This window comes from Enterococcus sp. FR204 (assembly GCF_031143325.1).
Lineage (GTDB): Bacteria > Bacillota > Bacilli > Lactobacillales > Enterococcaceae > Enterococcus_B > Enterococcus_B faecium.
The window spans coordinates 1-115,343 of sequence record NZ_JAKZIW010000003.1 but is presented as its reverse complement, the minus strand read 5'-3'; the positions used below and the strand labels follow the sequence as shown (position 1 = coordinate 115,343).

Sequence of the window (115,343 nt, the reverse complement as noted above, 5' to 3'; positions counted from 1 at the left end):
ATTATTAGAATAAATGAAAAACACAGAACCCAGTACACTTTATTCTTTTTCAGAGAGCTGATGGCAGGTGTAAATCAGCAAAGGATAATTTGGAAGTTCCAGTTCGTTTACGTGCCCTTTCGAAATAAGAAAGGTCGGTTCAACAGCCGTTATGTGTTCAACAAGTGCAGCTGACGCTGAACTTGGGTGGTACCGCGAATTTCAGACTGATTCGTCCCAAGAATAATGGGATGGATCAGTCTTTTTTTATTTTCAAAAAGGAGGAAATCATATGTTAGATGTAAAAATGATGCGACAAAATATTGAAGAAGTACAAGAAAAATTGATGACTCGGGGCGTAAAAAAAGAAACATTAGCTGAATTCATGGAACTAGATGAAAATCGTCGTAAGCTACTAGTCAAAAGTGAAGAATTAAAAAAATATCGAAATGATGTTTCTGCTGAGATCGCCCAATTGAAGCGTGCAAAAGAAGATGCTTCTGCTAAAATCGCTGAAATGAAAGAAGTCGGTGGCAACATCAAAGCATTGGATACTGAAATTGCTGAAGTGGATGAAAAGTTGAAACAAATTGCAACTACTTTGCCAAACCTTCCCCATGATTCTGTGCCAGTTGGAACAGATGAAGAGGACAATGTAGAAATCCGTCGTTGGAGCGAACCACGTACATTTGCTTTTGAACCAAAACCACACTGGGAAATTGCAGAAAATCTTGATATTTTAGATTTTGAACGTGGCGCAAAAGTAGCCGGTAGCCGTTTTGTCTATTACAAAGGATTAGGTGCTCGATTAGAACGTGCAGTCTACAACTTCATGCTTGATCAGCATATTTACGAACACGGCTATACTGAAATGATCACTCCTTATATCGTCAACAGTAAAGCGATGTTTGGTACGGGACAATTTCCAAAATTCAAAGAAGATGTTTTCCAATTGGAGAATACTGATCTAACGTTAATCCCAACAGCTGAAGTACCATTAACTAACTATTATAATGATGAAATTTTAGATGGTGCAGATTTACCTATTTATTTCACTGCACTAAGCCCTGCTTTTCGTTCTGAAGCCGGAAGTGCTGGTCGGGATACACGAGGACTGATTCGTCTTCACCAATTCAATAAAGTAGAAATGGTCAAATTTTCGGATGCAGAGCATTCTTACGAAGAATTGGAAAAAATGACAGCTGATGCAGAAGATATCTTGAAAAAATTGCATTTGCCTTATCGTGTGATGGCCTTATCAACTGGAGACATGGGCTTTTCTGCAGCTAAAACTTATGACTTAGAAGTATGGATTCCTGCACAAGATACTTATCGTGAAATCAGTTCTTGTTCTAACTGTGAAGATTTCCAAGCACGCCGAGCAATGATCCGTTATCGCGATAATGATGGAAAAATCCACTATGCTCATACTCTGAATGGTTCAGGACTTGCAGTTGGCCGTACAGTAGCTGCCATTTTGGAAAATTACCAAAATGAAGATGGTTCTGTCACAGTTCCAGAAGCGCTCGTTCCTTATATGGGGAATCTGAAAGTTATTAAATAAAGAGGTTGTGAAAAAGCCGCTTAGTTTCGAGTATTAAGAAAAATTTTGTGAAAATGGCTTTCCACATTTTTGCATAAATTGGACTTAATACCGAGAAACTGACTTTTGAACACCATTTATCGAGAGGTTGTGAAATCAGCGTCCTGGCCTGAGTATTAGAGAAAAAAATGGAAAAATAGTCCCTCATATTTTACCGTTTGTTGAACTAATACCGAGGGTCAGCTGATTGAACACCGTTTAGTGGAGAGGTCGTAAGCCTACCCCCCAGCTCCGAGTTACAAGGAACAAATTCAAAAAACAGCTCTTCATATTTTATGAATGTTGTACTTGTGATTCGGAGGTGGCAAGGGAACACTGTTTATTCAAAAAGAGGCTGGGACAGAAGCGTTTAACTCCAAGAAATAAGAAGAAATTCACGAAAATTGCTTTTCAAATTTTTGTGAATTTCTTCTTATTTCCGAAGGAGTTGATTCTGCTTCCGCCGTTTATACGTGTTTAGAGCGTGAGACAAAAGTGTTCTTTACTTTTGTCCCACGCTCTTTAATGTTTTTAAGATTCAACTGAATAGTTTGGTGCTTCTTTTGTGATTTGTACATCATGAGGGTGTGATTCTTTTAATCCACTGCCGCTCATTTGGATAAATTGCGCTTCATCACGTAATTGCTGTAGATTCGCTGCCCCAACATAACCCATTCCTGAACGCAAACCGCCGATCATTTGGAAAATAATATCTGCAACACTTCCTTTATAAGCAACCCGACCTTCGATTCCTTCTGGTACTAATTTATTTGCTTCATTAACACTACCTTGGAAGTAACGGTCTTTTGAACCTTTTTCCATCGCGCCTAATGAGCCCATACCTCGGTATGTTTTGAATCGACGTCCTTGGAAGATTTCGAATTCACCTGGTGATTCATCTGTCCCTGCCAACATACTTCCTAGCATCACTGCATGTCCGCCGGCAGCTAATGCTTTGACGATGTCACCAGAATACTTGATCCCTCCGTCTGCAATAATCGCTTTGCCATATTGACGAGCAACTGATGCTGCATCATAAATAGCTGTGAGCTGAGGTACACCTACACCGGCTACCACACGTGTCGTACAAATCGATCCTGGTCCGATACCAACTTTTACGACATCTACACCTGCATCATATAAAGCTTTTGTCGCTTCAGCCGTCGCAACGTTTCCTGCAATCAATGTTGCATCTGCAAAAGTTGAACGGATTTCTTGAATTTTTCGGATCACACCTGCACTATGTCCATGAGCTGTATCGATGATGATTGCATCTGCCCCTGCTTCTAATAAAGCATTCGCACGCTCAAATGTATCGCTTGTTACACCAACGGCTGCTGCTACAAGCAAACGACCATGTTCATCTTTTGCTGCATTTGGAAATTCGATCACTTTCTCGATGTCTTTGATCGTGATCAATCCGCTTAAACGACCTTCGTTATCTACGATTGGTAATTTTTCGATTTTATGTTTTTGCAAAATCTTTTCTGCATCTTTTAGAGAGGTACCTACTGGGGCAGTCACTAAGTTGTCTTTTGTCATCACATCAGCAATCGGCATGTGATAATCTGTTACAAAACGCATGTCGCGGTTTGTAATTATCCCTACCAATTTTCTGTTTTCAAGTGTTTCAACGATTGGCACACCACTGATACGATATTTGCTCATCAATTCTTCTGCGTCTGCTACAAGATGCTGTGGCGTTAAGAAGAACGGATCAATGATTACGCCACTTTCAGAACGTTTGACTTTTCTTACTTCATCCGCTTGCTGGCTGATCGTCATGTTTTTATGGATCACACCTAGTCCGCCTTGTCTTGCCATAGCAATGGCCATCTTGCTGTCGGTAACAGTATCCATACTTGCACTGATGATTGGAATATTCAACTTAATATTTTTAGCTAATTGTACGCTCATATCCACTTCGTTTGGTAACACGTGACTTTCTGCTGGTATCAATAAGACATCATCAAAAGTAAATCCTTTTTTCGTGAACTTTGTTTCCCAGTTGGACATTTTTAGTACCACTCCTCTAATTTAGTTTATCTATTAAAATAATTGATTTTTTCATTTAAGTCAATGATCTACTTGGAATCAAGTTAGCTTTCTCATAGAATACCAATATAAAGCGTTTACATCTGTGTGTATTAAAAGAGATTGTAAAAAAGCTGTCCTGCATCAAGTAATAAGAACAGCCAATCAAAAATAGTTTTTCATATTTTTGAATTGGTTGGGCTTATTACCGCAGATGCAAGCTTTTGAACACCGTTTAGTGGAGAGGCTGTGAAAAAGCTGCTTAGTTTCGAGTAGTAAGAAAAATTTTGTGAAAATGGCTTTCCACATTTTTGCATAAATTGGACTTAATACCGAGAAACTGGCTTTTGAACACCGTTTAGTGGAGAGGCTGTGAAAAAGCTGCCCTGCATCAAGTAATAAGAACAGCCAATCAAAAATAGTTTTTCATATTTTTGAATTGGTTGGGCTTATTACCGCAGATGCAAGCTTTTGAACACCGTTTAAGGAAGAGGTTGTGAAATCAGCGTCCTGACCTGAGTATTAGAGAAAAAAACGGAAAAACAGTTTCTCATGTTTGTTGAATATTGTGATTTGTGATCGAGGAGTTGGAGGAGAACACCGTTTATCGTAAAAAGGACTGTGACAAGACTTTTGTCACAGCCCCTTACTATTATTTAATTATGGATAAACAAAATGAGGTTCTTTACTACCCCTCGATATTTAGCAAAATAGCTGATCTTTTTGCTAGTTTATCTTCTTGGGACGGATAAACTTCCAATAATCCCGTATTTTTTCTTCAAGTAGTAACGGATTGCTAAAGCAGCTGCCCCGATAATGATAACTACTACTGGATCTAATACTGGATTGATAACTGGCGGCAATAGTGTTGTCGCAGAAAACAGTACGACCCAAAGAAGTGTCGTTCCACCTAGGATAAGCAATGTCTTACCCATTCCTGGTTTCTTGCTTCGATCTGCTCCGGGATATTCATATTGATAGATGTATTTGTACATCATATAAAAGACCCAGCCACCGATTGCAGAACCTAGAACGAGTGTAGAAAAGCCATAAGCTGGCGTTGTTCCACGTGAAAACAATCCGGTAATCGCAATCATGATACTTAATAGACCAAGCAACAGCAACGTATTATCTAACCACATCAATAAAGGGGTGGATGAATTTTTTACTTCTGCTGGCTTATTGATGATTGCTTCCGTTCTTTCAGAGACTGTCCCAAACAATTGACGGGCTGTTCTTCCGCCTTTTTGTTCTGCAACTAAAGTAGGCAGAATGTCATGAAGGGCTTTTACTTTTTCTTCTTCAGACAAATTCGCTGCTTCTAAAGATTTTTTCAAATCAAAAATGTACTGTTGATTTCTTTTGGTTAATTTTGTTTCTAAACTATTGTTTTCTTTTACGATTGCTCGTAATTGTTCTGGTTCCATTATCTAATAGTCCTCCTTAGCCGTTCCTTTTCTCAACGGTCGTCACAAAAGACATTCTACCATATTCTACAGCTAGTTTGATAGCCCTTTTACACATTAAAGCGGAATAACATTACGTCGCCGTCTTGTACGACATAATCTTTTCCTTCTAATCGAACACGTCCAGCTTCTTTTGCTGCATGCATGTTTCCGTAATGATCCAAGTCTTCAAAAGAGACAGTTTCTGCACGGATAAATCCGCGTTCGAAATCTGAATGGATGATTCCTGCTGCTTGTGGTGCTTTGATTCCTTTTTTGAATGTCCAAGCACGTACTTCTTGTTCCCCAGCAGTAAAGTAAGTAGCTAAGCCTAACAAATCATAAGCAGCACGGATCAACTGATCCAAACCTGATTCTTCGATTCCTAAAGCTTCTAAAAATTCCGCTTTGTCTTCTTCATCTAATTCTGCGATTTCTTCTTCTGCACGAGCACTGACCACGATCACTTCTGCATTTTCTTCTGCAGCAAAGTTGCGCACTTCTTGTACATAATGATTCGCGTCTGCATCTGCTACGTCATCTTCTGAGACATTGGCTACATAAAGAATTGGTTTTGTCGTCAATAAAAATAGTGATTTAACGATTTTTTGTTCTTCTTCAGTAAATTCGATCGTTCGGGCAGATTTTCCTTCTTCCAGTACAGGTTTGATTTTATCCAGTACAGCTAGTTCTGCCACTGCATCTTTATCTTTGGTTTTAGCAACTTTTGCTACACGAGTATAGCGTTTGTTGATAGATTCTAAGTCTGCTAACACTAGTTCCAAGTTGATCGTATCAATATCTTCTAGTGGATCAACACGTCCTTCTACGTGAGTAATATTATCATCATCAAAACAGCGAACAACGTGACAAATAGCGTCTACTTGGCGGATATGGCTTAAGAATTGATTTCCCAAACCTTCTCCTTTACTTGCGCCTTTTACGATTCCAGCAATATCTGTAAATTCAAAAGTCGTCGGAACAGTTTTTTTCGGATGTACAAGTTCTGTTAAGCGTTGCAAACGCCAGTCAGGTACTTCTACCATCCCTATGTTAGGGTCGATCGTTGCAAAGGGATAGTTTGCTGCTTCCGCTCCTGCTTTTGTGATCGCATTAAACAAAGTTGATTTTCCTACGTTGGGCAACCCAACAATTCCAGCAGTCAATGCCATAAATTTATTCACTCTTTCTCTGCATTTTTTTCAATTACTTTTTTTAATTTCTTTTCAAAATCTCGACGGGTCATCATGACGATATGTCCGCAATTCATACATCTGATTTTGATATCTGCGCCCATTCGAATGACTTCCCAGCGATTCGTCTGGCAAGCGTGAGGTTTTTTCATTTCAACGATATCGTGCAAGTCGTACATAAAAATAGCCTCCTTTTTGTTTATTCTTCATCAAATTGAATATTCAAGATATCAAGAATTCGAGTCAAATCTTTTTGAGAAAGATATTCAATCTCGATCTTACCTTTCCCATTTTTTTCTTGGATAGCTACACTTGTACCAAATTTATCCATCAAACGATCTTCGCTTTCTCGGATATAATATGGTTTTTCCTTTGCTAGCCTTGGGATTTTTTTCTTTTCTTTTCCATCATTTTGATTTAACTCAGAAACAAGCTGTTCCAGTTGGCGGACAGTTAAATTTTCAGTTACTGCACGATTGGCTAATTTCAAGATCAATGTTTTATTTTTTAAACCTAACAGCGTACGGGCTTGTCCCATAGATAAACGCTGATCTTGTACCATTTCCTTGACAAGATCCGGTAAAGAAAGCAAGCGCAAATAATTGGCGATATAAGGTCTGCTCTTTCCTAAACGACTAGCTACTTCTGCTTGTGTTAGTTTCAGGTTTTTCATCAGCATCTCATATGCTTCTGCTTCTTCTAACGGATTCAGATCTTCTCGCTGCAAGTTTTCCAGCACTGCTACTTGCATCATCGCTTCTTCGTCAAAGTCTCTAACGATAGCAGGGATCGTTTCTTTTTCAGCTAGTTTGGACGCTCGAAAACGTCGCTCCCCTGCAATAATCTCATATCCTTTTACTGCGGAACGGCGTACGATGATGGGTTGAAAGACGCCTGATTGTTCAATAGAATTAGCTAGTTCCTGCAAAGATACTTCTTCAAATGTTTTACGGGGCTGATACGGATTTGGTCGCAGCTCATTCAATGGTAGCTGGACAACGGTATCATCTTTTACATCCACCGTCTCTAAGTTTTCTAAATCTTGAAACAGTGCATCGATTCCTCGGCCTAATCCTTTACTTTTCTTCACGACTTACCACTTCCTTTGCCAATGCTTGGTAGACTTCAGCTCCTCGAGAACGTGGATCGTAGTCGATGATCGGTTTTCCATGACTAGGTGCTTCTGATAAACGAATATTTCTTGGAATGATCGTTTCGTAAACTTTTTCGCGGAAGTATTTACGTACTTCTTCTACGACTTCATTTCCCAGATTTGTTCGTGCATCATACATTGTCAGTAAGACTCCCTCGATCTCTAATTCTGGATTAAAGTGTTTTTGGACTAAACGAACCGTATTCAGTAATTGGCTTAATCCTTCCAATGCGTAATACTCACACTGAACAGGTATCAAAATCGAATCACTTGCTGTAAATGAATTGATTGTCAGATGGCCAAGAGAAGGCGGGCAATCGATCAAAATATAATCATACTGACTGCTTACTTCTGCTAAAGATCCTTTTAATCTTGATTCTCTTGCCATCATTGACGTCAATTCGATCTCTGCTCCTGCTAATTGGAGAGTCGCAGGCACAATACTCAAATTTTCGTGTTCAGTGGTCAAAGTTGCCTCATCAATTGGCAATTCATTGACTAGAACATCATAGATGTCTCTTGTCACATCAGGTTTTCTGATCCCGACACCACTGGTAGCATTTCCTTGCGCATCCATATCCACTAGCAATACTTTTTTACCAAGGCTAGCAAGACAAGCACCTAGATTCACCGTCGTCGTTGTTTTGCCGACGCCACCTTTTTGGTTCGCAACAGATATTATTTGTGCCATCTCTTCTCCTCCTATTTGATTGGCTGCTTATTAGGCAGTCCGGGCTTTCTTGGGTATTTCTTTGGGGTTGGTTTCTTTTTTTGAATAACGATGATATGCCGTTGGTCAGAGACATTCGGCAAGGTAACCGCCTCTTCTTTGAGGAATTTACCACCTAATAAAGCAATCGCTTGTTTTGCTTCTGTCAATTCCTCTTCACTTTTTGCTGCTTTCAATGCATAAAAATAGCCTTCTTGTTTAGCCAAGGGCAAACACAATTCCGCTAACACATTCAAACGAGCAACCGCACGAGCAGTGACAAGGTCAAATGATGCACGAAAGTGAGGATTTTGCCCAAATGTTTCTGCCCGGTCATGATATAAGGAAGCATCGATTCCTAATAATCGGGTTAACTCAGATAAGAAGGTTATTCGTTTATTCAGAGAATCAACGATCGTTATCTGCAGTTCTGGAAAGGCAATTTTTAAAGGTATGCTAGGAAACCCTGCCCCCGAACCGACATCGCATAAAGAAAAAGGCTGCGTAAAGTCTACTTCAAATGCTAATGTAAGTGAATCGTAAAAATGCTTCAGATATACGTCTTTTTCATCCGTAATAGCTGTAAGGTTCATCTTTTCGTTCCATTCGACTAATGTCCGATAATAAATAGCGAATTGATTCATTTGATGATCGGTAAGCTCTATCCCTTTTTCTGCCAAGGATTGGCGAAATTCTTCTGGTATCATAAATATTCCTTTCATTGTGAAACAGCAATTGTTTCACAGATTCTCTCCCTACTTTAACGCAAAATCCCTAGACATGCAATCCTTCCATATGGATTCTTAAAAATTTGAAAAGTAAGAAAAGCCGATAGACTTTTTCTTTCTAGTATGACTCATAAAATATACACAGAAGAGAGAACTAGCTTTGAGCAATTTCTGCAAAAACTAGTTCTCTCTTCTATTTATTATTACGTATTACGCTGGTTCACTGACTTTCGCAATCTTCCCTTGTTCGATATAGACCATTAGGATACTTAGGTCTGCAGGGTTTACGCCACTGATTCGGCTAGCTTGGGCAATTGTTTCTGGTTGGATTTTCTGCAATTTTTGTTTTGCTTCTGTTGCTAATCCGTTGATTGCTGCGTAGTCGATGTTTTCTGGAATCTTTTTCGCTTCCATGCGTTTTAATTTTTCTACTTTTTCCATGGCTTTTTTGATGTAGCCTTCATATTTGATTTGGATTTCTACTTGTTCGATTTCTTTTCGTGTCAATTCTTCATTTTCTGGAATAAACCGTAGAAGATCTGCATAAGTAATCTCAGGACGTCTTAAAAAGTCGCTTGCTAGTACACCATCTTTTAATGGTGCCGCATTAATCGTTGCTAAAAAGTCTTGGACTTCTTCTGTTGGTTTGATTCGTACATTCATCAAACGTTTGATTTCTTGTTCAACTGCTTCTTTTTTCTTCAAATAATTCTTGTATTGATCTTCTTTTACTAAGCCTACACGGTGACCCATTTCTGTTAATCGCAAATCTGCATTATCATGACGTAAAAGCAGACGGTATTCAGCACGTGAAGTCAGCAAACGATAAGGTTCGTTCGTTCCTTTTGTTACCAAATCATCGATCATGACACCGATGTAACCGTCACTTCGTTTGATCACTAAAGGTTCTTTTCCCTGAACTTTCAAAGCTGCATTGATACCGGCAATCAGCCCTTGTCCAGCCGCTTCTTCATAACCGCTTGTACCATTTGTTTGTCCAGCTGTATAAAGATTTTCAACGACTTTAGTTTCTAATGTCGGACGGAGCTGGTGTGGCTCTACTACGTCATATTCGATAGCATATCCTGTACGCATCATTTCTACTTTTTCTAATCCAGCAATAGAATGAAGCATGTTGACTTGAACATCCTCTGGTAAAGAAGTAGATAAACCTTGAACATAGACTTCTTCCGTATTTAAGCCTTCTGGTTCCAAAAATAATTGATGACGTGGTTTGTCTGCAAAACGCACGATCTTATCTTCGATGGATGGGCAATAGCGAGCGCCTACCCCTTCAACGATCCCTGTAAACATTGGGGCACGATGTAAGTTGTCTCGAATAATTTGGTGAGTCGTCTCACCTGTATAGGTCAGCCAGCAAGATTCCTGATCTAGTTTATAGGCACTATCTGGTGTGCTGAAGCTAAAATGATTCGGCTCTTTGTCACCAGGTTGCTCTTCTGTAACAGAATAGTCGATCGTACTTGATTTTACTCGAGGCGGTGTTCCTGTTTTGAACCGTTCGATAGCAAAGCCAAGTTCTTTTAGATGATTCGCTAGTCCAATAGAAGGTTGAGAGTTATTCGGACCTGATGAATATTTCAATTCACCGATAATGATTTCTCCGCGAAGTGCTGTTCCGGCTGTAATAACAACTGCTTTGGCCCGGTAGCTCGCTCCTGTGGAAGTCACTACTCCATGACAAACACCATCTTCGACGATCAGTTCTTCGACGATTCCTTGTCTTAGCGTCAAATTTGGTTCTTTTTCGATCGTATGTTTCATTTCTGTTGAATAAGCATGTTTGTCTGCTTGTGCTCGCAATGCTCGGACAGCTGGGCCTTTTCCTGTGTTCAACATACGCATTTGGATATAGGTTTTATCGATATTCTTACCCATTTCTCCGCCTAGCGCATCGATTTCTCGAACGACAACGCCTTTAGCTGGTCCGCCTACAGAAGGATTACATGGCATGAATGCTACCATGTCCAAATTTATTGTCAGTAATAATGTTTTTGATCCCATACGTGCAGCAGCAAGTGCAGCTTCTGAACCGGCGTGTCCTGCGCCAACAACGATCACGTCATACGCATCTGCTTCATAATGTTCCAATCGTTTGTTCCTCCTTTTATTTTCCTAGACAAAATTGACTGAATAATTGAGTGATTAGCTCATCTTGTACACTGTCGCCGACAACTTCTCCTAGATAGTCCCAGCAACGCGTCATATCTATTTGAACGAGATCCACAGGCATTCCTGCATCAATACCTGCAATGACTTCTTCAAGTGAGAGGGAAGCTTTTTCTAACAACGCGATATGGCGGGTATTAGAAACATAAGTAGCGTCTCTTTCTCCTGTTTCTCCGCTGAAGAATAAATCAGAAATAGCTGATTCCAAACGATCTAGTCCGTCGTTTTTAGCTACGGAAATTGAAAAAACTGGTTCATTTTCGATCAATTTCTTCAATTTTTCTTGTTCCAGCTGTGCTGGCAAATCTGTTTTATTTAGAAGAATGATCCGTTTTAATCCACTTGTCGCTTCCAATAATTGTTCATCTTCTGCTGTCAGTGGTTCGCTTTGGTTTAGAACAAGTAAGATCAAGTCTGCTTCTGCTAATGCTTTTCGGCTTCTTTCGACCCCGATCCGTTCCACCACATCTTCTGTTTCCCGAATTCCAGCTGTATCGATTAGCTTGAGCGGTACCCCCCGAACATTGACATACTCTTCGATTACATCTCGAGTCGTTCCTGCAATATCCGTAACGATTGCTTTTTCTTCTCTTAACAAATGGTTTAACAAGCTTGATTTGCCGACATTTGGCCGGCCGATGATTGCCGTACTTAACCCTTCTCGCAGAACCTTCCCTTGCTTGGATGTAGCAAGTAGCGCTTGGATTCTTTGTTGGATCATCTGCGCTTTTTCAAGCAATAACTTCGTAGTCAATTCTTCGACATCATCATATTCTGGATAATCAATATTTACTTCTACTTGTGCTAATGTCTCTAAAATTTCTTGTCTCAATGAGCGGATCAAAGCAGACAGGTTGCCGTCTAACTGATTAAGAGCTAGTCCCATTGCTTTGTCTGTTTTTGCCCGAATCAAATCCATCACAGCTTCTGCCTGTGAAAGGTCAACACGACCATTCAAGAATGCTCGTTTTGTGAATTCGCCTGGCTCAGCTAATCTTGCACCTTCTCTTAACAATAGCTGCAAAATTTGATTGACTACAACGATCCCACCGTGACAATTGATTTCTACTACATCTTCCCGCGTAAATGTCTTTGGTGCTCTCATCACGGAGACCATGACTTCATCGACAAGCTGATTGCTCTTGGGATCAGCGATATGTCCATAATGGATCGTATGGCTTGGTACTTCTGATAATCGTTTGTTTCCAGATTGATAAACTTTATCTGCTAGTTGCACAGCTTGATCGCCACTTAAACGAACGATACTGATTGCACCTTCTCCAGGTGGGGTAGAAATTGCTGCAATCGTATCAAATTCTAAAGTAATTTCAGCCATTTTTTCACTTCCTTTTTCATTTTGCGCACAAAAAAAGTGCCCACTCCACCCTTTATGCACAATAAACGGTGAACTTCGCACTTTGACTGCTTGTTCTTGATTAAATTCTGGTCATAGATTATCACACTTGCTATAAGGAATCAAGTGTTTAAAACAAGTTAGATGAAGTTGAGCCTGTTCTGCTTCCATTACCTTATATTGGATTGTCCTTGGATGTCTCTTTGCGTTCTTTGGTTTATTCGAAGAGAAGATACTGTATAAACAAGGCTTTATCTTTCTTAAAAAAAACGGTACACTAAATGGTAGCGCTATCTAAACTATGCACTTTTGAAAGGAGAAAATATGTGAGCCCGTTCAGATCTGCTGCATTGGAAGAAGAAAGTGACCCTCGGATCAACGATGTCGTTTTATATACAGGGAATATCAACCAGAAATATATCGTCCGCGATATCGTTTTTGTTGTGGAATGCTTAGAAGCTGATTTGTTTGACCCATCTTTTCCCAAAGATGACCTTTTCTTAACAACGAAGAGGAAATTAAAGACGAAGGTACTTGAATATGGTGCGAATGCAGTAATCAACTGTCATTTTGAGTATCAGCAAAAAAAACGCGACGGAAAGTATTTTCTGGAACTTTTTGCTTATGGAACAGTGATCCAATTTATCCAAACAACGATTGGTTAAATGAAACAGACAAAAAAAGCGGATCAAAACTGAAGACAGTTTCGATCCGCTTTTTTCTATCAAAGTTAGTGACTACTTCATCGTATACTCTGATAAGAATGATTTCTAGTAAAATATACTTGGTTTGAAAAACTTTGTCAACGTGATTTATTCAAAAAGTAATGGAATCAATAATATTTTTTAGCAGGTTCTACTACTAAATAACGATAAGGTTCCTCACCTTCCGAATGTGTTTTTACATGTTCATCTTTGCTTAATGCAGCATGGATTTGTTTACGTTCAAATGCAGGCATTGGTTCTAAGAAAACAGGCTGCCCTGTCCGTTTTACTTTTTCAGCCGTGCGATCAGCTAAACGCTGAATGATCTCTTGGCGCTTTTCACGGTAATTGCCTACATTGACTACTACAGACAGCTTATTTCTTGCTAAACGATGGATGAAGACTTGTGCCAGATATTGCAATGCATTCAGTGTTTTTCCATGTTTCCCAATCAGTATGCCTTGCTTTTGTGTTTCTAAATGGAAAACAACCATATTATTTGATTCTCTTTCCATTTTGACAAGAGCTGGAGCATCAAGCTGTTTTGAAATTTCAGTAAGATAAACTGCCAATTCCGTTAAAGCTGCTTCATCACCTAGCTCACTTACTTCTTCTGTTTTTTCTTCAAGAATCGTTTCGTTGACTACCTCGATCTCAGCTGTTGGTTCTTCTTCCAAAATTTCTTCTACAGTCTGTTCTACTGTTTCAGAAACTTTTTCGCTGATACTTGGCTGGATCGAAAGCCGTGCATTCTTTCGACCCATTCCTAGGAAACCTTTTTTTCCTTCTTCCAGTATTTCGATTTCGACTTGGTCTTTGGCCAAACCCAAATCAGCCAGACCTAGTTGGACAGCTTCGTCTATTGTTGCAGCTTCATAAATCGGCATTAGCATTACCTCCCCTATTATTTCCGTTTTTTCTTAGGATTCATTGCTTTCTTAAGAGCACGTTCTCTTTCGCGGATTCTCCGTGCTTCTTCTTCACGCTCTTTTCGAATTTTGAAAGGGTTGTTGATCAGCAGCGTTTGTACAACTTGGAAGGCATTGGAAACTACCCAGTATAATGAAAGACCGCTGGCTAAATTGACACCCATCACTAAAATCATTACAGGCATCACGAAATTCATGATCTTCATTGATGCATTCGATTCAATCTGACTCATGCTAGATAAATACGTACTTGCAAAAGTAAAGATTGCTGCTAAAATCGGCAAAATAAATGTTGGATCCGCGTTCCCTAAGTTCAACCATAAGAAATGCCCTTGTTTCAACTCAGGTACACGTGAAATAGATTGCCATAACGCCATCAAGATTGGCATTTGTACTAATAAAGGAAGACAACCAGCATATGGATTGACGCCATTTTCTGCATATAAACGCTGCTGCTCTTCTCTTAACTTACTTTGTGTTTCCGGGTCTCTTGAACTATATTGTTGCTGCAGTGCTTTTAATTTCGGTTGTAATTCTTGTGTTTTACGCATGCTCTTTGTTTGGAAATGCATCAACGGCAATAGGATCACGCGGATGATCAGTGTAAATAAAATGATCCCTATCCCTGCATTACCAAATGACAACGCCTTGATCGCCTCAGCAAAGTAATAAACAATGTAACGATCCCAAATTCCTGTACTCTGTGCGCTGACTTCCCCAGTTCCGCAACCGGATAAGACGATGACCAAACTAACGATACCGGCCATCAAAAGTAAACGTTTGTATTTCTTCACTTACTCTTTTCCTCTCTGTCGATTATTTTTGCAAGTTTTAAGACGTGGACTAAATTGGAGCGAACCTCATCATAAGTCAACCCCTTCACACTTGGTCTAGCAATCACAATAAAATCCAACTCCGGATCAATCTCTTCTTTTATAGAATAAACTGCTGCTCGGATTTTTCGTTTGACTTCATTGCGGTTTACCGCGTTGCCGACCTTTTTTCCTACAGATAAACCAACTCGAAAATGAGGCTGTCCCGGTTTTTCCAAACGGTAAACGACGAATTTGCGGTTAGCAAAAGAATCTCCCGTATGGAACACGGCTTGAAACTCTCGTTCTTTTTTTACTCGATACGCTTTTCTCATTAGTTTTCTTTCCTTTTCTATCTCTCACTTACGCTCATAATCATACCATAATTACGATTGTCCTTTCATCATTTCCCTAAAAAAGAGTATAAAAAAAACCACTGAAACCCCAGTGGCCTAAGCTGAAAGAACTTTTCTTCCTTTGCGACGACGGCTAGCTAACACACGACGTCCATTTTTAGTACTCATACGTTTACGGAATCCGTGAACTTTTTGACGTTTACGTTTATTTGGTTGGTATGTTCTTTTCATATATTCCACCTCCAAAATGTTCTTATCTATTTTATAAATACAGACATACTTTGATAGTATAACGACAAAGTAGTGATTTTGTCAATATAAAATAGAAGATCGATTGTTAAAACTTATCCACAAGATTATTTTTTTCTGTGGGAATCCTATGTGGAAAAAGTTATACACAGGGATTATCCACAGATAATAAATGGCTGGTTTTACACAGAAAACACACGTGTATAAAAAGTAATCCACAATCAGGCGATTTCCTGTGTATTACGTCTCCTAACTATTGGTATATCTATATTTTTTATCCACAGATGCGAGAGGAAATCTATTGTTTTTTACGAGTTTTCCACCTGTGTATTAGTGTTGTGGAAAACTTTTTTTGACAACTGTGTTTTTCTCTTTTTTCTTTTTGTCGATTGTGTGGATAATTGTAATTAAAAAATTTTTTTCTTCGGTTTCTGTGGAAAACTATTGAAAAAAATGCTAAATTAGTACTAGTTATTCACTTTTTAATGAAGGAGGAGGCCTTATATGGTATCCCTCGATGCTTTATGGAATGAATTAAAAGCAACATACCAAAAGGATTTATCGCCTGCTAGCTATAATACATGGATCGAAACAGCGAACCCTCGAACCCTTGATCAAAACCAGCTCGTTCTTGAGGTTCCTAGCAAGATTCATAAAGAATATTGGGAAAAAAACCTGGCGACAAAAATCGTTGAAGTCGGTTATATGTTATCAGGAAATGAGATTATCCCTCGCTTTATTACTGGCGAAGAAGCAGAGCAAGAAGAAGTTATAGAAGAAAAAAATCCAAAAGTTGTGGCACCTAGTCCGCTAAAAAAAGCCATGCTGAACCCTAAATATACCTTTGATACGTTTGTCATTGGTAAAGGAAACCAGATGGCTCATGCAGCAGCGCTCGTTGTAGCAGAAGATCCAGGTTCTATTTATAACCCGCTCTTCTTTTATGGAGGCGTGGGACTTGGTAAGACTCACTTGATGCATGCAATTGGTCATCAAATGCTGCAAAGTCAGCCTAATGCCAAAGTAAAATATGTAAGCAGTGAAACTTTTGCTAATGATTTCATCAATTCGATCCAAAACAAAACAGCAGAAGAGTTCCGTCAAGAATATCGAAATGTTGATTTACTGCTAGTGGATGACATTCAATTTTTTGCAGAAAAAGAAGCTACGCAAGAAGAGTTTTTCCATACTTTCAATGCCTTGTACAATGAAGGGAAACAAATCGTACTAACCAGTGATCGGTTGCCAAATGAGATTCCGAAACTGCAAGAACGCCTTGTTTCTCGCTTTGCATGGGGGCTGTCTGTTGATATTACACCGCCGGATCTTGAAACAAGAACAGCAATTTTACGTAAAAAAGCGGCGGCTGAACGTCTAGAGATCCCAGATGACACACTAAGCTACATCGCAGGACAAATCGATTCTAACATTCGCGAATTAGAAGGTGCGCTTGTTCGAGTGCAAGCTTTTGCTGCGATGAATAGTGAAGATATTTCGACTAGTCTAGCTGCAGACGCACTAAAAACGTTAAAATCAGGAAAAGGACATCCTCAATTGTCAATCCTGCAGATCCAAGAAGAAGTGGCAAAGTATTATCACATCCAATTGAAAGATCTCAAAGGAAAGAAACGCGTCAAATCTATTGTTGTTCCTAGACAAATCGCTATGTATTTGGCACGTGAGCTCACAGATAATTCTTTACCGAAAATCGGAGCTGAATTCGGTGGCAAGGATCATACAACGGTTATCCATGCTCATGAAAAAATCCAGCAGCTGATGGATTCTAGTGTCAGTATGCAAAATGAAGTATCAGAAATCAAAAACTTTTTACTAAATTAATTTGTCGATTCTATCAACTGAAAATAGCATGTGGATAAAAGAAAAAAACGTTCAAAAGTTATACACACTTTTTCCACAGCTGTTTTTTCGTTTCTCTCTTACGTTTTTTGAGTTTTCCACAGAATCAACATGCCCTATTACTTTTATTATTCTTTTTAACTAATAATAAATAAACAAACATTCAAAGGAGATACATCATGAAAGTTACTTTAAACCGAGCTAGCTTTATGCAGGAATTGCAAACTGTTCAACGAGCTATTTCAAGCAAAACCACGATCCCTATTTTGACAGGTGTAAAAATCACACTGACACAAGAAGGTTTGACTTTGACGGGGAGCAACGCTGATATATCAATTGAAACTTTTTTGTCTGTTGAAAACGAAAAAGCAAATATGCAAATCGAATCTACTGGTTCCATTGTTTTACAAGCACGTTTCTTTAGCGAAATCATTCGGAGACTTCCTGAAGAAACATTTACTTTAGAAGTTTTAGAAAATAAACAAGTAGCGATCACTTCTGGAAAAGCGAATTTTATCGTAAATGGATTAGATGCAGATAACTATCCTCATCTTCCTGTTGTCGAAAGCCATAACCAGATGAAATTACCTGTACACGTATTGACTAAACTAATCAACGAAACAGTTTTTGCTGTCTCACAACATGAGAGTCGTCCAATCTTGACAGGTGTGCATTTCATTTTATCTGATAATTCTTTATTGGCTGTAGCTACTGATTCTCACCGTCTAAGTCAACGCGTGATTCCAGTAGAACAAGCGGCTGATCATTTTGATATTGTTATTCCTGGAAAAAGTTTGATCGAATTATCTCGCTCATTAACAAATGAAGAAGAAATCGTCGAAATCAGCATTATGGAAAACCAGGTGTTGTTCAAAACAGAAACGATGTATTTCTATTCCCGTTTGCTAGAAGGAAACTATCCTGATACCAATCGTTTGATTCCTTCAAGTTTTAATACAGAGGTTGAATTTTCTGTTCCTAGCTTTTTAGCGGCGATCGAACGGGCTTCTTTACTTTCTCATGAAGGCCGTAACAACATCGTTCGTTTATCTATTCGTCCAGATGCGGTTGTTTTATACGGAAATTCGCCAGAAATCGGGAAAGTAGAAGAAAGCTTGAGTTATACAGCAAGCAGTGGCGATCCATTAGATATTTCTTTCAATCCGGATTATATGAAAGCAGCGTTGCGTGCATTTGGAGATATGAGCATCAAAGTGAAATTTATCTCTGCTATTCGTCCATTTACATTGGAACCAACGGAAGATGGCGTTCAATTTATTCAGCTGATTACTCCTGTACGTACAAATTAACAATGATTTTCAATGTTCTTGAAAATTTAATTGAAAAGAAATAGAAAAAATAAAATTTTAAACAGAAGGCCATAAAATCTCTTTTAAGGCTTTCTGTTTATTTTTGTTTAAATCACCTTTTTTAGATTAAATCGTCTTATATGGAAAAATATATGGATAAATTTGTTTTATTGCGAAAAAAAGGTATAATAGAGTATACTTTTAATAATGAAAATGAGGGATGGGCATTGAAACAACAAGTCATTCTAAATACGGAATTCATGACGTTGGGCCAAATGTTGAAAGAAGTCACCGTTATCGGTAGTGGCGGACAAGCAAAATGGTATTTGGCAGAAAACACTGTGTTAGTCGATGGCGAACCAGAAAATCGTCGTGGACGCAAACTTTATCCCGGCATGATGGTTGAAGTTCCAGAAGTAGGAACTTTTTTTATGGTAAAAAAAGGAAACGACGATAATGAGGCTGAATAAGCTGTATTTAAAAAATTATCGAAATTACGAAGAGCTGAACATCGAATTTTCCAAGAACCTCGTCATCTTTTTAGGAGAAAATGCGCAAGGAAAAACGAATCTTTTGGAAAGTATCTACGTATTAGCTATGACGCGAAGTCATCGGACAAGTAGTGAGCAGGAATTGATTGGCTGGACTGACGATCAGGCGATGATTCAAGGAGAGATCACAAAAGGTTCATCCACTCTTCCATTAGAAATCTTATTATCTAAAAAAGGCCGAAAAACCAAGATCAACCATATCGAACAGAAAAAGTTAAGTACTTACGTGGGACAAATGAATGTCATTTTATTTGCACCAGAAGATCTTTCTTTAGTAAAAGGCAGCCCGCAGATCAGGCGGAAGTTTTTAGATATGGAATTAGGCCAGATCAATCCAATCTATCTTTATGATCTTGTCCAATACCAAGCAATTTTGAAACAAAGAAACCAGTATTTAAAGCAATTGAATGAAAAAAAACAAACTGATTTGCTTTATTTGGATATTTTGTCCGAACAACTAGCAGCGTTTGGCAGCAAAGTATTGAAAGCAAGAGCACAGTTCGTCAAGCGATTGGAGTTTTGGGCTAATTCTTTGCATCAGCAAATCACCCATCAAAAAGAGCAGCTGGAAATCGAGTATCTCACCGCAGTCGATTCTTTAGAAACACATACGCAAGAGCAAATCCAAGAACAATTTCTCGCACTTTTGAACCAAAATAAAAAGAAAGACCTTTTTCGGGGAACAACGACAGTTGGTCCTCATCGTGACGATCTTTCCTTTTTTATTAATCAGAAAAATGTGCAGACTTATGGATCGCAAGGACAGCAAAGAACAACTGCACTAAGTGTCAAATTAGCAGAAATCGATTTGATTAAAGAAGAGACAGGGGAATATCCAATCCTTTTGTTAGATGATGTGATGAGCGAGCTGGATGATAATCGTCAACTCCATCTGCTAGAAACAATCGAAGGAAAAGTTCAAACGTTCTTAACAACAACGACACTTGACCATGTAAAAAATAAAATGACTGTTGAACCTGAGATTTTTTATGTTCAACAAGGGAAACTAAAAGGAGAAGAAACTGAATGACAGAAGAAAGAAGTTTAGTAGAACGCGCTAAAGAGTATGATGCCAGTCAGATTCAAGTACTTGAAGGACTTGAAGCCGTTCGTAAACGACCTGGCATGTATATCGGTTCGACTAGTTCTGAGGGTCTGCATCACCTTGTTTGGGAAATTGTCGATAATTCGATCGATGAAGTATTAGCAGGTTTTGCAACGAAAATCCATGTGATTATTGAAAAAGACAACAGTATCACCGTTATTGACGACGGTCGGGGGATACCAGTAGATATCCAGGCAAAAACTGGACGTCCTGCAGTTGAAACGGTCTTTACTGTTTTACATGCTGGAGGAAAATTCGGTGGTGGTGGGTACAAAGTTTCTGGTGGACTTCACGGAGTAGGATCTTCTGTTGTAAACGCGCTTTCTACACAGCTTGATGTCAAAGTATACAAAGAAGGAAATGTGTACTATCAAGAATATCGTCGTGGAGCTGTAGTGGACGACTTAAAGATTATCGAACAAACGGATCGCCATGGAACAACGGTTCATTTTACGCCAGACCCTGAAATTTTTACAGAGACAACTGAGTTTGATTTTTCAAAATTGGCTACCCGGATCCGTGAACTTGCTTTCTTGAACCGCGGGATGCGTATATCGATTGAAGACAAACGAGAAGAAGAACCAGTCATCAATGAATACCATTATGACGGCGGGATCAAAAGTTATGTCGAATACTTGAATGCAAACAAAACCGTGATTTTTCCAGAACCTGTATATTTGGAAGGTGAACAGCAAGATATCGCAGTTGAAGTCTCTATGCAATATACAGACGGCTACCATTCCAATATCATGAGTTTTGCCAACAATATCCATACGTATGAAGGCGGAACACATGAATCTGGATTCAAGACTGCTTTAACTCGTGTGATCAATGATTATGCCCGAAAACAAAAGCTGATGAAAGAAAATGACGACAACTTGACCGGTGAAGACGTGCGAGAAGGATTGACAGCTGTTATTTCTATCAAGCATCCTGACCCTCAATTCGAAGGACAAACAAAAACAAAATTGGGCAATTCCGAAGTACGGACAGTCACTGATCGGTTATTTAGCGAACATTTCATGAAATTCTTGCTGGAAAACCCAAGTGTGGGCCGTCAAATTGTTGAAAAAGGATTACTAGCTTCCAGAGCTCGTCTAGCAGCGAAACGTGCGCGTGAAGTAACGAGACGTAAAGGTGCTTTAGAGATTAGTAATCTGCCAGGAAAATTAGCGGACTGCTCTAGCAACGATCCTGAAAAATGCGAATTGTTCATCGTCGAAGGAGATTCGGCCGGCGGATCAGCTAAGCAAGGTCGTAATCGAGAGTTTCAAGCCATCTTGCCTATTCGTGGGAAAATCTTGAATGTTGAAAAAGCAAGCATGGACAAGATCTTGGCAAATGAAGAGATCCGGTCTTTATTTACTGCTATGGGTACAGGGTTTGGAGAAGCTTTCGATGTATCGAAAGCTCGTTATCATAAATTAGTGATCATGACTGATGCCGATGTCGATGGTGCACATATCCGTACATTGTTGCTGACTCTTTTTTACCGTTACATGCGTCCAATTGTTGAAGCTGGTTATGTCTATATTGCTCAGCCACCTTTATACGGGGTAAAACAAGGGAAGAATATCACGTATGTACAACCAGGAAAGAATGCAGAAGAAGAGTTGAAACAAGTCGTTGCTTCACTTCCTGCCTCACCAAAACCAAGTGTTCAGCGGTATAAAGGACTTGGAGAAATGGATGATCATCAACTATGGGAAACAACTATGGACCCAAGTAATCGAATGATGGCCCGCGTCAGCGTGGATGATGCTATCGCGGCAGACCAGATATTTGAAATGTTGATGGGGGATCGAGTAGAACCTCGTCGTGCATTCATCGAGGAAAATGCACATTACGTGAAGAACTTAGATATTTAATCATGAAGGAGGAAAAAGAATGAGTGAAGAAATCAGAGAAAACATCCATGATGTCAATCTAACCAGCGAAATGAAAGACTCCTTCATCGATTATGCGATGAGTGTTATTGTCGCACGTGCACTGCCTGATGTCAGAGATGGTCTGAAACCCGTTCATCGCCGTATTTTATACGGCATGAACGAATTAGGTGTGACACCGGATAAAGCCCATAAAAAATCTGCCAGAATCGTCGGAGATGTCATGGGTAAATACCATCCTCATGGGGATAGTGCAATCTATGAGTCAATGGTACGGATGGCGCAGCCATTTAGCTACCGTTATATGCTAGTGGATGGTCATGGAAACTTTGGTTCTGTTGACGGTGACGGTGCCGCTGCTATGCGTTATACCGAAGCACGGATGAGCAAAATCGCTACAGAAATGCTGCGTGATATCAATAAGAACACTGTTGATTTCCAAAGCAACTATGATGACACAGAAAAAGAACCCGTTGTATTACCTGCTCGCTTCCCTAATCTTTTGGTGAACGGAACGACGGGGATCGCCGTGGGTATGGCAACGAATATCCCACCTCATAATTTGTCTGAGGTAGTAGCGGCTATCGATTTGCTGATGGATAATCCTGATGTGACGACCAATGAATTGATGGAAGTATTACCTGGACCAGATTTTCCAACAGGTGGTTTGGTCATGGGAAAATCAGGAATCCGAAGAGCGTATGAAACAGGTAAAGGTTCTATTACCGTACGTGCAAAAGTTGAGATCACTGAGATGCCAAATGGCAAAGAACGGATCCTCGTGACGGAATTACCTTATATGGTCAATAAAGCAAAATTGATTGAACGGATTTCTGAGTTGCACAGAGACAAGCGTATCGAAGGAATTACGGATTTGCGGGATGAATCTTCCCGTGAAGGCATGCGAATTGTCATTGACGTTCGTCGTGACGCCAGCGCATCAGTTATTTTGAATAACTTATACAAATTGACATCCTTGCAGAATTCATTTGGATTCAATATGTTGGCAATCGAAAAAGGCGTGCCGAAAGTTTTAAGTTTGAAACAAATCCTTGAAAATTATATCGAACATCAACGCGAAGTCATCACACGACGGACGGTCTTTGAAAAAGAAAAAGCAGAAGCAAGAGCACACATCTTAGAAGGTTTGCGTATTGCTTTGGATCATATCGATGAAATCATTGCGATTATCCGCGGGTCTAAATCAGATGACGAAGCAAAAGCAACAATGATCGAACGGTTCGATTTATCCGATCGCCAATCACAAGCTATCTTAGATATGCGTTTGCGTCGATTGACCGGTTTGGAACGGGAAAAAATCGAAAATGAATATCAAGAACTATTGAAACTGATTGAAGATTTGACTGACATTCTGGCAAGACCCGAACGTGTCACAGAAATCATCAAGAATGAATTAGCAGACTTGAATCAACGATTTGGTGATAAACGACGCACAGAATTACTAGTCGGTGAGGTCTTAAGTCTAGAAGATGAAGATTTGATTGAAGAAGAAGAAATCGTTATTACATTGACAAACAATGGTTATATCAAACGTTTGGCAAATAATGAATTCAGAGCTCAACGAAGAGGCGGGCGTGGTGTCCAAGGAATGGGTATCCACAATGACGACTTCGTCAAGAATCTAGTTTCTTGTTCTACCCATGATACATTGTTATTCTTTACGAATAACGGAAAAGTGTATCGGGCAAAAGGATACGAAATTCCAGAATACGGGCGTACAGCCAAAGGAATCCCAATCATCAATTTGCTGGGTATCGACTCGAGTGAAAGCATCCAAGCAATTATTGCGGTGACGGGAGAAGCAGAAGAAGGCCACTATCTCTTCTTTACGACGCGTCAAGGTACAGTTAAACGTACGTCTGTCACTGCTTTCGCTAACATCCGAAGCAATGGCCTGATTGCAATTGGTTTGAAAGAAGATGACGAATTAGTCAATGTTCTATTGACAGACGGACAGTCAAATATCATCATTGGCACACATAACGGTTACTCTGTGACCTTCAAAGAAGAAGCAGTCCGCGATATGGGACGTACAGCTTCCGGCGTCAGAGGGATACGTCTGCGTGAGGAAGATTACGTCGTTGGGGCAGCCCTGATGAAGGAAGACCAAGAAGTACTAGTGATTACAGAAAAAGGTTACGGAAAACGGACCAAAGTATCGGAATATCCAGTGAAAGGCCGCGGAGGTAAAGGAATCAAAACGGCGAATATCACTGAAAAAAATGGTCCACTAGCCGGATTGACCACTGTTTCTGGAAATGAAGACATCATGCTGATTACAGATAAAGGTGTGATTATCCGTTTCAACGTATCGACTGTTTCTCAAACTGGACGTTCAACATTGGGTGTACGTTTGATGAAGATGGAAGCTGATACGAAAGTCGTCACAATGGCAGCAGTCGAGCCAGAAGCGGTAGAACAAACAGTTGAAGAGCAAGCAACAGAAGAATAATCATAAAGATGAAGTGTTTAAGTTAGCAAGGAGGTTGTGACAGAAGTGGGCAACTTCAAGAAATAAGAAGGAATTTACGAAAATTGCTTTTCAAATTTTTGTGAAATTTCGGCTTATTTTTCGAAGAAGTTACTTCTAGAACACCGTGTAGGAGGTTGTGAAAAAGCTGCTCTGCATCAAGCAGTAAGAACAATCAGATAAAAATAGCACTCCATATTTTTCATCTGATTGGACTTAGTGCCGTAGATGCAAGCTTTTGAACACCGTTTAAGGAAGAGGTTGTGAGCCTGCCGTTTCACTCTGAGTCACAAGAAGCAATTTCAAAAAATGGCTTCTCATGTTTGTTGAATATTGTGACTTGTGACCGAGGAGTTGGCAGGAGAACACCGTTTATTCGAAAAAAGGGAACTGCGACAAGACTTTTGTCACAGTTCCCTTGCTCGCTTTTTTGATTAATTGAATTTCTCTTAAAATATTTGAAACTGTTTATTCTGTATTGCTTTTGACCAAAATAGAGTGTATAATCAAAGCTTGTGAGTAGTCTAATTAATTAGATAACTCTCCTTGCTCTTAGGAACCTAAGAGCCGAAAGTCCACAGGGAGGTGAATATCAATGGAAAACACGAAATATGAAATCATGTACATTATTCGTCCAAACATTGATGAAGAAGCAAAAACTGCTTTAATCGAACGTTTCGATGCAATCTTGAAAGATAACGGAGCAGAAGTTATCGAATCAAAAGATTGGGAAAAACGCCGTTTCGCTTATGAAATGAACGGTTACCGTGAAGGTATCTATCACATCGTTAAAGTATCTTCTCCATCATCAGCAAATGCTGTCAGTGAATTTGACCGTCTTGCTAAAATCAACGACGATATCATTCGTCACATGATTGTTAAAGAAGAAGCTTAATTGTTGTTTCATGTGAAACAATAGAAAAACGATGAGAGGAGATGACTATTTTGATTAATAATGTTGTATTAGTTGGACGTCTGACGAAAGATCCAGATTTGCGTTACACAGCAAGTGGTACGGCAGTCGCAACATTTACTTTGGCTGTGAATCGTAATTTTACAAACCAAAGCGGCAATCGCGAGGCTGATTTTATCAACTGTGTGATTTGGCGCAAATCAGCAGAAACTTTAGCAAACTATGCTCGTAAAGGAACACTTTTAGGTGTTACTGGACGTATCCAAACTCGTTCTTATGATAATCAGCAAGGACAACGTGTATACGTAACAGAAGTAGTAGCTGACAACTTCCAATTGCTGGAAAGTCGTTCTGCATCTGAAAATCGCCAACAAAGCGGCGGATTCCAAAGTTCTGGTCAATCAGCTGGCGGATTTGGCGGAAACAATAACTCTAATCAAACATCTCAATCATCCAACGGTATGCCTGATTTCGACCGTGATACTTCTGACCCATTCGGCTCAAGTTCAACGATCGACATTTCAGATGATGATTTACCATTCTAAACGAATTTGATAGGAGGGAAATAGAATGGCACAACAAAGAAGAGGCGGACGTAAACGTCGTAAAGTAGACTACATTGCTGCTAACCATATTGAATATATCGATTATAAAGATATCGAATTACTAAAAAGATTTATTTCAGAACGCGGTAAAATCTTGCCACGTCGTGTAACTGGTACAGGCGCTAAAAACCAACGTAAAATTACTGTTGCAATCAAACGCGCACGTATCATGGGCTTGCTACCTTTCGTTAGCGAAGACTAATAAATCCGAGGAATTGAATGACTGATCCTTTTGATCAGCTATTCAATTCTTTTTTTTCTGTAAAAATAACCGATATTCGTTTAGTCGCTTGAATGACGAAAGTTATGGTAAAATCAAGTTAGTCATATATGGGAGGAAAATTATGGAAAATAAAAACAATCATTTATCCCCAAAACCTCTCTTCCTTATCCTGTTTATACTAATCGAAGTATTGGTAGTCTTAATTTTACCATTTCGTTTTGTTAGCGCTTCGGTCATTCTTTTGATGAATTTATGGGGCGTTCGCTATTGGTTGAAAATGAAACGCTGGCTTACTTTAAATAAACGTGAAAAAATCCAGCAGGCTTCGACCGTAGCCGAAACAAATCTGGCTTATGTCTCAGAAGTCATGCCTGTAGGAGTGATTGCTTATCAGCCATCAAGCCAAAAAATCGAATGGCTCAATCCTTTAGCATTGAAAGTCAAAGATCAAAGTGGATTAACAGAGGAAGAATTGTTAGATACTTTTTTTACTGCAAAAGAAAAAAAGAAAAACCAAGTCTATCTAGCAGATAAAACATTTCAGTTTGATATGGATACAGTAAAGGGTGTCGTTTATTTTAATGATATCACCCAAAACCAGTTATTGAAACTTCATCAGGCGAACAGTCAGCCAGTGATCGGTATTTTATCTATTGATAACTATGCAGATGCTATTGATAAATTGGATGACAAAGAGATTTCTTATTTGAACTCTTTCGTCACTACACTTGTTTCTGACTGGATGAATGAATACCATGTCTTTTTCAAAAGAATCAACGCAGAACGGTTTTTCTTCGTCGCACAGATGATCGATCTGAAAAAGATGATGGATAAAAAATTTGATTTGTTGGACCGCTTTCGAGCAGAAGCTGAAAAACAGAGCTCACCTATCACCTTGAGTATGGGGATTGCTTATGGCGCGAGATCCCTCGATGAAATCGGTGGAGAAGCTCAGAACAATTTAGATGTTGCTCTAGTCCGCGGAGGCGACCAAGTTGTCGTGAAAGAGGTAAAAGAAGGTGCAAAACCTGTTTATTATGGCGGTAAATCAGCTAAGAATGTCAAACGCACGCGCGTCCGTTCTCGAGCGATGAGTACCGCTTTGCGCCGGATTTTTGATGAAACAGGCGATGTGTTCATCATGGGACACAAATTTCCGGATATGGATGCTTTAGGCTCTGCTTTTGGTGTCAGTTGTCTTGCACGCTTCAACCAGAAAAAGGCTTATATCGTTATCAACGAGAACGAAATCATTCCAGATGTAGAACGTTGTCTCGAAGAAATCCATAAACATCCAGAATTAGAAATGCAATTGATCTCTCCAGAACGCGCCATAGAGCTGAAAAAAGATGAAGACCTCCTCGTGATGGTGGATTATCATAAACCTTCTCTATCGATCTCTCAGAGCCTATATGAGCAATTTGATAAGATCGTGATCATTGATCATCACCGCCGAGGGGAAGAGTTTCCAAGCAAGCCTTTGCTGACTTATATCGAATCTTCAGCCTCTTCCGCTTCAGAGCTAGTTTCTGAGCTGATCCAATACCAAAGCAGCAAAACGAATCGCTTAGATCGCTTTGAGGCCACACTATTACTTGCAGGGATGGTTGTAGATACGAATAGTTTCAATGTTCGTACAACTGCACGAACTTTTGATGTTGCCAGCTATTTAAGGTCTTGTGGAGCAGACGCATCCTTAGTACAATATTTATTGAGCTCGGACTTAGCGACATACTTGGAAATCAGTCATTTGATTGCTGGAAGCGAGTATGTGACTTCTGATATTGTTGTGGCGGCAGGAACAGATGAAAAAGAGTATAATAGTGTCATAGCGGCAAAAACAGCAGATACACTGCTTTCGATGATCAATATCAACGCAGCTTTCGTCATTACGAAGCGGACAGACGGATTGATTGGGATCAGTGCCCGAAGTACCGGTACGATCAATGTCCAAATCATCATGGAATCCTTAGGTGGTGGAGGACACTTCACAAATGCAGCTACTCAACTGGAGAATACGACAGTTGAAGAAACAAAACAGAAGCTTTTTGCTGCAATCAAAGAAAATATGAATCAAATATATGATAAGGAGTAATCCAAATGAAAGTAATTTTTTTACAAGACGTAAAAGGAAAAGGTAAAAAAGGGGACATCAAAGAAGTTCCAGCAGGTTATGCACAAAATTATCTAATCAAAAATAACTTGGCAAAAGAAGCAACGAAAAGTAGTATCAGTCAGTTAGCTGGACAGAAGAAAGCCCAAGAAAAACACGAAGCTGAAATCTTGGAAGAAGCTAAAAAATTAAAAGAATTCTTGGAAAAAGAAGATACGGTAGTCGAGTTAAAAGCAAAAGCAGGGGAAGACAGCCGTTTGTTTGGATCGATTCCTTCAAAACAAATTGCTGAAGGGCTAAACAAACAATACAAAATCAAATTAGATAAACGAAAAATCGAACTAGAAAACCCAATCCGTTCACTAGGCTACACAAACGTACCTGTGAAGTTGCATCATGAGGTGACGGCTACGATCAAAGTTCATGTCGTACAAGAATAACAAGTCTTGATAGTGATGTTCAGCTGGTAAGAAGAACCAGAAGGAGAAAAGACAAACCGAAATTTATCTGAGAAAAGCAGCTGCAGCAACAAAAGCACAAGCTGCATATCGATTTCAGATTGATTTCGGTTTCTTTTTTGAGAACAGTAAAATAGCATGAAGAAAACGAGTATAATAAAAGAGAGCTATTTTTTTATGATACTTTCGATGCGAATGATGACTTTTCCATCATTTTCTTGTAAAATGAAGCAATTGAAGACAAGGAGCGATACGTATGAATGAAGTGTGGCAGGATCGAATCCCACCGCAAAATATTGAAGCTGAACAAGCGGTTCTAGGCTCTGTTTTTCTTGATGCAGAAACGATCATTGATGCCATGGAGTACATAGAGCCAAAAGACTTTTATCGTCGCGGCCATCAAATTATTTTTGAGACAATGATCGAGTTGAACGATCGTAATGAAGCGATTGACGTTGTTACTGTTAAAGACCGGCTAGAACAAGCAAATTTGTTAGAAGATGCCGGTGGTTTAAGTTACCTATCAGATTTGGCTTTAGCAGTTCCGACAGCAGCAAATATCGTCTACTATGCGAAAATCGTTGAAGAAAAATCATTATTGCGTACATTGATTCAGACAGCAACAGGGATCGTTACAAAAGGATTCGAGCAAGGAGAAGAAGTTCAGACGATCTTAGATGATGCAGAACGCAGTATCTTGGAGGTTTCGGAAAAAAGAAATCGAAGCGGCTTTTTATCCATTGCTGAAGTACTGAACTCAACGATTGAAAATATCGATCGACTAGCTCAAAACAATGAAGAAATCACAGGCCTACCAACTGGCTATCAAGGTCTGGACAAAATGACAGCAGGTTTCCAGCCCGAAGAACTAATCATTCTGGCTGCCCGTCCAGCGGTAGGTAAAACAGCGTTCGCATTGAATATTGCTCAAAATGTAGGAACCAAAACAGATCGTTCTGTTGCGATATTCAGTCTGGAAATGGGGGCGGAATCTCTTGTAAATCGGATGCTTTGTGCAGAAGGTTCGATTGAAGCTAGCCATTTGCGTACAGGTCAGCTTTCGGAAGAAGAATGGTCGAATCTGATCGTTGCGATGGGAAGTCTTTCTCGAGCAAATATTTTTATCGATGATACACCAGGGATCAAGATCTCTGAGATCCGCGCGAAATGTCGGAAACTAGCGCAAGAAAAAGGCAACCTAGGCTTGATATTGATCGATTATTTGCAGTTGATTGAAGGGAACGGTAAAGAGAACCGTCAACAAGAAGTATCAGATATCTCCCGCCAACTGAAAAAACTGGCAAAAGAACTGAAAGTACCTGTCATTGCTCTTTCGCAGTTGTCTCGTGGAGTAGAACAGCGACAAGACAAACGTCCAGTACTAAGTGATATTCGTGAATCCGGATCAATCGAACAAGATGCGGACATCGTAGCCTTCTTGTATCGGGATGATTATTATGAAAGAGAAGGCGGAGATGACGATGATGGAAATGAGCCAAAAAATGACAACGTCATCGAAGTCATCATCGAGAAGAACCGAAGCGGTGCGCGAGGAACAGTTGAACTGCTGTTTATCAAAGAATACAATAAATTTTCGTCGCTTTCGCCAAGAGAAGAATTTTAAAGAATAGGTTGTGAAAGCAGCGTTCAGCCTTGCGCAATGACCAAGGGCACTCGTATAAGATGCGACGAGTAACTGCAAGAGTGACTAGAGCACTTAATTAAAACAGATCTCCAAAGGGATTGTGACAAAAGTCTTGTCACAATCCCTTTTTCCGAATAAACGGTGTTCAATCAGCTGACCCTCGGCATTAGCTCAACAAACGGCAAAATATGAGGAACTATTTTGACGTTTGTTGAGCTAATACTCAGATCAGAACGCTGATTTCACAACCTCTTCCTTAAACGGTATTCAAAAGCTTGCATCTGCGGTAATAAGTCCAACCAAACGAAAAATAGGAGAAGCTATTTTTGTTTGGCTGTTCTTATGACTTGATGCAGGACAGCTTTTTCACAACCTCTGATTCACGGTGTTCCAGAAGTAGCTTCTTCGAAAATAAGTCGAAATTTCACAAAAATATGAGAAGCAATTTTCGTAAATTCCTTCTTATTTCTTGAAGCTGACCACTTCTGTCACAACCTCTTTTTTAATAATCATTCTAAAAGGATAAAAGTTCGTTTTTTAAGCGTTTTTATAAAATAAAAATAAAAATCATTCGATTTTATTTGAATTATGTATCTATTATTGATACAATGGTTCAGGATTAAATAATATAGAACGAGGTGTTCACATGTCATCTGTAGTAGTAGTAGGTACGCAATGGGGCGATGAAGGGAAAGGAAAAATCACAGACTTTCTCAGTGAAAATGCTGAAGTGATTGCACGGTACCAAGGTGGCGACAATGCAGGGCACACAATCAAATTCAACGGTGTGACTTATAAACTGCATTTGATTCCTTCTGGGATTTTTTATAAAGACAAGATCAGTGTGATTGGAAACGGCGTTGTAGTCAATCCTAAATCATTGGTCAAAGAATTAGCTTATTTACATGAAAAAGGTGTAGAAACAAGTAATCTGCGTATTTCTGACCGCGCACACGTAATCTTGCCTTATCATATCAAATTGGACCAATTACAAGAAGATGCGAAAGGTGAAAACAAAATCGGTACAACGATCAAAGGAATCGGACCAGCTTATATGGATAAAGCCGCTCGTGTAGGTATCCGCATCGCAGACTTATTGGATAAAGAAATTTTTGAAGAACGTCTTCGTTTGAATCTAGATGATAAAAACCGTCAATTTGTAAAAATGTTTGATTCAGAACCACTTGATTTTGACGATATTTTTGAAGAATATTATGAATATGGACAACAAATCAAACAATACGTCACAGATACTTCGGTTATCTTGAATGATGCCTTAGATGCAGGTAAACGCGTGTTGTTTGAAGGGGCGCAAGGAGTCATGTTGGATATCGACCAAGGAACCTATCCTTTTGTTACTTCTTCTAATCCAGTAGCCGGTGGTGTTACAATCGGAAGCGGTGTAGGACCTTCAAAAATTAATAAAGTCGTCGGCGTCTGCAAAGCCTATACGTCACGTGTCGGTGATGGTCCATTTCCAACTGAACTATTTGATGAAACAGGTGAACAAATCCGCAAAGTAGGACGAGAATACGGTACGACAACAGGACGTCCTCGTCGTGTCGGCTGGTTTGATTCTGTAGTTATGCGCCATTCTAAACGGGTGTCAGGTATTACCAACCTATCTTTAAACTCAATCGATGTATTAAGTGGATTGGAAACCGTAAAAATTTGCACGGCTTATGAATTAGATGGCGAACTAATCTACCACTATCCAGCAAGCTTGAAAGAGTTGAACCGCTGCAAACCAATCTATGAAGAGTTGCCAGGCTGGTCAGAAGACATTACAGGATGCAAAACACTTGCAGAACTGCCAGAAAACGCACGTAATTATGTACGTCGTATCTCAGAGCTTGTTGGTGTACGTATCTCAACATTTTCTGTCGGACCTGATAGAACACAAACAAACATCTTAGAAAGCGTCTGGGCGCAAATCTAAGGATAAAAACGACGACTGAATCAGGACGTTCTTACCAGAGCGAGTCGAAGTGTTTATCTATACGATAATAATCACTTGAAGAGGTAGTGGTGAAAGAGACGTTTAGCCTTATTGCCGATAGGCTGTCTCTTGAACACTGTTTATTCAGAATAAGGGACTGTGACAAAAGTCTTGTCGCAGTTCCCTTTTTTTGAATAAACGGTGTTCTCCTGCCAACTCCTCGGCCACAAGTCACAATATTCAACAAACATGAGAAGCTGTTTTTTGAAATTGATCCTTGTGACTCAGAGTGAAACGGCAGGCTCACGACCTCTTCCTTAAACGGTGTTCAAAAGCTTGCATCTACGGCACTAAACCCAATCAGATGAAAAATATGGAGTGCTATTTTTATCTGATTGTTCTTACTGCTTGATGCAGAGCAGCTTTTTCACAACCTCCTAAACGGTGTTCCAGAAGTAGCTTCTACGGAAATAAGCCGAAATTTCACAAAAATTTGAGAAGCAATTTTCGTAAATTCCTTCTTATTTCTTGAAGCTGACCACTTCTGTCACAACCTCTTATTTTGATTAGAACTTGCGAAAATAAACCGGTTAAAGTGTGTCTAGCGCAAGAGATTTGCTATAATAGACGATAAGAGTAAAATGTAACGAGAAGGGGTTGAAAAATGTGTATCAAATTGTAACAGATTCTTGTTGTGATCTGCCATACCATGTATTAGCAGAAGAAAAAATTGATTTTTTATCAATGAATCTCCAATTGAATGATCAAGAGTTAGTAGATGATCTCGGAAAGACATTCAATTATGACCGCTACATGAATCAGCTGAAAAATGGTGCGATGCCTACGACATCACAAATCAATGTTGGCCGATATTTAGAATTTTTCCGTTCTTATGCGGAAAAACAGATTCCTGTCTTATATGTGGCTTTTTCCAGTGGATTAAGCGGCTCTTACAGCAGTGCGCTTCAAGCTGTTGAATTACTGAAGGAAGAATACGAAGACCCTGAGATCTATGTTTTTGATACAAAAGCTGCAAGTATCGGGGAAGGGCTTTTAGTGTTGGAAGCTGCAAGATTGAAAAAAGAAGGGAAAAGTATCGAAGAAACCTTAGAGTGGCTGGAAAAAAATTATTTGAAAGTCCATTCATGGGTAACTGTAGACGATTTGAAGTATCTAGAACGAGGCGGTAGGATTTCCAAAGCAAGTGCTACTCTGGGCAGTCTATTGAGTGTAAAGCCTATTATTACGGTAGATAAAGAAGGAAGGCTGACGAATGTTGACAAAGTTCGCGGAAGGAACAAGTCGATCCAAACAATCGTCAATGAGACGGTAAAAACAATCGTTGCGCCACTTGATCAAATCGTTTATGTGGCTTACGCTGGGGATCTAGAGAGCGCGGAGAAGGCAAAACGGCTTTTGGAAGAGCAGATAAAGATGAAAGATGTGAAGCTTTATCCCTTAGGACCAACGATAGCCAGTCACACAGGCTATGGCTGTATCGCGATTTTTTCGATGGGAATCAGTCGATAAAAGCAGTAACTCATTCTGTAAAAAAGCCCAGGATTTGAATGTAACCAAAATAGCGACTCTTAAAAGATAGATGAGCATCTTATCTCTTAGAGGTCGCTGTTTTTTTGTTTTTTAAGCTAAATAGGCCGTTACGCCCATAACTCATTCAATTGTTTTTGAATATCTGTGTTTTCCAAGAACTCATCATATGTCGTATCAGCCCGATCAATCACACCTTTATCTGAAACAGCAATGATCCGGTTTGCCAATGTTTGGATAAATTGATGGTCATGAGAGGCAAACAGGATCGAGCCAGTAAATGCCATCAAGCCATCATTCAATGCGGTGATTGATTCTAAGTCTAAGTGGTTCGTTGGATCGTCTAATACAAGTACGTTAGCTTTCGAAAGCATCATTTTTGAGAGCATACAACGGACTTTCTCTCCACCAGATAAAACATTCACTGGTTTCAATACTTCTTCACCAGAAAACAGCATTCTTCCTAAGAAACTTCTTAAGAAGGTGTTGTCATCTTCTTCTTTACTTGCATATTGGCGCAACCAGTCTAAAATCGTTAGATCCGTGTCGAATTCTTTCGTTGTATCCTTTGGTAAATAAGAATGACTTGTTGTTACTCCCCAACGTACTGTTCCAGTATCTGGTGTAATTTCACCCATAATAACTTTGAATAGTGTCGTCATTGTTATATCATTTTCTGCGACAAAAGCAACCTTGTCTTCTTTGTTTAAGTTAAAAGATATATCATTTAAGATTTTCTTTCCATCAATCGTTACACTTACATTTTCTACCTGCAATAAGTCGTTTCCGATCTCACGTTCAGGTTTGAATCCAACGAATGGGTAACGTCTAGAAGAAGGCTGGATATCGTCCAAAGTAATTTTTTCAAGCATTTTTTTACGTGAAGTTGCTTGTTTTGATTTTGATGCATTCGCACTAAAGCGAGCAATGAATTCTTGGAGCTCTTTGATTTGTTCTTCTTTTTTGGCATTTGCATTCGCTTGGAGTTTAGCCGCTAATTGACTAGATTCCAACCAAAAATCATAATTTCCTACATAAAGTTTGATTTTACCAAAATCCAGATCCGCCATATGTGTACATACTTTGTTCAAAAAGTGACGGTCATGGGAGACAACGATCACAGTATTTTCAAAATTGATTAAAAATTCTTCCAACCAATTGATCGATTGGATATCCAGACCGTTTGTTGGTTCGTCTAGTAAAAGAACATCAGGTTTACCAAATAGTGTTTGTGCTAACAACACTTTTACCTTTTGTCCGCCAGTCAATTCACTCATTTGCTGATGGTGCAATTCTTCAGGGATGTTCAGACCTTGCAGTAAAACAGCTGCTTCTGGTTCTGCTTCCCATCCATTAAGTTCAGCAAATTCTCCTTCTAATTCAGCTGCTCGAATACCATCTTCGTCAGTGAAATATTCTTTCATGTAAATCGCATCTTTTTCTTTCATCACTTCATACAGACGCTTGTGCCCCATGATGACTGTTTCAAGTACAGTATAGTCTTCATAGTCGTAATGGTTCTGTTTCAATACGGCCATCCGTTCATCTGGTCCCATAGTAACGGAACCTGTGGAAGGCTGCAGATCCCCTGATAACACTTTAAGGAACGTTGATTTACCTGCACCATTTGCACCAATCAAGCCATAGCAGTTTCCGGGGGTAAATTTAATATTCACATCATCAAATAGTTTGCGGTCTGAAAAGTGCAAACTCACATCATTTACAGTAATCAATTTTTTTCCTCACTTTTATCATTATTAGTTTTTGACAAGTCTTATAGAATTATATAGGGGAAAGGTAAAAGATTCAAGGCAATCGAACATTCTTTGTGTTTCACGTGAAACAGAATGAAGAAAATAAACATAAAAGAGGAGTAGAAATAGCTGCTATAGGATTTTTTAGTTTGCAACAGCATAATTTTTGAAGTTATTTACAAAAGGGAGTACTATAAAACTATAAAAGAAATGAAAGAAGGATTGAAAATGGATAAAAAAAGAACCATCGACTGGGGCTCATTGATTTTGGGAATTTTATTTGTACTTGTCTCATTGTTATCATTTCAAGACCCTGTCGGAAATTTAGTTGCAATTGTAGTAGTCTTTGCGATTTTTTCCTTTATTAAAGGGATATTTGAACTATTTGTACGTAACAGATTAAAAGAGCTAACAGGATATAAAGGAAAGATGCCCTTAATAATCGGGATCATCGATATTCTAGTTGGCGTCTTTTTCTTATTCAATATTGGTGTAGGAGTCGCAGCATTACCTTTTGTTTTTGCAGTATGGTTTATTGCTGATTCAGTTTTAGCGTTATTTACTGCTGACTTGGCAAGAGGAGTAAGTGAAGGATATTATTGGTTTACGATCATCGTCAATATTCTAGGAATTTTATTAGGAATTCTCTTATTGTTTAATCCAATTTCTTCTGCGTTGACATTAAGCTTTTTAGTTGGGTTCTATTTTATGTTATTCGGCATCACAAATATCGTCTATGCGTTTAGATAAGTGAAATCAAACAAATAAAAAAGCCAGCTTCCGGTAACAATTTGACTGTTGCAATTGGTAGCTGGCTTTTTTATCATGGACAAATATGCACGAGGTAATCTTTAGGTGTCGAGACAAATTTATGCAAAAATGTGAAAAGCAATAGGCACAAATTTTATCTTAATACTTGAAACATACCGCAGTTGTCACAATCTCTTGATACACGGTGTTCAAAAGCTTGCATCTGAGGTAATAAGCCCAACCAAACGAAAAAATATGACGAGCTATTTTTGTTTGGCTGTTCTTATTACTTGATGCAGGGCAGCTTTTTCACAACCTCTGATACACGGTGCTCCACCTGCTGCTTCTCGGTAATAAGATCGCCGTCCTAGAAAATATGAGGAACTATTTTCTGTCCATCGTTCTTATTACTCGAAGCATAGCGCAGTTGTCACAACCTCTTTTCATATAATTCATTCAATACTGGCAAATCATGGACTTCATATTTTTCTTTGAATGCTTGGATTTCTTCTTCAGAATATTTTCTTGGATCTAAATGAAGATCTTCTACTGGCAATGGACGCTTGTTATTGATTTTCACATCGATCACTACAGGACGGTCTGATTTTGCGGCTGCATCAAAGGCAAACCGAAGTTGCGAGTATTCTGTGACTGTAAAGCTTTTTGCACCAAGGGCTTCTCCAACTTTACCGAAATCTGCATCTTCTAAAAATACACCGAATTTCTTTTGTTCCGTATCTTCTTGTTCTGCTTCGATGAAACCAAAAGAATCATTAGAAAAAACAACATTGATAATTGGAAGCTGATATTTGACTTGTGTAATGATATCTTGCATGACCATAGCAAATCCGCCATCACCACTTAAGGTAAATACTTGTTTTTCTGGGTAGCTTAGTTGTGCGGCAATTCCTCCAGGCACACCATTACCCATAGTTGCGAACCATCCAGAGATTGTATGTTTTTGTTTACCGTTCATATTTAATAAGCGAATAGAATGGATAGTCGTGTTACCGACATCTGTGACGAAAATCGCATCGTCTTCAGCAATCCGATTGATTTCTTTATAGACAGCCTCTGGTCGAATCGGTTCTTCCTCACGATCTTCAAAAGATTTCAACCAATTTACCCATTTTTCTTTATTTTCCTGATTTGCTAGGTACCAGCTATCAGCAGGACGAGCATCACCTAATTCGACCAGTCTTTGCAAAGCTGTGTTTGCATCACCGAGAATCGACAGCGATGTTTCATGGCGCCGTCCGAATTTTGACGCATCAATATCGATTTGGATAAATTCAGCAGTTGGATTAAAAAATGCACGTCCAAATGGGAAATCGCTACCGACAAATAAGATCAGATCGGCTTCTGCCAATGCTTCATTTCCGGGTTTAGTAGCGACACGTCCAGCAAAACCAAGAAAGTTTTCATAATCATCAGGAATAATTCCTTTTGCTAGAACGGAAGCGACAATAGGAACTGAAAAATGTTCTGAGAATTCTTTGATTTGCGGAAATCCGTTTCGCGTTCCTTGACCAACATAAAGAACTGGTTTTTTTGCTTTTTCAAGATAAGGCAAAGCAGCCAGCAGATCTTTTTCTTCTGGTAATATCACACTTGTTTTGTGAGTGTGAGCAGTAGAGAAAGGTTGTTCATCAATTTCTTCAAAACCAAGATCAACAGGAATCGTCACGATAGCCACACCTTTATGCTCATAGGCGGCTTTAATGGCTTCATCTACGACATGTGGAAGACTTTGGGGCGTCATGACTGTACGATTGTATACGCTGACATCTGCGAAAATAGGATTTTCGTTTAATTCTTGGAAAGAGTTATAGTTCATGGATGTAGAAGCGACTTGTCCTAAGAACGCTACTAGAGGCACATGGTCCATTTGTGCATCATACAAACCATTGATCAAATGTGTCGCACCAGGTCCTGCAGAGCCGAAGACAGCGCCGACTTTCCCGGTTAATTTTGCATCTGCGGCTGCTGCTAGTGCACCGACTTCTTCATGACGGACTTGAATATATTTGATTTCGTTTTTTTCGTGATATAGCGCATCCATAATCGAATTGAAAGATCCTCCGGGAATGCCATAAATATGGTCGATGCCCCAGCTTTCAAGAACTTTTATCATTGCGACTCCTGCATTGATTTTTGACATGGTGTTTCACTCCTTTAGCAATGATGATCCATAAATTTTTTGTATCTAGAGTATAGAACTTTTTATCGAAAATCCCAACTAATTCGTCTTTTCACAAAAATGTAGTCATGTTTTTGGGAATATGCTAGAGTAGTACATAAATAGATTCAAGAGAGGGGAATGGCATGGTTGAATGGCTATTGAGGCTTGAGCCTTGGCAGCAAGCACTTGCTGGGACAGCTTTCACTTATTTTATGACAGCTCTTGGTGCCGGATTGGTTTTTTTCTTTAAAGAAATCAAAAAAGAAGTGCTAAATTTGATGTTAGGATTTGCTTCTGGTGTCATGATTGCTGCAAGTTTTTGGTCCTTGCTTGATCCAGCGATTACAAAAGCAGAAGAAAATGGAGATATTGCTTGGCTAGTTGTAAGTATTGGATTTGGTTTAGGTGGGGTGTTTTTATATATGGCTGATAAAACACTGCCTCATATGCATTTTGGACCGCAACATGAAGCAGAAGGATTGCCTACCCATTTAAAGCGGACAATCTTGCTTGTTTTTTCTATTACATTGCATAATGTTCCTGAAGGTTTAGCCGTAGGGGTAGCATTCGGTGCAGCAGCAACTGCGGATAATCCGACAGCCGCTATATTAGCCGCTGTTTCGGTAGCGCTAGGTATTGGTATCCAAAACTTCCCAGAAGGAGCAGCTGTATCAATCCCATTGCGACAAGAAGGTCTGAGCCGTAAAAAGGCCTTTGTTTACGGACAAGCTTCTGGAATCGTTGAACCAATCGCTGGGGTGATTGGCGCACTACTAGTAACGAAAGTGGAGCTGCTGCTTCCTTATGCACTTGCTTTTGCTGCAGGAGCGATGATTTATGTCGTGGTGGAAGAATTGATTCCCGAAGCACAGCAGACATTGTCCAGCAAACGTCATTTTGCAGTTTTTGGTGTCATGAGCGGATTTATCATTATGATGATCTTGGATGTGGCATTAGGATAATTGGGAAAATCCATATATGATATATCAAATAGGGCCGCGAACTTATGTCGCGACCCTATTTTTAAGTAAGTTATATCATAACGGAGTGATAATGTGATTCATTAATAATAGTTTTTTCTATGTGTATTGCCTTTGATCCAACGAACGAGCCAGATGATAAGTGCGATCGGAATCAAAACTTTGACCGCAAACCATAAAAGGCCACTTACAACACTAACAAAAAGACTGATGACAAAGCTAGCGGCAATCAACACTAAAAGAACCATGAAGATATTTAAGAACATATTTTTTTGACGCATACAAAACCCTCCTCTTGTTCATTCTTTACTATAGAAAAAGTATAACAGGGATTCTCTAAAAACACCTCCAACTGCAGACTGATTTTTACTTCATCTACTTAAATGATCAAACAATTGCTTTTTCCCTTGTTTATCATCTAAAATAGAGCGGAAAAGGAGGAGAATATCATGCCTAAAAATCGTCTTGAAGCATTTACAGATGCTGTAATCGCCATTATCATGACTATTTTAGTTTTAGAACTTCATGAACCTAACGGAGATACGTGGGAGGCGCTCGCTGCATTAGGTTACCGATTTTTTATCTATATTGTCAGTTTCATCATCTTAGCGATTTACTGGAACAATCATCATCATTTATTTCAAGTTGTACATAAGATAAATGGACGGGTCTTATGGGCGAACAGTTTCTTTATTTTTGCGCTTTCACTTTTTCCATTTGCCACTTCACGGATTAGTGAGTACATCAATAGTCTGGCTCCAGAAATGACTTATGGTTTTGTTACCTTGACCGCTAACATTGCGTATTATATCTTGGCAAAAGAACTTGTCAAAGCAAATAAGGGTCACGAGAAAGCATTGAAGACGATGCTGAATGATTACAAGAAATCATACTTATCGATTGGCTTGAATGTTTTAGGAATTGTCTTAGCCTATTTAGTAGCGCCAGTAGCCGTGCTGATCGCAAACATCGTGATTCTTGCTGCTTGGATCATCCCAAGCCGTACCATCGAATCACAATATCGGTAAAATGATCCGTGTTTAAAATTTAAGAGAAAAATATAGAAAAAATAAACAAACGATCAAATATCCGAGTGATACTAGTATTCAAAGAGGGATGCAGATGGATCAAAAAAGACTTCATGTAGGACTGATTACTAGTTTTGTCACGATGCTTATTTATTTGGATCAAGGTCATTTGACTTGGACAGTAGTTGGTGTCACGGTATCTTTGACATTATTCGCAGCAATAAAAAAATAAACATCTTTATGTAAGCTAATATTCTATCTATTTAATAAAAACATGTTTACAGCAGAATCATACTGCTGTAAACATGTTTTTATTTGTGGAAAAAATTTTTAAAAAAGTGTATCGAAAAAAATCGTTAGTTTTTCCACAGTGGATAACTTTATGATAGCTAAAAAAACAATAGATTAGTTAAAGGAGGCATATAGATTTCTTTTGTCAGGGGATATACAATAGAAATGAATAAATATTAACAAGAGTTCAGATGGGGTTAAAAAAGTAAATTCAGAAGAGTGAAAAATAACGAACCAACTATATTTTACGTGTTATTTAATAGTTAAAAAATAACGATACACTTGTTTTGATTTCTCTGCTACTTCTAAAAACTGCTACTTTTTCCTTTGAAATGCCTTCAAAAAGTAGGATCAGGTAAAATCTACTGGCAGAAATCAAGGAAAAAGATACCTTCATAAGAGAGAAAAATGATAGAAAAGAAGAAAAATTATTTATAGAACAAGCTTTTTACAATAAATAGATATACCTATACGGGGTATAAAGAAGAACGAAGATTTCTCAATCGATTTAATTATCGAATAGGAAAATGCGAAGATTTAAAGCATGTAAGCTAAAAAAATAATCATTTTTGATTAAAATGCGTACTTAAATTATGAAGGAGTTATGATAATACTTGTTTTTCAAGGAAAAGGACATTTCATTAATGTAATTAATCTGAAAATAGACATAACCGTTACTTTACTATTTTTTGATAAAAAACAAAGGGAAACATATCCTGACTGCTTCAATGTGTAAGATGTATACTCCAAATAGCAGAGGTGAAAATCGATTTTTTTGAGAATCAATAATTGAATAAAAAAGGACTGTCATAGGTACACACTGGAATGTATCTGTGACGGTCCTTTTTTATGAACGATTTTATCGAAGACGGATAGTACGTGTCAAAAATAAAAAAGCTACGATTAGAAATAACAATAAAACGTACCCCAAAATAACGGCTAGGCGATCCAACTTATTTGTCGATATGTGTTTGTTTAAAAGCTGATAGAACCATAATCCAATCAGACCTCCTGTTGTATTAGTAATTACATCAGTGATATCCGCTACGCCAATACCGAATAGGAATTGAATAAACTCTGCGAAGAAGCTTACAAGGAAAATGATCCCTAATTTTTTAGAAAAGGAAAGCCCTTTGAAATTGACATTCAAAAGCACCCCAAAAGGAAAAAAGACAATGAAGTTATAAGTGGTCTCGCGCAAAACCGTCGTATTTTCAAAAGAAAAAGTAGAAAAAGGGACGAGATTGACATTGCTGTAAGAATAAGTGAGAAATTGTGGAAGATTAAATGATAGCTTGAATAAAATCAACCATAATAGAAAGAATAAATAAATCCCTAATAAAAATTTTGATATATACCGCATAGACATCTCCTCCATCTAAAAAGTATACCATCGAAAACCGCTGAAAAATCATAAAAAAGTATGAAGTTTAAGGACCAACGTAGTTATCGTACGAAAATTAGAAGCTTTTTTGTTGGGAATCCGGTTTCTTTTAAATGAGAAAATATTCAAATATATAACTTAAGTAATTTTTATTCGTTCACTTTTTCCTCTCAAAGATTATTTTTAATAATTATATAAACTACATGCATATATATATTATTTTTCGTATAAAAATGGGATATGCTATACATAAAAAAATTATGGAAAGATAAGTCTTTCAACGCGGAGCGAGGGATGGAGATCCATCAGTGGTTGCGTGAGAAGAGAAGGGAAAAAGGGTATACTCAAAAATGGGTGTCACTTCAGTTACATATTACAAGACAAGGTTTGTCCAATTGGGAAAATGGCCGGTCATATCCAAGTTATGAGATGCTCTATAAATTGATTTATTTGTATGAATGCTCAGCTAAAGAGATTTCAGAACTGTTTACAAGAGAAAGAGAAACAAAGAACTAGGATACACCATTTCTTTTTTAAGATCCCAATCGTTATAGACTCTTTTCAATTACAAATGTTTCTAATATAGTTGATATTGAGGGAAATGGATGCGGTTTAACAACGAGGAGGATGCTTGGATGGTATTTGCTCGATGGCTGACAAAAAAAAGAAAAGACCGAAGTTATACACAAGATTTCGTTGCACGACAATTAGGTATCACAAGACAAACACTTTCCAAATGGGAAACAGGTCTATCGCGTCCCAGTTACGAGATGTTACAAAAAATTTTTTGTTTTTACGACTGTTCGCAAAAAGAAGTAGCTGAATTGTTTAAGACAATCGGAAACGGTAAGATGTGAATGTGGGAAGAATAATTGGTAGATCATATGTAATAATAAAACTTATTTCCGAACAAGCACCTTTTGGAACACTATTCATTCGGAAAAAGTGATTGTGACACGACTTTTGCCATAGCCTCGTTTTAGCAGGTTGACTTTCTTTTTAACATTTGATACCATTCAAAATACAAATCGTAATTATTTCGATTTGTATTTTTAACATGACTATAATCAAAGAAGAAAGTGGGTCGTCTATATGGAAAAAACAGATATCTCAAGTGCATATCGCCGTTTGAAAAGCCCAAATATCAAAACACGAAAACGTGCGTTGAAAATCATCAAAGATGTGAAACGAAATAGTGGAAAAAGGTAAGAAGAAGGAAACTTAATAAAAAAATAGCCGAAAAACGTTGTTAAAAAACGTTTTTCGGCTATTTTCAATTATTTTTGTTTATTCCCACTCCACTGTTGCTGGTGGTTTAGAAGTGATGTCATACACGATGCGGTTGACATGGGCTACTTCGTTTACGATACGTACAGAGATTTTTTGCAAGACTTCCCATGGGATACGGGCAAAGTCAGCTGTCATTCCGTCGATTGAAGTCACCGCACGGATACCGACTGTGTAGTCGTAAGTACGTCCGTCACCCATAACACCGACAGAGCGGATTCCTGGAAGAACAGTGAAATATTGCCAGATATCACGGTCAAGTCCAGCAGCTGCGATTTCTTCGCGCAAGATAGCATCAGATTCGCGTACGATTTCTAGCTTGTCTTCAGTGATTTCGCCAAGAACACGAATACCAAGACCAGGGCCAGGGAATGGCTGACGCCAAACGATTGAATCAGGCATGCCTAATTGAGTACCTAATTCACGGACTTCGTCTTTGAATAGTGTGTTTAATGGTTCGATCAATTCAAATTGCATATCTTCTGGCAGTCCACCTACATTATGGTGAGATTTGATCGTTTGTGCTGTTTCTGTACCAGATTCGATAACGTCAGTATACAACGTTCCTTGTGCTAAGAAAGAGACGCCTTCTTCACCAGCAAGTTTTGTTGCTTCGTCATCAAAAACATATACGAATTCATTCCCAATGATTTTACGTTTTTGTTCTGGGTCAGATACACCTTTCAACTTGTCTAAGAAGCGATCTCTTGCATCGACTTTGATGATGTTCAAGCCGAATTTTCCGCCTAGACTTTCCATTACTTGTTCCGCTTCGCCTTTGCGTAGCAGACCATGGTCAACGAAGATAGATGTCAATTGGTCACCGATTGCTTTTTGTAAAAGAACCCCAACGACACTAGAATCAACGCCGCCTGAGAGACCAAGCAAGACTTTTTTGTCACCAACTTGTTCACGGATTTTTTCTACTTGCATATCGATAAAGTTATCCATTGTCCAGTTACCTTCACAGTGGCAAACATCAAAGGCAAAGTGGCGCAACAATTCGATTCCGTATTCGGAATGACGTACTTCTGCATGGAATTGGATACCATAAAAATTACGTGTTGTGTCTTGGATAGAAGCAATCGGACAATCTTTGCTTGTTCCGACTGTTTCAAAGCCTTCAGGAACTTTAGTTACCAAGTCACCATGGCTCATCCATACTGTTTGTTGTTTTGGTGTTTCTTTAAACAAGACAGCTTGATCACTTGTTACTTCTAACAAGGCTTTTCCATATTCGCGGTTTTTAGCAGGCTCTACGGAACCGCCAAGTTTGTATGTGATCAATTGCATACCATAGCAAATCCCTAATACAGGAATACCTAAATTGAAGATCTCAGGATCGATCCCAAATGCATTCTCATCATATACACTGTTTGGTCCGCCAGAAAGAATGATTCCCTTTGGATTCATCGCTTTTACTTCTTCTGCAGTAATGCGGTGGCTCAATAATTCGGAAAAGACTCCAAGATCACGAATACGCCTTGTGATCAATTGGTTATACTGACTACCGTAGTCTAATACGATAATCTTTTCAACGTTCGTCATATCGGCAACGTTTGTCAAATTTATTACCCCTATCCCTTTAAATTTTATCTCAAAATAGTCAAACTATTTTAAAATGCTAATATTTTCGCATGAAAATCGAATCGATAATATGATTTTCAGTTTTATGGAGAATTATATCGGCTCTTCCTCGTGTAGGCAAGATATATTCCTGTAAATTTTTCAAATTCACATTTTTCCATACATCTTTTGCCATTTTAAAGGCTTCTTCACGATCTCCGATAGCAAAACGATAATAATAATTCTCTGGATTTTGGAAAGCCGTATCCAGTAACGCGCCAAAACGATCCAAATACCATTTTTCGATCAGCACGGTATCGGCATCGACATAGACAGAAAAATCAAAAAAGTCGCTGACGTAGATTTGCTGATTCGCAGGTAATTGAAGCGTATTGATCCCCTCAACGATCAAGATATCAGGTTGCTGGATCAGCTCGTACTTATCCGGAATGATATCATATACATCATGTGAGTAAACAGGTACTTTTATCTCTTCCTGACCAGATTTTACACGATTCAAGAAGTCGATCAGCATCTCCATATCATAACTTTCAGGAAATCCTTTGCGATCCATGATTCCACGCTCTTTTAATATACGATTTGGATAAAGAAATCCATCAGTCGTGATCAGCTGAACATTTCTTCGTTTGAAGGTACGAGACAAAATCGTCTGCAGCAGTCTGGCTGTGGTACTTTTTCCAACGGCTACGCTTCCGGCAATCCCGATAATAAAAGGCGGTACTTCTACGTATTTATGAAGAAATAAACCTTTACTCAAGAACAAAGATTCAAATTCTTTCATATATAGATATATCAGATGAGCAAGAGGTACATAGATATCTCGAACATCCTGCATGGAAATGCGGTCATTCAAACTTTTGATATTATCTAGTTCATCTTGTGTCAAAGGTGCTTGCCCATTACGATAAAATTCTCGCCATTCTTCTCTTGCCACACGGTAGTAGTTCATTGGATCATTCATATTAGCCTCCTGCGTTCTCCCATCAATGGAACTATTTTAACACAAAATAAACACAAACCCCACCACTTAAGAGAGATTGCCAATCTTTTTGTACAATCTTTATAATAGAAAGAAAAGGAGTTTTATTCTTGACTTGCGTACGGATACATAAAAGGATAGACTGTTGACATGAAAGAAACGAGAAGGATGGAAGACATGACAAATCATTACTATTCTGAACGCCCAGATACGGCGCACGATTTTGAACAATGGGCTTTTGAGTTAAAAGGCAGAACCTTTCAATTTGTAACTGATTCTGGTGTATTTTCACGTGAAACAGTGGATTATGGTTCACGTGTCCTGATTGATGCTTTTGATTGGGAAGAGTTACCTGATGAAGGAAAGATCTTAGATGTGGGATGCGGGTATGGACCGATTGGGCTAGCTTTGGCATTTGCGACACAACGGTTTGTTGAAATGGTCGACATTAATGAGCGAGCAGTGAGTCTAGCGCAAGGAAACGCAAAGCGTAACCAAATCGAACAAGTGGACATCCATCAATCAAATATCTATGAAGTACTTCATGAAGAAACCTATGCAGCTATTGTCAGCAATCCGCCAATCCGTGCTGGAAAAAAAGTCGTACATGAAATCTTGACAGGCGCATATCCTCGGTTGAAGCAGGGCGGTACACTGACAATTGTGATCCAGAAGAAACAAGGAGCGCCGAGTGCGCAAAAGAAGATGGAAGAAACATTTGGCAATGCAGAAATCGTCACAAAAGATAAAGGATATTATATTATCAAAAGTGTGAAAGAATAACTAGCTGAAAAATAATAGAGCGACGAAAAAGTGGAACTGGGCGTGCATGTAAGGGTACGTATCAGTTCTTTTTTTGTTGAGAAGTTTTTAAAAACAAAGAACTATTTTTTTCTTCAAAAAGAAATAGTAGGAACAGAGTCGTTGTTTTTTACGATAAAATAAATAAGATACAGAACTTGTATAGAACGCTGCCAAGTTGGTAGATAAAGGAGATTTTTATCAAAAAACATACTTTCTTTTTTTCTCTATTCTTTTCTTGGGGGTTTTGGTACACTGATAGGGAATTTAGATAGAAGGGAGCCACTAGGGTGAAGCTGACCATCAGAGATATTGCAGAAATGGCAGGGGTATCAGTAACAACTGTCTCACAGATTTTGAATAACAAAGGAAGCCGATTTAGTGATAAGACAAGAAAAAAAGTGTTGTCGATCGTGAATGAACATCATTATAAACCCGATTATTTCGCTTCAAATGTGATCAATCGACATTCAAAGACCATCGGAATGATCGTCCCTGATGTCACTGATTTCTTCTTCTCCAAACTGATCGAAGGTGTAGAGAGCTATTTGAATCCTTTGGGCTATGTGATCATGTTATGCAATTCTCGTCATAGCCAAGAAAATGAGATCAAGTATTTACAAGAGCTTTCCCACCGCTCAGTGGATGGGATCTTGCTGGCAACACCAAATATTTTACCTGAGAAATACGCATTAGACAGCGGATTTTATCAAAAAATGCCGATTATTTTAATCGATCGCGGATTGAATCGTCGGGATAACGGACGGCTTATCGTAAAGGAATATGAGGGCGCCTATCAAGCCGTTTCACTATTTATTGAAAGCGGCCATACGAAGATTGGCATGCTGAAGGAAACCACTGGATATTATCAATTAGAAGAACGTTTCAACGGATATCGTCATGCGCTGAAAGATCATGGCCTGCCTTTTAATGGGAAATTTGTTGAACATGGAGAGTTGACTGTCCAAGGTGGCTATACTGCATCAAAAAAATTACTCAAACATAAAGATATCACGGCTATTTTTTGCGGGAATGATGCCATGGCGATCGGCTGCTATCAGGCGATAGATGAATTGGGCAAAAAAATCCCAGAAGATATCTCTGTCATAGGATTCGATGGATTAAAACTGTCAGAATACATGATTCCGCAATTGACGACAGTGCAGCAACCAAGTTTTGATATTGGATTTTATGCTGCGCGTTTCCTAATCGATACGATCGAATTTCCTCAAAGAAAAGTTCCGAACAAAGTGTTCGAAACAAAATTAATTATTCGTGAGAGCGTAAAAGTATTGACAAAGGGCTAACTCGGCGGTATATTGCTTATGTAAGCATTTACAAAGGCGAGTTGGTGCTTTTTTTATTTTTAGTAAACCAGTTTACTAAAGTGGTTTACCTTTCCTAAAAATAATGTATAATACCGAATGAAGACAAGGAGGATCAGGCAATGCGAATGGTGGATCTGATTGAAAAAAAGAGGGATGGAAACGAGCTGTCGAAAGAGGAAATCGAGTACATCGTCACGAACTATACGAATGGAAAGATTCCAGATTATCAAGTCAGTGCATTATTGATGGCAATTTTTTATCAAGACATGACAAATGAAGAAATCACGAACTTAACATTGGCGATTGCTAATTCTGGTGATGTCATCGATTTGAGTTCTCTCGAAGGAATAAAGGTAGATAAGCATTCGACAGGTGGCGTTGGTGACACGACCACATTGATTTTAGCCCCCCTAGTAGCTAGTGTCGGAGTGACAGTGGCTAAAATGTCTGGACGCGGTCTAGGTTACACAGGTGGCACATTAGATAAGCTAGAAGCAATTCCCGGATTTCAGATCGAGCTTTCGGATGAAGCATTCGTGCGCATTGTCAATGAAAGCAAAGTAGCAGTAATCGGTCAATCAGGAAACTTGGCACCGGCGGACAAAAAATTGTACGCTTTGCGTGACGTCACAGCGACCGTCGATTCTCTTCCGCTGATTGCCAGTTCGATCATGAGTAAAAAGATTGCGGCAGGAGCAGATGCAATCGTTTTGGACGTGACCACTGGAGACGGTGCTTTCATGAAGAATATCGAAGATGCAAGACGTCTGGCAAAAACCATGACAAGCATTGGCAAACTAGCGAACCGAGAAACAGTGGCGGTAATCTCGGATATGTCAGAACCTCTTGGCGAAGCAATCGGAAATAGTCTAGAAGTTGTCGAGGCAATCGAAACATTACAAGGAAATGGTCCAGAAGATCTAGTAGAAATGTGCTACGCCTTAGGAAGCCAAATGGTTGTTCTTGCTGGCAAAGCTAAAACAATCGATGAAGCAAGAACGTTGCTTCAAGAAGCTCTGGAATCAGGTAAAGCGTTAGCAAAATTCAAAGAAATGATCCAAAATCAAGGGGGAGACCCAACGATCGTGGAACAACCAGAACGAATTTTGACTGCACGTTACACAATGGAGCTTCCTGCTAAACAAAGCGGAGTCGTGTCAAAAATCGTGGCAAACGAATTAGGAATTGCTGCAATGATGCTAGGTGCTGGGCGTAAAACCAAAGAAGACGATATTGATCACGCCGTTGGATTGAAACTGCATAAAAAAATCGGTGACACTGTGACAAAGGGCGAGTCATTATTGACAATCTATAGTAATGATAAAGAAATCTCCTCTGTTATTGAATTATTATATAAAAATATTGAAATTGGCGAGTCAGCAATGAAGCCAACATTGATTCATGACATTATCACAGAATAAAAGGAAAAAAGCGGATTTTACCGTTTGAAAGAAAAGGGGAAAAGAAATGGAACTAAACCGAATGATCGACCATACTATTTTGAAAGCAGACGCATCTAAAGAAGCTGTGATGCAAATTATCGAAGAAGCGAAAAAATATCATTTTTACTCTGTCTGCATCAATCCAGCATGGGTTGCGCTAGCAAAAGAACAATTACAAGGCGAACCAGTAGCCGTATGTACAGTGATCGGGTTTCCTTTAGGAGCAAACACATCCGAGACAAAAGCATTTGAAACGACAGATGCCATCAATAACGGTGCAGATGAAGTCGATATGGTCATCAATATCGGTGCGTTGAAATCAAAAGATGATCAAAAAGTTCAAAAAGATATCGAAGCAGTTGTTGAAGCAGCAAAAGATCGTGCACTTGTCAAAGTGATCATCGAAACATCTTTATTAGATAGAGAAGAAATCATCCGAGCATGCGAATTAGCAAAAGCTGCAGGCGCTGATTTTGTCAAAACATCAACTGGTTTCTCAACGGGTGGTGCAAAGGTAGAGGATGTCCGCTTGATGCGTGAAACGGTAGGACCAGAAATGGGCGTCAAAGCTTCTGGCGGTATCCATAACGAAGAAGAAGCAATGGCAATGATCGAAGCGGGTGCTACAAGAATCGGAACAAGCGCAGGAGTAGCAATCGTATCTGGTTCAACTGGCGAAGGCTATTAATTTTCAAAGGAGAAACTCATGGCAGAACTCAAACAAGAATGGATCAACACAGCTATTGAAGCGTTAGATAAAGCATACGTTCCTTATTCCCATTTTCCGGTAGGTGCTTGTCTCGTAACAGAATCAGGCAAGATTTATCAAGGTATCAACATCGAGAATGCATCATTTGGATTAACGAATTGTGCCGAGCGCACAGCTTTCTTCAAAGCCGTATCAGAAGGAGAAAGATCGTTTACCCATTTAGTCGTAGCAGGGCACACCCCTGATCCTATTTCTCCATGTGGTGCATGTCGGCAAGTAATGGCAGAGTTCTGTGCTCCTGATATGCCGGTTACGCTAGTGGGAGACAATGGTGTGACGAAGGCAACGACCGTTCGAGAACTACTGCCTTATGCATTTACTGAAAAAGATCTATAACTCATGTTCATTCAGTCAGCTGACTGTTGAAAAATAAAACAATTATTTTAGGAGGCTTTACAGAAATGAAAAAAGCAAAATTATTTGGTTTAGGTGCCGTCGCACTAGCAGCAGGGTTATTTTTAGGTGCATGCGGCAACAACGGCTCTACTGATTCATCCGGTGGCAAAAGCTCATCAGACACAACAACTGCAGCATTGATCACAGATACAGGTGGGGTAGACGACCGTTCATTCAACCAGTCAGCTTGGGAAGGATTACAAAAATGGGGGAAAGATCAAGGTCTTTCACGAGGCAATGATGGCTTCCAATACTTCCAATCTTCAAACGAATCAGATTATATCCCAAATATCGACCAAGCATTGAATGCTGGATTCAAAACGATTTTTGGTATTGGTTATAAACTAAAACCAGCGATCCAAGAACAAGCAACAAACAATACAGGTACGAACTTCGTTATCATCGATGATGTGATTGACGGATTAGATAACGTTGTATCTGCAACATTCAAAGACAACGAAGCTTCTTATCTTGCAGGGATTGCAGCAGCTTACACGACTGAAACAAACGTAGTCGGCTTTATCGGCGGCGTAAAAGGTGAAGTAATCGATCGTTTTGATGCTGGATTCAAAGCCGGTGTTGATGCAGGTGCGAAAGAACTAGGAAAAGAAATCAAAGTATTGAACCAATATGCTGGTGACTTCTCTGCTCCAGATAAAGGACGTTCAATTGCTCAAGGTATGTATGCACAAAATGCAGATATCATCTTCCATGCTTCAGGTGGTACAGGTAACGGTGTATTCCAAGAAGCAAAATCATTGAACGAATCAGGCGACAAAAAAGTTTGGGTTATCGGTGTTGACCGCGACCAATCAAACGAAGGCGAATACACATTGAACGGCGAAAAGAAAAACTTCACATTGACATCTACACTGAAAGCAGTTGGAACAGTAGTAGAAGATTTGGCACAAAAATCAGCTGACGGTAAATTCCCTGGTGGTGAACACACTGTTTATGGATTGAAAGAAGACGGTGTTGGTCTAACAGAAGGACAACTTTCTGATGAAGCGAAAAAAGCAGTGGATGAAGCAAAAGAAAAAATCATTTCAGGTGACGTAAAAGTTCCAGAAACTCCTGAAGAAAACTAAAACCATTTCTATAGCCTTGTTAGACACATGTTTGACAAGGCTATGGTTTGATTAGAACAAGAATTGTTCATTTATCCAAGCTGTCTTGAGACAGTTTGGATAAGGGAACAACTCCCTGAAGTAATGTTTGTTTCAAAAGAAGAACGCTCACTAAGCGTGAATCTTAGTCAATCGTTGCCCTAGATAGAAATCGTTAGGATGTGAAAAAAAGGTGGTTCAAGAAAATATTGTCATAGAAATGCAGAATATTACCAAAGAATTTGGAACATTCAAGGCAAATGACAACATCAATTTACAAGTAAAGGCAGGAGAGATTCATGCGTTGCTTGGAGAAAACGGTGCTGGCAAATCTACATTGATGAACGTGCTTTCCGGATTATTAGAGCCGACATCAGGGAAAATTTTGATGCGTGGGAAAGAAGTACAGATCACAAGCCCGACAAAAGCCAATCAATTAGGGATTGGGATGGTCCATCAGCACTTTATGCTTGTTGATGCCTTTACTGTAACAGAAAACATCGTGTTGGGAAGCGAACCTAGTCGTGCAGGGATGCTTGACCATAAAAAAGCGCGAAAAGAGATCCAAAAAGTTTCTGAACAATATGGATTATCAGTCAACCCGGATGCTTATGTTCGTGATATTTCAGTTGGGATGGAACAACGGGTAGAAATTTTAAAAACACTTTACCGAGGAGCAGATGTACTGATTTTTGATGAGCCGACAGCTGTATTGACCCCTCAGGAAATTGATGAATTAATCGTGATCATGAAGGAATTAGTCAAAGAAGGCAAGTCAATCATTTTGATTACGCATAAGTTAGATGAAATCAAAGCAGTAGCTGACCGTTGTACAGTTATCCGCCGTGGAAAAGGAATCGGTACAGTCAACGTTAAAGACGTTACCTCACAGCAATTAGCTGATATGATGGTCGGAAGAACGGTTTCATTCAAAACGATGAAAAAAGAAGCGAAGCCTCAAGAAGTCGTTTTGTCTATTGAAAATCTAGTGGTAAAAGAAAATCGTGGATTAGAAGCCGTGAAAAACCTGAACTTAGAGGTTCGTGCTGGCGAAGTACTTGGTATCGCTGGAATCGATGGAAACGGGCAGTCGGAGTTGATCCAAGCTTTGACTGGTTTGCGAAAGGCAGAAAGCGGACATATCAAGCTAAAAGGGGAAGACATCACCAATAAAAAACCTCGAAAGATCACTGAACATGGTGTAGGACATGTGCCAGAAGACCGTCATAAATACGGGTTGGTCCTAGATATGACATTGTCTGAAAACATTGCCCTGCAAACGTATCATCAAAAACCTTACAGTAAAAACGGTATGCTGAATTATTCAGTGATAAATGAACATGCCAGAGAATTGATCGAAGAATATGATGTTCGAACAACGAATGAACTTGTTCCTGCAAAAGCTTTATCAGGCGGAAATCAGCAAAAAGCAATCATCGCTCGGGAAGTCGACCGAGATCCTGATCTGTTGATCGTTGCAAATCCAACTCGTGGGCTGGATGTAGGTGCGATCGAATTTATTCATAAACGTCTGATCGAACAAAGGGACAAATACAAAGCAGTGTTATTGATTAGTTTCGAATTAGAAGAAATTTTAAATGTTTCGGATCGTATTGCTGTTATCCATGAAGGAGAAATCGTCGGGATCGTTGATCCGAAAGAAACATCTGAAAATGAATTAGGTCTATTGATGGCGGGCTATACCTTAGAAGAAGCACGAAAAGAGTTAGAAAAGGGGGCTGGCGCACATGAATGATCGCAGCGAGAAATTCCGTAATTTATTAGTGCCTGTACTTTCAGTTGTTTTAGGATTGATCTTAGGCGCGATATTAATGGCTGCTTTTGGTTTTCAGCCCATCCAAGGTTATTCTTCTATGTTAGATGCAGCTCTTGGTTCGCAAAGAGGAATCGGTGAAACATTAAGGCAAGCAACGCCGTTGATTTTTACAGCATTAGGGTTTTCTGTAGCTAACTCAGCTGGGTTCTTCAATATCGGGCTTTCTGGACAAGCGCTTTGCGGATGGATCGTCAGTGTCTGGGTGGCACTTGCTTTTCCAGATCTTCCAAAAGTTGTTTTGCTTCCATTGTGCGTGATCCTAGGTGCCTTAGCAGGTGCGATGGCAGCGGCTGTTCCTGGGTTGCTACGAGCATTTTTTGGAACAAGTGAAGTGATCGTAACGATCATGATGAACTATATCTTATTATACGTAAGCACATTTGCTTTACATGAAGTGATGCCTGAAAGCTACCGATCAAGTTTGGACTCTTCCAATATGATCAGTCAAAATGCATCGTTGCGGTTACCTTGGTTGACACAAGCTTTTGGCGGCTCTCGCGTAAACTCAGGTTTGTTTTTAGCCATCATCGCGCTTATTTTCGTTTGGCTATTGATGAAGAAAACGACTTTAGGATTTGAGATCCGTTCCGTTGGTTTGAATCCTTTTGCTTCTGAGTATGCAGGGATGAGTAGTAAACGTACGATCGTTTTGTCGATGGTCATTTCTGGCGCTTTGGCAGGGCTTGGCGGTGTGGTTGAAGGATTAGGAACGTATCAAAACTTCTTCGTTCAAACGACCTCGCTATCTATTGGATTTGACGGAATGGCTGTTTCCTTACTTGGATCTGGATCAGCAATCGGTATTCTTTTATCAGCGATTTTGTTCAGTATTTTGAAGATCGGCGGACTTGGCATGCAGACAGGAGCTGGTGTTCCGTTTGAGATCGTCAATGTATCGATTGCTCTGATTATCTTCTTTGTTGGGATCAATTTCTTGATTCGTTTCGTCATGGCTAAGTTCTTCCAAGGAAAAAAACAAGAAGAAATCGTTGCGACAATCGAAGCGAAGCCAACGAATCAAAACCATGAAGGAGGCGAACTATAATGTCGACTATCGAATTAATTGCCTTGATTCTTACTTCAACACTGGTTTATTCAACACCGCTAATTCTAACGTCACTAGGCGGAACGTTTTCTGAACGCAGCGGGATCGTAAACGTAGGGTTAGAGGGAATCATGGTCATGGGTGCTTTTAGTTCCATCGTTTTCAACTTGACGATGAGCCCCTCACTTGGTTCCATGACGCCATGGATCGCTATTTTAGTGGGTGGCGTCGTAGGTATCCTATTTTCTTTGATCCACGCAGTAGCAACAGTCAGCTTGCGTGCTGACCATATCATCAGCGGTACAGTGATCAATCTGATGGCACCAGCTTTAGGTGTTTTCTTGATCAAAGCATGGTATGGGAAAGGTCAAACAGATAACATCACGCAGAATCTGGGATATTTCTCTTTCCCAGGTTTGGCAGATATTCCGGTCATTGGACCAATTTTCTTCAAAAATACATTCTTGCCTGCTTATTGTGCAATTTTGATTGCTGTCATTGCTTGGGTGATCATCTTCAAGACGAAATTCGGCTTACGCCTCCGTTCAGTTGGTGAAAACCCTCAAGCTGCCGATACATTAGGTATCAATGTATATGCTATGCGTTATTCAGGCGTGCTGATTTCAGGCTTGTTAGGCGGTATGGGCGGTGCTGTTTTTGCTCAGTCGATTTCCGGTAACTTTTCAGCTGGGACGATCGTCGGACAAGGGTTCATCTCCATGGCTGCTATGATCTTTGGTAAATGGAATCCTTTAGGCGCAATGGGTGCCTCACTGTTCTTTGGTTTTGCACAAAGCTTGAGTATCATCGGTGCACAATTACCAGTTATTTCTTCGATTCCACCAGTATTGCTGCAAATTGCTCCATATTTGCTGACAATCATTGTGTTGGTTGTTTTCTTAGGGAAAGCTTCTGGACCAAAAGCAAACGGGAAGAACTATATCAAATCAAAATAATCTTTTAGCGAATAAAAAGGGTGGGTTACGGGAAGTGTTTTTCGTCTCGCCCTTTTTGTTTTAAAGGTAATAAAAATAAAAAGAAAGAAGGAATAATCATGTTTAAACGCGTACATCTGATCGTCATGGATTCAGTAGGAATTGGAGAAGCACCAGATGCCGAGAAGTTCGGTGACGTTGGTTCTGATACATTAGGACACATTGCAAAAGAAGCAGGATTGAACATTCCGCATTTAGAGCAGCTTGGTTTGGGAACGATTCGTCCTCTTGAAGGTGTGGAATCAGTGAAAGATCATCAAGGCTATGCGACGAAATTAGAAGAAGTTTCTGTAGGGAAAGATACGATGACAGGCCATTGGGAAATCATGGGATTGAATATCAAGACGCCGTTTCGTGTGTTTCCGAACGGATTCCCTGATGATCTGATCAAACAAATCGAAGAGTTTTCTGGCCGTAAAGTCGTATGCAACAAACCATATAGCGGAACGGCTGTTATTGACGATTACGGTGAACACCAAATGAAAACAGGCGATTTAATCGTATATACTTCTGCTGATCCTGTCCTTCAGATCGCGGCACATGAAGAAATCATTCCTTTAGAAGAACTATACCGGGTTTGCCAATTCGTTCGTGATATAACAAAAGATGACCCGTACATGATCGGTCGAATCATTGCACGTCCATATGTGGGAGAACCAGGAGACTTCACACGAACAAGCAATCGTCATGATTATGCGTTGGATCCATTCGGACACACCGTCCTCGATTCTTTGAAAGAAGCAGGAAAAGACGTGATTGCTGTAGGAAAGATCAACGATATTTTCAATGGACAAGGAATCACTGAATCTGTCCGCACGAAAAGTAATATGGATGGCGTCGACCAGTTGCTGAACGTTATGAAAAAAGAGTTTACAGGTATCAGCTTTACCAATTTAGTAGATTTTGATGCATTATACGGTCATCGCCGGGATGTAGTCGGTTATGCGCATGCGATTGAAGAATTTGACTTGCGGATCCCAGAACTGCTTGAAGCCATGGAAGAAGACGACTTGCTAATGATTACAGCCGATCACGGAAACGATCCGACATTTACTGGTACCGATCATACGCGAGAATATGTACCGTTATTGGTCTACAGTAAAAAAATGAAAGAACAAGGGGCGTTGCCTCAAGGGTATTATTCTGATATCTCCGCAACGATTGCTGAGAACTTTAGTGTTTCTTCGACTGAAAATGGCGAAAGCTTCTTAAAATTATTAAAATAATCTTTTTAAAATAGGAGAAAGCAAATGACCAAGTTAAGCGAGATGTTACAAGAAACGACCCAGTTTATCCTTGATAAAGGAGTAAAAGAAATTGATTTTGGTTTGATCCTAGGTTCAGGATTAGGTGAATTAGCAGATGAAATCGAAGATGCTGTAATGATTTCTTATGATGAGATCCCGTTCTTTCCTGTTTCGACAGTAGTTGGACATGCAGGACGGCTGGTTTACGGATCTCTAGCAGGCAAAAAAGTGTTAGCCATGCAAGGAAGATTCCACTACTATGAAGGTCATTCCATGCAAACAGTGACCTATCCAGTACGTGTGATGGCCGGACTAGGTGCCCATTCAGTCATTGTGACCAACGCATGTGGCGGTGTCAATGAATCCTTCGTACCAGGAGATTTGATGCTGATTACCGATCACATCAATTTTACTGGTGAAAATCCTTTGATCGGCCCGAATGAAGATGAAATGGGTCCTAGATTCCCAGATATGAGTCAAGCTTATACGCCTGACTATCAAGCAACAGCAAAAGCAGCTGCAGAAAAACTAGGTTTGGATCTTAAAGAAGGCGTATATATGGGCTATTCTGGCCCAACTTATGAAACGCCTGCTGAGATTCGGATGTCTCGGACAATAGGAGCCGATGCAGTAGGGATGTCGACTGTTCCAGAAGTCATCGTAGCAGCTCACAGCGGATTAAAAGTGTTAGGAATCTCTTGTATTACCAACTTAGCAGCAGGCATGCAGGCGAATCTGAGCCATGAAGAAGTTGTAGAAACAACTCAGAGAGTCAAACAATCTTTTAAAGCATTGGTTAAAGAAACATTGACATTATTGTAATAGGAGGAGCAACAAAATGAGTGTGCATATCGAAGCGAAAGAAGGCGAGATCGCCGATAAGATTTTACTTCCGGGAGACCCTTTACGAGCTAAATATATTGCGGAGACTTTTTTAGAAGAACCAGTTTGCTACAATCAGGTCCGTGGGATGCTAGGCTTTACCGGCAAATATAAAGGCGAACGTATTTCTGTTCAAGGAACAGGGATGGGGATGCCATCAGCCACCATCTATGCCCATGAATTGATCCAGTCATATGGCGTAAAAAAATTGATCCGAGTAGGTACATGCGGGGCATTGTCAAAAGATGTCCGTGTTCGTGATTTGGTACTAGCGCAAGGCGCAGCAACCAGCTCTTCGATGATCGAAAAAAATTTCCAAGCCTTTCATTTTCCGCCAATCAGTGATTTCAATCTATTACTGAAAGCATATGAGATAGCTAAAGAAAAGGGCTATACGGTTCATGTAGGAAATGTCCTTTCGGAAGATTCTTTCTACAAAGATGATTTGACAGAGACATTCCAATTAGCTGAACTTGGCGTATTAGGAGTGGAAATGGAAGCAGCGGCTCTTTATTACTTAGGCGCGAAATACCATGTGCAGACATTAAGTTTGATGACCGTTAGCGACCATTTGATTACTGGGGAAGAAACAACAGCTGCAGAACGACAATCGACGTTCAATGAAATGATCGAAGTAGGATTGGAAACGGCGATTCAAGGGTAAAGTAATAGCTAAATAGCAAGAAAGTGTGACTGCCTAAACTTCTATTAATAGAAATTTGTCAGTCACATTTTTTTGCAGAAACTGTCTCACATAACCTGAAATCAATGACAACCGTTGCTTCAGTTACTTCGAGAGTCCTCCTAAAGTCAACCATTTGAATCTCTAAAATGTGAATCGACATTCCTTTTAAATTGCAGACGAATGGCACAATCTTAATCAAATAAAAAAGAACAGAAAGAAGCGAGTTACGCTCTTTCTGTTCCGAACTAGGCCACCAACAGGATGTGACAAATGAGTCATCTTCTGTTGGTGGTTTCGTCTAAATGAATACCTTAACCATTCAATTGCTCATGTGATGATGTTTGAAGAATGAAAAATTCAACTTAAATCAAGTCTGCATCAATAATAAGTGTTTCGAATAATACAGCGTGCTCAAGTGAGGAGCTTGATCCAGGACGTCCTGGTAGGCGATATACTTCTACTCGCTGTCCTGCTTTTCCAGGAATTTCGTGACGTACTTGAATATTACCATCAACTATTCTTGGAATGCTATAGTATGCTGTGCCGTCAAATGTTTCAAAACGATATCTTCCATCAATGTAAACGACCCATCTGTCTTGATTATTGTGAAAAAGTTCAGGTGTCAATGTTAAATAAGCAAATGCTCGAGAGCCTTCTCGCCCTACAGACAACATGTTTGTTTCTGTTACGCCTGTTTCCACTTGGATATTGTCATATTTCGCCCAACCATTCCATGTAGAAGCAAATCGTATAAGGTATGTATTTTCATCGTCTGGAGTCGTAAAAGTAAGTTTGCCACGTTCCCAGTTCTCATTATTATGTTCACTGCTCTCTAATACATCAAAACCGACATCATGATTCATGATCCCTAATTCAACACGTCCGGGTGCTGATTCGCTTGCTGCAACATCATAACTAAATGTATACGTGGTACTTGGTTTTAATGTCACGTATTGATGAACATTTTCACCATTTCTTGCTAAAGCAAAGTTATTTCCATTAACGGTTTGAAGTATGGGATTATTTGGCTCTTGGCCACTAGTGATCCAATGATCAAACCCGTCATTAAAGTCACCATTATGGATATACAATTGTTGCTCAATGGCCTGTTTACTTGTACTAACGAAGTCAGTTGTTGATAGACTTGTTGCGAATGTCGAAACGGATCCTCCTAAACTTAAAAATACCATACCTGCTGCCATCACTGTTTTTAAATTACTTTTGATCATCTTGTATCTCCTCACTCTATATTTTTATTTTTTGATTTTGTTTGTAAGATGCAGCCGTGTAGTCTGTCTGTATCTCACAAATTAATCATAACCGAGAAAATAGCGGTCGTGTAAACACTTTTTTCTATATAACATTTATTATTAGAAAAAAATGATAAAATAAATAGTTTTATGAGGTTGACTTCTATCTAAACTTCATTTATTAGCAACATAAGAAAAGACGGAGAGTTGTGGTGATAGCTCATACAAATGAAAACTTCCTCTTAGAAACAGGATAAAAGAATGAAATTTAAATAAGTTTCTACAAAAAATGTTCGCTCCACATCTGAATGATTGTCAGACATTCTTTTTTCTCTCAATGCTACGCCTTCTCTCTTCATTTTTTGTTTATTCAAACAGTACTTATTATTATAATCATATAGTTATTATGTAAATTGATGTCATTCGCATTAGATAGCCAAGACAACCGTCTTCCAATATCTAAAAAAACAGCCCCTTCATCTCTTACAATAATAGGAGGTGAGAGGGCTGTCTTATTTACAATAGAGTATCTATTATAGGTAGTATTTTTTAGCCACTGTTAAGTCATCATTTAATTCATAAACAAGTGGTTGACCTGTTGGGATTTCAAGATCCATGATGTCTTCGTCAGAGATACCTTCGATATGTTTAGCTAGAGCGCGTAATGAGTTACCGTGTGCAGCTACTAAAACAGTTTTGTTGTCTAGTAATGCTGGAGCAATTTTATCTTGCCAGAATGGCAAAGCACGTTCTAATGTCACTTTCAAGTTTTCGCCACCAGGAATATCGCGTTTGTCTAACATTGCGTAACGACGGTCGTTTGCTGCAGAACCTTCGTCAGTTTCTTCCATTAATGGAGGAAGAGTATCGTAAGAACGACGCCAGATGTGTACTTGTTCGTCGCCGTATTTTTCAGCTGTTTCTTTTTTGTTCAAACCTTGTAATTTACCATAGTGACGTTCGTTCAAGCGCCATGATTTGATTTGTGGTACCCAAAGTTGATCTGAATATTCTAAGATCAAGTTACATGTTTTGATTGCACGAGTTAAAACAGAAGTATAGGCAACATCAAATTCGATTCCAGCTTCTTTGATTTTGCGTCCGCCTTCTTTTGCTTCTTCGATTCCTTCTGGTGCTAGGTTTACATCAGCCCAACCAGTAAATTGGTTCAATGCATTCCATTCACTAAGACCGTGACGAGAAAAAACTAATTTTGGCATGTTTAGCTCTCCTTTAAGATAGGTTTATATTTCTGAAAATTTCAGTTCTGTTTTATTGTACAATTTTTTGGAAGAGATTTCCATCGAAAAATTGGATAAGATTCTATGAGAAAACGAGTAGAGAAGATAAAAAAACGAACAGCTGCGAAAGCACTGTTCGTTTTTAGGCATTAGATGCATAATTGCTCGATTTCTTTTTCAGGCAAATTGATATATTTATAACATGTTCCAACTGAAACACCGCATTTTGAAGAAATAAATTGGATTGTTTCTTTTTTTTCATAATAGAGACGCCGGATTTTTTTGATCGTTTTTGCATCGATTTTTGGTCTTCCGCCGATTTTTCCTTTTTTACGAGCTTCATCTAATCCAACTAATGTACGTTCTTTGATTAATGCGCACTCCATGTTTGCCAGGTTTTCCATCAATTGGAAATAGATTTTCCCCATTTCGCGCGTATCGATTCCTTCATCAATGCTAACCAAGTGCAGCCCGCGGTCTTTGAATAATTGCGTAAGTTCTGTTAATTGCCGTGTAGATTTGCCCAATCGATGAAGTTGGCAGACGACTAGTGCATCGCCTTGCTGCATGTCAGCAATCACTGACTCCAAATGAACAGCAGTAGCATCGTTTTGTTCCACTTCATATGTCTCATGGAAAATTTCTTGACAACCAAAGTCAGATAATTGTTCAACCTGAGTTGTTAAATCAACATCATTTATGGTTGTGCGTGCATAACCAATAATTTTCATGGTGATTCCTTTCTAGCAGTGATTTTCTAACTGGATATAACAGTAAAAATGTAGCATAAAGTACGTCAAAAAGATAGTTTTTTCGCAAATTTTCCGCTGTCTTTTTTTATTGGATGATCAAGCAGTTTTTCTTTATTTATGGCGGATGGCATCAAGAATCTCAACACCTTTTTCTGAGCCAACAACAACTTTTGAAACCATATTTAGGAAAAGTCCATGTTCGACTACCCCAACAAGTTCATCTAAATAGGTAGCTAAGCTTTCTGGTTGTTCAATAACTTCTAGATGCAGATCAATGATATAATGACCACCATCTGTAGTTAGGACTTCGCCGTTTTCGTCTGTACGCAAAACAGGTTGGAATCCTTTTTCGTCAAAAATATGAAGTAGCTGTTGGGAGCCATAAGGGATGACTTCAACTGGGAGTGGGAACTTCCCAAGTTTATGGACTAATTTAGAAGAATCAACGATCCAAATCGTTTCTTTTGAGTACGTAGCGACTATTTTCTCGAAAAGCAAAGCAGCACCGCCGCCTTTTATCCCTTGAAAATCAGCACTGATTTCATCAGCACCATCTATCGTCAGATCGACTACTGGGACTTCATCGATACTCTTTAGCGGTATTCCTAATTTTTCTGCTTGTTCTTTTGTCGCATTTGAAGTAGTGACTCCTGTGATACGTAATCCTTCTTCACGCATACGGCGACCAATCTCTTCTACCATATAATAGGCGGTTGAACCGGTCCCGAGACCAACGATCATCCCGTCCTTTACGAATTTCGCGGCTTCAATGCCAGCTAATTGTTTTAAATTCATCTTTGCATCCACCTTTTTTTAATTTGAGCTTCGTGCTTTCCTCACTATTTTAGCGTGATTTACGGCAAAAAGATACCATTCTTTTTTATTGCAATAAAGCTTTTTCAAAAAAAATTGCATCTCTTGTTGACATGTTTTTTCATTCGTGATATTCTAACAAAGGTGCTTTATCTACAGGTTTCTGTGAAGAAACGTGCTGACTGTTTATCAAAGCATATTTGATAAGGATGCAGACATTGCATTTATTTTTTATCGCAAAAAAAGAACCACCTGGATGTGTGGAACTAGACGCAAATCGTGGGAAGGAGGAAACAAGGAATGCCTACAATTAACCAATTAGTACGTAAACCTCGTAAATCAAAGGTGGAAAAATCTAATTCACCTGCTTTGAACAAAGGATATAACAGCTTTAAGAAAACTCAAACTAACGTAAACTCACCTCAAAAACGTGGGGTAGCAACTCGTGTGGGTACAATGACACCTAAAAAACCGAACTCAGCTTTACGTAAATATGCACGTGTTCGTTTGTCAAACTTAATTGAAGTTACTGCTTATATCCCAGGGATTGGTCATAACTTACAAGAACACAGTGTTGTATTATTACGCGGTGGTCGTGTAAAAGACTTACCAGGGGTACGTTACCATATCGTTCGCGGTGCTTTAGATACTGCTGGTGTTAACGACCGTAAACAAAGCCGTTCTAAATACGGAACTAAAAAACCTAAAGCTTAATTTTAATTATTAAACAAATGAAACTTGCTTCTATTATATAGAAGTGATTACTATGAACAATATTTCGGAAGGAGGAGTTACGGATGCCACGTAAAGGTCCTGTTGCAAAACGTGATGTTTTACCAGATCCTATTTATAACTCAAAATTAGTAACTCGCTTGATCAACCGTGTAATGGTTGACGGAAAACGCGGGATTGCAGCTAACATTATCTATAATGCCTTTGATTTGATCAAAGAATCTACAGGTAACGATCCATTAGAAGTGTTTGAACAAGCAATGAAAAACGTTCAACCTGTTCTTGAAGTTAAAGCACGTCGTGTTGGGGGTTCAAACTACCAAGTACCAGTTGAAGTTCGCCCTGAACGCCGCGTTACTCTAGGTCTTCGTTGGGTAGTAAACTACGCTCGCTTGCGCGGTGAACACACAATGGAAGAACGCTTAGCAAAAGAAATCATGGATGCTGCAAACAACACAGGTGCTTCTGTTAAAAAACGTGAAGACACTCATAAAATGGCTGATGCCAACCGTGCGTTTGCTCACTATCGCTGGTAAGATTCTCTCTGTTTGGTCGGCTTTTATAAGTCGACCTCAGATAGTGTCCTTATTTTTAGCAACTAGATAGTAAAGAGAGGAGAAACAAGGAGAATGACCAGAGAATTTTCTTTACAAAACACTCGTAATATCGGTATCATGGCCCACATCGATGCTGGTAAAACGACTGCTACTGAACGTATCTTGTACTATACTGGTAAAATCCATAAAATTGGTGAAACTCATGAAGGAGCTTCACAAATGGACTGGATGGAACAAGAACAAGAACGTGGTATTACGATCACTTCTGCTGCTACTACAGCACAATGGAAGGGTCATCGAATCAACATCATCGACACACCAGGACACGTAGACTTCACAGTTGAAGTTGAACGTTCATTGCGTGTACTTGATGGTGCTGTAACTGTTCTTGATGCACAATCAGGTGTTGAACCTCAAACTGAAACAGTTTGGCGTCAAGCAACAACTTACGGTGTACCTCGTATCGTATTTGCAAACAAAATGGACAAGATCGGTGCTGACTTCTTATATTCAGTATCAACTTTACATGACCGTTTGCAAGCAAACGCTCACCCAATCCAATTACCAATTGGTGCGGAAGACGACTTCACAGGAATTATCGACCTTGTAACAATGAAGGCTGAAATGTATACAAACGATCTTGGAACAGAGATCGAAGAAACAGAAATTCCTGAAGAATACCGCGAATTAGCTGAAGAATGGCGCGAAAAATTGGTTGAAGCTGTAGCTGAAACTGATGAAGAACTTACTTTGAAATACTTAGAAGGTGAAGAAATCACTGAAGCTGAGTTAAAAGAAGGTATCCGCCGCGCAACAGTTAACGTGGAATTCTACCCAGTACTATGTGGTTCAGCATTTAAGAACAAAGGGGTTCAATTACTATTGGACGCTGTTCTTGATTACTTGCCATCACCGTTAGATATCCCAGCTATCAAAGGGATTGACCCTAAAACTGATGAAGAAGTAGAACGTCCTGCAGACGACAGCGCTCCTTTCTCAGCTTTAGCATTTAAAGTTATGACTGACCCATTCGTAGGTCGTTTAACTTTCTTCCGTGTGTACTCTGGTGTTTTAAAATCAGGTTCATACGTACAAAACGCAACAAAAGGCAAACGCGAACGTGTTGGTCGTATCTTACAGATGCATGCCAACTCTCGTTCAGAAATCTCTGAAGTTTACGCTGGAGATATCGCTGCTGCTGTTGGTTTGAAAGACACAACTACTGGGGACACACTATGTGATGAAAAGAATCTAGTTATTCTTGAATCAATGGAATTCCCAGAACCAGTTATCCAAGTCGCTATTGAACCTAAATCAAAAGCTGACCAAGATAAAATGGGTGTGGCTTTACAAAAACTATCTGAAGAAGATCCTACTTTCCGTGCTGAAACAAACGTGGAAACAGGCGAAACAATCATCGCTGGTATGGGTGAACTTCACTTAGATATCATCGTTGACCGTATGCGTCGTGAATTCAAAGTTGAAGCTAACGTAGGTGCGCCTCAAGTATCTTACCGTGAAACTTTCCGTGCTGGCACTCAAGCCGAAGGTAAGTTTGTACGTCAGTCTGGTGGTAAAGGTCAATACGGTCACGTATGGATCGAATTTACACCAAACGAAGAAGGTGCTGGTTTCGAATTTGAAAATGCGATCGTCGGTGGGGTTGTTCCTCGTGAATACATTCCAGCTGTTGAAACTGGTTTGAAAGATGCAATGGAAAATGGTGTCTTAGCTGGCTATCCATTAGTAGATATCAAAGCTAAACTTTACGATGGTTCATACCATGATGTCGATTCAAATGAAACTGCCTTCCGTGTTGCTGCTTCTATGGCATTACGTGCAGCAGCTAAGAAAGCTAATCCAGTAATCCTTGAACCAATCATGGCTGTAGAAGTTGTTATCCCTGAAGATTACTTAGGTGATGTTATGGGCCACGTAACTGCTCGTCGTGGACGTGTTGAAGGTATGGAAGCTCGCGCTGGCGGCCAACAAGTTGTTCGTGCGATGGTTCCACTTGCTGAAATGTTTGGTTATGCTACAACTCTTCGTTCTGCTACTCAAGGTCGTGGTACATTTACAATGACATTTGACCACTACGAAGATGTACCAAAATCAGTACAAGAAGAAATCATTAAGAAAAACGGCGGAAAAGCTGAATAATTTCTTAAAACCGGATAGTCCTGCAAAGAGATTATCCAAAGAGACTATATTTTTAATATAGTTTCGTGTAAAATAATTATCGATGATATGGGCATGTGGTGTACCTTGTGTACATCATATACCTATCAGACAAATAAAAAATATATTGTATTTTTAGGAGGACATTTTAAAATGGCAAAAGAAAAATTTGACCGTTCTAAACCACACGTTAACATTGGTACTATCGGACACGTTGACCATGGTAAAACTACATTAACAGCTGCAATCACAACTGTACTATCTAAGAAAAACGGCGGCCAAGCTATGGCTTACGATCAAATCGATGGTGCTCCAGAAGAACGCGAACGCGGAATCACAATCTCAACAGCTCACGTTGAGTATGAAACAGATACACGCCACTACGCTCACGTTGACTGCCCAGGACACGCGGACTACGTTAAAAACATGATCACTGGTGCTGCTCAAATGGACGGAGCTATCTTGGTAGTTTCTGCTGCTGATGGCCCAATGCCTCAAACTCGTGAACACATCCTATTGTCTCGTCAAGTTGGTGTTCCTTACATCGTTGTATTCTTGAACAAAGTAGACATGGTTGATGACGAAGAATTACTAGAATTAGTTGAAATGGAAGTTCGTGACCTATTAACAGAATACGAATTCCCTGGTGACGATGTTCCTGTAGTTGCTGGATCAGCTTTGAAAGCTTTAGAAGGCGACGCTTCATACGAAGAAAAAATTCTTGAATTGATGGCTGCAGTTGACGAATACATCCCAACTCCAGAACGTGACAACGACAAACCATTCATGATGCCAGTTGAAGACGTGTTCTCAATCACTGGACGTGGTACTGTTGCTACAGGTCGTGTTGAACGTGGACAAGTTCGCGTTGGTGACGAAGTTGAAGTTGTTGGTATTGCTGAAGAAACTTCAAAAACAACAGTTACTGGTGTTGAAATGTTCCGTAAATTGTTAGACTACGCTGAAGCTGGAGACAACATTGGTGCTTTACTACGTGGTGTTGCACGTGAAGACATCCAACGTGGACAAGTTTTAGCTAAACCAGGTACAATCACACCTCATACAAAATTCTCTGCAGAAGTATATGTGTTGACAAAAGAAGAAGGTGGACGTCATACTCCATTCTTCACTAACTACCGTCCACAATTCTACTTCCGTACAACTGACGTAACAGGTGTTGTTGAGTTACCAGAAGGAACTGAAATGGTTATGCCTGGCGACAACGTAACAATGGAAGTTGAATTAATCCACCCAATCGCTATCGAAAACGGTACTAAATTCTCAATCCGTGAAGGCGGACGTACAGTTGGTGCCGGTGTCGTTACAGAAATCAAAGCTTAATTGAATTAAGCAAAACTAAGCAACATTTATTCGGACGTAATCGCTCGGAATGAAGATCTCAGGATCTTTGTTTCCGAGCTTTTTTATTTATTGCAGGATCAGGAAAGAAAAGACAGGGCATTATAATAGAAGGAACGCGAAATAAAAGAATCAGTATTTTCTAAATGAAACTTTATGAAAACAAAATGTTTTTTACAAGGAAAAGCCTTGCGTTGTGAGTTTATATATATTATAATGACAAAGGTGCGTTTACTTTAGTGAATTGCACAGACGTAATCAGAATGATTTCGTCGGCTAAGAAACGAGAGGTTGCGACACGCCCGGACGCTTTGCCACGAACGAGCGTGACGGAAATTTTCGTGGAGCTATGTCTACTTTTCAAAATAGGCGAAGGAGGGAACAAGATGGCAAAACAAAAAATTCGTATCCGTTTAAAAGCGTATGAACACCGTATTTTAGATCAATCAGCGGATAAAATCGTGGAAACTGCAAAAAGAACTGGAGCTAGCGTGTCTGGTCCAATTCCATTACCAACTGAACGCAGTCTTTACACAATCATTCGTGCGACTCATAAATACAAAGATTCACGCGAACAATTCGAAATGCGTACACACAAACGTCTTATCGACATTGTGAACCCAACACCAAAAACTGTTGATGCTTTGATGAAGCTAGACTTACCATCTGGTGTAAACATCGAAATCAAATTATAAAACTAAAACAAAAATAATGGAGGTGTACTCATGACCAAAGGAATCTTAGGGAAAAAAGTGGGAATGACACAAATCTTCACTGAATCTGGTGAATTAATTCCAGTTACTGTTGTAGAAGCTACGCCAAACGTAGTACTACAAGTGAAAACAATGGAAACGGATGGCTACGAAGCTATTCAAGTTGGTTACCAAGATATGCGTGAAGTTTTATCAAACAAACCTGCGAAAGGTCATGTTGCAAAAGCAAACACGGCTCCTAAGCGCTTCATTCGTGAATTCAAAAATGTTGAGCTAGGAGAATATGAAGTAGGAAAAGAAATTACAGTAGATGTTTTCCAAGCAGGAGACATTATTGATGTAACAGGTACTACGAAAGGTAAAGGATTCCAAGGGGTTATCAAACGCCACGGACAAAGCCGCGGACCAATGGCTCACGGTTCTCGTTACCATCGTCGTCCTGGGTCAATGGGTCCAGTTGCACCTAACCGTGTATTCAAAAACAAACGTCTTGCTGGCCGTATGGGTGGCAACCGCGTAACTATCCAAAACTTGGAAGTTGTACGTGTAGATGCAGAAAGAAATGTTATCTTGATCAAAGGTAATGTTCCTGGAGCGAAAAAATCTTTAATCACTATCAAATCAGCTGTGAAAGCTAAATAATTGTAGGAAGAAAGGAGGAACTAAGGAATGCCGAATGTAGCATTATTCAAACAAGATGGAAGCCAAAACGGTGAAATCACACTTAACGAAGAAATCTTCGGAATTGAACCTAATGAAAGTGTTGTTTACGATGCAATCGTAATGCAACGTGCGTCATTAAGACAAGGAACACACGCGGTTAAAAACCGTAGCGCTGTTCGTGGCGGTGGACGTAAACCATGGCGTCAAAAAGGAACAGGTCGTGCACGTCAAGGATCTATCCGCTCACCACAATGGCGTGGAGGTGGCGTAGTCTTTGGACCAACACCACGTTCTTACAGCTACAAACTTCCTAAAAAAGTTCGTCGTTTAGCAATGAAATCTGTATTATCAGAAAAAGTTGCTGAAAACAACTTGGTAGCAATCGAAGGCTTGAACTTCGACGCACCAAAAACAAAAGAATTCAAACAAGTTCTTGCTAACTTATCTATCGACTCTAAAGTATTGGTTGTTCTAGAAAAAGGTAACGACTTTGCTGCTTTATCAGCACGTAACTTACCAAACGTTTCTGTAGTAACTTCTGATAATGTGAGTGTGCTAGACGTTGTATCAAATACAAAAGTGTTAGCAACACAAACTGCTCTTACTCAAATTGAGGAGGTGCTTGCATAATGAACTTACTAGACGTAATCAAACGCCCAGTGATCACTGAAAAATCAATGCTTGCCATGGATGACAAGAAATACACTTTTGAAGTGGACACTCGCGCAAACAAAACTTTAGTAAAACAAGCGGTAGAAGCTGCTTTTGACGTTAAAGTCAAAAACGTGAACATCGTGAACGTACGTGCGAAATTCAAACGTATGGGCAAATATGCAGGATATACAAAAAAACGTCGCAAAGCGATCGTTACATTGACTGAAGATTCAAAAGAAATCCAATTATTCGAAGCTGCTGAATAAGCACTAATAGATAACTCATTAAATTAGGAGGGAAAAACGTGGCGATTAAAAAGTACAAACCTACCTCAAATGGTCGTCGTAACATGACAGGTTCTGATTTTGCTGAAATCACAACATCAATACCTGAAAAATCATTGTTACAACCATTGAAAAACCATGCTGGACGTAACAACAACGGCCGCATCACTGTACGTCATCAAGGTGGCGGACACAAACGCCAATATCGCGTGATCGACTTCAAACGTAACAAAGACAACGTTGTTGCAACTGTTCAAACGATCGAATATGATCCAAACCGTTCAGCTAACATCGCGTTAGTACACTATGAAGATGGAGTGAAAGCTTACATCTTAGCACCTAAAGGACTAGAAGTGGGTATGAAACTTGTTTCAGGTCCAGAAGCAGATATCAAAGTCGGAAATGCTCTTCCATTAGAAAACATTCCAGTTGGTACTGTTATCCACAACATTGAAATGAAACCTGGTAAAGGTGGACAATTGATCCGTTCTGCTGGTACAAGTGCTCAAGTACTTGGTAAAGAAGGCAAATACGTATTGATCCGCTTGAACTCTGGTGAAGTTCGTATGATCTTAGCTGCATGCCGCGCAACAATCGGTTCTGTAGGTAACGAACAACACGAATTAATCAACATCGGTAAAGCTGGACGCTCTCGTTGGATGCGTAAACGTCCAACTGTACGTGGTAGCGTAATGAACCCTAATGATCACCCACACGGTGGTGGTGAAGGTAAAGCTCCTATCGGACGTAAAGCACCAGTTTCTCCTTGGGGTCAACCAGCTCTTGGTTACAAAACTCGTAACAAAAAAGCTAAATCAGACAAACTTATTGTTCGTCGTCGCAAAAATAAATAATTACTTTGACCATGTGTCGCACATTTTGAGAGGAGGTTCACCATGGGTCGTAGTTTAAAGAAAGGACCTTTTGTCGATGAGCATTTAATGAAAAAAGTTGAAGCTCAAGCAGGGGTTGAAAAGAAAAAAGTTATCAAAACTTGGTCACGTCGTTCAACAGTTTTCCCAAGTTTTGTTGGATATACCATCGCAGTTTATGATGGACGTAAACATGTACCAGTTTACATCCAAGAAGACATGGTAGGACACAAATTAGGTGAATTTGCACCTACAAGAACTTATCGTGGACATGCTGCTGACGATAAGAAAACGAAACGCTAATTTGAGGGGAGGATAAATCCAAATGGCAGAACAAATCACATCAGCTAAAGCAACTGCAAAAACAGTTCGCACTTCACCTCGAAAAGCCCGTTTAGTAATTGACCTTATCAGAGGTAAAAGTGTCGCAGATGCAATTTCAATCTTGAAATTCACACCAAACAAATCTGCTGGAATCATTGAAAAAGTATTGATGTCAGCAGTTGCGAATGCAGAAAATAACTTTGACTTAGATGTTGAAAACTTGGTAGTAAGCGAAGCTTTTGTTAACGAAGGACCTACAATGAAACGTTTCCGTCCTCGTGCAAAAGGATCAGCTTCTCCAATCAACAAACGTACAAGTCATATCACGGTAGTCGTATCAGAAAAATAAGGAGGGATAATCAGTGGGTCAAAAAGTACATCCAATTGGAATGCGTGTAGGCATCATCCGCGACTGGGATGCTAAATGGTATGCTGAAAAAGAGTATGCTGAGTTCTTACACGAAGATTTAAGAATCCGTAAATTTATTTCAACTAAACTTGCTGATGCTGCTGTATCAACAGTTGAAATCGAACGTGCAACAGGTCGCGTAAACATTTCAATTCACACAGCTAAACCAGGTATGGTTATTGGTAAAGGCGGTTCTGAAGTCGAAAGCCTAAGAAAAGAATTAAACAAATTAACTGGTAAAAGAATCCACATCAACATCGTGGAAATCAAAAAACCAGATCTAGATGCAAAATTAGTAGGTGAAGGAATCGCACGTCAATTAGAAAACCGTGTTGCTTTCCGTCGCGCTCAAAAACAAGCGATCCAACGCTCAATGCGTGCTGGCGCTCAAGGGATCAAAACTCAAGTATCTGGTCGTCTAAACGGAGCAGATATCGCTCGTTCAGAAGGATACTCAGAGGGAACTGTTCCTCTTCATACTTTACGTGCGGACATTGATTACGCATGGGAAGAAGCAGATACAACATACGGAAAACTAGGAGTTAAAGTGTGGATCTATCGTGGAGAAATTCTTCCAACTAAAAAAAACACTGAGAAAGGAGGGAAATAATCATGTTAGTACCTAAACGTGTAAAACACCGTCGTGAATTCCGCGGAAAAATGCGCGGGGAAGCTAAAGGCGGAAAAGAAGTAGCATTCGGTGAATACGGTTTGCAAGCTGTTGATTCACATTGGATCACAAACCGCCAAATCGAAGCTGCTCGTATCGCAATGACTCGTTACATGAAACGTGGTGGGAAAGTATGGATTAAAATTTTCCCTCACAAATCTTATACTGCCAAAGCAATTGGGGTACGTATGGGTTCTGGTAAAGGGGCACCTGAAGGATGGGTTGCACCAGTAAAACGTGGTAAAATCATGTTTGAAATCGCAGGCGTTCCTGAAGAAGTAGCTCGTGAAGCGTTACGTCTAGCTTCTCACAAATTACCAATGAAAACTAAGATCGTAAAACGTGAGGAAATGGGTGGTGAATCGAATGAAGGTTAAAGAAATCAGAGAATTAACCACTGCCGAAATGCTTGATCAAGAAAAACAATTAAAAGAAGAATTGTTTAATCTTAGATTCCAATTAGCAACAGGTCAATTAGAAAACACTGCACGTATTAAAGAAGTACGTAAATCGATTGCACGCATCAAAACTGTGTTGCGTGAACAGGCTAAGTAATTATGGAAGGAGGCCATTAAGCGTATGACTGAAGGAAGAAATCAACGCAAAGTTTATCAAGGTCGCGTGGTTTCAGACAAAATGGATAAAACAATTACCGTTGCTGTCGAAACAAAGAAAAACCACCCTATCTATGGCAAACGCATGAACTATTCTAAGAAATACAAAGTGCATGATGAAAACAACACAGCAAAAGTTGGCGACATCGTGAGAATTATGGAAACTCGTCCATTATCAGCTACAAAACGTTTCCGTTTGTTGGAAGTAGTCGAAGAAGCAGTTATTATCTAATAACACGAGATTTTCCTATATAGATTGAATGCAAAATCTGAAAGGAGGATACACAACGTGATCCAAGCAGAAAGTCGTTTAAAAGTCGCTGATAACTCAGGCGCACGTGAAATTTTGACGATCAAAGTCCTTGGTGGATCTGGTCGTAAAACTGCTAACATCGGTGATGTGATCGTTGCTACGGTTAAACAAGCAACGCCAGGTGGGGTTGTCAAAAAAGGTGACGTCGTTAAAGCCGTTATCGTTCGAACAAAATCAGGAGCTCGTCGTACAGACGGTTCATATATTAAATTTGATGAAAATGCTGCAGTGATTATTCGTGATGATAAAAGCCCTCGTGGAACACGTATCTTTGGGCCAGTTGCACGTGAACTACGTGAAAACAACTTCATGAAGATCGTTTCACTAGCACCAGAAGTTTTATAATCTTGAGACACTTATCAAAGGAGGTGCGAAACAGTTATGTTTGTTAAAAAAGGCGATAAAGTTAAAGTTATCACTGGAAAAGACAAAAACAAAGAAGGCGTTGTACTAGCAGCGTTCCCGAAAAAAGATAAAGTTATTGTCGAAGGTGTAAATGTCGTTAAAAAACACCAAAAACCTTCTCAAGCTGCTCCTCAAGGTGGAATTGTTGAGATGGAAGCGCCAATTCATGTTTCTAACGTGATGGTGGTTGACTCTACTGGTGTAGCTGGCCGAGTTGGCTACAAAGAAGTAGACGGCAAAAAAGTCCGTGTTTCTAAAAAAACCGGTGAAGTTTTAGATAAATAAAAGTTTAAGGAAGGAGGGTCTTACTGAATGAACCGCCTAAAAGAAAAATATCTTAAAGAAGTAACTCCATCATTGATGGAAAAATTTAACTATAGCTCTGTTATGCAAACACCTAAAGTTGAAAAAATCGTCATCAACATGGGTGTTGGTGATGCGGTATCAAACGCTAAAAACTTAGATAAAGCAGTTGAAGAATTAACTTTGATCACTGGTCAAAAACCAATGATTACAAAAGCTAAAAAATCAATCGCTGGATTCCGTTTACGTGAAGGAATGCCAATTGGTGCAAAAGTTACATTGCGCGGAGAAAGAATGTACGAATTCTTAGACAAATTGGTTTCTGTTTCACTACCACGTGTACGTGACTTCCATGGTGTAAGTAAAAAAGCCTTTGACGGTCGTGGAAACTATACTTTAGGTATTAAAGAACAATTGATCTTCCCAGAAGTAGATTATGATTTAGTAGATAAAGTACGTGGTATGGACATCGTTATTGTAACAACAGCAAACTCTGATGAAGAATCTCGTGAGTTGTTGACACAATTAGGCATGCCATTCCAAAAATAATTAAAGGAGGCGAACTACGTGGCTAAAAAATCAATGATTGCTAAAAACAAACGTCCTGCAAAATTTTCAACACAAGCTTATACTCGTTGCGAACGTTGCGGACGTCCACATTCAGTTTATCGTAAGTTCCATCTTTGCCGTATTTGCTTCCGCGAACTTGCCTATAAAGGTCAAATTCCCGGCGTGAAGAAAGCTAGCTGGTAAAAAGTAAATTCGCATAAGAAGGAGGTAAAAGATCAATGGTCATGACAGATCCAATTGCAGATTTTCTAACTCGTATCCGTAACGCAAACATGGTTAAACATGAGTCTTTAGAAGTACCTGCATCAAAAATTAAACGTGACATCGCTGAAATCTTGAAACGTGAAGGTTTCGTTCGTGATGTTGAATACATCGAAGATGACAAACAAGGCGTGATCCGTGTTTTCCTAAAATTTGGTAAAAACGGCGAACGTGTTATCACAAACTTAAAACGTATCTCTAAACCAGGTTTGCGTGCTTATGTCAAAGCTGACGAAGTACCAAAAGTATTGAACGGTTTAGGTATCGCAATCATTTCGACTTCTGAAGGTGTTGTCACTGATAAAGAAGCTCGTGAAAAAAATATCGGCGGCGAAGTTATCGCTTACGTATGGTAATCAAGTAGAATCTACAAGGAGGTGTCTTTAAGTGAGCCGTATCGGAAATAAAGTCGTTGTTATCCCTGAAGGAGTAACAGTTACTCAAGACGGAAACAACGTTACAGTTAAAGGACCAAAAGGTGAATTGACTCGTACTTTTTCAGCAGATATCAAAATGAATATCGAAGGAAACGAAGTAACTTTCACTCGTCCAAACGACAGTAAAGAAATGAAAACAATTCATGGAACAACTCGTGCGAACTTCAACAACATGGTTGTAGGTGTCAGCGAAGGTTTCCAAAAAGCGTTAGAACTAATCGGGGTTGGGTACCGTGCACAATTACAAGGATCAAAACTTGTATTGAACGTTGGTTACTCACATCCAGTAGAAATCACACCACCAGCTGGAGTAACTGTTGAAGTACCAGCTAACACACAAGTAATTGTTAAAGGTGCGAACAAAGAAGAAGTTGGCGAATTAGCTGCAAACATTCGTGGAACTCGTCCTCCAGAACCTTATAAAGGTAAAGGTATTCGTTATGTTGGCGAATATGTACGCCGTAAAGAAGGTAAAACTGGTAAATAATCGTTTAGAAAAATTGCATAGAAGCCAGCAGCAGGAAAAAGGCATTTGGCTGAAGTTTACCTTCAAAAAAATACATTTTTACTTGTGCCGCAGCTTCTATTTTTCGAAACGTATTTACTGCTTGAAATAGTAGTACAATAAAAATAAAGAGGTGACAATTGTGATTACAAAACCAGATAAGAACAAAACACGTCAAAAGAGACATCGTCGTGTACGTAACAATATCTCTGGTACTGCTGAGCGCCCACGCTTGAACGTTTTTCGTTCTAACAAAAACATCTACGCTCAAATTATTGATGACGTAGCGGGTGTAACGCTAGCAAGTGCCTCTACCTTGGATAAAGAAATTTCAGGTGGAACAAAAACAGAAGCAGCACAAGCTGTCGGTAAACTAGTTGCTGAACGTGCAGCTGAAAAAGGCATTAAAGTAGTAGTCTTTGACCGTGGTGGATACCTTTACCATGGCCGTGTGCAAGATTTAGCTGAAGCTGCTCGCGAAAATGGACTAGAATTTTAGAAGAAGGAGGAATACCATTCATGGTTTATATCGATCCAAAACATTTGGAATTAGAAGACCGCGTTGTTGCAATTAACCGTGTAACAAAAGTTGTTAAAGGTGGACGTCGTCTACGTTTTGCTGCTTTAGTTGTTGTCGGTGACAAAAACGGACACGTAGGATTTGGTACAGGTAAAGCTCAAGAAGTTCCTGAAGCAATCCGTAAAGCAATTGAAGATGCGAAGAAAAACTTAGTTGAAGTACCTATGGTTGGTTCAACAATCCCACACGAAGTAATCGGTGCTTTTAGTGGTGGTAGAATCCTAATGAAACCTGCTGTAGAAGGTTCTGGGGTTGCTGCTGGTGGACCAGTTCGTGCCGTATTAGAATTAGCTGGGGTAGCAGATATCACTTCTAAATCTTTAGGCTCAAATACACCAATCAACGTTGTTCGCGCAACAGTTGAAGGTTTGAAACAATTGAAACGTGCAGAAGAAGTTGCAGAACTTCGCGGCAAATCAGTTGAAGAATTAATCGGATAAGGAGGACAACAATAATGGCTGAATTAAAAGTTACTTTAAAACGCAGTATTATCGGACGTCCTCAAAACCAACGCGATACAGTTAAAGCGTTAGGTCTTACAAAGATTAACAGTTCAGTGGTTAAGCCTTCTAATGAAGCAATTAAAGGCATGATCAATACTGTTTCTCACCTAGTGGACGTTGAAGAAATTTAATTTAGAAAAATCATAACTAGAACATTAAGGAGGTGCCAAACCTATGAAACTTCATGAATTAAAACCTGCTGAAGGTTCTCGCCAAGTACGTAACCGTGTTGGTCGTGGGACTTCATCTGGTAACGGAAAAACTGCCGGACGCGGACAAAAAGGACAAAAAGCTCGTTCAGGCGGCGGTGTGCGTTTAGGATTTGAAGGGGGACAAACACCATTGTTCCGTCGTTTACCAAAACGAGGATTCACAAACGTGAACCGTAAAGACTATGCAGTCATTAATCTTGATGTATTGAACCGCTTTGAAGACGGAGCTGAAGTAACTCCTGTTGCTTTAGTTGAAGCTGGAATCGTGAAAAACGAAAAAGCTGGAATCAAAGTATTAGCTAATGGGGAACTAAACAAGAAATTAACTGTGAAAGCAGCAAAATTCTCTAAAGCAGCTCAAGAAGCAATTGAAGCGGCTGGTGGATCAATCGAGGTGATCTAATGTTTAGACTATTAAAAGATGCTTTTAAAGTAAAAGACATTAGATCGAAAATCCTATTTACTGTATTTGTGTTGTTTGTATTTCGCCTAGGTGCACATATTACTGTACCAGGCGTAAATGCTGCTTCATTGCAAAACCTTTCTTCTTTGCCATTTTTCAACATGTTGAACTTGGTAAGTGGTAGTGCGATGCAAAACTTTTCCATTTTCTCAATGGGGGTTTCACCATACATTACTGCTTCTATCGTCATTCAGCTTCTTCAAATGGACATCGTGCCTCGATTTGTTGAATGGTCGAAACAAGGGGAAGTTGGTCGTAAAAAACTGAATCAAGCGACTCGATATCTGACATTAGTATTGGCATTTATCCAATCTGTCGGTATCACTGCTGGATTCAATCAATACGCTCAATTAGGTTTCGTGAATAATCCTAACGTAGCAACTTACGTAACGATCGGTTTGATTCTAACAGCCGGTACGATGTTTGTTACTTGGCTAGGAGAACAGATCACAGAAAAAGGTATCGGAAATGGCGTATCAATGATCATTTTTGCAGGTATCATTTCTAGATTGCCTGAAAGTATCAGAGAAATTTATGAAGATTACTTTATAAATATTGATCCTTCAGACATATGGAAATCTGCTATTTTTGTGGCCATTTTACTAGTAGCGGTCTTATTGATCGTGACATTCGTAACATTTTTCCAACAAGCTGAACGCAAGATCCCGATCCAATATACGAAACGCGTAGCTGGCGCGCCTACAAGCAGCTATCTGCCGTTGAAAGTAAATGCAGCTGGAGTTATTCCAGTTATCTTTGCTAGTTCGTTTATTGCTACGCCAAATGCTGTTTTACAAGCATTGAGCGGTAGATTCGGTTCTGAAAACTGGTACAAAGTGATGATGGAGATCTTTAACTATAATACAGCACCTGGTGCTACGATTTATACGATTCTGATCGTTGCCTTCACTTTCTTCTACGCCTTTGTTCAAGTAAACCCTGAGAAATTAGCGGAAAACTTGCAAAAGCAAGGAAGTTATATACCAAGCGTACGCCCTGGTAAGGGGACTGAAGAGTATGTCTCAAGATTACTGATGCGTTTAAGTACAGTTGGTGCAGTCTTCCTTGGTTTAGTGGCATTGCTTCCAATCATTGCTCAAATGGTTTGGGATCTTCCACAATCAATCGGATTAGGCGGTACAAGCTTACTGATCGTTATCGGTGTAGCTTTAGAAACTGCGAAACAGTTAGAAGGCTTAATGCTGAAACGTAAATATGTTGGATTCATTGAGTAAGAAAGCGTGTTGAGGTTTTCCCTCAACACACGTTCTCACACATTTATTAGGAGGGAAAACAATGAACCTCATTTTAATGGGGCTGCCAGGCGCAGGTAAAGGAACACAAGCTGAAAAAATCATTGATGCTTATGGTATTCCGCACATCTCAACAGGAGATATGTTCCGCGCAGCAATGCAAAACGAAACAGCTCTTGGCCTGGAAGCAAAGTCTTATATGGATAAAGGTGCATTAGTTCCTGATGAAGTAACAAATGGAATCGTGAAAGAGCGACTAGCTGAACCAGATACAGAGAAAGGCTTCTTATTAGATGGCTTTCCACGTACGTTAGATCAAGCAAAAGCTCTGGACGCAATGCTAAAAGATTTGAATAAAAAAATTGATGCTGTCATCGATATCCATGTTGGTGAAGAAATCTTGGTCGAACGTCTAGCCGGCCGATTTATCTGCAGCAATTGTGGAGCAACTTACCATAAAATTTTCAACCCTACAAAAGTTGAAGACACATGTGATCGTTGCGGTGGGCATGAATTCTATCAAAGAGAAGATGATAAACCTGAGACGGTTAAAAATCGTCTGGCTATCAACATCAAAAATAGTGAACCAATCTTGGCTTATTATAAAGAACAAGGTTTGCTAAACACTATTGATGGTGCTCGTGAAATCGATGCTGTATTTGCAGATGTACAAAAAATCATTGAAAAATAGCACGATTGCCCGTAGCCGACTTGCATTATGCAGTTACTCTTGTCAAGTTCAATAAATTATGATAGAATATGTCAGTCCGACTTCTAGAGAATCCTCTAGATGATCCATTTTGAGAATTTTGAGGTGGGAACTGCAGTTTCCGCCATTTTATCGTGTGAAAATGCGAAACAAGTACAAGGAGGTACTGTGCGTGGCAAAAGAAGATATGATTGAAGTCGAAGGTACAGTCGTCGAAACTTTGCCGAATGCAATGTTTAAAGTTGAACTAGAAAACGGACACCAAGTTCTTGCTACTGTTTCAGGTAAAATTCGTATGCATTACATCCGTATCTTACCTGGTGACAAAGTAACGGTTGAATTGTCTCCATACGATCTTAACCGTGGCCGTATTACTTATCGCTTTAAATAATTGTACTCCGTAAAACTACAGGAGGTATTATCATGAAAGTAAGACCATCAGTAAAACCAATGTGCGAACATTGTAAAGTAATTCGTCGTAAAGGACGCGTTATGGTGATTTGCCCAGCAAATCCAAAACATAAACAACGTCAAGGATAATTGGAGGTGCTATAAATATGGCTCGTATTGCAGGAGTAGATATTCCTCGTGATAAACGTGTAGTAGTTTCACTTACTTATATCTATGGTATTGGTAACACTACTGCTAAAAAGATCTTAGCTGATGCTGGTGTATCTGAAGATGTTCGCGTTCGTGAATTAACGAATGAACAAACAGATGCTATCCGTGCAGAAGTAGATAAATTAAAAGTTGAAGGGGATCTTCGTCGTGAAGTGAACTTGAACATCAAACGTTTGATGGAAATCGGTTCTTACCGTGGAATCCGTCATCGCCGTGGATTGCCTGTTCGTGGACAAAACACGAAAAACAATGCACGTACTCGTAAAGGCCCAGCTCGCGCTATCGCTGGCAAGAAAAAATAATTCTTAAGTGAAGGAGGTTAAAACTTCATGGCAGCAAAAAAAGTGAATCGTAAACGCCGTGTGAAGAAGAATATAGAAGCAGGTATTGCACATATCCATTCTACATTCAATAACACTATCATCATGATCACTGATACTCACGGAAATGCATTAGCGTGGTCATCAGCTGGTTCATTAGGTTTCAAAGGAAGCAAAAAATCAACTCCTTTTGCCGCTCAAATGGCAGCAGAAACTGCTACAAAAGCAGCAATGGAACACGGATTAAAGACTGTTGAAGTAACAGTTAAAGGACCTGGTTCTGGACGTGAAGCAGCAATTCGTTCATTACAAGCTACAGGTTTAGAAGTGACTGCAATTCGTGACGTGACTCCAGTTCCTCATAATGGTGCCCGCCCTCCAAAACGCCGTCGTGTTTAATGAGTGCCGCTCATTTTGAGTTTTATCAGTAACGTCATTGAACAAGACACTTTTCGTTTTGAAAGGGGTAAAGATAAGAATGATTGAGTTCGAAAAACCAAGAATCGCAAAAATTGATGAAGAAAAAGATTATGGCAAGTTCATCGTTGAACCTCTTGAAAGAGGGTATGGGACTACTTTAGGGAATTCCCTACGTCGTATTTTATTATCTTCTTTGCCAGGTGCTGCCATCACTAATATTCAAATCGATGGTGTACTGCATGAATTCTCTACCATCAAAGGTGTTAGAGAAGACGTCACTCAAATCATCTTGAACATTAAAGGCTTAGCGCTGAAAATGTATGGCCAAGAAGAAAAAACCCTTGAAATCGATATTACCGGACCTGCTACAGTAACTGCTGGCGATATTATCGTTGATAGTGATGTAGAAATTCTTAACAAAGATATGTACATCTGTAGTGTCTCTGAAGGAGCTACGTTCCATGCTCGCTTAACAGTGAAACCTGGACGTGGTTATGTTCAAGCAGATGAAAATAAAAAAGAAGATATGCCAATTGGCGTTCTTCCAGTCGATTCAATCTACACACCTGTTCGTCGTGTGAACTATCAAGTTGAGAACACACGTGTTGGACACCGTGAAGATTTTGATAAATTGACGATGGAGATTTGGACAGATGGTTCAATTGAACCGTTGGAAGCAATGAGTTTGTCTGCGAAAATCATGACTGAACATTTGGATATTTTTGTGAACTTAACTGATGAAGCAAAAAATGCTGAAATCATGGTCGAAAAAGAAGAAACACAAAAAGAAAAAATGTTGGAAATGACGATCGAAGAGTTAGACTTGTCTGTTCGCTCTTACAATTGTTTGAAACGTGCAGGAATCAATACTGTACAAGAACTTACAAATAAATCTGAGCCTGAAATGATCAAAGTCCGTAACTTAGGACGTAAATCATTAGAAGAAGTTAAAGCAAAATTGCACGACTTAGGTTTAGGTTTACGTAAAGAAGATTAAAACCTTTTACGAAGGAGGGAAACCAACGTGAGTTATCGTAAACTAGGACGCACATCTAGCCAACGTAAAGCGATGTTGCGTGATTTAACAACTGATTTATTAATCAACGAACGTATTGTGACTACTGAAGCTCGTGCGAAAGAAGTTCGCTCAACTGCAGAAAAAATGATCACTTTAGGTAAACGCGGAGATTTGCATGCACGTCGTCAAGCTGCGGCTTTCGTACGTAATGAAGTTGCCAGCGTGCGTGAAGAAAATGAGGACATCGTCATTGAATCAGCTTTACAAAAACTGTTCAACGATATTGCACCTCGTTACGCAGAACGTCAAGGCGGATACACACGCATTTTGAAGACAGAACCAAGACGCGGTGATGGTGCACCAATGGTTGTCTTAGAACTTGTCTAAAATCACACTAATAACATCACTTTATAGATGATTCTTTTAGAGTGTTATGATGTTGGAAGATGTTTTTCCGAGTCTAGCTCAGCGCTGCTCCTCAAGCGAATATCGCTTGGGGAGTAAGCACTCATCATAAAGTGTTTTTTTATACCTTCAATTACCTGTCATGACAGATATGTTTGAAGGCATAAAAAAACATTTTAAGCGAGAAATAATTGAAAATTTTGTCTTTTTTTGATAGTGTTAGTAGGAACTTTAGGATGAAGAAGGAGTAATCATGGAGCCAATTATTGAATTAGAAAAGATAAATTATAAATACCAGCCAGATGATCTTCGCCCCGCATTGAAAGATGTCTCCTTTACAATTGATAAAGGTGAGTGGATCGCTATTATTGGACACAATGGTTCAGGAAAATCGACACTTGCCAAAACGATCAATGGATTGCTTCTGCCAGAATCAGGGATCGTGAAAGTGGGAAATCAAATATTGGATGAAGAAAATATTTGGACGATCCGACAGATGGTTGGAATGGTTTTTCAAAATCCAGACAACCAGTTCGTTGGTTCGACAGTAGAAGATGACGTTGCTTTTGGTCTTGAAAATCAAGGGATTCCCAGAGAAGAAATGCTAGTGCGTGTGAAAGATGCACTTGAGAAAGTTAGAATGGCTGAGTTTGCTTCACGCGAGCCTGCTCGTTTATCAGGAGGGCAAAAACAACGTGTTGCCATTGCCGGCGTGGTTGCCTTACGACCTGATATCATTATTTTAGATGAAGCAACCAGTATGCTAGATCCAGAAGGCCGTGAAGAAGTGATCTCTACGATCAAGAAGATCAAAGAAGAAAGTCAATTGACCGTTATATCTATCACTCATGATATTGATGAAGCAGCTAATGCCAATCGGATACTAGTGATGAGACAAGGAGAACTTGTCCGCGAAGGTACACCAAAAGAAATTTTTTCTGCTGGTCCTGAACTGATCGACTTAGGTCTAGATCTACCATTTCCTGAAAAACTGAAGAGCGCACTGAAAGAACGTGGGGTTGATGTGCCCAGTGAATATATGACAGAAGAAAGGATGGTGGATTGGTTATGGACATCCGTTTTGAACAAGTAGACTTCACTTATCAGCCGAATACACCATTTGAACAAAGAGCCTTATTTGACATCAATATGACGATCAAAGAAAACAGTTATACTGCATTAGTAGGGCATACCGGAAGCGGAAAATCAACCTTACTTCAGCATTTGAATGCGCTTGTTAAGCCAACAAGCGGTACAGTCCATATTGGAGAACGAGATATTCAGCCGGATACGGATAATAAGAATTTAAAGCCCATCCGAAAAAAAGTTGGCATCGTCTTTCAGTTTCCAGAAGCACAGCTATTCGAAGAAACGGTAGCAAAAGACATTGCTTTCGGTCCTAAAAACTTTGGTGTCAGCGAAGAAGAAGCACTAGTCCTAGCAAAAGAAACATTAGAACAAGTTGGGCTGGATGAAAGCTATTTGGAACGTTCGCCATTTGAACTTTCAGGAGGGCAAATGCGTAGAGTAGCAATCGCTGGTGTGCTTGCCATGAGGCCGGAAGTACTTGTATTGGATGAACCAACGGCAGGACTTGATCCCCAGGGTAGAAAAGAAATGATGGAGATGTTTTGGCGTCTTCATAAGGAACAGCAGATCACTATTGTATTAGTTACGCATTTAATGGATGATGTAGCCAATTTTGCAGATTATGTCTATGTGCTGGAAAAGGGACGAATCGTTAATAGCGGGGAGCCGCAAGAGGTCTTTCAAAACATTGAATGGCTAAAAGAAAAACAACTAGGCGTACCTACTGCCACCGAGTTTGCAGAAGAATTAATGGCTAAAGGGATGAACTTTGCTACCTTGCCTTTGACAGCTGAAGAATTAGCAGACGCTATCGTCCATTATGCTGGAGGAAATGCCCATGATGAATAAATTGATATTTGGTCGTTATATGCCTGGAGATTCCTTGATCCATCGATTGGATCCCCGAGCTAAATTATTAGCCAGTTTTTATTTTATCGGAATCATTTTTTTAGCAAATAATTGGGAAACGTACCTTTTGTTGGCATTTTTCACATTACTTTCTGTCTTCTTGTCAAAAGTAGATTTGAAATTTTTTATCCGAGGCATTCGCCCATTGATCTGGCTAATCCTCTTCACTGTAGCTTTGCAGGTCTTGTTTACAAGTGGCGGAGAAACTTATTGGAGTTGGGGTGTTTTCCATATCACTGAATTTGGTGTGATGAACGGCCTCTTTATTTTCTGTCGATTCGTGTTGATCATTTTTATGTCGACTCTACTCACGCTTACTACACCGCCTTTGGAATTATCGGATGCGATTGAGTACTTGCTTCGTCCATTGAAAGCCGTACGGTTCCCAGTCCACGAAATTTCATTGATGCTGTCGATTGCTCTTCGTTTTGTGCCTACATTGATGGACGAAACAGAAAAGATCATGAACGCTCAGCGCGCTCGCGGTGTTGATTTTGGTGAAGGAAACCTAGTTCAGAAAATGAAAGCAGTCATTCCTTTGCTGATTCCTTTATTTGTCAGCAGCTTCAACCGTGCGGAAGATCTTGCGACTGCTATGGAAGCAAGAGGCTACAAAGGTGGGGAAGGAAGAACGAAATATCGTGTATTGCATTGGCATAATAGAGACACGATGGTTATCATTGCTTTTGTATTATTAACTGTGCTACTGATCTTTTTAAGAGGATAAACGTTCAGTGGGCCGCTATCTATTCTTTTCTTGCTGATCTGTTTGCAAGAAAGGATGCGAGCAGTGTATGACAAGAAATATTAGGGTCTGTGGCAGACTAAGGTCACAGGCCTCTTTCTTTTATCTGAAAAGAAAGAACGAAAAAATTTTATAAAAAAATCATTATTCCAGATAACCTTTTAGGAACAAAGGAGAGAAAAACATGGTACGTTACAAAGCAATCATTGCGTACGACGGAACAAATTTTAATGGATTCCAAAAACAGCCAAATGGGCGTACTGTTCAAGAAGAAGTAGAAAAAACATTACAAAAAATGGCAAATGGAAAAGAAATCACGGTCTTTGGTTCGGGAAGGACAGATGCCGGAGTACATGCGATCGGGCAAGTAATCCATTTTGATTATCCAGAGGAGCGTCCGTTAGAACGAATGCGTTTCGCGCTAGATACCCAGTCACCAGAGGATATTGCTGTAAGACAAGTAGAAATTGTTTCAGAAGACTTCCACGCAAGATATTTGGTCAAAGAAAAGACGTATCAATTTCGAGTGGATATAGGGAAACCACGCAGTCCTTTTCGACGCCATTATGCAAGTTATTTTCCTTACCCACTTGATTTGGAAAAAATTCAGCGGGCACTTCCTGATTTATTAGGGACCCACGATTTCACCTCTTTTTGTGCATCAGGAAGCTCGATAGAGGATAAAGTACGTACGATCTACGAAGCTAAGATGGAGGTAAATGAAACAAAAGACGAATTGTTGTTTACATTTAGGGGAAATGGCTTCTTGTATAAGATGATACGGATCTTAGTAGGAACGCTTTTGAAAATCGGCAATGGCCGATTGCCTGAAGATAGTATCCCAGATATTATTGCGAAAAAAGATCGTAATGCAGCAGGACCTACAGCACATCCTGAAGGACTTTATTTGTATGAAGTGAAATATGAATAAGAGGTTGTGAAAAAGCTGCCCTGCATCAAGCAATAAGCCCAGCCAAACCAAAATAGCTCCTCATATTTTTCGTTTGACTGGGCTTATTGCCGCAGATGCAAGCTTTTGAACACCGTTTAAGAAAGAGGTCGTGAGCCTGTCATTTAACTCTGAGTCACAAGGAGCAATTTTAAAAAACAGCTTCTCATCTTTGATGAATATCGTGACTTGTGAACGAAGCATGGATAAGTGAACCTTCTTTTTGCCATGATACTTTTTTTGTAACCAAAAAACGATGGAACGTTGTTTTGATTGCCCTTGGTGCGGACAGTCTGAACAGGTTCCATCGTTTCTTTATTTTCTTCGTCTTCTTCTGTGTGTATTTCGCGGTTTTTCTTCTATTGCTGGATCAATCGTGCCATAAAAGGGGCGATTGCGGTCAAGGTACCAGACATAAAGAATAAACAATGCAATACATAGGACAAAAAGGATTGCACCTATCATAAATCCTTCAGGCAAGTAACTGAAAGTGACAGTGTGTTTACCTGCTGGAACTTTTATCATCAAGAATGCGTCTTTGAAATTGCTGACCTTGACTGGTTTCCCATCAATTTTAGCTTTCCATCCTTTGTCATAAGGAATAGTTGTCACCAACATGGAATCTTCAGCGGTATTTACAGTCCCAGAAGCTTTTCTGCCAGTGGCTTCCATTTCGACACCTTTTTCTTTGATCTGATTCATTGCGGCTTGATAGGCTACAACATCTAGACCAACGACTTTAGGCTCCATGAAACTTATTTCTTTCGTCCCATAAAAACTTGCAGTAAATGTCACTGTTGTCTCTTGAGGATAATAGCCAAGATCATAGTATTGACCAGAAATGTTGATTTGCGTTTTTCGCGATGTACCATTGACAGTGATCGTCGCGCTAGAACTTTCTAATTGTGCAAAATTGGTTGGGAACAAACTTAAGTAAGCTTGTGTATTTGCAGGCACATGGACTTCCCAAGTGAGCTCTTTTGGCTGGTTGTCTGCTGTTTCTGAGTAAGTGACGCCAGTCGTTGTCTTTGTGATCGTCGTATTCAACTGATTCTTCAAAGTAGGTGTATAGAATGTAAAATACTGTTCATTTAGACCAGACAATGTATTGATCAAGTTTGTCTGACTGGTCAAATTATCTGTCACTGGCTGCTCAACATCATTAACGGACAACGGTGCAGTAAATGCTAGTGGCAATGCATTGACATTCTGATACAGTGTATAGTCGCCGCTTTGACCAGCTTGGCGGAAGCCATATTTACTGAACGTGCTTTCGTTTTTAGAAATGTTATATTTGATTCCTGTAAACCCATCCATCAGCAAAGTATTATTGTTATAACGGATATTCAAATTTGTCCCTCTTGAACGGAAACCTAATTTATCCAGGTAAGAGGAAGAATTACGATTTCTTATAGAAGAAAACAAACTGATACCACTGTAACCGTAGTTGATCGAATCGTTTGCAGATACTGGATCCAGATTTTCCAAGCGGTAAAACGAGTCGGAATCTTTTTTTGTTTCATTTACAAGAGCTTTCAAGTCAGGATAAGGATCAGTATATAAACTGCGGGAAGCATAATTCCAATCATCAAGAATGCCATGGATCATACTGTTCGTATTGACCAGTGCTTCAGCAGACATGATCAATAATAACAATATACTCAGATGATTGAATGAAAGTTTTTTATGCTGATAAAATCCCACAGCAAAAGCATAAATCCCTAAGAAAACCACTGTCAATACAAAGGAAGTCATCGTCACATAGGTGTAGCTTCCTTCAGGTTTGATGCCCCATGCCACCGCAAAGAGAGCAGCTACGACCAAAATGATTCCTAACAACAGCCCACGATCGTCTTGTTCTATCTTTTCCCATCCTTTTCCTGCAAGCAGGAGCACTAAGAAAGAGAACAGATAGGCATAACGGAATAAAAACATATTCGGTGCATGCATACCATGCCAGAACAAATTTAATGGAACAAGATAAAAACTTGCGATAAGTATGGCGAAAAGACTGCCGTACAAAAATTTATTTTTCAACGGTACTTTCCGACTGGCAAAATAAAACAGACAGAGGACTAATGGTAGCAGACCTGCGTAAACGAACGGAATCGATCCGTATTTTGTCGTGTCATAAACACCAATCATATTTTTCATGATCAGATCCAGATAAGAAGTCGCTTCTGTTTTCAACGTAGTGATCTGACTCAGTGCCTCGCCATTTGACCGAAGATCCAGCACTGCTGGCAATACAATGATCATTGAAGCGCCGCCTGCCAGTAAAGAAGTGATACCATAAGGAACAATCGTTTTTTTATATTCTGACCAGTTTGTCAATAGACGGGCGATAAAATATAAGAAAGAAAATACGCCAATCATAAAACCCATATAAAAACTGGATAAAAACAAGAGTAAATAACTGACAAATAAAAGTTTCGGCCGTTTAAGATCCATAACACGATGAATCCCCAAAATCACTAATGGAAGATAAACAAATGCATCCAGCCACATGATGATCTCCGAATGTGCAGTGATAAATGAGATCAATGCGTAACTGACGCTAAGTGCAACATGCCCCCAGCGAGGAATCTTGAACGTACGTGCAAGAAACCAAAAAGCCAATCCGGCACAGCCGACCTTAAGCAAAGTCAGAACATACAGTGCATCTGGCATCATCTGGTTTGGAAAAAAGAACACCAGTGGCGTGAAGATCCCGCCTAGATAGTAAGAAATTAAAGATAAATAATTCAATCCTAGAGAAGCATTCCATGTATAAAAAATACTTTGCTTTCCAAGAAGAACATTTCGGAAGCTGGCATGAAAATTAGAAAACTGTGAAAAGGCATCACTTGCCAAAATACTTCTGCTGCTTCCAGGATAGATCCCGATACTTAGATAAACAAGTGCTAAAATCAAAAACGGAATCAGGAAACTAGCTGCTGCGTAGCGTCCGTTTTCTCTAAAGAATGACTTTAAGTTTTTTTTCATATTTATTTTCCACCAAATTTCTATGAAGTTGTATTCAGTTTATCATATCCTTGTTTTTCTCTGCTTAAAAAGAGTCTAGTTTTCACAAAAAAATAAAATTTAGAATAAATAACTTCATAATTTGTTCGTATAACAAAAATAAACGCAAAAAAAGGGTAGGAATCAAAAGTCCCACCCTCAAAAATTTTTATTAAATAAAAAACCGTTCACTATCTGAACGGTCCAAGTATCATTCAATTAAACGCGTTCAACTTTTCCTGATTTCAAAGCACGAGTTGACACCCAAACTTTTTTAGGTTTTCCGTCGACCATAACGCGAACTTTTTGTAAGTTAGGTTTAACAGTACGTTTTGTTGAGTTCATAGCGTGTGAACGGTTGTTTCCACTTTTTGTCTTGCGACCTGTAAAGTAACAAACTTTTGCCATGGTAATTTCCTCCTTTGCCTTGATTTGGAGCAATAGAATAATTCAGCTCATACCAGACTAACATATCATATAGAATGGGAATTTGCAAGTACATTTTCATAGATACAATTGACAATTGAGAAGAATAATTGTAAATTAAACAAGGTTATACCTGAAATTTTGCAAGGTTTTTGAGTACTTTGGGTAACTGCCTTTTATTTCAAGTTGCGCTATGATAAAATATGATAGAAGAAAAATGGGAGTTTTTTACCCGTTAAGGAGGCTCATTCATGGCTGTAAAAATTCAAACGTCAGCTGGAACCATTGAAATTACCAATGATGTAATTGCAACAGTTGTTGGTGGCGCCGCGACAGATGTGTTCGGTGTTGTAGGAATGGCCAGCAAAAATCAAATTAAAGATAATATTACTGAGATTTTGCGTAAAGAAAATTACTCAAGAGGAGTAGTTGTCCGCCAAGAAGATAATGGTATTGCTGTAGATGTTTATACGATTATCAGCTATGGTACGAAAATCTCTGAAGTTTCCCGCAACGTCCAAGAAAAAGTGAAATACAATCTAGAGGCATTATTAGGCGTAACTGCCAATTCAGTTAATGTCTTTGTACAAGGTGTTCGTGTACTGCCAGACTAGGCAGGAGACTGGCTGGTAACTCAGCAGTCGATCTGAAGGAGGATTATCTAGGTGAGTGTAACAGAAATAAGTGCAAGCCAGTTCCAGGAAATGGTCCAGGCAGGTGCGAATCGTCTGCAAGTAAATGCAGAATACGTCAATTCATTAAATGTATTCCCTGTGCCAGATGGCGATACGGGAACAAATATGAATCTATCTATGACTAGTGGAGCTAAGGCAGTAGTAGATTCAACCTCAGAAAAAGTAGGAGAATTAGCAGCAATGCTTTCAAAAGGATTGCTGATGGGTGCGCGCGGAAATTCCGGCGTTATTTTGTCTCAATTGTTTCGTGGATTTTCTAAGCAAATTCCAGATGTTGTCTCATTAAATGCTTCTGATCTTGCTGCAGCCTTCACTCATGGAGTTGAAACTGCGTATAAAGCAGTAATGAAACCAGTAGAAGGAACGATTTTGACAGTAGCTAGAGAAGCAGCGAAAGCTGGAGAAAAGAAAGCAAAAAGTACTGATGATGTCGTTGAAGTAATGACAGCTGTTGTAAAAGGAGCAAAACGTGCTTTAGCTAAAACTCCAGACTTGCTTCCAGTCCTAAAAGAAGTCGGTGTCGTAGACAGTGGAGGGCAAGGACTGCTGTTTGTTTATGAGGGCTTTTTAAGTGCATTGAATGGAGAATTCCAAGCGGATGAAACATATGAACCTTCTCCAGCAGAAATGGATGATATGGTCAATGCAGAACATCATCGCAGTGTCCAAGGTCAAATGGCGACAGAAGATATCCATTTTGGTTACTGTACAGAAATCATGGTAAAAATCGGAGAAGGACCTACAGTTGATAGTACATTCGATTACGAAGAATTCCGTAACTATTTAGATGGTATAGGAGATTCTTTACTTGTGGTCAATGATGACGAGATCATCAAAGTCCACGTGCATACAGAAAACCCAGGAGAAGTCTTGAATTATGGACAAAAATTCGGTTCATTAGTCAAAATCAAAGTCGACAACATGCGCTTGCAGCATGAGACGATTTTGGAACACGATGAAGAAGTGAACGAGTTTGCGAAAAAAGAAACACCACGTATCCCGTATGGTATCGTAGCGATCGCTGCTGGTAAAGGCGTCCAAGAGCTGTTTGAAAGTTTAGGCGCTAATTATGTTATCAGTGGTGGGCAAACAATGAATCCAAGTACGGAAGACATTGTTAAAGCGATTCAAGAAGTAAACGCAGATAAAGTGATTGTCTTGCCAAACAATAAGAACATCTTTATGGCAGCTGATCAAGCAGCAGAAGTAGCAGATATCCCAGTAGCAGTTGTTCCTTCAAGAACGATTTCCCAAGGATTGACAGCTATGCTTTCATTCAATGATCAAGCTTCTTTAGAAGAAAACAAAGAAACGATGACAGAAATGTTGTCTAGCGTTGTGAGCGGTCAAGTCACTCACGCGATCAGAGATACCTCAATTGACGGTGTAGAGATCAAAGAAGGAGACTTTTTGGGCATGATCGATGGAAAAATCCTGATCTCTAACCCAGATATCACAGCAACAGCATTAAGTACACTAGAACAAATGATCAATGAGGACACAGAGATCGTAACGATCCTGGCAGGTGATGAAGGAACAGTTGAACAAGCAAATGAATTTGCTGAGAAACTAACAGAAAAACATCCTGATTTGGAAATCGAGATCCACCAAGGAGATCAGCCTGTCTATCCTTATCTATTTTCTGCTGAATAATTTCTGTGTCAGAATATCTTTCTAACACAGTATTCATTCATAAAAGGCCTTCGGTTAGTGATCAGGTATGATCGCTGACCAAGTCCTTTTTTTGTTAAAGGAGGGAGGAAAAATTTATGCGTTCTTTAGATGATCCAATCACTATGCTGGCAGGAGTCGGAGAAAAAAGAGCAGCTAGTCTTGCCAGCTTGGGCATCCAAACGATTGAAGACTTACTGACTTATTATCCTTTTCGCTACGAAGATATTCAGGAAAGAAATCTAAACGAGATCCAAGATCAAGAAAAGGTTACTTTGAAAGGAATCGTAGTCTCGCCTCCTGTGATGAATCGATTTGGTTATAAAAAAAGCCGATTGCAATTTCGTATGATGCAAGAACATGATGTGTTCAACGTTTCTTTTTTTAATCAACCTTATCTAAAAGAAAAAGTCATTTTATCGGAGGAAATCGCCGTATACGGTAAATGGGATGCAAAGCGTAAAGCATTGAACGGGATGAAGATTTTAGGTTCTCAAACAATGGATGACTTTTCGCCGATATATCACGTCAACAAATCAATTCGTCAAACGACATTAGTTGATCTAATCAAAAAAGGGTTTCAAGAATACGGCACATTGATTGAAGAAAATCTGCCAAACAACCTTGTGGAGAAATATCGACTGCTTGACCGAGCTTCTGCTGTAAGAAGTATGCATTTTCCAAAAGACCACGAAGAAAACCATCAAGCCAAACGACGTGTCGTTTTTGAAGAGTTCTTTTTATTTCAAATGCGTCTTCAAGGATTGAAAAAAGCAGAAAAAGCAGAAACGAATGGTTTGGAGATCCTTTATGATGTCCAAAAATTGAAAGAATTTACTCAAAAGCTACCTTTTGAACTGACAAATGCACAAAAACGTGTAACGAATGAAATCTGTCGGGATCTTCGCAGTCCGCAGCATATGCAGCGACTTTTGCAGGGAGATGTAGGTAGCGGAAAAACAGTGGTTGCCGCGATTGCGTTATACGCTACCGTTACAGCAGGTTTCCAAGGTGCGTTGATGGTGCCTACAGAAATCTTGGCACAACAACATATGGAAAGCTTGCAACAGCTGTTTGATCCCAATGAAGTAACCATCGCATTGCTTACGGGGTCAACGAAAGCAAAAGAACGTCGTGAGCTCCTTGAAAAACTAGAGCAAGGGGAAATTAACATCGTGATCGGCACACATGCATTGATCCAAGATGGAGTCGAATTTCAGAATTTAGGTCTAGTTATTACGGATGAGCAGCACCGTTTTGGCGTGAACCAGCGGAAAGTACTTCGTGAAAAAGGCTGGCGACCAGATGTCTTATTTATGACAGCGACTCCGATTCCTAGAACATTAGCTATTACAGCATATGGTGAGATGGATGTATCTATCATTGATGAACTTCCAGCTGGACGTATCCCGATCGAAACACGCTGGGTAAGAACACCTCAATTGGACAGTGTACTGGATTGGACGAAAAAAGAACTGGCAAGAGGACATCAAATGTATGTCATCTGTCCGCTGATTGAAGAATCAGAAGCATTAGATGTAAAAAATGCAGTGGAAATCTATGAAAAACTTCGTGAACTATTTGCACCAAAATATGAAGTTGGCTTGTTACATGGTAAAATGAAGAATCAGGAAAAAGAAGTAATCATGGAAGCCTTCAAAGAAAACCAGATGCAGATATTAGTTTCGACTACTGTAATTGAAGTAGGGGTAAACGTGCCGAACGCGACCGTCATGCTGATCATGGATGCGGATCGATTTGGATTGGCACAGCTGCATCAACTTCGTGGACGTGTTGGACGCGGAAGTGATGCTTCCTACTGTATCTTAGTTGCTAATCCTAAAAATGAACTAGGTGTGGAACGGATGAAAATCATGACAGAGACCACCAATGGTTTTGTACTAAGCGAAAAAGATCTGGAATTACGTGGTCCTGGTGAAGTATTTGGCTTCCGTCAATCTGGTCTGCCTCAATTTGCGATTGCTGACTTGGTGACGGATGGAAATGTTTTGGAGGTAGCCAGAGAAGAGGCTGCAGCCCTTTGGCAAATAAAGGATTGGCAGATGCTTCCTGAGTATCAGCCTTTAGCGCAAAGCCTCCAAATAGAAAATCAGGATAATCGTTATTTCGATTAGCAGACTGTGCTATACTTTATACTGATGACGGAAAAAGGAGTGGAAACAATGAAAATTGCCGTAGATGCAATGGGCGGAGATCACGCACCTCAAGCAATTGTAGAAGGCGTGGCTTTAGCGCAGCAAGATTTTCCAGAAGTAGAATTCTTACTTTACGGAAAAGAAGCAGAAATCAAGAAATACTTAACAAATGAAAAAAACATCACGATTATCCATACAGACGAAAAAATCAATAGTGATGATGAGCCAGTAAAAGCAATTCGACGAAAAAAGACTGCATCAATGGTCCTTGCTGCACAAGCAGTGAAAAACGGTGAAGCAGATGCTGTATTTTCAGCAGGGAATACAGGCGCGCTACTAGCAGCAGGGTTGTTCATCGTAGGACGTATCAAAAATATCGAACGCCCTGGCTTGATGTCTACCTTGCCAGTAGTAGGGAAAGAAGGTGCCGGTTTCGATATGCTGGATCTTGGCGCTAACGCAGAAAACAAACCAGAACATTTGTTGCAATACGGTATTTTAGGTTCTTTTTATGCACGTAAAGTCCGAGGTATCGGACGTCCTCGTGTCGCACTCTTAAACAACGGAACAGAAGCAACAAAAGGTAGTGAAGTGACGAAAAAAGCCTATGAACTCCTTCAGAATGAAACAAGCTTGAATTTTATTGGAAACGTAGAAGCTCGTGAGCTACTCAATGGTGTGGCTGATGTAGTGGTCACAGATGGATTTACAGGCAACGCTGTTTTGAAATCTATTGAAGGAACAGCAATGAATATGATGAATCTATTAAAATCTGCTATTCTAAATGAAGGGATCAAAGGAAAAATGGGCGCTATGCTTTTAAAAGACGGCTTACGTTCTTTGAAAGCAGAAATGGATTATTCCAAACATGGCGGTGCCGTTTTGTTTGGCTTGAAAGCACCAGTCATTAAAACTCATGGAGCAACAGGCCCCGATGCTGTTCGCTATACGATCCGCCAAATCCACACAATGCTTGAGACAGATGTAGTTGGACAATTAGTCGAACAATTTGAAAAAAGCGAAGAATAGCATTTGGATATCTAAAGCAATCCGTTCCATTGAAAAAAAGGTGGACATTCCTGAAAAATGCCAGTAAAATTAGCCATGGTGTAGGTAATTGACAAGTGTATGATTCTTGGAGGTGAAAAAGTTGACTCGCGAAGAAGTATTTAACAAAGTAGCGAAAATTATTTCAAATCATTTTGAGATAGATACCGATAAAGTGACGGATGAATTGAACATCAAAGATGATTTAAAAGCTGATTCAATTAGTATTATGGAATTCGTTTTAGAGCTTGAAGATGAATTCGGTACGGAAATTTCAGATGAAGACGCTGAACAAATTGAAACAGTCGGTGGCGCAGTAGATTATATCAGCAGCCATCTTAAATAATTTCAAATAAAAGCAAAGAAGGATAAAAAGCTGCATGCAGCTTTTTATCCTTCTTTTTTTAATCTTTTTGACACGTAAAAGTCATTTTTCTGATAATTCTGGCGATAAACAGAAATTATGTTGCAAAGTAAAGCGGTTTTCTATATAATTATTAATAATTCATTACACAAAGATAAGAATAACCTTTGTTATAAAACGATTTATTCTGTGTAATGTCCTTTTTTATTAAGAAAAACTTCCAGTTAGGAAGCAGAGAGGGGTATTCGATTGTCCGATAACCAATTATTAGAAGTTCAGAACCTACATACAGGATTCCGACTCAAAGATGACTATTACGATGCAGTAGATGACGTTTCATTTACTTTAGACAAAAACGAGATTTTAGCAATCGTTGGGGAATCTGGGTGCGGGAAAAGTACCTTGGCTACTACGATTATGGGATTACTTGATCCTAATAACACAAAAATTACAGGTGAGATTTTATATAACGATCTGAATTTAATCGACCTGAACGAAACGCTCTATAATAAAATCCGCGGAAATGATATCGGAATGATTTTCCAAGATCCGTTGTCTGCATTAAATCCTCTCATGAGAATCGAAGACCAGATCAAAGAAGGACTTTCCTATCACACAAAGATGAATGCAGAACAGCGTCAAGCTCGTGCACTAGAATTGCTAGAACAAGTAGGGATTCCTAATCCTGCGAGAGTTGGACGCCAATATCCCCATGAACTATCAGGCGGTATGAGACAACGTGTCATCATCGCAATCGCAATCGCCTGCAAACCTCCAATCGTCATTGCAGATGAACCGACGACAGCCCTAGATGTAACCATCCAAGCACAGATTCTTGATTTACTGAAAGACCTTCAGGAAGAAACAAAAACAGGGATCATCTTGATCACTCATGACTTAGGAGTCGTAGCAGAAATGGCTGATCGAGTGGCAGTGATGTATGGCGGACAGTTCGTTGAAGTAGCAGGTGTAAAAGAACTGTTTGATCATCCTAAGCATCCTTATACACGCTCTTTACTGAACTCTATACCACAAGAAGGAAATCATGATGCAGAACTCCATGTGATCGAAGGTGTCGTTCCTTCTCTGAAAAACATGCCTCGTAAAGGTTGTCGGTTTGCACCACGTATTCCATGGATACCAGCAAGCGATCATGAAGAAGAGCCTATCCTTCATGAAGTCGCACCGAACCACTTGGTACGTTGCTCCTGCTATAAGCATTTCCACTTTAGAGACGAAAAAGGAGAGGTGTAGATGACAGAATTAATCACAATCAAAGACCTGAAAGTTCATTACCCTATTCGCAGTGGATTCTTCAATCGAGTAACGGATCATGTATATGCTGTAGATGGTGTGGATTTTATTATCGAAAAAGGAAAGACATATGGTTTAGTGGGAGAGTCTGGCTCTGGAAAATCTACTACGGGAAAAGCCGTTGTGGGATTAGAAAAGGTGACAGCCGGACAAATCATGTATGAAGGAAAAGATGTAACGAAGCGAAGCAACCGCAAAAAAATGGGTTATAACAAGGATGTGCAGATGATCTTCCAAGATTCAATGTCCAGTTTGAATCCTAAAAAGCGAGTGTTGGATATCATTGCTGAACCCATCCGAAATTTTGAACGATTAAGCGATCAAGAAGAAAAGAAAAAGGTAAAAGGACTGCTAGATATCGTTGGGATGCCGGAAGATGCGCTATATAAATATCCTCATGAATTTTCAGGCGGACAACGTCAACGTCTAGGAGTAGCCCGTGCTGTTGCTACCAATCCAAAACTAATCGTAGCCGATGAACCTGTATCTGCTCTGGATCTATCTGTTCAAGCACAAGTATTGAATTTCATGAAACGAATCCAGCAAGAATACGGCCTCAGCTATTTATTCATTTCACATGATTTAGGTGTAGTAAAACACATGTGCGACAACATCGCAATTATGTACAAAGGTCGATTTGTAGAAATCGGTACAAGAGAAGACATTTATAATGACCCGCGACATATCTATACGAAACGTCTGCTTTCAGCTATTCCGCAAATCGATGTAGAAAATCGGGAAAGCCACAAAGAAAATCGACGAAGAGTAGAACAAGAGTATATCCAAAATCAAAAAGAATACTATGATGCGACTGGTCGAGTCTACGATTTGCGTACGATCACAACTACACACAAAGTGGCGTTGAAAGATGGAGGTGCAAGCTAATGTGGAAAACGATTCTGCGACGTGTTTTATTGATGATCCCGCAAGTTATTATTTTAAGTGTTCTGATCTTCTTATTAGCCCAAGCGATGCCGGGGGATCCATTTACTGGTTTGATCAATCCAAATCAGGATCCGGCAGTGATCGAACAGATGCGACAAGCAGCTGGCTTGAATGACCCATGGTATGTCCAGTACTTCCGTTGGATCGGAAATGCTTTGCAAGGTGATTTTGGTCAAAGTTTCTTATACAAACGCTCTGTTGCTGACTTGATCGGCGAACGGATCATCAACACTTTATATCTATCGATCTTGACAGTTGTCCTTACTTATTTGATTGCTGTGCCTCTGGGGATGCTTGCTGGCCGGTATCAAAATTCAATCTTGGATAAGATTGTCGTAATCTACAACTTCTTTAGTTTTGCTGTTCCTTTATTTATCTTCGGCTTGATCATGCTATTTGTTTTTGGTTATCGTTTAGGCTGGTTCCCAACAAGTGGATCACAAACACTAGGTTTGCAAGGTGGATTTATCACTCAATGGATAGACCGTTTGAAATATATTCTGTTACCATCAATTACCCAAGCATTTTTGGCGACTGCCGTCACAATCCAATATCTGCGAAGTGAAGTAATCGATTCGAAATCGCTCGATTTTGTCAGAACAGCCCGTTCCAAAGGGGTACCGACGAATAAAGTATTCAGTCGACATATTTTCCGAAATGCAGCGTTGCCGATGGCTTCTCAAATGGGGTATGAAATCACTTCGTTGATTGCTGGTTCTGTAGTTATCGAAAAGATTTTTGGTTATCCGGGAGTCGGGAAACTATTTATTGATTCCATCGGACAACGGGACTATACCGTGATCACATCCTTAGTATTGATTTTAGGAATCGCGACGCTAGTGGGGACATTACTTTCAGATATCATTATGAGTATCGTTGACCCGCGTATTCGGATTCAATAAAACCAATCAGAAAGGAGAATGGATCGATGAGTGAAAAAAACAATACAGCAGTTCAAGAAAGTATTCCTCCTATGGGGATACGAATGATTGCTCGAGAATTTAAAAAAGATAAAATTGCTATTTTTTCATTAGGTTTGCTAGTGGTTTTATTATTAGTGATCTTTATCGGTGCAATGCTGACCGATCAAGACAAAGTGATGTATGTTAGTATCTTCGACAAATACGCTGCACCAGGAACAGTTTCGACACAAGGACAAAAGTTCATTCTGGGAGCAGATGAAGGCGGACGTGATGTATTAGGACAATTGATCATAGGTGCTAGAAACTCTGTTACGATCGGATTTGCGATCACGATCCTTACTTCGATCATCGGGGTTGGATTAGGGATCATCTCTGGCTACTACGGAGGGATCATTGACAACATCTTGATGCGGATCGTTGATTTTATCATGATTCTACCGATCATGCTGATCATTATCGTCTTCGTATCGATTATTTCCAGATACAATGTCTGGTCCTTTATTTTCATCATGAGTGCATTTTATTGGGTAGCTAAAGCCCGATTATTCCGAAGCAAGACATTATCTGAAGCAAGAAGAGATTATGTCAGTGCCTCAAAAACAATGGGAACCAATGATTTTAAAATCATGTTCCGCGAAATCATGCCGAATCTAAGTTCATTAATCATTACTAATTTGACGATGAACTTTGCGGCAAACATCGGTATCGAGACAACTTTGACTTTCTTAGGTTTCGGCTTGCCGGCAAATGTACCTAGTTTAGGTACACTGATCGGTTATGCAAGTAACGGAGAAGTCTTAGTGAATCGGCAATGGATCTGGTTACCCGCATCAATCCTTATTTTAGTTTTGATGTTGAGTATCAATTATGTTGGACAAGCATTCAAGCGTTCTGCAGATGCGCGCCAACGGTTAGGCTAGTATAGAAGCGAAGGGGGAAATAGGAATGAAGAAAACGATTTTTGGATTTGCAACGCTGATGTCTGCTGTCGTTCTTGCAGCATGCGGGGGCGGAGGTACAAATACCTCTGGAAACAACTCTGGAGGCAACGGCAATAACAAAGAGGAATTAACTTTTCCAATTGCAACAAAAAATAATGATGATGCAATCGAAGACGGCGAATTAGAAGCTGCGGTCGCAACGGACAGTCAGTTCAAAGGATTGTTCCAGTGGGAGTTTTACCAAGATTCATATGATGCAGCTTTTATGGCTCCTTCTCATGAAGCGTTATTTGCAAACGATGACGATTTCAGAATCACAGACGACGGAGCTGCAACGCTTGATCTAGATGAAGATACGAAAAAAGCGACAATCAAAGTAAAAGACAACGTCAAATGGTCAGATGGTGAAGATGTAACGGCGGACGATGTGATTTTCCCTTACGAAATCATTGGGAATAAAGATTACACTGGTATCCGTTATGACGACACTTTCCGTAACATCGTAGGTATGGAAGAATATCATGATGGAAGTGCCGACACAATCTCCGGAATCAAAAAAATAGACGACAAAACAGTTGAAATCGAATATAAAGAAGTAAACCCAAGCATGCTTCAATCGGGTGGTGGTATCTGGTCATATGCAGCACCAAAACATACGTTAGAAGGTGTAGCAATCAAAGATATGGAATCAAGCGATCAAGTACGTAAGAATCCAGTGACTTTTGGCCCTTATTACATGAGTAATATCGTTGCAGGAGAATCAGTAGAATACTTGCCAAACGAGCACTACTGGAATGGTACGCCTAAATTGAAAAAGATCACGATGAAATCTGTACCGATGGCAAGTGCAACTGAAGCATTGAACTCTAAATTATATGATATGATTTTCCAAATGCCAACAGATACTTACGATACCTATAAAGAAATTGCTGGCTATACAAACTTAGGCCGTGAACAAACTTCTTATACTTATCTAGGATTCAAGTTAGGTAAATGGAATGCAGATACAAAGAGTGTGGAATACAATCCAGATTCAAAAATGGCTGATAAATCATTACGTCAAGCAATGGGCTATGCACTAGATAATGATGCAGTAGGTGAACGTTTCTATGCAGGTTTGAGAAGCAATGCGACTTCATTGATCCCTCCAGTATTCCAGTCATACCATGATGATGAGATGAAAGGATTCACACAAGATCTAGACAAAGCGAAAAAACTATTAGATGATGCTGGCTACAAAGATGTGAATGACGATGGTTTAAGAGAAGACAAAGATGGAAATAAACTAACAATCAACTTTGCTTCGATGTCCGGTGGGGAAACAGCGCAACCATTGGCAGATTACTATATCCAACAATGGAAAGAAATCGGTTTGGATGTCCAATACACAACAGGTCGTCTGATCGAATTCAACTCTTTCTATGATAAATTAGAAAACGATGATCCTGAAATCGATGTTTACCAAGCTGCTTGGAATACAGGAACTGATCCAAATCCAAGTGGACTATGGGGACCAAATGCTGCGTTCAACTACACTCGTTATGAATCAGAAGAAAACACAAAATTGATCAACGATATCAGTTCAAGCAAAGCATTTGATGAAGAGTACCAAAAAGAAGCATATCAAAAATGGCAACAATATGCGTTTGAAGAAGCATTTGCGATTCCAACGTTGTTCCGTAATGAAGTATTGCCAGTCAACGACCGTGTCAAAGACTGGGATTGGTCTTATGATGTACCAAACCCATGGGCAAATGTTTCTGTTACAGCAGATTCACGTTCATAATCACTAAAAATGACCGAAAAAGGGCGATGTCCTTTTTCGGTTTTTTGATATTTTTCTGTTTATTTCTCTAATATTCAGGTCAAGGCGCTGTTTCCATGACTTCTCCAATAAACGGTGTTCAAAGTCCAGTTTCTCGGTATTAAGTCAAATTTATGCAAAAATATGGAAAGCCATTTTCACAAAATTTTTTCTTCATACTCGAAACTAAACGAATTTTTCACAACCTTTCGTCAATCACTAGGATTATTAAAGCTTTACTTACTTTTTGACCGAACCATTTCAAATTTGACAAAAAACCAGTATAATAAGGAAGTATCGAAAAAATATCCATAAAAGGAATGTGGAAAATGGACAACCAGCTGACAAAAGAACTAAAAGAAAACTATAACATCGTTTTTCACGATCTAAATTTGCTTGAACAAGCTTTTACCCATTCATCCTATGTGAATGAGCATCGCAATCTGCAATTATCGGATAATGAGCGACTTGAATTTTTAGGAGATGCCGTTTTAGAACTGATGGTTTCTCAGTATTTATTCCGTTTATATCCTCATTTGCCAGAAGGAAAATTGACAAAAACACGAGCTGCGATCGTTCGCGAAGACAGCTTGTCGAAATTTGCCAAAGAATGTCACTTTGATCAATATGTTTTGTTGGGCAAGGGAGAAGAGAATTCAGGAGGACGTACGCGACCAGCATTGCTTTGCGACCTATTCGAAGCTTTTTTAGGCGCGTTATATCTTGACCAGGGATTCGACACGACTCATGCATTCATCGAAAAAGTGATTTTTCCTAAAGTCAAAGCAGGTGCTTTTTCACATGAGATGGATCATAAAACAAAACTACAAGAAGTCTTGCAAAAATCAGGTGATGTATCAATCGAATACCGATTGATCAATGAAGAAGGTCCAGCTCATGAACGAGTATTTTGGATCGAAGTTTATGTAGATGATCAATTGATTGGCACTGGACAAGGAAAATCGAAAAAATTAGCAGAACAAGCTGCGGCGGAAAATGCATTGGCAGCACTGTAAAAGTAAGTGAGGGAAAGCTTTGTATTTGAAACGAATTGAAATAGCCGGTTTTAAATCATTTGCAGACAAGACAGTCATTGACTTTGAAAATAGCGTCACAGCAGTGGTTGGACCAAATGGCAGTGGAAAAAGCAATATTACAGAAGCTATCCGCTGGGTATTAGGAGAACAATCTGCTAAAAGTCTGCGAGGCGGAAAAATGCCGGATATCATCTTTGCCGGTTCCGATACCCGTAAGCAGCTGAATATTGCAGAAGTCACAGTGATTTTAGACAATAGTGATCATTATCTGCCATTGGAGTACAATGAGATCAGTGTAACCCGCCGTTATCGACGGACTGGGGAAAGCGAGTTTTTCATCAATAAACAAAGCTGCAGATTAAAAGATATCCAAGAATTGTTCTTAGACTCTGGATTAGGAAAAGAATCATTCTCGATCATTTCTCAAGGAAAAGTAGAAGCGATTTTCAGTAGTAAACCTGAAGACCGTCGCGGGATTTTTGAAGAAGCAGCTGGTGTCTTGAAATACAAGCAGCGGAAAAAGAAAGCAGAACAGAAGCTTTTTGAAACAGAAGACAACCTCAGCCGCGTCCAAGACATCATCCACGAATTGGAAGAACAGTTAACTCCTTTGGCCGCCCAGAGTGAGGCAGCAAAGGAGTTTTTACGGCTAAAAGAAACACTGACTCAAACCGATGTCTCTTTGATGGTTGCCGAAATCAAGACAGTAAAAAAAGATTGGGACAACAAACAAGCACAGCTTGCGAAATTCAATCTAGAATTAGGCAAACTATCTGAGTCGATCCAAGAACAAGAATCCATTTTAGCGAAGCAGCGTAAAGAAAATGCGCAAGCCGACCGTCTGATTGAAAAAAATCAGCAAGTATTATTAGATCTTTCGGAAAAACTGAAGCAGACAGAAGGACAAAAAGATGTTTTGCAGGAGCGGACAAAGCATACACAAAAAAGCTCGCAAGAATATCAAACTTCATTAGCAGAAGCACAAAAAAAGGTTAAACATTTTGAAAAGCTTCAAGAAAGCTTGTTGAAAGAAGCAGCAGAAAAAGAAACAGAAATCCAAAAAGCTGAAGCAAGTCTCATAAAAACACAGCAAGAATTAGAAAAATACCAAAAATCAACGAAAGAATTATTGGCAGAACTAAGAGATCAATATGTTGATTTGATGCAAGAGCAAGCAGCTGTAGGAAACGAACTGAAGTATCTAGAACGTCAATATGTACAAGAAACAGCAAAAAGCAAGCAGACGTTAGCCAAGCAATCGGAAGTAGAAGCATCAGTAGACCGATTGATCTTACAAAAAGAAGAATTGACACAAAAGCAGGCGCAGCTAAAATCATCTTTAACTGAAACAAAAGAGAAGTTAGAAATGATCCAACAAAACGGGAAAAAGTTCCAAGAAGCATTAGCAAAAGAACAGCCTAAAATGTATCAATTAATGAATCAAGTCCAGCAGCTGCGTGCTCGTCAGAAAAGCCTTCAAGAGATCCAAGAAAACTATTTTGGTTTTTACCAAGGGGTTCGATTGGTCTTGCAGCATAAACAGCAGCTTTCGGGTATTGTCGGAGCAGTGGCTGAACTGATCGATGTTCCTGCAGATTTCACGTTAGCTATCGAAACAGCTTTAGGTGGGGCAGCCCAGCATGTCATCGTTGAAAATGAAAAAGATGCTCGGCAAGCCATCACGTATTTGAAACAGCAAAGAGGAGGAAGAGCAACATTCCTTCCACTGACGACAATCAAACCAAGACAATTACCGGCTCATATACTGACACAAGCAGCAGCTGTAGAAGGGTTTATAGGGATTGCCAGTGAACAAGTCAGTTATCCCGATCAAATCCAAACTGTGGTTCAAAACCTGCTAGGAACGATCCTTTTAGCCAAAGACTTAACTAGTGCCAATGCAATCGCGCAAACGATCCGCTATCAATATCGAGTGGTTTCCTTAGAAGGTGACGTGATGAATGCCGGAGGATCCATGACAGGTGGAGCGAATAAACGAGGAAACCAAGGCAGTTTGTTTGTACAAAATCAAGAATTGAAACAGTTGACTAGTGAATTTGAAGAAGCAGATAAACAACTCCAAGCACAAGAAAAAAAAGTTCAGGAGCTGCAACAAGAAACAGCTCGTATAGCCGAAGAACAAGAAGTTTTGCGTACACGAGGCGAACAATTACGTTTTGAAGAACAAGAAGCGACAAATCAGCTGCAAAACATCATAAATGAACTTGAACGTTTTGAAAAAGAAAAGCAAATCTCAACTTTTGAGACACGTGAACTGCAGCAGTTTATCGAAGATTACGAAAAGCAAACGAACGAATTGAAAGACAAACAAACAGATCTTGAATCGCAACGACAAAAAATCGACGAAGAAATCAAATCGTTAAGTCAAGAAAGCGACCAGATGGAAGCCAGAAGAGCACAAGTACAAAGTCAAAAAGCACAAGAACAAGCAGATCTTGCTGTCTTGAAAGAGCAGTTTAATCATCTGCAGATCCAGCTCCGCGGTGCCCGAGTCCAAAAAGCAGAGGCAACCGAACGTCAAGAAGCGATAGAAAAGCAGTTGGCGACATTGACAGCAGACTTTTCTGATCATGAAGTCACAGAAGAAAGTTTGGAAAAACAAATTAACGAATTATCTGCTCAGCGAGAAACATTAAAAGCCGAGTTGGCAAAAGCCAAAGAGCAGCGAGATAGAAGGCAAAAGGAGATCGATAAGCTTGAAGCAGTCTTGGCAGAGCGTAATCGTGAGCAAAAAGCACGACTGTCGGAACAATCCAAATTAGAAGTCCAAAAAGACCGAGCTGAAATGATTTTAGATAATCATTTGACCTATCTGCAGTCAGAATATCAGCTGACATTTGAGAAAGCTTCCCAAGACTATCAAGAAACAACCGATATCGAAGACAGTAGAACAAAGGTTTCATCCTTAAAAGAACAGATTGAAAAACTGGGACCAGTAAACTTAAATTCAATCGAACAATACGAACAAGTCAGTGAAAGACATACATTCTTAGCAACACAGCGAGATGATCTGTTAGCAGCGAAAAACCAATTGTTTGAAACGATGGATGAGATGGATGATGAAGTGCGGACAAGATTCAAAGAAGTATTTGAAGCTATCCGTCAAGAATTCAAAATTGTCTTTCCAAATATGTTTGGCGGCGGAAAAGCTGAATTAGTACTGACAGAACCAACTGATCTGCTGAAAACAGGTATTGAGATTGAAGTACAACCTCCTGGCAAGAAACTACAAAGTTTAAGTTTGCTTTCCGGAGGAGAACGAGCACTTACAGCCATTGCGCTGCTCTTTTCTATTATCCGTGTCTGTCCTGTTCCGTTTTGTATCTTAGATGAGGTAGAAGCAGCGTTAGATGAAGCAAATGTGAAACGTTTTGGTCGTTACTTAAGCGACTTCCAAGATGACACACAATTTATCGTAGTCACACACCGCAAAGGAACGATGGTTGCAGCAGATGTACTGTACGGAGTGACGATGCAAGAATCTGGTGTATCAAAAATCGTTTCTGTACGGATGGAAGATATCAATGAAGAGGCGAAAATCAACGAAACGAAAGTGTAGGAACGAAAATGATCAAATTAGTAGCAATCGATTTGGACGGTACATTATTAAATGAACAAAAGCTGATTTCAGATGAGAATAAACAAGCATTAGCACAAGCAAAACAGCAAGGGGTCAAGATCGTTCTATGTACAGGACGCCCCTTAGCTGCGATGGCGCATTATCTGCAAGAATTAGGACTGGTAGATGAAGGTGACTACAGCATCACTTTCAACGGCGGTTTGGTACAAAAAAATGATACTGGTGAAATCATGGAAAAGAAAGTGATGGAAGTATCAGATATCCAACGCTTATACAAATTGGCTCAGCAATTGGATCTGCCACTAGATGTTTTGTCTGACAATGTGGTTTTACAGCTACCTAGTGCCCCAAGGAAGCAATCCTTGTACAATGTGTTGAATAAGCTGCTGCAATTCCAACCAGCGGATATAAGCGATATTACAGATGAATTTGTGCTTAATAAGGCAGTAATCGCTTATGACCAAGAAGAATTAGATCCTAAAATCAAAGAAATACCAGCAGAATTCCATGAAATGTATGAGATCATCAAAACAAGAAGTATGCTTTTGGAATTTATGCCAAAAGGTGTTACAAAAGCTTATGGTATTTCTTTATTGGCAAAAGATCTTGGATTGAAACAAGAAGAAATCATGGCGATCGGTGATGAGGAAAATGATTTACCGATGATCCAATATGCTGGACTAGGCGTAGCGATGGAGAATGCTATGCCTTTCGTCAAAGAAGCAGCAGATTTCGTGACAGCCAGCAATGAAGAAAATGGCGTAGCCAAAGTGATCCAAAAATTTGTATTAGAGTAGGGGGGAGTCAAATGGGATTTTTTGATAAAATCAAGCGTGCTTTTACTGGCGAAGAGAAAACAGAAGAAGTTGAAGTACAGGAGAAGTATGACAAGGGTTTAGAAAAGACGCGTAAAACATTTGGTGAACGGATGAATGAGTTGTTTGCCAATTTTCGAACAGTCGATGAAGACTTTTTTGAAGAATTAGAAGAAACACTTATCGGTGCAGATGTAGGTTTTGAAACAGCGATACGAATCACCGAAGCATTACGTCAAGAAGTGAAACTCAGAAATGCGAAAAAATCGGCAGAAGTCCAAAATGCGATCATCGAGAAACTTGTGGATCTCTATGAAGCGGAAGGAATCAATGAAGTAAATGAACTAAATATCCAAGAAGACGGACTAACAGTTATTTTGTTTGTCGGTGTTAATGGTGTAGGGAAAACAACAAGTATTGGTAAACTTGCCCATCAGTTCAAAAACGAAGGTAAAAAAGTATTGATGGCAGCAGCAGATACCTTCCGCGCTGGAGCAATCGACCAGTTAGTTGTCTGGGGCGAACGCGCTGGTGTTGAAGTTGTTCGTGGCAATGCAGGCGGCGATCCAGCAGCTGTCGTATTCGATGCTTTGGAAAGAGCAAAGACAGAGCAGGCAGATGTTTTACTAGTTGATACTGCAGGCCGACTGCAAAATAAAGTGAACTTGATGAACGAATTAGAAAAAATAAAACGAGTAATCCAGCGGGAATTACCAGAAGCACCCCAAGAAACACTTCTTGTACTAGATGCAACAACTGGTCAAAACGCGATGGTTCAAGCAAAACAATTCAAAGAAACAACAGATGTGACCGGTCTTGTTTTGACAAAATTAGATGGTACAGCAAAGGGCGGTATCGTACTTGCTATCCGTAATGAATTGCATTTACCAGTGAAATTGGTCGGTCTTGGTGAAGGAATCGATGACTTGGAGCCGTTTGATCCAAATGATTTTGTCGTTGGATTGTTCAAAGGATTACTAAAAGAAGAATAACCCATGTCTAAAAAGCAGGAGCTGTGACAAAAGTTGCAGCTCCTTGTTTGAATGATTGTTTTTAACATAGCTGTGTTTTTGATGCCTTCATTTTTATACTTATTTGTAAGCGGTTCTCAAACAATTTCGTTCTTTTTCTTAGACTTTTTGATTATAATTAGATTCATATGAATTGGAGGTTACTTAATGATGAATTTTAAGCAATTATTATTGCATATCAACGCGCGCCCTTTTATCGACCAAGCTCGATTTGGTATAGAACGGGAAGGACAGCGGGTTGATCTTGCAGGAAATCTAGCAAAAACCGATCATCCAGCAATCTTTGGCGATCGATCCTATCACCCCTATATCCAAACAGATTTTAGCGAAACACAAACAGAGATGATCACCCCTGTTACCGATTCTATTCCCGAATTATTTCAGTATCTCGCTGCTGTTTATGATGTGACTGCTCGTTCTATACCGAAAGAAGAGATGATCTGGCCATTAAGTATGCCACCTGCCTTACCGGAAAAAGACGAAGAGATCATTATTGCAAAATTAAAAAATTTCGAAGATGTCTTGTATCGACGTTATTTAGCAAAAGAATACGGGAAACGAAAACAGATGGTAAGCGGTATCCATTTCAATTTTGAATTTGGCGATGAGTTGCTAAGAACATTGTTCAGCCATCAGGAAGAATTTCAAGATTTTTCCGAATTCAAAACAGAACTTTATTTGAAAACGGCGAGAAACTTTATGCGCTATCGCTGGATGATCACTTATTTATTCGGTGCTTCACCAATGAGTGAGAAGAACTACTTTTTAGATGAATCACATCCGCAAGAACCTGTTCGCAGTATTCGTAACAGTGCGCTGGGCTATACGAATCATCCAAATGTGAAAGTTTCCTATGCTTCTATGAAACAGTATTTAGCAGATATCGAGCGAATGATCGAAGAAGGGAAACTTTCGGAGGAGAAAGAATTTTATACACCGCTTCGTTTCCGAGGCGGAAAGAAAGTCGCAGATTTAGCAACAACAGGTGTTCGTTATATTGAATTGCGGAATATCGATCTGAACCCTTATGCAAGATTGGGTATCAATCCAGAGCAAGTTCGGTTTTTACAATTATTCCTGATGTACATGTTATGGACAGAAGAAAAAGAAGACAGTGACCAATGGGTAGCAGAAGGTACGACTCGAAATAACAAAGTAGCACTAGAACAACCATCAGATCAAACAGAATTTCATCAAGAAGGTAGAGAAATTCTTGAAGGGATGAAGCAAATGCTGGTTGAATTGGATTGGTTGGATTCTCTTTATTTAGTAGAGGAAGCATTGACTCAAATGGATCATCCTGAACAAACGTTAGCAGCGAAACTCTATCAAGAAGCACAGCTATCGAGTCAGCAAGAAGTTGCTGTGGCATTGGGACATCAATATTATAAAGAAAGCCATGAACGTCCCTATCAGTTGGCCGGTTTTCGCGAAATGGAACTTTCTACTCAGATATTTATGTTCGATGCCATCCAAAAAGGTGTCCAAGTCAAAGTATTAGATGAGTCGGATCAATTTTTGCGTCTGCAATTCCAAGACCATGTAGAATATGTGAAAAATGCAAACATGACAAGTAAGGACAGCTATATCGTTCCACTTATCATGGAAAACAAAACAGTAACGAAAAAAGTTTTAAAAGAAGCTGGGTTCCGGGTACCAGGAGGCGCAGAATTTTCATCAATGGAAGAAGCGGTAAAAGCTTATCCGAGATTTGCCGATCAGGCATTTGTGATCAAACCTAAATCAACCAATTACGGGTTAGGTATCACGATTTTCAAGGAAGGAGCTAGTCTGGAAGATTATCAAGCAGGTTTAGCCATTGCTTTTCGTGAAGACAGTTCGGTTTTAGTAGAAGAATTTATGCCGGGAACGGAATATCGTTTCTTTGTGATCGACGGAGAAGTCCAAGCCATCATGTTGCGAGTCCCTGCTAATGTTATTGGTGACGGTATCCGAACAGTGAAAGAACTTGTTGAAGAAAAAAATAGTGACCCTTTGCGTGGAACGAATCATCGTGCACCTTTAGAATTGATCCAATTAGGTGAATTAGAACAATTGATGTTGAAAGAACAAGGGTTGACGATCGAATCAGTTCCCCAAGCCAATCAAATTGTTTATCTAAGGGAGAACTCAAATATCAGTACAGGTGGTGATTCGATCGATATGACTGATGAATTTTCTGAAGCTTACAAAAAAATCGCCGTTTCTGCGGTAGAAGCACTAGGAGCTAAGATTAGTGGTATTGATTTGATTATACCAGATAAAGAAATCGATCCTACAACTGATAAAAAAGCATATGGGATCATCGAAGCAAATTTCAATCCAGCGATGCATATGCATGTTTATCCCTTTGCAGGAAAAGGCAGAAGATTGACGATGAATGTATTGAAATTGTTATATCCTGAAGTATTTTAAAAGAAAAAGCTTTTGACAGATTGTCCTATTTGATGTCAATCTGATCAAAAGCTTTTTTGCATGTAAAAATTTATGTGTTTTTTCGTTTTAAAATAAACGATCCCAGAAGCTTTTTTTCTTTTTTGGTTTTTCTTTTTCAGCTGGCGAAGAGTTTTCTTCTGGGTATTTTTTTTCGATATCAATCACAGGTTCATTTACTGCTTCTTTTGCTGTTAAGAGCAATCCGAATTCCTCAGGATTTGCAGTGACGTGATCGTTGACTACAGTGAAACGGCTATTGTTTTTCGTTGCTAGCTGGATATATTGGTTTTGGACAGAAAGGGGTAGAGCCCCATTCAAGAGTATGGAAGCATCTGGATGTTTTTTGAGTTCTTTTAAAAAGTTTTCTTTGTTTTTTGGTTGGATCATTTCAGCAACAGTCATACTAAGATAGCAGCGTTCCCTGAATGTCCCTAAATATTTATGCTGTTCTTCAGGGTTCACTAAAGGTGTACCATAAAGTCCCTTATCCAAATGGCTTTTTACATCATCTTGTGCCATAAAAAATACCCTCCTTCTTCTCTTTGTCTTTCTTACGATTATAGCATATTCCCAATAATACCTAAAACATATGAAAAAGCGGTTGCTTTTGTTCAACGATTCACTTAAAATAAGAATGAAAATCATTCTCAATTAGAAAGGTGGATTGGATGCGCTACGGACGACTAGTAGCATTATTAGTTATTTTAAGTAGTATTTCATTGTTCATCGGAGTATCGAATGTACAATTGTCAGAACTGCTCCAGTTAGATGGGCAAAGCTTACAAATCTTGCTAGCGACTCGTTTGCCACGAACGATTTGTTTGATCCTTGTGGGAGCGACCAGTAGTATTTGTGGGTTGATCATGCAACATTTGACCCAAAATAAATTTGTTTCACCAAGGACTGCGGGCACGATGGATAGTGCGCGTTTAGGTATTTTAGTGGCTATGATTTTCCTACCTGGTGCATCCTTGATTGTCCGATCCTTGACAGCATTTTGCTTTGCTTTTGCAGGAACATTGCTTTTTTTATCCCTTACGCGATTGTTCCCCCAGAAAAATCAATTGATGCTTCCGTTGATTGGAGTCATGTTAGGGAATATCATTGGTTCAGTTGCTATTTTTTTTGCTTATCAATTCCAGTTGGTACAAAATATGACTTCATGGCTTCAAGGGAATTTTGCGACTGTGATACGAGGAAATTATGAGTTATTGTATGCTGTTGTTCCATTGTTGCTCTTGGTTTGGCTATTTGCTTACCGATTTACGATCATTGGTCTGGGCGAATCGTTTGCAGTAAATTTGGGAATAGATTACCAGAAGATGCAGTTTTTAGGCATTGGCTTAGTATCATTGGCTAGTGCAGTCATGTTGATCATGGTAGGAAGCATTCCTTTTATCGGAGTGATCATTCCGAATCTTGTCTCTAGAATATATGGAGATCAAGTGCACAAAACAATTGGCGTAACTGCTTTAGCAGGTAGTTTGTTCTTAGTATTTTGCGATCTTGTCGCTCGCGTGTTGATTTTTCCTTATGAAATACCAGTCAGTGTGATCGTTGGAATCATCGGTGGGGCTATCTTCCTTTATCTTCTGATAAGGGGGCGACGATATGCTTAAAAAAAAAGCCATCTATTTTTATTGGTATGCTTGTTCTTGTTTTATTTGTTACAGGAATGTACTTGACGATCCATACATATGGAAACTGGCATTTTGCATGGGCATTGAGGAGTAAGAAAATTTTTGCATTTATCCTTGTCTCGCTAGCTGTCAGCAGTGCCACAATCAGCTTTCAGACAATTACGCATAACCAGTTTTTGACTCCTTCAGTATTGGGACTTGAGTCGTTATATGTCCTTGTCCAAACGGTCCTTTTCTTCTTTATCGGAGGAGTGACGATGCTTCAGCAGACAGGTACAGGTTTTTTCTTATTGAACGTTGGGCTGATGGTTGGGCTGAGTCTGTTGTTATTTTTCTTTCTTTTGAAAAAAATGAGAGCGAATCTTTTTTTATTACTGATGTCAGGGATGATTTTAGGTACGCTTTTTGGTAGTGTCAGTACCTTTTTACAAGTCATCATGGATCCGAATGAATATGATTTGCTTCAAGGCAGATTATTTGCAAGCTTTGGCAATATCCAGAGTCAGTATCTTTTGCCTGCTTCTTTGATCATTATCGGCTGCTGGTACCTGTTATTTCGATATCGACATGTGCTAGACGTTTTCCATCTCGGAAATGAACAAGCAGTAAACCTCGGGATAGACACAGATCGTTTTGAATTTTTGATTTTATGTTGTGTCAGTCTTTTGACAGGGACATCAACGGCTCTTGTGGGTCCAGTTACTTTTTTAGGGTTTATTGTCGCAAATATCAGTTATCGTGTCTTTTCTACTTATCGTCATGGTCAGCTATTTATCGGAAGCTTTCTGGTAGCTATGCTGTTTCTGACAGGAGGACAGCTCGCAGTAGAGCAGATTTTCGGCTGGAATACAACAGTGAGTGTCGTCGTTGAATTTGTCGGAGGAATTTATTTTGTCACAAAATTGATTCGCGAAAGGAAGAGTATCCTATGATTGATTTACAAAAGGTCAATAAACTGTACCATGGAAAATCAGTGGTCAAAGATGTACAGTTAACGATTCCTGAAAAGAAGTTGACTGCTTTTATTGGTCCAAATGGGGCAGGAAAATCAACCGTGTTGTCGATGATCAGTCGTTTGATACCAAAAGATACAGGTGAAATCTATTTAGACCATAACGAAGTAAAGGCTTGGAAATCCAATGAATTAGCCAAAAAATTATCGATCCTACGACAATCGAATGAAATAAATGTCCAAATCACCGTGAAAGAATTAGTAGAATTTGGACGATTTCCTTATACGAAAGGAAAATTGACGACAAAAGACGAGGAAATCGTTCAGGAATCACTGGAACACCTTGGGTTAGAAGAAATAGCGGATCAATCGATTGACACTCTTTCAGGCGGTCAACTCCAACGTGCGTATATTGCAATGGTGCTAGCGCAAGACACGGATTATATTTTACTGGATGAACCTTTGAACAATCTAGATATGAATTTTGCGGTTCAAATCATGCAGATCTTAAAAAAATTAGTACAAGAAATCGGGAAAACAATTGTTATCGTTCTTCATGATATCAACTTTGCTGCAAGTTATGCAGACGAAATTGTTGCGATGAAAGATGGACAGTTATTCACGCAAGGAACGACCCAAGAAATGATAAAAAAAGATGTATTGGATGAATTATACGAAATGGACATACGGATTTGTGAGATTGAAGGCCGCAGATTCTGTCTTTATTTCTAAAACTAACATTAGGAGAGAAGAGATGAAAAAATTAGTAGTAGGTATCTTGATTCTAGCATCATTTGGTTTAGCAGCATGTGGAAATAGCAACAACACCAGTCAGGCAGATACAAAGAAAAGCAGTACGCAAGCTGAAACGGCATTAACGATAAAAGACAGTAATGGCGATCAAATCGAGGTGCCAAAGAATCCTGAAAAAGTCGTCGTATTCAACAATGGTTCTTTAGATACGATGGATGCTCTTGGTGTTGGAGATAAGGTAGTTGGAGCAGCTACAAGCAGCCTTCCTGAGTATCTTTCATCCTATAAAAAAGTAGAATCAGCAGGTGGAATAAAAGAACCAGACTTAGAAAAAATTAATCAGCTTCAGCCAGATCTAATCATCATTTCTGGCCGGCAAAGAGATTTTCAAAAAGATCTAAGTCAAATTGCTCCGACCATTTTCCTTTCTTTAGATGCGAAAAATCCATGGGAATCTTTCCAGCAAAATGTCACTGCTTTAGGGGAGATCTTTGGTAAGCAAGAAGAAGCTAAAACTCAATTAGAGGAATTATCTAGTGCAATCGATCAGACGAAAAAGAAAGCAGAAGCTACTGACAAAAAAGCACTAGTCACACTTGTGAATGAAGGGCAATTATCAGCCTACGGATCTGGTTCTAGATTCGGTTTCATCCATGATTTATTTGGCTTTGAACAAGCAGATGATCAAATCGAAGCATCCACTCACGGTCAAAGTGTTTCTTATGAATATGTGCTGGAAAAAAATCCGGATATCTTATTTGTAGTAGACAGAACAAAAGCTATTGGTGGAGACGACAGCAAAGATGATATTTCTACCAATGAACTGGTAGCACAAACGAATGCTGGTAAAAATCAGCAGATCATCTCCCTTGAACCAGATGTCTGGTATTTAAGCGGGGGCGGTTTAGAATCAATGAAACTGATGATCGAAGATGTGAATCAAGCATTTAAATAGCATAAATAACAGAGGATTAAACTCTCATACTATGTAACAATAATGTTTCTTACATTCTTAAATAGCAAGAGCCTATCCTAAAAGAAGTTATCAAAAACCATCCGTAAAATCGTATTGATGATTTTACGGATGGCTTTTATTTATTTGGGAAATCTTTTTTCAACGTGAATTCATTCTCTACATCATACGGGTTGATTCTAGAATGGGGAGTGGCAAAAAATAGTGTGATCCATTTTTTCAGCATCAAGATCGCCTCCTTTGATTTGAATCAAAGGTACAAAGCGAAACTTAGATAAAACTTAAATTTAGATATTTTTATTTTGTACCGATCTCTTCTTTAAACGATGTTCCATCTGCTGCTTCTCGGCAATAAGTCCACTAGACATTAGACTAGAAAATATGAGAAGCTATTTTCTGTCCAGCGTTCTTATTACTCAAAGCAAATCGCAGTTGTCACAATCTCTTCTAAACAATGTTCAATCAGCTGACCTTCGGTATTAGCTCAAAGCACTGATTTCACAACCTCTATTTAGGCATGTGTCTCAGCAAGTGGTTGATAATTGATGATTTGCATTTTTCGATAAAAATCGGCGGGAAGCTTACTCCACCGTTTTAATAATTGATAGAAATAACTTTCTTCTGCTTTGATTTTATACTCGCTTAATATCAATCCAAAACTATTCGTTTTTTTTTTGAAGCTAATTTTTTATAAATATCCAATGCTTTGGTTTTATCTTCATTGACAAAGAGTGTTTTTACTTCAATATAAGAACCCTCGATATTTTGTGTTTCTTCGATAAAATAGATGTTTTTTATATATTCCTTCATAGTGATTCCTCCAAAGAAGTCTTTTTATTTGATAAGTTTACTCTACCGAAGAGTTGTTAATAATCCGTGAACAAAAAGTAATTCTTTTTCCAATAGTTGTTAAAGGTTTTTTATT

Annotated in this window: 117 protein-coding genes and 1 pseudogene; 91 read left to right on the top strand and 27 right to left on the bottom strand. The window is 39.5% G+C overall.

The annotated features are described in order from the left end of the window. Nucleotides 1-271: 271 nt before the first annotated feature. Nucleotides 272-1,543 (top strand): serine--tRNA ligase, encoded by a 1,272-nt coding sequence (gene serS / locus RG571_RS01865; protein WP_002307286.1) that lies wholly within the window; start codon nt 272-274, stop codon nt 1,541-1,543. A gap of 549 nt (nt 1,544-2,092) precedes the next feature. On the opposite strand, the gene guaB is transcribed toward serS, so the two are convergent. From guaB to mnmE, 9 genes are all read right to left on the bottom strand, one after another. Next, entirely contained in the window at nt 2,093-3,577 is a 1,485-nt protein-coding gene (gene guaB, locus RG571_RS01860) for an IMP dehydrogenase (RefSeq protein ID WP_002295264.1), read from the bottom strand. 749 nt (nt 3,578-4,326) lie between these two features. After that, nucleotides 4,327-5,022, bottom strand: a complete 696-nt coding sequence (locus tag RG571_RS01855; protein ID WP_002299780.1) for a DUF1129 domain-containing protein — start codon at nt 5,020-5,022, stop codon at nt 4,327-4,329. A gap of 89 nt (nt 5,023-5,111) precedes the next feature. Then, nucleotides 5,112-6,212, bottom strand: coding sequence for a redox-regulated ATPase YchF (gene ychF, locus RG571_RS01850; RefSeq protein WP_002318786.1), 1,101 nt, complete (start codon nt 6,210-6,212; stop codon nt 5,112-5,114). A gap of 8 nt (nt 6,213-6,220) precedes the next feature. Next, entirely contained in the window at nt 6,221-6,412 is a 192-nt protein-coding gene (locus RG571_RS01845) for a DUF951 domain-containing protein (RefSeq protein ID WP_002293106.1), read from the bottom strand. Nucleotides 6,413-6,432: 20 nt separating this feature from the next. Next, entirely contained in the window at nt 6,433-7,323 is an 891-nt protein-coding gene (locus tag RG571_RS01840) for a ParB/RepB/Spo0J family partition protein (RefSeq protein WP_002288806.1), read from the bottom strand. Continuing rightward, complete coding sequence (locus tag RG571_RS01835) at nt 7,310-8,077, bottom strand: ParA family protein (RefSeq protein ID WP_114634994.1); 768 nt, start codon at nt 8,075-8,077, stop codon at nt 7,310-7,312. The genes RG571_RS01840 and RG571_RS01835 overlap by 14 nt, the downstream gene beginning before the upstream one ends. An 11-nt stretch (nt 8,078-8,088) precedes the next feature. Beyond that, the gene (gene rsmG / locus RG571_RS01830) at nt 8,089-8,802 is read right to left on the bottom strand and encodes a 16S rRNA (guanine(527)-N(7))-methyltransferase RsmG (RefSeq protein ID WP_002327580.1); all 714 of its coding nucleotides are present in this window, start codon (nt 8,800-8,802) and stop codon (nt 8,089-8,091) included. 231 nt (nt 8,803-9,033) lie between these two features. After that, nucleotides 9,034-10,935 carry a tRNA uridine-5-carboxymethylaminomethyl(34) synthesis enzyme MnmG gene (gene mnmG / locus RG571_RS01825; RefSeq protein WP_002299775.1) on the bottom strand — a complete coding sequence of 634 codons (1,902 nt, stop codon included), beginning with the start codon at nt 10,933-10,935 and terminating at the stop codon, nt 9,034-9,036. Between the two features lie 16 nt (nt 10,936-10,951). After that, the gene (gene mnmE / locus RG571_RS01820) at nt 10,952-12,349 is read right to left on the bottom strand and encodes a tRNA uridine-5-carboxymethylaminomethyl(34) synthesis GTPase MnmE (protein WP_114634995.1); all 1,398 of its coding nucleotides are present in this window, start codon (nt 12,347-12,349) and stop codon (nt 10,952-10,954) included. 299 nt (nt 12,350-12,648) lie between these two features. Between mnmE and RG571_RS01815 the strand changes: the two genes are divergently transcribed. Continuing rightward, the gene (locus RG571_RS01815) at nt 12,649-13,032 is read left to right on the top strand and encodes a hypothetical protein (RefSeq protein WP_308947460.1); all 384 of its coding nucleotides are present in this window, start codon (nt 12,649-12,651) and stop codon (nt 13,030-13,032) included. A 167-nt stretch (nt 13,033-13,199) separates the two neighbouring features. Here RG571_RS01815 and jag read toward each other — a convergent pair whose 3' ends face one another. From jag to rpmH, 4 genes are all read right to left on the bottom strand, one after another. Beyond that, nucleotides 13,200-13,958 (bottom strand): RNA-binding cell elongation regulator Jag/EloR, encoded by a 759-nt coding sequence (gene jag, locus RG571_RS01810; RefSeq protein WP_002295258.1) that lies wholly within the window; start codon nt 13,956-13,958, stop codon nt 13,200-13,202. 17 nt (nt 13,959-13,975) lie between these two features. Continuing rightward, on the bottom strand, nt 13,976-14,794 hold the full coding sequence (locus RG571_RS01805) for a YidC/Oxa1 family membrane protein insertase (protein ID WP_002295256.1): 819 nt from the start codon (nt 14,792-14,794) through the stop codon (nt 13,976-13,978). Beyond that, a complete protein-coding gene (rnpA, locus tag RG571_RS01800; RefSeq protein ID WP_002295255.1) occupies nt 14,791-15,147 on the bottom strand; it encodes a ribonuclease P protein component in 357 nt (118 codons plus the stop codon). Before rnpA ends, RG571_RS01805 begins: the two co-directional genes overlap by 4 nt. 117 nt (nt 15,148-15,264) lie before the next feature. Beyond that, nucleotides 15,265-15,399 (bottom strand): 50S ribosomal protein L34, encoded by a 135-nt coding sequence (gene rpmH / locus RG571_RS01795; RefSeq protein WP_002293121.1) that lies wholly within the window; start codon nt 15,397-15,399, stop codon nt 15,265-15,267. 522 nt (nt 15,400-15,921) lie between these two features. Between rpmH and dnaA the strand changes: the two genes are divergently transcribed. From dnaA to RG571_RS01725, 14 genes are all read left to right on the top strand, one after another. After that, a complete protein-coding gene (dnaA, locus tag RG571_RS01790; protein ID WP_114634997.1) occupies nt 15,922-17,256 on the top strand; it encodes a chromosomal replication initiator protein DnaA in 1,335 nt (444 codons plus the stop codon). Between the two features lie 197 nt (nt 17,257-17,453). Then, on the top strand, nt 17,454-18,584 hold the full coding sequence (gene dnaN / locus RG571_RS01785; RefSeq protein WP_002288361.1) for a DNA polymerase III subunit beta: 1,131 nt from the start codon (nt 17,454-17,456) through the stop codon (nt 18,582-18,584). A gap of 227 nt (nt 18,585-18,811) precedes the next feature. Continuing rightward, nucleotides 18,812-19,054, top strand: coding sequence for a S4 domain-containing protein YaaA (gene yaaA / locus RG571_RS01780; RefSeq protein ID WP_002295251.1), 243 nt, complete (start codon nt 18,812-18,814; stop codon nt 19,052-19,054). Beyond that, nucleotides 19,041-20,165: a DNA replication/repair protein RecF gene (recF, locus tag RG571_RS01775; RefSeq protein WP_002288363.1), complete on the top strand. Its 1,125-nt coding sequence runs from the start codon at nt 19,041-19,043 to the stop codon at nt 20,163-20,165. Before yaaA ends, recF begins: the two co-directional genes overlap by 14 nt. After that, nucleotides 20,162-22,108, top strand: a complete 1,947-nt coding sequence (gene gyrB / locus RG571_RS01770) for a DNA topoisomerase (ATP-hydrolyzing) subunit B (protein ID WP_114634998.1) — start codon at nt 20,162-20,164, stop codon at nt 22,106-22,108. The genes recF and gyrB overlap by 4 nt, the downstream gene beginning before the upstream one ends. A gap of 19 nt (nt 22,109-22,127) precedes the next feature. Then, complete coding sequence (gene gyrA / locus RG571_RS01765; protein WP_002293127.1) at nt 22,128-24,599, top strand: DNA gyrase subunit A; 2,472 nt, start codon at nt 22,128-22,130, stop codon at nt 24,597-24,599. A 613-nt stretch (nt 24,600-25,212) separates the two neighbouring features. Beyond that, nucleotides 25,213-25,512, top strand: coding sequence for a 30S ribosomal protein S6 (gene rpsF, locus RG571_RS01760; protein ID WP_002293129.1), 300 nt, complete (start codon nt 25,213-25,215; stop codon nt 25,510-25,512). Between the two features lie 50 nt (nt 25,513-25,562). After that, nucleotides 25,563-26,075, top strand: a complete 513-nt coding sequence (gene ssb / locus RG571_RS01755; protein ID WP_002288368.1) for a single-stranded DNA-binding protein — start codon at nt 25,563-25,565, stop codon at nt 26,073-26,075. A 25-nt stretch (nt 26,076-26,100) separates the two neighbouring features. After that, on the top strand, nt 26,101-26,337 hold the full coding sequence (rpsR, locus tag RG571_RS01750; RefSeq protein WP_002288370.1) for a 30S ribosomal protein S18: 237 nt from the start codon (nt 26,101-26,103) through the stop codon (nt 26,335-26,337). A 142-nt stretch (nt 26,338-26,479) separates the two neighbouring features. Continuing rightward, nucleotides 26,480-28,453, top strand: coding sequence for a DHH family phosphoesterase (locus RG571_RS01745; protein ID WP_002319563.1), 1,974 nt, complete (start codon nt 26,480-26,482; stop codon nt 28,451-28,453). 5 nt (nt 28,454-28,458) lie between these two features. Then, nucleotides 28,459-28,911 (top strand): 50S ribosomal protein L9, encoded by a 453-nt coding sequence (gene rplI, locus RG571_RS01740; protein WP_002288372.1) that lies wholly within the window; start codon nt 28,459-28,461, stop codon nt 28,909-28,911. Nucleotides 28,912-29,185: 274 nt separating this feature from the next. Beyond that, entirely contained in the window at nt 29,186-30,553 is a 1,368-nt protein-coding gene (gene dnaB / locus RG571_RS01735; protein ID WP_002288373.1) for a replicative DNA helicase, read from the top strand. A 667-nt stretch (nt 30,554-31,220) separates the two neighbouring features. Then, nucleotides 31,221-32,513 (top strand): adenylosuccinate synthase, encoded by a 1,293-nt coding sequence (locus tag RG571_RS01730; protein ID WP_002309895.1) that lies wholly within the window; start codon nt 31,221-31,223, stop codon nt 32,511-32,513. A gap of 666 nt (nt 32,514-33,179) precedes the next feature. After that, nucleotides 33,180-34,043 carry a DegV family protein gene (locus tag RG571_RS01725; protein ID WP_002316532.1) on the top strand — a complete coding sequence of 288 codons (864 nt, stop codon included), beginning with the start codon at nt 33,180-33,182 and terminating at the stop codon, nt 34,041-34,043. A gap of 128 nt (nt 34,044-34,171) precedes the next feature. Here the strand turns inward: RG571_RS01725 and RG571_RS01720 are convergent, their stop codons facing one another. Further along, nucleotides 34,172-35,794 (bottom strand): ABC-F family ATP-binding cassette domain-containing protein, encoded by a 1,623-nt coding sequence (locus RG571_RS01720; RefSeq protein WP_258430353.1) that lies wholly within the window; start codon nt 35,792-35,794, stop codon nt 34,172-34,174. A 249-nt stretch (nt 35,795-36,043) separates the two neighbouring features. Between RG571_RS01720 and RG571_RS01715 the strand changes: the two genes are divergently transcribed. After that, nucleotides 36,044-36,565 (top strand): HdeD family acid-resistance protein, encoded by a 522-nt coding sequence (locus tag RG571_RS01715; RefSeq protein WP_002339459.1) that lies wholly within the window; start codon nt 36,044-36,046, stop codon nt 36,563-36,565. Nucleotides 36,566-36,995: 430 nt separating this feature from the next. Here RG571_RS01715 and spxB read toward each other — a convergent pair whose 3' ends face one another. Continuing rightward, nucleotides 36,996-38,726: a pyruvate oxidase gene (spxB, locus tag RG571_RS01710; RefSeq protein ID WP_308947453.1), complete on the bottom strand. Its 1,731-nt coding sequence runs from the start codon at nt 38,724-38,726 to the stop codon at nt 36,996-36,998. Nucleotides 38,727-38,890: 164 nt separating this feature from the next. On the opposite strand from spxB, the gene RG571_RS01705 reads away from it, so the two are divergent. Beyond that, a complete protein-coding gene (locus tag RG571_RS01705) occupies nt 38,891-39,709 on the top strand; it encodes a ZIP family metal transporter (protein WP_002319329.1) in 819 nt (272 codons plus the stop codon). A 101-nt stretch (nt 39,710-39,810) separates the two neighbouring features. Here the strand turns inward: RG571_RS01705 and RG571_RS01700 are convergent, their stop codons facing one another. After that, nucleotides 39,811-40,008 carry a hypothetical protein gene (locus RG571_RS01700; protein ID WP_002309889.1) on the bottom strand — a complete coding sequence of 66 codons (198 nt, stop codon included), beginning with the start codon at nt 40,006-40,008 and terminating at the stop codon, nt 39,811-39,813. Nucleotides 40,009-40,176: 168 nt separating this feature from the next. On the opposite strand from RG571_RS01700, the gene RG571_RS01695 reads away from it, so the two are divergent. Beyond that, nucleotides 40,177-40,755 carry a TMEM175 family protein gene (locus RG571_RS01695; protein ID WP_002319330.1) on the top strand — a complete coding sequence of 193 codons (579 nt, stop codon included), beginning with the start codon at nt 40,177-40,179 and terminating at the stop codon, nt 40,753-40,755. A 94-nt stretch (nt 40,756-40,849) separates the two neighbouring features. Further along, complete coding sequence (locus RG571_RS01690; protein ID WP_033641515.1) at nt 40,850-40,987, top strand: hypothetical protein; 138 nt, start codon at nt 40,850-40,852, stop codon at nt 40,985-40,987. Nucleotides 40,988-41,905: 918 nt separating this feature from the next. Here the strand turns inward: RG571_RS01690 and RG571_RS01685 are convergent. Further along, nucleotides 41,906-42,409, bottom strand: coding sequence for a VanZ family protein (locus RG571_RS01685; RefSeq protein ID WP_002315482.1), 504 nt, complete (start codon nt 42,407-42,409; stop codon nt 41,906-41,908). A gap of 315 nt (nt 42,410-42,724) precedes the next feature. On the opposite strand from RG571_RS01685, the gene RG571_RS01680 reads away from it, so the two are divergent. The 3 genes from RG571_RS01680 to RG571_RS01670 all read left to right on the top strand — a co-directional run bounded on the left by RG571_RS01680 (nt 42,725) and on the right by RG571_RS01670 (nt 43,639). Continuing rightward, the gene (locus tag RG571_RS01680; protein ID WP_029485737.1) at nt 42,725-42,946 is read left to right on the top strand and encodes a helix-turn-helix domain-containing protein; all 222 of its coding nucleotides are present in this window, start codon (nt 42,725-42,727) and stop codon (nt 42,944-42,946) included. Nucleotides 42,947-43,035: 89 nt separating this feature from the next. Next, entirely contained in the window at nt 43,036-43,287 is a 252-nt protein-coding gene (locus RG571_RS01675; RefSeq protein WP_002339461.1) for a helix-turn-helix domain-containing protein, read from the top strand. Between the two features lie 235 nt (nt 43,288-43,522). Continuing rightward, entirely contained in the window at nt 43,523-43,639 is a 117-nt protein-coding gene (locus RG571_RS01670; RefSeq protein WP_002288644.1) for a putative metal homeostasis protein, read from the top strand. A gap of 78 nt (nt 43,640-43,717) precedes the next feature. Here RG571_RS01670 and guaA read toward each other — a convergent pair whose 3' ends face one another. Continuing rightward, the gene (gene guaA / locus RG571_RS01665; protein WP_002298578.1) at nt 43,718-45,283 is read right to left on the bottom strand and encodes a glutamine-hydrolyzing GMP synthase; all 1,566 of its coding nucleotides are present in this window, start codon (nt 45,281-45,283) and stop codon (nt 43,718-43,720) included. Nucleotides 45,284-45,341: 58 nt separating this feature from the next. Beyond that, complete coding sequence (gene coaA / locus RG571_RS01660) at nt 45,342-46,265, bottom strand: type I pantothenate kinase (RefSeq protein ID WP_029485736.1); 924 nt, start codon at nt 46,263-46,265, stop codon at nt 45,342-45,344. A 195-nt stretch (nt 46,266-46,460) separates the two neighbouring features. Between coaA and RG571_RS01655 the strand changes: the two genes are divergently transcribed. The 12 genes from RG571_RS01655 to deoD all read left to right on the top strand — a co-directional run bounded on the left by RG571_RS01655 (nt 46,461) and on the right by deoD (nt 58,795). Then, a complete protein-coding gene (locus tag RG571_RS01655; RefSeq protein ID WP_002309852.1) occupies nt 46,461-47,066 on the top strand; it encodes a class I SAM-dependent methyltransferase in 606 nt (201 codons plus the stop codon). A 308-nt stretch (nt 47,067-47,374) separates the two neighbouring features. Continuing rightward, nucleotides 47,375-48,391: a LacI family DNA-binding transcriptional regulator gene (locus RG571_RS01650; RefSeq protein WP_002291103.1), complete on the top strand. Its 1,017-nt coding sequence runs from the start codon at nt 47,375-47,377 to the stop codon at nt 48,389-48,391. A 140-nt stretch (nt 48,392-48,531) separates the two neighbouring features. Beyond that, a complete protein-coding gene (locus RG571_RS01645; protein WP_002291105.1) occupies nt 48,532-49,833 on the top strand; it encodes a pyrimidine-nucleoside phosphorylase in 1,302 nt (433 codons plus the stop codon). A gap of 46 nt (nt 49,834-49,879) precedes the next feature. Next, nucleotides 49,880-50,542 (top strand): deoxyribose-phosphate aldolase, encoded by a 663-nt coding sequence (deoC, locus tag RG571_RS01640; protein WP_002291107.1) that lies wholly within the window; start codon nt 49,880-49,882, stop codon nt 50,540-50,542. Between the two features lie 18 nt (nt 50,543-50,560). Further along, on the top strand, nt 50,561-50,959 hold the full coding sequence (locus tag RG571_RS01635; protein WP_002291109.1) for a cytidine deaminase: 399 nt from the start codon (nt 50,561-50,563) through the stop codon (nt 50,957-50,959). Nucleotides 50,960-51,024: 65 nt separating this feature from the next. Next, nucleotides 51,025-52,107, top strand: coding sequence for a BMP family protein (locus RG571_RS01630; protein WP_002319336.1), 1,083 nt, complete (start codon nt 51,025-51,027; stop codon nt 52,105-52,107). Nucleotides 52,108-52,318: 211 nt separating this feature from the next. Continuing rightward, complete coding sequence (locus RG571_RS01625) at nt 52,319-53,881, top strand: ABC transporter ATP-binding protein (RefSeq protein ID WP_002291113.1); 1,563 nt, start codon at nt 52,319-52,321, stop codon at nt 53,879-53,881. Further along, nucleotides 53,874-55,007 carry an ABC transporter permease gene (locus tag RG571_RS01620; protein WP_002291115.1) on the top strand — a complete coding sequence of 378 codons (1,134 nt, stop codon included), beginning with the start codon at nt 53,874-53,876 and terminating at the stop codon, nt 55,005-55,007. Before RG571_RS01625 ends, RG571_RS01620 begins: the two co-directional genes overlap by 8 nt. Further along, nucleotides 55,007-55,963 carry an ABC transporter permease gene (locus RG571_RS01615; RefSeq protein ID WP_002309847.1) on the top strand — a complete coding sequence of 319 codons (957 nt, stop codon included), beginning with the start codon at nt 55,007-55,009 and terminating at the stop codon, nt 55,961-55,963. The genes RG571_RS01620 and RG571_RS01615 overlap by 1 nt, the downstream gene beginning before the upstream one ends. A gap of 98 nt (nt 55,964-56,061) precedes the next feature. Continuing rightward, nucleotides 56,062-57,228: a phosphopentomutase gene (gene deoB, locus RG571_RS01610; RefSeq protein WP_002291118.1), complete on the top strand. Its 1,167-nt coding sequence runs from the start codon at nt 56,062-56,064 to the stop codon at nt 57,226-57,228. A gap of 24 nt (nt 57,229-57,252) precedes the next feature. Next, nucleotides 57,253-58,071 (top strand): purine-nucleoside phosphorylase, encoded by an 819-nt coding sequence (locus tag RG571_RS01605; RefSeq protein WP_002319339.1) that lies wholly within the window; start codon nt 57,253-57,255, stop codon nt 58,069-58,071. A gap of 16 nt (nt 58,072-58,087) precedes the next feature. Further along, on the top strand, nt 58,088-58,795 hold the full coding sequence (gene deoD, locus RG571_RS01600) for a purine-nucleoside phosphorylase (RefSeq protein ID WP_002319340.1): 708 nt from the start codon (nt 58,088-58,090) through the stop codon (nt 58,793-58,795). 383 nt (nt 58,796-59,178) lie between these two features. Here the strand turns inward: deoD and RG571_RS01595 are convergent, their stop codons facing one another. From RG571_RS01595 to rpiA, 4 genes are all read right to left on the bottom strand, one after another. Continuing rightward, complete coding sequence (locus RG571_RS01595; protein WP_002319341.1) at nt 59,179-60,045, bottom strand: carbohydrate binding domain-containing protein; 867 nt, start codon at nt 60,043-60,045, stop codon at nt 59,179-59,181. 554 nt (nt 60,046-60,599) lie between these two features. Further along, nucleotides 60,600-61,286 (bottom strand): 2,3-diphosphoglycerate-dependent phosphoglycerate mutase, encoded by a 687-nt coding sequence (gene gpmA / locus RG571_RS01590; RefSeq protein WP_002290434.1) that lies wholly within the window; start codon nt 61,284-61,286, stop codon nt 60,600-60,602. 170 nt (nt 61,287-61,456) lie between these two features. Next, the gene (locus RG571_RS01585; RefSeq protein ID WP_002315503.1) at nt 61,457-62,038 is read right to left on the bottom strand and encodes a recombinase family protein; all 582 of its coding nucleotides are present in this window, start codon (nt 62,036-62,038) and stop codon (nt 61,457-61,459) included. 132 nt (nt 62,039-62,170) lie between these two features. After that, complete coding sequence (gene rpiA, locus RG571_RS01580) at nt 62,171-62,854, bottom strand: ribose-5-phosphate isomerase RpiA (protein ID WP_002309842.1); 684 nt, start codon at nt 62,852-62,854, stop codon at nt 62,171-62,173. A 318-nt stretch (nt 62,855-63,172) separates the two neighbouring features. Here rpiA and rpsL point away from each other — a divergent pair, with 318 nt between their 5' ends. The 37 genes from rpsL to truA all read left to right on the top strand — a co-directional run bounded on the left by rpsL (nt 63,173) and on the right by truA (nt 85,873). Beyond that, a complete protein-coding gene (rpsL, locus tag RG571_RS01575) occupies nt 63,173-63,586 on the top strand; it encodes a 30S ribosomal protein S12 (protein WP_002294318.1) in 414 nt (137 codons plus the stop codon). Nucleotides 63,587-63,669: 83 nt separating this feature from the next. Next, entirely contained in the window at nt 63,670-64,140 is a 471-nt protein-coding gene (gene rpsG / locus RG571_RS01570; protein WP_002290440.1) for a 30S ribosomal protein S7, read from the top strand. 93 nt (nt 64,141-64,233) lie between these two features. Then, nucleotides 64,234-66,321, top strand: a complete 2,088-nt coding sequence (gene fusA / locus RG571_RS01565) for an elongation factor G (RefSeq protein ID WP_002309841.1) — start codon at nt 64,234-64,236, stop codon at nt 66,319-66,321. 171 nt (nt 66,322-66,492) lie between these two features. After that, nucleotides 66,493-67,680 (top strand): elongation factor Tu, encoded by a 1,188-nt coding sequence (gene tuf, locus RG571_RS01560; RefSeq protein WP_002290442.1) that lies wholly within the window; start codon nt 66,493-66,495, stop codon nt 67,678-67,680. Between the two features lie 404 nt (nt 67,681-68,084). Further along, a complete protein-coding gene (gene rpsJ / locus RG571_RS01555) occupies nt 68,085-68,393 on the top strand; it encodes a 30S ribosomal protein S10 (protein WP_002290443.1) in 309 nt (102 codons plus the stop codon). A gap of 30 nt (nt 68,394-68,423) precedes the next feature. After that, on the top strand, nt 68,424-69,053 hold the full coding sequence (gene rplC, locus RG571_RS01550) for a 50S ribosomal protein L3 (protein WP_002290445.1): 630 nt from the start codon (nt 68,424-68,426) through the stop codon (nt 69,051-69,053). Between the two features lie 27 nt (nt 69,054-69,080). Then, nucleotides 69,081-69,704: a 50S ribosomal protein L4 gene (rplD, locus tag RG571_RS01545; protein ID WP_002290446.1), complete on the top strand. Its 624-nt coding sequence runs from the start codon at nt 69,081-69,083 to the stop codon at nt 69,702-69,704. After that, nucleotides 69,704-69,994, top strand: coding sequence for a 50S ribosomal protein L23 (gene rplW, locus RG571_RS01540; protein WP_002290449.1), 291 nt, complete (start codon nt 69,704-69,706; stop codon nt 69,992-69,994). The genes rplD and rplW overlap by 1 nt, the downstream gene beginning before the upstream one ends. A 38-nt stretch (nt 69,995-70,032) precedes the next feature. After that, nucleotides 70,033-70,866 (top strand): 50S ribosomal protein L2, encoded by an 834-nt coding sequence (gene rplB / locus RG571_RS01535; protein WP_258430252.1) that lies wholly within the window; start codon nt 70,033-70,035, stop codon nt 70,864-70,866. A gap of 42 nt (nt 70,867-70,908) precedes the next feature. Then, nucleotides 70,909-71,187 carry a 30S ribosomal protein S19 gene (gene rpsS / locus RG571_RS01530; protein ID WP_002288655.1) on the top strand — a complete coding sequence of 93 codons (279 nt, stop codon included), beginning with the start codon at nt 70,909-70,911 and terminating at the stop codon, nt 71,185-71,187. Between the two features lie 22 nt (nt 71,188-71,209). Continuing rightward, a complete protein-coding gene (rplV, locus tag RG571_RS01525; protein WP_002288657.1) occupies nt 71,210-71,557 on the top strand; it encodes a 50S ribosomal protein L22 in 348 nt (115 codons plus the stop codon). Between the two features lie 13 nt (nt 71,558-71,570). Continuing rightward, nucleotides 71,571-72,227: a 30S ribosomal protein S3 gene (gene rpsC / locus RG571_RS01520; protein ID WP_002288659.1), complete on the top strand. Its 657-nt coding sequence runs from the start codon at nt 71,571-71,573 to the stop codon at nt 72,225-72,227. 2 nt (nt 72,228-72,229) lie between these two features. Then, the gene (gene rplP, locus RG571_RS01515; RefSeq protein ID WP_002288661.1) at nt 72,230-72,664 is read left to right on the top strand and encodes a 50S ribosomal protein L16; all 435 of its coding nucleotides are present in this window, start codon (nt 72,230-72,232) and stop codon (nt 72,662-72,664) included. After that, the gene (gene rpmC / locus RG571_RS01510) at nt 72,654-72,842 is read left to right on the top strand and encodes a 50S ribosomal protein L29 (protein ID WP_002288664.1); all 189 of its coding nucleotides are present in this window, start codon (nt 72,654-72,656) and stop codon (nt 72,840-72,842) included. The genes rplP and rpmC overlap by 11 nt, the downstream gene beginning before the upstream one ends. A 24-nt stretch (nt 72,843-72,866) precedes the next feature. Beyond that, nucleotides 72,867-73,133: a 30S ribosomal protein S17 gene (gene rpsQ, locus RG571_RS01505; protein WP_002288668.1), complete on the top strand. Its 267-nt coding sequence runs from the start codon at nt 72,867-72,869 to the stop codon at nt 73,131-73,133. A gap of 57 nt (nt 73,134-73,190) precedes the next feature. Continuing rightward, nucleotides 73,191-73,559: a 50S ribosomal protein L14 gene (gene rplN, locus RG571_RS01500; RefSeq protein WP_002288669.1), complete on the top strand. Its 369-nt coding sequence runs from the start codon at nt 73,191-73,193 to the stop codon at nt 73,557-73,559. A 36-nt stretch (nt 73,560-73,595) separates the two neighbouring features. Continuing rightward, complete coding sequence (rplX, locus tag RG571_RS01495) at nt 73,596-73,904, top strand: 50S ribosomal protein L24 (RefSeq protein WP_002288670.1); 309 nt, start codon at nt 73,596-73,598, stop codon at nt 73,902-73,904. 27 nt (nt 73,905-73,931) lie between these two features. Next, complete coding sequence (rplE, locus tag RG571_RS01490; protein ID WP_002288671.1) at nt 73,932-74,471, top strand: 50S ribosomal protein L5; 540 nt, start codon at nt 73,932-73,934, stop codon at nt 74,469-74,471. A gap of 18 nt (nt 74,472-74,489) precedes the next feature. Then, complete coding sequence (locus RG571_RS01485) at nt 74,490-74,675, top strand: type Z 30S ribosomal protein S14 (RefSeq protein WP_002288673.1); 186 nt, start codon at nt 74,490-74,492, stop codon at nt 74,673-74,675. Nucleotides 74,676-74,710: 35 nt separating this feature from the next. Then, nucleotides 74,711-75,109, top strand: coding sequence for a 30S ribosomal protein S8 (gene rpsH / locus RG571_RS01480; RefSeq protein ID WP_002288675.1), 399 nt, complete (start codon nt 74,711-74,713; stop codon nt 75,107-75,109). A gap of 31 nt (nt 75,110-75,140) precedes the next feature. Further along, nucleotides 75,141-75,677 carry a 50S ribosomal protein L6 gene (gene rplF, locus RG571_RS01475; RefSeq protein WP_002288677.1) on the top strand — a complete coding sequence of 179 codons (537 nt, stop codon included), beginning with the start codon at nt 75,141-75,143 and terminating at the stop codon, nt 75,675-75,677. 160 nt (nt 75,678-75,837) lie between these two features. Then, nucleotides 75,838-76,194: a 50S ribosomal protein L18 gene (gene rplR / locus RG571_RS01470; protein WP_308947452.1), complete on the top strand. Its 357-nt coding sequence runs from the start codon at nt 75,838-75,840 to the stop codon at nt 76,192-76,194. A 20-nt stretch (nt 76,195-76,214) separates the two neighbouring features. Beyond that, complete coding sequence (gene rpsE, locus RG571_RS01465) at nt 76,215-76,715, top strand: 30S ribosomal protein S5 (RefSeq protein ID WP_002288681.1); 501 nt, start codon at nt 76,215-76,217, stop codon at nt 76,713-76,715. A 14-nt stretch (nt 76,716-76,729) separates the two neighbouring features. Next, nucleotides 76,730-76,909, top strand: a complete 180-nt coding sequence (rpmD, locus tag RG571_RS01460) for a 50S ribosomal protein L30 (protein ID WP_002288686.1) — start codon at nt 76,730-76,732, stop codon at nt 76,907-76,909. Between the two features lie 43 nt (nt 76,910-76,952). Beyond that, entirely contained in the window at nt 76,953-77,393 is a 441-nt protein-coding gene (gene rplO, locus RG571_RS01455; RefSeq protein ID WP_002288687.1) for a 50S ribosomal protein L15, read from the top strand. Next, nucleotides 77,393-78,688 (top strand): preprotein translocase subunit SecY, encoded by a 1,296-nt coding sequence (gene secY, locus RG571_RS01450; RefSeq protein WP_002288688.1) that lies wholly within the window; start codon nt 77,393-77,395, stop codon nt 78,686-78,688. The genes rplO and secY overlap by 1 nt, the downstream gene beginning before the upstream one ends. Nucleotides 78,689-78,749: 61 nt before the next feature. Continuing rightward, the gene (locus RG571_RS01445) at nt 78,750-79,397 is read left to right on the top strand and encodes an adenylate kinase (RefSeq protein ID WP_002288690.1); all 648 of its coding nucleotides are present in this window, start codon (nt 78,750-78,752) and stop codon (nt 79,395-79,397) included. Nucleotides 79,398-79,587: 190 nt separating this feature from the next. Then, nucleotides 79,588-79,806 (top strand): translation initiation factor IF-1, encoded by a 219-nt coding sequence (gene infA / locus RG571_RS01440; RefSeq protein WP_002288695.1) that lies wholly within the window; start codon nt 79,588-79,590, stop codon nt 79,804-79,806. 32 nt (nt 79,807-79,838) lie between these two features. After that, nucleotides 79,839-79,955: a 50S ribosomal protein L36 gene (gene rpmJ / locus RG571_RS01435; RefSeq protein ID WP_002288710.1), complete on the top strand. Its 117-nt coding sequence runs from the start codon at nt 79,839-79,841 to the stop codon at nt 79,953-79,955. A 17-nt stretch (nt 79,956-79,972) separates the two neighbouring features. Beyond that, nucleotides 79,973-80,338 carry a 30S ribosomal protein S13 gene (gene rpsM, locus RG571_RS01430; protein ID WP_002288713.1) on the top strand — a complete coding sequence of 122 codons (366 nt, stop codon included), beginning with the start codon at nt 79,973-79,975 and terminating at the stop codon, nt 80,336-80,338. 27 nt (nt 80,339-80,365) lie between these two features. Beyond that, on the top strand, nt 80,366-80,755 hold the full coding sequence (rpsK, locus tag RG571_RS01425) for a 30S ribosomal protein S11 (protein WP_002288714.1): 390 nt from the start codon (nt 80,366-80,368) through the stop codon (nt 80,753-80,755). 79 nt (nt 80,756-80,834) lie between these two features. Further along, on the top strand, nt 80,835-81,773 hold the full coding sequence (locus RG571_RS01420) for a DNA-directed RNA polymerase subunit alpha (protein ID WP_002288715.1): 939 nt from the start codon (nt 80,835-80,837) through the stop codon (nt 81,771-81,773). A 27-nt stretch (nt 81,774-81,800) separates the two neighbouring features. After that, nucleotides 81,801-82,181 carry a 50S ribosomal protein L17 gene (gene rplQ / locus RG571_RS01415; RefSeq protein ID WP_002288716.1) on the top strand — a complete coding sequence of 127 codons (381 nt, stop codon included), beginning with the start codon at nt 81,801-81,803 and terminating at the stop codon, nt 82,179-82,181. A gap of 271 nt (nt 82,182-82,452) precedes the next feature. Continuing rightward, nucleotides 82,453-83,292 carry an energy-coupling factor ABC transporter ATP-binding protein gene (locus RG571_RS01410; protein ID WP_002288720.1) on the top strand — a complete coding sequence of 280 codons (840 nt, stop codon included), beginning with the start codon at nt 82,453-82,455 and terminating at the stop codon, nt 83,290-83,292. Then, nucleotides 83,268-84,137: an energy-coupling factor ABC transporter ATP-binding protein gene (locus RG571_RS01405; RefSeq protein ID WP_002288722.1), complete on the top strand. Its 870-nt coding sequence runs from the start codon at nt 83,268-83,270 to the stop codon at nt 84,135-84,137. Before RG571_RS01410 ends, RG571_RS01405 begins: the two co-directional genes overlap by 25 nt. Continuing rightward, a complete protein-coding gene (locus RG571_RS01400) occupies nt 84,127-84,924 on the top strand; it encodes an energy-coupling factor transporter transmembrane protein EcfT (RefSeq protein WP_002288724.1) in 798 nt (265 codons plus the stop codon). Before RG571_RS01405 ends, RG571_RS01400 begins: the two co-directional genes overlap by 11 nt. Nucleotides 84,925-85,126: 202 nt before the next feature. Then, entirely contained in the window at nt 85,127-85,873 is a 747-nt protein-coding gene (gene truA / locus RG571_RS01395; RefSeq protein WP_002298563.1) for a tRNA pseudouridine(38-40) synthase TruA, read from the top strand. A 333-nt stretch (nt 85,874-86,206) separates the two neighbouring features. On the opposite strand, the gene RG571_RS01390 is transcribed toward truA, so the two are convergent. Continuing rightward, a complete protein-coding gene (locus RG571_RS01390) occupies nt 86,207-88,876 on the bottom strand; it encodes a YfhO family protein (RefSeq protein WP_029485732.1) in 2,670 nt (889 codons plus the stop codon). 237 nt (nt 88,877-89,113) lie between these two features. Continuing rightward, complete coding sequence (gene rpmB, locus RG571_RS01385) at nt 89,114-89,302, bottom strand: 50S ribosomal protein L28 (RefSeq protein WP_002290463.1); 189 nt, start codon at nt 89,300-89,302, stop codon at nt 89,114-89,116. Nucleotides 89,303-89,571: 269 nt separating this feature from the next. On the opposite strand from rpmB, the gene RG571_RS01380 reads away from it, so the two are divergent. The 15 genes from RG571_RS01380 to gshAB all read left to right on the top strand — a co-directional run bounded on the left by RG571_RS01380 (nt 89,572) and on the right by gshAB (nt 110,079). Continuing rightward, the gene (locus RG571_RS01380; RefSeq protein WP_002294298.1) at nt 89,572-89,934 is read left to right on the top strand and encodes an Asp23/Gls24 family envelope stress response protein; all 363 of its coding nucleotides are present in this window, start codon (nt 89,572-89,574) and stop codon (nt 89,932-89,934) included. Between the two features lie 51 nt (nt 89,935-89,985). Further along, nucleotides 89,986-91,668 (top strand): DAK2 domain-containing protein, encoded by a 1,683-nt coding sequence (locus tag RG571_RS01375; protein ID WP_002301169.1) that lies wholly within the window; start codon nt 89,986-89,988, stop codon nt 91,666-91,668. Between the two features lie 116 nt (nt 91,669-91,784). Further along, on the top strand, nt 91,785-93,821 hold the full coding sequence (gene recG / locus RG571_RS01370; RefSeq protein WP_029485731.1) for an ATP-dependent DNA helicase RecG: 2,037 nt from the start codon (nt 91,785-91,787) through the stop codon (nt 93,819-93,821). A 48-nt stretch (nt 93,822-93,869) separates the two neighbouring features. Beyond that, on the top strand, nt 93,870-94,871 hold the full coding sequence (gene plsX, locus RG571_RS01365) for a phosphate acyltransferase PlsX (protein ID WP_002289721.1): 1,002 nt from the start codon (nt 93,870-93,872) through the stop codon (nt 94,869-94,871). Nucleotides 94,872-94,992: 121 nt separating this feature from the next. After that, complete coding sequence (gene acpP / locus RG571_RS01360; protein WP_002294295.1) at nt 94,993-95,235, top strand: acyl carrier protein; 243 nt, start codon at nt 94,993-94,995, stop codon at nt 95,233-95,235. 267 nt (nt 95,236-95,502) lie between these two features. Further along, the gene (locus RG571_RS01355) at nt 95,503-96,507 is read left to right on the top strand and encodes an ABC transporter ATP-binding protein (RefSeq protein WP_002287889.1); all 1,005 of its coding nucleotides are present in this window, start codon (nt 95,503-95,505) and stop codon (nt 96,505-96,507) included. Further along, a complete protein-coding gene (locus tag RG571_RS01350) occupies nt 96,508-97,452 on the top strand; it encodes an ABC transporter ATP-binding protein (protein WP_002287891.1) in 945 nt (314 codons plus the stop codon). Next, complete coding sequence (gene opp4B, locus RG571_RS01345) at nt 97,452-98,414, top strand: oligopeptide ABC transporter permease (protein WP_002287892.1); 963 nt, start codon at nt 97,452-97,454, stop codon at nt 98,412-98,414. Before RG571_RS01350 ends, opp4B begins: the two co-directional genes overlap by 1 nt. Nucleotides 98,415-98,440: 26 nt before the next feature. Then, nucleotides 98,441-99,355, top strand: coding sequence for an ABC transporter permease (locus RG571_RS01340; protein ID WP_002287893.1), 915 nt, complete (start codon nt 98,441-98,443; stop codon nt 99,353-99,355). A 25-nt stretch (nt 99,356-99,380) separates the two neighbouring features. Continuing rightward, nucleotides 99,381-101,162, top strand: coding sequence for an oligopeptide ABC transporter substrate-binding protein (locus RG571_RS01335; RefSeq protein WP_131774657.1), 1,782 nt, complete (start codon nt 99,381-99,383; stop codon nt 101,160-101,162). 347 nt (nt 101,163-101,509) lie between these two features. Beyond that, entirely contained in the window at nt 101,510-102,196 is a 687-nt protein-coding gene (gene rnc / locus RG571_RS01330) for a ribonuclease III (RefSeq protein WP_002287896.1), read from the top strand. Nucleotides 102,197-102,215: 19 nt separating this feature from the next. After that, nucleotides 102,216-105,797 carry a chromosome segregation protein SMC gene (smc, locus tag RG571_RS01325; protein ID WP_114634904.1) on the top strand — a complete coding sequence of 1,194 codons (3,582 nt, stop codon included), beginning with the start codon at nt 102,216-102,218 and terminating at the stop codon, nt 105,795-105,797. Nucleotides 105,798-105,805: 8 nt separating this feature from the next. Then, complete coding sequence (locus tag RG571_RS01320; protein WP_114634902.1) at nt 105,806-106,615, top strand: Cof-type HAD-IIB family hydrolase; 810 nt, start codon at nt 105,806-105,808, stop codon at nt 106,613-106,615. 11 nt (nt 106,616-106,626) lie between these two features. Then, complete coding sequence (gene ftsY, locus RG571_RS01315) at nt 106,627-107,625, top strand: signal recognition particle-docking protein FtsY (RefSeq protein WP_002287900.1); 999 nt, start codon at nt 106,627-106,629, stop codon at nt 107,623-107,625. A gap of 186 nt (nt 107,626-107,811) precedes the next feature. Then, nucleotides 107,812-110,079: a bifunctional glutamate--cysteine ligase GshA/glutathione synthetase GshB gene (gene gshAB / locus RG571_RS01310; RefSeq protein ID WP_114634900.1), complete on the top strand. Its 2,268-nt coding sequence runs from the start codon at nt 107,812-107,814 to the stop codon at nt 110,077-110,079. 87 nt (nt 110,080-110,166) lie between these two features. Here gshAB and RG571_RS01305 read toward each other — a convergent pair whose 3' ends face one another. After that, nucleotides 110,167-110,619 carry a YueI family protein gene (locus tag RG571_RS01305; RefSeq protein ID WP_002315517.1) on the bottom strand — a complete coding sequence of 151 codons (453 nt, stop codon included), beginning with the start codon at nt 110,617-110,619 and terminating at the stop codon, nt 110,167-110,169. A 149-nt stretch (nt 110,620-110,768) separates the two neighbouring features. On the opposite strand from RG571_RS01305, the gene RG571_RS01300 reads away from it, so the two are divergent. From RG571_RS01300 to RG571_RS01285, 4 genes are read left to right on the top strand one after another with little or no spacing between them, the layout of a single operon-like run. Beyond that, on the top strand, nt 110,769-111,719 hold the full coding sequence (locus RG571_RS01300; RefSeq protein ID WP_114634898.1) for an ABC transporter permease: 951 nt from the start codon (nt 110,769-110,771) through the stop codon (nt 111,717-111,719). A 26-nt stretch (nt 111,720-111,745) separates the two neighbouring features. Further along, complete coding sequence (locus RG571_RS01295; RefSeq protein ID WP_113843802.1) at nt 111,746-112,672, top strand: iron chelate uptake ABC transporter family permease subunit; 927 nt, start codon at nt 111,746-111,748, stop codon at nt 112,670-112,672. Continuing rightward, complete coding sequence (locus RG571_RS01290) at nt 112,669-113,424, top strand: ABC transporter ATP-binding protein (protein WP_002297790.1); 756 nt, start codon at nt 112,669-112,671, stop codon at nt 113,422-113,424. The genes RG571_RS01295 and RG571_RS01290 overlap by 4 nt, the downstream gene beginning before the upstream one ends. Before the next feature lie 22 nt (nt 113,425-113,446). Further along, nucleotides 113,447-114,400 (top strand): siderophore ABC transporter substrate-binding protein, encoded by a 954-nt coding sequence (locus RG571_RS01285; RefSeq protein ID WP_114634897.1) that lies wholly within the window; start codon nt 113,447-113,449, stop codon nt 114,398-114,400. 529 nt (nt 114,401-114,929) lie between these two features. On the opposite strand, the pseudogene RG571_RS01280 reads toward RG571_RS01285, so the two are convergent. Next, a pseudogene (locus RG571_RS01280) lies at nt 114,930-115,228 on the bottom strand (phenylalanyl-tRNA synthetase subunit alpha). Between the last annotated feature and the right edge of the window lie 115 nt (nt 115,229-115,343).

Excerpts from the sequence above, each read along its gene's own strand:
- RG571_RS01715 (WP_002339459.1), top strand. The coding sequence starts at position 36,044 with ATGGATAAAAAAAGAACCATCGACTGGGGCTCATTGATTTTGGGAATT.
- fusA (WP_002309841.1), top strand. The coding sequence starts at position 64,234 with ATGACCAGAGAATTTTCTTTACAAAACACTCGTAATATCGGTATCATG.
- rplP (WP_002288661.1), top strand. The coding sequence starts at position 72,230 with ATGTTAGTACCTAAACGTGTAAAACACCGTCGTGAATTCCGCGGAAAA.
- RG571_RS01630 (WP_002319336.1), top strand. The coding sequence starts at position 51,025 with ATGAAAAAAGCAAAATTATTTGGTTTAGGTGCCGTCGCACTAGCAGCA.
- rplV (WP_002288657.1), top strand. The coding sequence starts at position 71,210 with ATGGCAGAACAAATCACATCAGCTAAAGCAACTGCAAAAACAGTTCGC.
- rplI (WP_002288372.1), top strand. The coding sequence starts at position 28,459 with ATGAAAGTAATTTTTTTACAAGACGTAAAAGGAAAAGGTAAAAAAGGG.
- RG571_RS01585 (WP_002315503.1), bottom strand. The coding sequence starts at position 62,038 with ATGAAAATTATTGGTTATGCACGCACAACCATAAATGATGTTGATTTA.
- RG571_RS01335 (WP_131774657.1), top strand. The coding sequence starts at position 99,381 with ATGAAGAAAACGATTTTTGGATTTGCAACGCTGATGTCTGCTGTCGTT.
- tuf (WP_002290442.1), top strand. The coding sequence starts at position 66,493 with ATGGCAAAAGAAAAATTTGACCGTTCTAAACCACACGTTAACATTGGT.
- RG571_RS01690 (WP_033641515.1), top strand. The coding sequence starts at position 40,850 with ATGGATCAAAAAAGACTTCATGTAGGACTGATTACTAGTTTTGTCACG.
- dnaB (WP_002288373.1), top strand. The coding sequence starts at position 29,186 with ATGAATGAAGTGTGGCAGGATCGAATCCCACCGCAAAATATTGAAGCT.
- RG571_RS01845 (WP_002293106.1), bottom strand. The coding sequence starts at position 6,412 with ATGTACGACTTGCACGATATCGTTGAAATGAAAAAACCTCACGCTTGC.
- rpmH (WP_002293121.1), bottom strand. The coding sequence starts at position 15,399 with ATGAAAAGAACATACCAACCAAATAAACGTAAACGTCAAAAAGTTCAC.
- RG571_RS01645 (WP_002291105.1), top strand. The coding sequence starts at position 48,532 with ATGCGAATGGTGGATCTGATTGAAAAAAAGAGGGATGGAAACGAGCTG.
- RG571_RS01730 (WP_002309895.1), top strand. The coding sequence starts at position 31,221 with ATGTCATCTGTAGTAGTAGTAGGTACGCAATGGGGCGATGAAGGGAAA.
- rpsE (WP_002288681.1), top strand. The coding sequence starts at position 76,215 with ATGGTTTATATCGATCCAAAACATTTGGAATTAGAAGACCGCGTTGTT.
- secY (WP_002288688.1), top strand. The coding sequence starts at position 77,393 with ATGTTTAGACTATTAAAAGATGCTTTTAAAGTAAAAGACATTAGATCG.
- dnaA (WP_114634997.1), top strand. The coding sequence starts at position 15,922 with ATGGTATCCCTCGATGCTTTATGGAATGAATTAAAAGCAACATACCAA.
- ftsY (WP_002287900.1), top strand. The coding sequence starts at position 106,627 with ATGGGATTTTTTGATAAAATCAAGCGTGCTTTTACTGGCGAAGAGAAA.
- RG571_RS01350 (WP_002287891.1), top strand. The coding sequence starts at position 96,508 with ATGACAGAATTAATCACAATCAAAGACCTGAAAGTTCATTACCCTATT.
- RG571_RS01635 (WP_002291109.1), top strand. The coding sequence starts at position 50,561 with ATGGCAGAACTCAAACAAGAATGGATCAACACAGCTATTGAAGCGTTA.
- RG571_RS01295 (WP_113843802.1), top strand. The coding sequence starts at position 111,746 with ATGCTTGTTCTTGTTTTATTTGTTACAGGAATGTACTTGACGATCCAT.
- rplW (WP_002290449.1), top strand. The coding sequence starts at position 69,704 with ATGAACTTACTAGACGTAATCAAACGCCCAGTGATCACTGAAAAATCA.
- RG571_RS01815 (WP_308947460.1), top strand. The coding sequence starts at position 12,649 with ATGGTAGCGCTATCTAAACTATGCACTTTTGAAAGGAGAAAATATGTG.
- RG571_RS01620 (WP_002291115.1), top strand. The coding sequence starts at position 53,874 with ATGAATGATCGCAGCGAGAAATTCCGTAATTTATTAGTGCCTGTACTT.
- RG571_RS01300 (WP_114634898.1), top strand. The coding sequence starts at position 110,769 with ATGCGCTACGGACGACTAGTAGCATTATTAGTTATTTTAAGTAGTATT.
- spxB (WP_308947453.1), bottom strand. The coding sequence starts at position 38,726 with ATGTCAAAAATCAATGCAGGAGTCGCAATGATAAAAGTTCTTGAAAGC.
- deoD (WP_002319340.1), top strand. The coding sequence starts at position 58,088 with ATGAGTGTGCATATCGAAGCGAAAGAAGGCGAGATCGCCGATAAGATT.
- RG571_RS01670 (WP_002288644.1), top strand. The coding sequence starts at position 43,523 with ATGGAAAAAACAGATATCTCAAGTGCATATCGCCGTTTGAAAAGCCCA.
- gpmA (WP_002290434.1), bottom strand. The coding sequence starts at position 61,286 with ATGCCAAAATTAGTTTTTTCTCGTCACGGTCTTAGTGAATGGAATGCA.
- RG571_RS01615 (WP_002309847.1), top strand. The coding sequence starts at position 55,007 with ATGTCGACTATCGAATTAATTGCCTTGATTCTTACTTCAACACTGGTT.
- rpmB (WP_002290463.1), bottom strand. The coding sequence starts at position 89,302 with ATGGCAAAAGTTTGTTACTTTACAGGTCGCAAGACAAAAAGTGGAAAC.
- RG571_RS01290 (WP_002297790.1), top strand. The coding sequence starts at position 112,669 with ATGATTGATTTACAAAAGGTCAATAAACTGTACCATGGAAAATCAGTG.
- rplO (WP_002288687.1), top strand. The coding sequence starts at position 76,953 with ATGAAACTTCATGAATTAAAACCTGCTGAAGGTTCTCGCCAAGTACGT.
- RG571_RS01655 (WP_002309852.1), top strand. The coding sequence starts at position 46,461 with ATGACAAATCATTACTATTCTGAACGCCCAGATACGGCGCACGATTTT.
- RG571_RS01745 (WP_002319563.1), top strand. The coding sequence starts at position 26,480 with ATGGAAAATAAAAACAATCATTTATCCCCAAAACCTCTCTTCCTTATC.
- RG571_RS01695 (WP_002319330.1), top strand. The coding sequence starts at position 40,177 with ATGCCTAAAAATCGTCTTGAAGCATTTACAGATGCTGTAATCGCCATT.
- RG571_RS01285 (WP_114634897.1), top strand. The coding sequence starts at position 113,447 with ATGAAAAAATTAGTAGTAGGTATCTTGATTCTAGCATCATTTGGTTTA.
- deoB (WP_002291118.1), top strand. The coding sequence starts at position 56,062 with ATGTTTAAACGCGTACATCTGATCGTCATGGATTCAGTAGGAATTGGA.
- coaA (WP_029485736.1), bottom strand. The coding sequence starts at position 46,265 with ATGAATGATCCAATGAACTACTACCGTGTGGCAAGAGAAGAATGGCGA.
- jag (WP_002295258.1), bottom strand. The coding sequence starts at position 13,958 with ATGCCGATTTATGAAGCTGCAACAATAGACGAAGCTGTCCAACTAGGT.
- rpsK (WP_002288714.1), top strand. The coding sequence starts at position 80,366 with ATGGCAGCAAAAAAAGTGAATCGTAAACGCCGTGTGAAGAAGAATATA.
- recG (WP_029485731.1), top strand. The coding sequence starts at position 91,785 with ATGCGTTCTTTAGATGATCCAATCACTATGCTGGCAGGAGTCGGAGAA.
- mnmE (WP_114634995.1), bottom strand. The coding sequence starts at position 12,349 with ATGGCTGAAATTACTTTAGAATTTGATACGATTGCAGCAATTTCTACC.
- rnc (WP_002287896.1), top strand. The coding sequence starts at position 101,510 with ATGGACAACCAGCTGACAAAAGAACTAAAAGAAAACTATAACATCGTT.
- rsmG (WP_002327580.1), bottom strand. The coding sequence starts at position 8,802 with ATGATACCAGAAGAATTTCGCCAATCCTTGGCAGAAAAAGGGATAGAG.
- deoC (WP_002291107.1), top strand. The coding sequence starts at position 49,880 with ATGGAACTAAACCGAATGATCGACCATACTATTTTGAAAGCAGACGCA.
- rpsR (WP_002288370.1), top strand. The coding sequence starts at position 26,101 with ATGGCACAACAAAGAAGAGGCGGACGTAAACGTCGTAAAGTAGACTAC.
- RG571_RS01420 (WP_002288715.1), top strand. The coding sequence starts at position 80,835 with ATGATTGAGTTCGAAAAACCAAGAATCGCAAAAATTGATGAAGAAAAA.
- RG571_RS01685 (WP_002315482.1), bottom strand. The coding sequence starts at position 42,409 with ATGCGGTATATATCAAAATTTTTATTAGGGATTTATTTATTCTTTCTA.
- rpsM (WP_002288713.1), top strand. The coding sequence starts at position 79,973 with ATGGCTCGTATTGCAGGAGTAGATATTCCTCGTGATAAACGTGTAGTA.
- rpsJ (WP_002290443.1), top strand. The coding sequence starts at position 68,085 with ATGGCAAAACAAAAAATTCGTATCCGTTTAAAAGCGTATGAACACCGT.
- RG571_RS01705 (WP_002319329.1), top strand. The coding sequence starts at position 38,891 with ATGGTTGAATGGCTATTGAGGCTTGAGCCTTGGCAGCAAGCACTTGCT.
- RG571_RS01305 (WP_002315517.1), bottom strand. The coding sequence starts at position 110,619 with ATGGCACAAGATGATGTAAAAAGCCATTTGGATAAGGGACTTTATGGT.
- gyrA (WP_002293127.1), top strand. The coding sequence starts at position 22,128 with ATGAGTGAAGAAATCAGAGAAAACATCCATGATGTCAATCTAACCAGC.
- rpsG (WP_002290440.1), top strand. The coding sequence starts at position 63,670 with ATGCCACGTAAAGGTCCTGTTGCAAAACGTGATGTTTTACCAGATCCT.
- RG571_RS01405 (WP_002288722.1), top strand. The coding sequence starts at position 83,268 with ATGGACATCCGTTTTGAACAAGTAGACTTCACTTATCAGCCGAATACA.
- RG571_RS01680 (WP_029485737.1), top strand. The coding sequence starts at position 42,725 with ATGGAGATCCATCAGTGGTTGCGTGAGAAGAGAAGGGAAAAAGGGTAT.
- RG571_RS01410 (WP_002288720.1), top strand. The coding sequence starts at position 82,453 with ATGGAGCCAATTATTGAATTAGAAAAGATAAATTATAAATACCAGCCA.
- RG571_RS01835 (WP_114634994.1), bottom strand. The coding sequence starts at position 8,077 with ATGGCACAAATAATATCTGTTGCGAACCAAAAAGGTGGCGTCGGCAAA.
- dnaN (WP_002288361.1), top strand. The coding sequence starts at position 17,454 with ATGAAAGTTACTTTAAACCGAGCTAGCTTTATGCAGGAATTGCAAACT.
- RG571_RS01390 (WP_029485732.1), bottom strand. The coding sequence starts at position 88,876 with ATGAAAAAAAACTTAAAGTCATTCTTTAGAGAAAACGGACGCTACGCA.
- RG571_RS01855 (WP_002299780.1), bottom strand. The coding sequence starts at position 5,022 with ATGGAACCAGAACAATTACGAGCAATCGTAAAAGAAAACAATAGTTTA.
- rnpA (WP_002295255.1), bottom strand. The coding sequence starts at position 15,147 with ATGAGAAAAGCGTATCGAGTAAAAAAAGAACGAGAGTTTCAAGCCGTG.
- rplD (WP_002290446.1), top strand. The coding sequence starts at position 69,081 with ATGCCGAATGTAGCATTATTCAAACAAGATGGAAGCCAAAACGGTGAA.
- gshAB (WP_114634900.1), top strand. The coding sequence starts at position 107,812 with ATGATGAATTTTAAGCAATTATTATTGCATATCAACGCGCGCCCTTTT.
- rpiA (WP_002309842.1), bottom strand. The coding sequence starts at position 62,854 with ATGAATTTAAAACAATTAGCTGGCATTGAAGCCGCGAAATTCGTAAAG.
- ychF (WP_002318786.1), bottom strand. The coding sequence starts at position 6,212 with ATGGCATTGACTGCTGGAATTGTTGGGTTGCCCAACGTAGGAAAATCA.
- rpmC (WP_002288664.1), top strand. The coding sequence starts at position 72,654 with ATGAAGGTTAAAGAAATCAGAGAATTAACCACTGCCGAAATGCTTGAT.
- RG571_RS01675 (WP_002339461.1), top strand. The coding sequence starts at position 43,036 with ATGCGGTTTAACAACGAGGAGGATGCTTGGATGGTATTTGCTCGATGG.
- rpsQ (WP_002288668.1), top strand. The coding sequence starts at position 72,867 with ATGACTGAAGGAAGAAATCAACGCAAAGTTTATCAAGGTCGCGTGGTT.
- opp4B (WP_002287892.1), top strand. The coding sequence starts at position 97,452 with ATGTGGAAAACGATTCTGCGACGTGTTTTATTGATGATCCCGCAAGTT.
- RG571_RS01340 (WP_002287893.1), top strand. The coding sequence starts at position 98,441 with ATGAGTGAAAAAAACAATACAGCAGTTCAAGAAAGTATTCCTCCTATG.
- rpmD (WP_002288686.1), top strand. The coding sequence starts at position 76,730 with ATGGCTGAATTAAAAGTTACTTTAAAACGCAGTATTATCGGACGTCCT.
- rpmJ (WP_002288710.1), top strand. The coding sequence starts at position 79,839 with ATGAAAGTAAGACCATCAGTAAAACCAATGTGCGAACATTGTAAAGTA.
- rplC (WP_002290445.1), top strand. The coding sequence starts at position 68,424 with ATGACCAAAGGAATCTTAGGGAAAAAAGTGGGAATGACACAAATCTTC.
- truA (WP_002298563.1), top strand. The coding sequence starts at position 85,127 with ATGGTACGTTACAAAGCAATCATTGCGTACGACGGAACAAATTTTAAT.
- guaB (WP_002295264.1), bottom strand. The coding sequence starts at position 3,577 with ATGTCCAACTGGGAAACAAAGTTCACGAAAAAAGGATTTACTTTTGAT.
- RG571_RS01595 (WP_002319341.1), bottom strand. The coding sequence starts at position 60,045 with ATGATCAAAAGTAATTTAAAAACAGTGATGGCAGCAGGTATGGTATTT.
- RG571_RS01320 (WP_114634902.1), top strand. The coding sequence starts at position 105,806 with ATGATCAAATTAGTAGCAATCGATTTGGACGGTACATTATTAAATGAA.
- gyrB (WP_114634998.1), top strand. The coding sequence starts at position 20,162 with ATGACAGAAGAAAGAAGTTTAGTAGAACGCGCTAAAGAGTATGATGCC.
- RG571_RS01700 (WP_002309889.1), bottom strand. The coding sequence starts at position 40,008 with ATGCGTCAAAAAAATATGTTCTTAAATATCTTCATGGTTCTTTTAGTG.
- RG571_RS01380 (WP_002294298.1), top strand. The coding sequence starts at position 89,572 with ATGGCTGTAAAAATTCAAACGTCAGCTGGAACCATTGAAATTACCAAT.
- RG571_RS01445 (WP_002288690.1), top strand. The coding sequence starts at position 78,750 with ATGAACCTCATTTTAATGGGGCTGCCAGGCGCAGGTAAAGGAACACAA.
- rpsH (WP_002288675.1), top strand. The coding sequence starts at position 74,711 with ATGGTCATGACAGATCCAATTGCAGATTTTCTAACTCGTATCCGTAAC.
- serS (WP_002307286.1), top strand. The coding sequence starts at position 272 with ATGTTAGATGTAAAAATGATGCGACAAAATATTGAAGAAGTACAAGAA.
- plsX (WP_002289721.1), top strand. The coding sequence starts at position 93,870 with ATGAAAATTGCCGTAGATGCAATGGGCGGAGATCACGCACCTCAAGCA.
- rpsS (WP_002288655.1), top strand. The coding sequence starts at position 70,909 with ATGGGTCGTAGTTTAAAGAAAGGACCTTTTGTCGATGAGCATTTAATG.
- rplE (WP_002288671.1), top strand. The coding sequence starts at position 73,932 with ATGAACCGCCTAAAAGAAAAATATCTTAAAGAAGTAACTCCATCATTG.
- RG571_RS01605 (WP_002319339.1), top strand. The coding sequence starts at position 57,253 with ATGACCAAGTTAAGCGAGATGTTACAAGAAACGACCCAGTTTATCCTT.
- rpsF (WP_002293129.1), top strand. The coding sequence starts at position 25,213 with ATGGAAAACACGAAATATGAAATCATGTACATTATTCGTCCAAACATT.
- rplX (WP_002288670.1), top strand. The coding sequence starts at position 73,596 with ATGTTTGTTAAAAAAGGCGATAAAGTTAAAGTTATCACTGGAAAAGAC.
- recF (WP_002288363.1), top strand. The coding sequence starts at position 19,041 with ATGAGGCTGAATAAGCTGTATTTAAAAAATTATCGAAATTACGAAGAG.
- RG571_RS01400 (WP_002288724.1), top strand. The coding sequence starts at position 84,127 with ATGATGAATAAATTGATATTTGGTCGTTATATGCCTGGAGATTCCTTG.
- rpsL (WP_002294318.1), top strand. The coding sequence starts at position 63,173 with ATGCCTACAATTAACCAATTAGTACGTAAACCTCGTAAATCAAAGGTG.